Raw genomic sequence first — 115,343 nt, 5'->3', positions numbered from 1 at the left:
TGTCGATCACGCTGAACATCATCCTGCGCGCCGTGTTCGGCGCCGAAGGAAGCGAGTTCGCGCGGTTGCGCGACGTGATCCCACCGATGGTCGAACTGGGCTCGAAACTGATCGTGGTGCCGGTGCCCACATGGGATCTCGGCCGCTTCAGTCCCTGGGGCCGACTCCACCGATACCGCCGCGAATACGACGCCATCGTCGACGGACTGATCGCCACGGCCACCTCCGACCCGCACCTCGCCGATCGCAACGACGTGCTCGCGATGATGGTCCAGAGCCGGTACGACGACGGATCGGCGATGAGCAACGCCGAGATCTCCGACCAGCTGCTCACCCTGTTGACCGCCGGTCACGAGACCACCGCGACGACCCTGGCGTGGGCGGTCGAGCGGCTCCGACGCCATCCGGCGATCCTCGATCGCCTCGTCGCCGAGGTCGATGCCGGTGTCGACGACCTGCTCACCGCGGTGATCCTCGAGGTGCAACGCACACGTCCGGTGATCGACTCGACGTTCCGCCAGGTCAAGGCGGCAAGCTATTCCGTGGGGCCGTGGGTGCTGCCGCGGGGCCAGAACATCATGGTCGGGATCGACCTGGTCCACACCGACGACACCGTGTTCCCGCACGCCGCGCGCTTCGACCCCGACCGGTTCCTGGGCTCGCGCCCCGATCCGCACGAGTGGATCCCCTTCGGTGGTGGCGTCCGGCGCTGCATCGGCGCGGCGTTCGCGACGATGGAGCTGCACACCGTGCTTCGTACGCTCCTGAGGGGTCACGTCATCGAGCCCACCCTGGCGCCGGACGAGAGCTGGTACTCCCGAGGCGTCGCGTTCGCGCCCGGATCGGGTGGGCGGGTCGTGGCGCGCAGGCGGTCCTGATCGATCCGGGGTCCGCCGTTGCCAACCCTGCTCAACAGGTGTTGTTAACACTCACTATTGCGTGGATCACACTACGTTGGTGAGACTTGATCAGGTGACATCAACGCAGGCGGAGTGTGTGGACGTGGTCATCGTCGGCGCGGGTTTGTCCGGTGTCGGGGCCGCGCACCACGTCCGTGAGGCGTTTCCCGACGGGTCTCACGTCGTCCTCGAGTCGAGGGAACGCATCGGGGGGACGTGGGATCTGTTCCGCTACCCCGGGGTCCGGTGCGACTCGGACATGCAGAGCCTGAGCTATCGATTCCGCCCCTGGTCCTCGTCTGACTCGATCGTCTCCGGTGCCGACATCCGCGAGTACATCGAGCAGACCGCCGTCGAGGACGGCACCGACGCGCGAATCCGGTTCGGACACAAGGTGATCCGCGCGGACTACGCGACCGAGACCGCCACGTGGACGGTCGTGGCGCTGCGCGGCCACACCGCCGTCGAGTTCACCTGCCGGTTCCTCTACCTGTGCACCGGCTACTACGACTACGACCGCGGCCACACCCCTGACCTGCCCGGCAGTGCCGAGTTCACCGGTCCGGTGGTCCATCCACAACAGTGGCCCGACGACCTCGACCACACGGGTAAGCGGGTCGTGGTGATCGGCAGCGGGGCAACGGCGATCACACTCGTGCCCGCACTCGCCGAGACCGCGGCACACGTGGTCATGCTGCAGCGGTCGCCGACCTACGTGATGGCGTTCCCGCGCCGGGACACCCTCGACGAGAAGCTCGGTCGTGTCATCGGGCCGCGCCGCGCCGCGGGACTGACCCGGTGGAAGAACATCGCCATCGACACCGCGCTCTACCACTCGTGCCGGCGCTGGCCGACCTACATGCGTTCGGTCATTCGCAAGGAGAACGCGTCGCAGCTGCCCGACGACTTCGACATCGATCGGCACTTCACGCCGCGGTACGACCCGTGGGATCAGCGGATGTGCCTGGCCCCCGACGGCGACATCTTCGCGGCGTTGTCGGACGGACGTGCCTCGATCGTCACCGACAAGATCGACCAGATCACCTCCGAGGGAGTCGCTCTGGCCTCGGGTGAACACCTCGACGCCGACATCATCGTCACCGCGACCGGGTTGCAGATGCTGGCGTTCGGCGCCATCGACATCGCCGTCGACGGGGCGGCGGTCTCACCGTCGGAAACCCTGACCTACAAGGGGATGATGCTCAGCGGCGTACCGAATCTCCTGTTCACCATCGGGTACACGAACGCGTCCTGGACGCTGAAGGCCGACCTCGTGGGGGAACACTTCCGGAGGATGGTCGCCCACATGGACGCGCGTGGGTTCGATCAGTTCGTCCCGGTCCGACCGGAGGGTATGGCCGAGGAGCCGCTGCTCGACTGCGAGGCCAACTACATCCTGCGGTCCATCGACACCTTTCCCCGCGCCGGTACGAAGTCACCGTGGCAGCTCGGGATGAGCTATTTCCACGACATCGTCGCACTTCGATACGCCCGTCTCGGGGATCCGGCGATGCGATTCGCGCGCAGTGCGCGTGCAAGCGGACGCACCGGGAGCGTTCCTTCGTAGAATCGGTTCTCGTGACCGACACATCGCCACCGACGACGCTGCGCATCGAACTGCCCGAACTGACGGTCAGCGCGTTGGCCTGGGGCCCCGACGACGGACCGTTGGCCGTCGCGCTGCACGGCTATCCCGATTCGGCCTGGTCGTGGCGACATCTCGGACCGGCACTGGCCGAGCGCGGCTACCGTGTCGTCGCCCCGTTCACCCGCGGGTACGCGCCCACCGACATCCCGGCCGACGGCGACTTCCACATCGGGGCGCTCATGCACGACGCCATCGGCGTGCACCGGGCGCTGGGCGGGGGCAGGGATGCCGTGCTGATCGGACACGACTGGGGTGCGATCACGGCCAATGCGATCGGCGCCCACCACAGATCACCGTTCCGGGCGGTGGTGTCGATGTCGGTGCCCCCGGTGCCGGCGATGACGAGGTCGGACCTCGAGCCGCGCACCCGATTCGGTCTCCTGCGTCGGCAGGCGCGCATGAGTTGGTACATGTTCTTCAACCAGATCCCGGTCGTGTCCGAGCGCTCCCTGGACCGCCTGATCCCGAAACTGTGGCGCGACTGGTCGCCCGGGTACGACGCCACCGATGATCTCGTCCACGTCTTCGACGCCCTGCCCACGCTCGAGAACCGAAGAGCCGCACTGCGGTACTACCGGTCCGTGGCCGCCCCCGGCCGTCCGTCGGCCCGGTATCGCGAACTGCACGACTCGTGGCGACGGGCACCGAAGGTCCCGACGCTGTACCTGCACGGTGCGGACGACGGCTGCATGCGGGTCGAGTTCGTCTCGTCGGTGCACGAGGTCCTCCCCGAGGGCAGTCGGGTGGCCGTCATCGACGGCGCGGGCCACTTCCTGCAGGTGGAGCAGCCGGAGGCCGTGAACGCCGAGATCCTCGACTTCCTGGGGCACTGACCCGCCCGTCACCGGGGGAGAACCGACCTGCGCCCGGCCATCCTCACCGCGAGAACGGGTGCGCGATGCAGCTTGTCCAACCCGATGTGACGCCGGAACTCCGCCCACGCCCAACAGAGACCGAACACCGCCAGCGCGATGCCGGTGGCGACACCGTCGGACCACGGGGCCATGACGACGATCGGCAGCACCATCAACAGAACCGACTGGAGCACATAGGAATCGAGGCTGCGCGAGCCCACCTGACACAGCGGGCGCAGCCAGTCGCGACGCAGGCGAGCGATCACGATCCGCAGCACCACGTAGACCGCGGGAACCATGGTCCACGCCGCGAGCGCGCGACCGGGGCCGAAGTCGAGTTTGTCCACCAGCAGCGCGTCGGCGGTGGCCGCGGCGTCGGAGGAGTGCAGAGCCATCGACACCGCGGCGCCCGCTGCGGCGACGAGGATCACCGGGACGACGCGGCGGACGAGCAGTGGACCCAGTCGTCGTTCGTGCCACAGCCATCCGATCACCAGGGCGGGGACGAAGATGATCTGCCACATCGCCCAGTTCTGGATCTCGGGCTGCTCGGCGGTGCTCGAGATGTAGAACCACGGCGGCGAATCGAGTAGGGCGACCGTGTAGAGCGCGACCGACGCGGCGATGACCACCGGCCATGCGCCCCGTCGCAGCAGCGGGAGAGCCAGGGCGGTGACTGCGATGAGCACCAGGTAGAGCACGAGGATGTTGCCGCCGCCGGGCAGGTATCGCAGCGTCAGCGCCCACCAGATCCCCTGCGACCAATCCCGCACGGGCAGAAGGAAGGTCAGCTCGGTGTGGCCACCCAGCGACACCGCGACCGCCGTCAGGGCGAGCAACACCTGACACAGGTAGATGACCGCGGCGCGCCGGATGATCCGTCGCCACGACTCCTGCAGCGACCCGGTCCGGTCCGACCAGCCGCGGTGCACGATCCCCAGCAACAGACCCGACAGGAGCACGAAAGCCGACGCACCGTCCGCATACGGGAACACGTGCGTCGGCTTCGCGAGATCGGTACCGAGCGCGAAATGACCGCTGACCATGCTGAAGATGGCCACACCGCGCGTCGCATCGATCGCACGGTCCCGGGTCATCTCGGGGGGAACGTTACCGCTTGGTGTACAGCTCCTCGATCTCGTCCCCGTGCGCCTGGTGGATGACGTTGCGCTTGAGCTTCATGGTCGGGGTGATCTCGCCCGACTCGATCGTGAAGTCGGTGTCGAGGATGGTGAACTTCTTGATCGCCTCGGCCTTGGACACCTTGTTGTTCGCCGTCTTCACCGCACCGTCGATCTCGGCCAGCAGCGTCTCGTTGTGCGTCAGGTCGGCGATCGGGGTGTCGGCGGGCAGGCTGTTGCGCTCGAGCCAACCGGGCACGGCCTCGGGGTCGAGGGTGACCAGGGCCGCGATGAACGGCTTGTTGTCGCCCACCACGAGGCACTGGCTCACCATCGGATGCGCGCGGATCGAGTCCTCGAGCGGTGCGGGGGAGACGTTCTTGCCGCCTGCGGTGACGATGAGTTCTTTCTTGCGACCGGTGATCGAGAGGTATCCGTCGTCGAGCGCTCCGATGTCACCGGTGCGGAACCATCCGTCGACGATCGCGTCGGCAGTGGCCTCGGGGTTGTGCCAGTAGCCCTCGAACACCATGGGGCCCTTGAGCAACACCTCGCCGTCCTCGGCGATCTTGACCGATGCGCCGGCGACCGGCCGACCGACCGTGCCGACCCGCTGGTTCTCCGGGGTGTTCACGGTGACCGCGGCGGCCGTCTCGGACAGGCCGTAGCCCTCGTAGACCGGGATGCCGACGCCACGGAAGAAGTGGCCGAGGCGGTCGCCGAGCGGTGCGCCGCCGGAGATCGCGTCAGTGCACTTGCCGCCGAGCGCGGCGCGGAGCTTCGAGTAGACCAGTACGTCGAACAGCTTGTGCTTGGCCTTGAGGGCGATGCCCGCGGATCCGGTCTCCTGGCTGCGGCTGTACTCGATGGCGGTGTCGGCGGCGCGATCGAAGATCTTGCCCTTGCCACCGTCGTACGCCTTCTGCTTGGCGCTGTTGTAGACCTTCTCGAACACGCGGGGCACCGAGAGGATGTAGCTCGGCTGGAACTTCTCGAAGTCGCTCAGCAGGTTCGCTATGTCGTTGGTGTGTCCGAGCACGACGCCGTTCTCCACCGACGCGACCGCGACGACGCGCGCGAAGATGTGGGCCAACGGCAGGAACAGCAGGGTGGACCGGCCCTCGGACATCATGTCGCCCATGACCTCCCGGACGCTCTTGCACTCGGCCAGGAAGTTGGCGTGGGTCAGCGCGACACCCTTGGGGTTGCCGGTGGTGCCGGAGGTGTAGACCAGCGTCGCCATGTCCGATGACTTGATGCCGCTGCGGCGCGAGTCGAGTTCGTCGTCGGCGACGTCGGCACCGCGAGCAGCCAGCGCGTCGAGGATGCCGTCCTCGATGACGAGGGTGTCGCGCAGCGACCCCGACGCGGCGTCGATGACGTCGGCGTGGGCGGTGCGCTGCGCCTGGTTCTCCACGATCAGCAGCGAGGTTCCCGAGTCGGAGAGGATGTACTTGACCTGGTCGGACGCCGAGGTCTCGTAGATCGCGACCGTGGATGCGCCGGCACGCCAGATGGCGTAGTCGAGCACCGTCCACTCGTACCGGGTCGACGACAGGATGGCCACGCGGTCACCCGCTGCGACCCCGGCGCCGATGAGGCCCTTGGCCGCGGAATCGATCTGGTCGGCGAACTCACGAGCCTTGACCGTCGTCCAGGTGTCGCCGGAACGACGACGGAACAACTCCAGGTCGGGACGCTCGCTCCGGTACCGCAGCGGTGCGTCGATGATCGATGCATCGTCGGCGACGACGAACTTCGCGGGAGTGGTCGCTTCCAGCACGGGGGCCTCCATTTTTCCAATCGTGTCCCTGTGTCGGGAATCGACAATTCCGACTGACGGGACGACTGTGACTCAGATTACCTGGGCCACCGGTGAGGGAAACCGTAGCAACGAGCATTGAGACGGTGGTCGGCGCACACGCCGAGCAGGCGAGTTTCTCGAATAACGATCTGCCTCCTCCGGCGGCTAGAGTGCTGTGCAATGACAGATCAATCCCCGCAGCACGACGAGGACCGGGGTACAACCCACGGCCAGGTGCCGGGAAGAGCCGGAGAAGCAGTGAGCGACAGCGGGATGGAGACCACCACATCGGTCTCGTTCGCAGACCTCGACATCGAACCCCGCGTGATGCAGGCGCTCAACGATGTCGGATACGAGACCCCGTCGCCGATCCAGGCGGAGACCATCCCGCCGCTGATGGCCGGCCGGGACGTCGTCGGTCTGGCCCAGACCGGAACCGGCAAGACCGCGGCCTTCGCGATCCCCGTGCTCTCGAAGATCGCGGGCGGCGGCAAGAAGCCCCGCGCGCTCGTCCTCGCACCGACCCGTGAGCTCGCACTCCAGGTCGCCGAGGCGTTCGGCAAATACGCGGCACATCTGCCCGACATCCGCGTCCTGCCCATCTACGGCGGCCAGAGCTACGGCGTCCAGCTCTCCGGTCTGCGCCGCGGTGCGCAGATCGTGGTCGGTACGCCGGGCCGCGTCATCGATCATCTGGACAAGGGCACACTCGACATCTCCGAGCTCGACTTCCTCGTCCTCGACGAGGCCGACGAGATGCTGACCATGGGCTTCGCCGAGGATGTCGAGCGCATCCTGCGTGACACCCCGGACAGCAAGCAGGTCGCGCTCTTCTCGGCGACGATGCCCAAGGCGATCGGCCGGCTGGCGCAGAAGTATCTGAAGAGCCCGGTCGAGATCACCGTCAAGGCGAAGACACAGACCGCACAGAACACGACGCAGCGCTATCTGCAGGTCTCGCACCAGCGCAAGCTCGACGCGTTGACCCGCGTGCTCGAGGTCGAGTCGTTCGACGCGATGATCATCTTCGTCCGCACGAAGTCGGCCACCGAGGAGCTCGCCGAGAAACTGCGTTCGCGCGGGTTCTCCGCGGTCGCCATCAACGGCGACATCGTGCAGGCGCAGCGTGAACGGACCATCGCGTCGCTGCGCAGCGGCAGCCTCGACATCCTCGTCGCGACCGACGTCGCCGCCCGTGGCCTCGACGTCGAACGCATCTCGCATGTCGTGAACTACGACATCCCGCACGACACGGAGTCCTACGTCCACCGCATCGGCCGTACCGGTCGCGCCGGCCGGTCGGGCAACGCACTGCTGTTCATCACCCCGCGCGAGCGCCACCTGCTGAGGTCGATCGAGAAGGCGACCCGTCAGCCGATCACCGAGATCGGTCTGCCCAGCGTCGACGACGTCAACGCCCAGCGCGTGGCCAAGTTCGGCGAGTCGATCACCGAGAACCTCGGCTCGGACAACATCGCGATGTTCCGTCGCCTCATCGAGAACTATGCGCAGGAGAACGACGTCGCGATGGCCGACATCGCCGCGGCGCTCGCACTCGAGACGCGCGACGGTGGCTTCCTGCTGAGCCCCGATCCGCCGGCGAGTGAGCGGTCGAAGGGGCCGGACCGTCCCGAGCGCAAGCAGCGCGACGGCGGCACCAACTTCGCGACGTACCGCATCGCGGTCGGCAAGAAGGACCGCGTCACCCCCGGTGCCATCGTGGGCGCGATCGCCAACGAGGGCGGCCTGACGCGCGGGGACTTCGGCCACATCAGCATCCGCAACGACTACAGCCTCGTCGAGTTGCCCGACGACCTCGGTCGCGAGACGCTGACGCTGCTGCGCGGGACGAAGATATCCAACGTCCCGATCAACATCACCAGGGACGAGGGCGGACCGCGGGGGCGGTCGGCCGCACGCAACGGTGGTGGACGCGGCGGACCGCGCGACTTCGGCGGTCGTCGCGGTGCCCAGCCCCGCGTCGCCGGTCGCGGCCGGAGCTGAGACCCGACCGAGACTTCTGTTCCCGGCCACCGACGAAACTTTCCCGTAACATCTTGGCGTTGCCCGACGACACACCCGTCACGGGAGTCCGCGCAACATCGCGGTTGCTCGAATCGGCTTCCGCGGCAAGGTGAGAACAATTCGGTAAGAGGATCGGTGGAATCCCCGGTGTCATTGGTGGATCGGATCTCGGCGACAGAAGCGGCCGAGCATACGCAGCAGGGCAGTGCAGTGGTGGTGGACATGCGTCCCCAGGTGGTTCGCCACCAGGGGAGTCTGCCCGGGGCGGTGGTCGTCGAACCCGCTGATCTCACCGCCGCCTTCACACCGACCTCGCCGCGGCGCGTCGCGTGCATCCACGACCTGAACATCGAGATCGCGATCGTCTCCGTGCAGGCGCAGGCACGCAGGATCGCCGAGCAGATCGCCGCCCTCGGTTACACCAACGTCCGTTACGTCGACGGCGGCTTCCCCGCGTTCCGCTCGGCCCTGCTGGCCGGCTGAACCGCCCGCATCTCATCCGGCGTCACCGCGATCCGCGGTCGCCCACACCCCGGCCGGGTTGTCCAATAGTGTGATCACCCATGAATGTGATGGTCACCGCCCGACCGGGTAGCGTTCTTCTCACACAGGTCGCGTGTCGACCTGAGGTATACGTGCAGAGCACGCCGAACCCTCGACCGGCGATCGTGTGGGTGAAAAGGACCTGATGACCGAACCGATGTCCGGCGACGACCGTCGCGCCCGGGTGTTACGACTCCTGCAGTTCCTGCACGAGCTGATCCGGGCGCGATCCACGGTGGTCCGACACGTCGACGACCACGAGGCGATCGTCTGGTTGGGCGACGATCTCGGCGCCCCGGTACGGACCAAGGCGACACCGGGGGAGCGATGTGTCGAGCTCACCGCCACGGGTACTGCCGCGACGGCGTTCGCGCAGGTCGCGCGCATGCTCGACGACCTCGCCGAGCGGCCCGAGTCACTCGAGCTGGTCATCGGGACCGGATTGCTGACCGTGACGTCGGCCGACGGTGCCACCTCGGTCAACGAGCATCTCGTCACCCAGGCCGTCGTCGCCGAACACGATCACTCGACCGGCGTCATCACCATCGGTCTCGCGGGCGACTCGGTCCCCGAACTGCAGGACAGTCATCTCCTCACCGGCATGGGCGGTTTCGACCTCGGTCGGTCGTCGGCGATCGCCGAGGCGCTGGGCAGCCAGCCGTCGGCGCTCGCCGCACCGGTGGCCGACATCCTCACGCGGTGGACGTCGGAGGTCCCGTCCGACCCGTCGTCGGTGTCGGTGGAACCACGTCCCGCGCTGATCCTGCGCAACCGCGGTTCGGGTGCCGTCCTCAGCTACTACGAGGCGATGATCACGGCGCTGCGCGACGAGACGGTCGACATCCCGATCGGTCTGGCCCAGCTCGTCGAGCCGATCGAATCCGCCGAGCGCGTGGAGCGGTTGGCGTCGGCCGGGGCGATGTCGGCGGGTGAACTCGTCGAGGATGCGCTCTACCCGCTGCCGTCCAACGTCGAACAGCGCGACATCCTGGCCCAGCTCGGACTCGACAGCGGTGTCGTCGTCGAGGGTCCGCCGGGTACCGGCAAGACCCACACCATCGCCAACCTGATGTCGGCCCTGCTGGCCAAGGGACAACGCGTCCTCGTGGTCAGTGAGAAGGCCCAGGCGTTGCAGGTTCTTCGCGACAAGCTGCCGCCGGAGTTGCGCGAACTCGCAGTCGCGATCACCGACGTCACCAAGGACGGCTCGACCTCGTTGGTGGAGAGCGTCGGGTCGATCGCCGCCCGCAAGGGGACCTTCCAGTCGCGCGTGGTGACCTCGGAGATCAAGAACCTCCGGTCCAAGCGGGACCAGGCGCGGGCCAAGCGGGAGCAGACGCTGCGCGAGATCTGGCAACTGCGCGAGTCGGAGACCGAGAAGCACGAGTGGGTCGCCGCCGGTTACAGCGGGACCGCCGCCCAGATCGTGCGTGCCTGCCGTGAGGTGGAGTCGCGATACGACTGGCTGCCCGGCCCCCTGGAGTCGGCGCTGCCCCCGCTCGACGGTGACGAGATGGAACGTCTGCTGACCCTGTTGCGCGAGCGCGACGACACGTGGGCCAGCCGGCTCGGTCAGCGTCTGCCCGACCTCGACAACTTTCTCCCCGACTCGGTGGAGATCGACCGCATCTGTGCGCGTATCTCCGAACAGCCCACCGAGAAGATGACCGGCAACGGATCACTGCTCGCGATCCTCGCCGACGTCGACAGCGCGCGGCTGCTCTCGATCAAGAACCAGTGTGACCACCTCGGCGGCGCCGTCCGCGAGGTGCGGACGTTCGAGCCGCACATGCAGCAGATGGCGCAGCGCCTCCTGTCCGGCGAGGCGGCGTACCTGTGGAACCGGATCACCCAGATCTCGGCGATCATCGACGAGGCCACCCGCCACGACGCCGGTATCGGTACCCGCGACGTGGTCGTCGACGGAGCCGGCCAGGGCACGGCGTCGGTGTATTCCGAAGCAGCGCAGTACCTCCGGTCTGACGGAGTGTGGCGCGGACGGTTCCGCAAGTCCCCGCAGCAGCGCGCCGTCGAGACCTCGGGTGCGACCGCGACCGTCGACGGTCGCGAACCCCGAGACGCGGAATCGTTGCAGCTCGTGGCCGATCACCTCGCCGTTCTCGAGGCCGTGGCCCGGGTACAGACCATCTTGGCCGACGTCGACGTCCCGGTCGACACCACCGGTTCGCGATCCTCGCAGCTCAACCAGTTGGTGCGTCTCGACGACCAGCTCGGGTGGATCTCGGAACTGCTCACCGGCCGTGACGCGCTCGTGCGGCAACTCGAGTCGATCAGCCCCGGCGGACCGCGCCCGAAGAGCGTCGACGAGGTCGCCGACGTCGCCGAACAGACCGGGGCCATCGCCGCGACGAATGACGGTGTCCTGGCCCGCCGCGAGCTCGACGAGTGCGCGCGGACGTTGGCCGCCGAGGTCGACGCCGGCCCCTCGGCCGAGGGCGAGGCGCTGTTGGCCGGCCTCGTCGCCGCGGACGCGGTCGCGGTCAAGGAGGCGCGTCGTGAGTGGAACAAGGCTCGCGCACAACGTGATCAGCAGGGCTCGTTGGACCTGCTCGAACTGCGCCTGAAGCAGAAGGCCCCCGAACTGCACCGGGTCCTCCGTGACACCGCCGCCGAACAGGTCTGGGATGCCCGCCTGCGGGAGCTGACCGAGGCCTGGTCGTGGCGGCGCGCCTACGCGTGGGCCGAGAACCGTAGCGACCCGGGCCGGGAGTCGCGCCTGGAGTCCGACCTCGACGCTGTCGAGGCCGACATCGCGCACTTCACCGCCGGACTGGCCGCGGCCTGCGCGTGGCGGGAGTGCCTGGAGCACATGACGGTGTCGCAGGTGCAGGCACTGCAGTCCTACCGCGACCACATCACCAACCTCGGCAAGGGCTCGGGCAAGCACGCCGAACGTTTCCGGCGCGCCGCCCGCTCGGCGATGGATCAGGCGCAGGGCGCGGTGCCGGCGTGGATCATGCCGATCTCGCAGGTGCTCTCGTCGATCGCGCCGGAGCAGAACTCCTTCGACGTGGTGATCGTCGACGAGGCGTCCCAGGCCGACATCACCAGCCTGTTCCTGCTGTGGCTGGCACCCCGCGTGATCGTGGTGGGTGACGACCGTCAGTGTGCGCCAGGTGGTTTCGCCGGTGCAGGCCTCGACGACGTCTTCGCCAAACTCGACACCTACCTCCCCGACATCCCGCAGTACATGCGCGACAGCCTCACTCCGCGGTCGAGCCTGTTCTCGATGCTGCGCACCCGGTTCGGTCACGTGGTCCGGCTGCGTGAGCACTTCCGGTCGATGCCCGAGATCATCGAGTACTCGTCGCGGCAGTTCTATCCCGATTCGCCGCTGGTGCCCGTGCGTCAGTTCGGCGCCGACCGACTGCCGCCCCTGCGCACGGTCTTCGTTCCCGATGCCGTGGCCTCGGGTGACAGTTCCGCACTCACCAACGGCGTCGAGGCGCAGGCCCTCGTCGACGAGGTGGTGCGCTGTGCGGCCGACCCCGCCTACGCGGGGATGACGTTCGGTGTCGTGGTCCTGCAGGGGCAGCGGCAGGTCGACCTGATCAACCAGTTGCTCCGCTCCGCCCTCGACGACGAGGAGTGGCACGATCGCGCACTGCGCATCGGCACCCCGCCGGACTTCCAGGGCGACGAACGCCACGTGGTGTTCCTGTCGATGGTCGTCTCACGGGACCGTAACCCGGTGTCGCTCACCCGAAGTGAGTCGCAGCGTCGGTTCAACGTCGCCGCGTCGCGCGCGATGGAGCAGCTGTGGCTGTTCCACTCGGTGTCCTCGGACGACCTCAAGGCCAACGACCTGCGGTTCTCACTGCTGTCGTACATGGAGCGCACGCAGGGTGCGCTGGTGGCGCCGATGCCGACCGACGTCGGTGTCGCCGAACGGTGCGAGCCGTTCGAGAGCATCTTCGAACAGCAGATCTTCCTCGACGTCGCCGCCCGCGGCTTCCACGTCAACCCCAAGGTGTCGGTGAACAACCGGGTCATCGACCTCGTGGTCACCGGATCCGATGCGCGGTTGGCCGTCGAGTGCGACGGCGACGAGTTCACCTCCACGCCCGAGCAGGCCCGCGCCGACATGGAGCGTGAGCGCGAACTGCGTCGATGCGGATGGCGGTTCTGGCGGGTGCGGGAGTCGGAGTACCTCCTCGACGCCGACCGCGCGCTCGACGGACTGTGGCGTGAACTCGCCGTACGCGGCGTGAGCCCGGAGTCGGTGGACGCCGATCTGGTGGCGGCCCCGGTCGCCGAATGGGCGCCGATCGATCTCTCCGGCAACGACTGACCCCGCCGCCGAGCGGGCCGAAACGACCCTCCGAGCGGGCCGAAACCGCCCGTCGATCGTGCCGCGTGTGCGGTGACGGCACGGTGGGCACGTCGTTTCGGCACGGTCGGCGGATCAGGTCGGTGCGATGACGTCCCGGATCGCGTCCGCGGTCGCGTCGGCATCGGGATCCCGGCGGACGACCAATCCCTTCGCGAGGGTGATGCGGTCACCGGTGTGCCGGGGGACCACGTGGACGTGGGTGTGGAACACGGTCTGGAACGCCGCGCGGCCGTCGTTGATCATCACGTTCACGCCGTCGGCGGCGATGCTCGACGCCCGCAACGCCGCCCCCACCGTGCGGGCGCCGTCGAACAGTCGAGCGCCCACATCGCTGCTGACCCCGGCCAGATCCGGAATGTGGTCTCGCGGGATCACCAGGGTGTGCCCCGGACGCACCGGCCGGATGTCGAGGAACGCGACGACGTGCTCGTCTGAGTAGACGATCCGGGCCGGTGCGGAACCGGTGACGATGGCGCAGAACACACAGTCGCTCATGTCCGACACCCTACGAAGCGTTCACCCCTCGCGACGCGCGGCACGGCGCCACGAACCGTTGTAACGATTCGATAACGAACCGTGGACGTTGTCCCATCGCTCGATGGCGAGCGGAAAACCGACCCTGACGTGCGGTTCGTTCCCTCGAACGGATGACCCGCCGGAGCGGCCCACTTGTTACCCGCGGGGTTACTGGCGGGTATACCCACGGGTCACCACAGAACATGAGGGATCCCTCATTTTCGTGTGCGAACATGTGTGAGTTGCCAAGAGATGAGGCGTCAGGCGAGTACCCCCGACTCGACCCGGACGATCATTGCGCGACAACCGAACTCGACCCGCTCACCGATGAGCTGCGGCCGCCGGGAGTGGACGAGCGTCGTCGATGACGCCGTGACCGCCCCGACGCCGGGTCGTGCTTCCCGGCGACCCCCACCACCTCCGATGGCGATGACGCCACCGATGTTCACATCACGACCACACCAGTGCACCCAGCCAGTTCGGCTGCCACCACGAGGAGACCCATTCAGTGACCGTCCATCAGTTCCGCAGTGGCCCCGGCGATTCCGCGGCGGCACGCCGTCCCGACGACACCCTGATCCAGCGTCTCCGCGACGGTGACCCGTACGCGATCAGCTTCGGCGGACAGGGTGTCCCGTGGTTGCCGGCGCTGGCCGAACTGGTGGTCGACGCCGAACTCGACCGGAGCATCGCGCAGATCGTGGACGCCGCCGAGCGTCTGCTCGCACCGGTGGCCGACGACCTGGTCGCCGGTCGGCCCGACGGTTTCCATCCGCTCACCTGGGTGCACGCCCTGGGCGCCGACGAGCCGGTGCCCACCGCGCTGACCCTGCAGAGCGCCGCCCAGTCGGTACCCGGCATCCTGCTGACCCAGCTCGCCGCGATCGCAGCACTGCGCAAGCAGGGCCTCGACACGTCCGAGCTCGCGCCGACCGCCATCGTCGGACACTCCCAGGGCGTCCTCGCCATCGACGCGGTCACCGACGATGCGGAGAACTCCACCGGTGGCGACGGTGCGCTCCTCGCGCTCGCGCACCTCATCGGCGCAGCCGGTGCCGTCGTGGGACGTCGCGCCGGGCTGGTCCCGACCGCCGACGGCACCCCGATGCTCTCGATCACCAACGTCGACCCCGCACGGATCGACGACCTCGTCGCCGAGTTCCGCTCCTCGCTGCGCGGACCCGACCTGGACAACGCGCCGGTCGTCGGCATCCGCAACGGCCGCCGGTCGGTCGTCCTGTCCGGATCGCCGCGTCACCTGCGCGCGTTCGAGCAGTTCTGTGACACCGTCGCCGCGACGGAGACCGCCGCCCGCAAGGACAAGGTCATGGGCGGCGCCCCGTTCGCGCCGGTCTTCGATCCGCTGGCCGTCGGCATCGCCTTCCACCACGAGGGTCTGAGCAAGGCCCGCGACCTGGTGGGCGAGTGGGCCGGTCGCTGTGGCCTCGACGTCTCCTGGGCGATCGCGCGGGCCGACGCCGTCCTCGTCGCCCCGGTCGACTGGGTGGCAGCGCTCGACGGTGTCGCCGAGAAGGGCGCCGCGTGGTTGCTCGACCTCGGTCCCGGTGACGTCGCGACGCGGCTGTCGGTGCCGGTGCTGCGCGGTCGCGGCGTCGGCTGCATCTCCGCCAGCCTGCGCGGGGGCCAGCGGAACCTGTTCGCCCCCGGCGGCATCCCCGAGGTCCAGCGTCCCTGGACCCAGTACGCCCCGACCCTGGCCACGCTGCCCACCGGCCGTCAGGTCGTGGAGACCTCCTTCACCCGGTTGACCGGTCGTTCACCGATGTTGCTGGCAGGCATGACGCCGACCACCGTCGACCCGGCCATCGTCGCCGCAGCCGCCAACGCCGGACACTGGGCCGAGCTCGCCGGCGGCGGACAGGTCACCGAGGCGATCTTCGCCGACAACGTCGCGCGACTGACCGAGCTGCTCGAGCCCGGTCGTCAGGCGCAGTTCAACGCGCTGTTCCTCGACCCCTACCTGTGGAAGCTGCAGCTGGGCGGAAAGCGCCTCGTGCAGAAGGCCCGCGCCGCAGGCGCCCCCATCGACGGTGTCGTCGTCTCCGCAGGCCTGCCCGAACTCGAGGACGCGGTCGCGCTGGTCGAGGAACTGGCCGAGGCCGGGATCTCCCACGTCGCGTTCAAGCCGGGCACCGTCGAGCAGATCCGCTCCGTCGTCCGCATCGCCGCCGAGGTCCCCGGGCACGCGATCATCGTTCACATCGAGGGCGGTCGCGCGGGTGGGCACCACTCGTGGGAGGACCTCGACGATCTGCTCCTCGCGACGTACGCCGAGCTGCGCGCACGGCCCAACGCGGTCATCTGTGTCGGTGGCGGCATCGGCACCCCCGAGCGGGCCAGCGAGTACCTGACCGGGACCTGGGCGCATGCGCACGGCTACCCGACGATGCCGGTCGACGGGATCCTGCTGGGAACCGTCACCATGGCGGTCCTCGAGGCGACCACGTCGCCCGACGTCAAGCAGCTGCTCGTCGACACCCCCGGATGCGACGCCTGGATCGGTGCGGGGTACTCCAGCGACGGAATGGCCTCGGGCCGTAGCCAACTGGGCGCCGACATCCACGAGATCGACAACGCCGCCTCGCGGTGTGGCCGTCTGCTCGACGAGGTCGCCGGCGACGGTGACGCCGTGGCCGACCGCCGCGACGAGATCATCGCCGCACTCGATGTCACCGCCAAGCCGTACTTCGGCGACGTCACCACCATGACCTACCGCCGGTGGCTCACCCGCTACGCCGATCTCGCCGTGGGCGCCGACGCCGGTGTCGAGGCACAGTGGGCCGACATCACCTGGCGCGAGCGTTTCGCCGAGATGTTGCAGCGCACCGAGGCCCGGATGAACCCCGCCGACCGTGGCGAGATCGTCACCCTGTTCGGTGCGACGTCGTCCACCGACAACGCGCACGCCGCCATCGACGCACTGGGTGGCGTCTACCCCGAGATCGACTCCGACACCCTGCATCCCGCCGACGTCGCCTTCTTCCTCGGCCTCTGCAAGACCCCCGGCAAGCCGGTCAACTTCGTGCCCGTCGTCGACAAGGACGTCCGCCGGTGGTGGCGCAGCGATTCGCTGTGGCAGGCACATGACGCGCGGTACAGCGCCGACGAGGTCTGCATCATCCCCGGACCCGTCGCCGTCGCAGGCATCACGCGCGTCGACGAGCCGGTCGGCGATCTCCTGGACCGCTTCGAGGCGCAGGTCGTCACCGACCTGACCGCCCGTGGTGTCGAGCCCGTCGAGGTCACCGGCCGCCGACGCGCCGGACTCGTCGCCGGCTCCGGCGTCCTCGTCGACGTCATCGAATCCGACTCGGTCCTGTGGGCCGATCGCATCGTGCCCAACCCGATCGCGCTCCTCGGCGACCGGGACGCCTGGACCCTGCCGCACGCCGACCGTGCCGAGCACGAGCCGACCGGATCGGTCCTCGAACGCGACGGCGACACCGTCGTCGCGACCATCCCCATCGCGGCCTCCTCGGTGTCCATCGCCATGACGATCGACGCGAGCATCGTCGACGGCGGATCGCCGAGGGTCACCCTCGACGCCGCGTCCGACGCGATGCGGTCGATCCTGGCCGTCGCCGCAGGCGGATCGCTGGCGCAGGTCGTCGACGGTGTCGCCACCAGCTCCGCGACCTGGACCGCGGACCTCGCCGCCGATCACTCCGCGGTCACCGCCTACACGCTGCCGGAGCGTCTGAGCGCCACCATCCCGGCCGGCACGACCGGCTTCGCCATCCCGGACACCCTCGTCGGGCTGTGCTGGCCCAGCGTGTTCAGCGTCATCGGTGCCGCGCAGACCGCGGACGGCACCCCGGCGGTCGAGGGGTTGCTCGACCTGGTCCACCTCGACCACGCCATCGCGGTGGACGGCCTGCTCCCGCGGACCGACACCGAACTGTCCATCACCGCGACCCTCGGCGCCGTCCACGACACCGATCTCGGACGCGTCGTGGAGGTCGACGTCACGATCACCGACGTCGACGGCACCCACATCGCCACCCTGGCCGAGCGTTTCGCGATCCGCGGGCGACTCGGAGACGGAGCGCTGGCCGACCCCGTGCGTGCCGGTGGAGCCATCGCCGACGAGACCGACGCCACCCGCAAGCTCATCCGCCAGACGACCATCACCGCCCCGACCCGGATGCACGGGTTCGCGCTGGTCTCCGGTGACCGCAACCCGATCCACACCGACTCCCGCGCCGCCCGCCTCGCGGGTCTCGGCGAGCCGATCGTGCACGGCATGTGGCTCTCGGCGGCCGCGCAGCACGTGGTCACCGCGACCGACGCGAAGAACCCGATCCCGGCTCCGCGCCCGATCCTGGGCTGGACCACCCGCTTCATGGGCATGGTCCGCACCGGCGACGAGATCACCGTGCGCGCCGATCGTGTGGGACTCGACCACGGCTGTGAGGTCGTGGAGGTGACCTGCAAGGTCGGTGATCGCCTGGTCATGACCGCGACGGGCCGACTGGCCGCACCGCGCACCGTCTACGCCTTCCCGGGCCAGGGCATCCAGAGCAAGGGCATGGGTCTCGACGCCCGCTCGCGCTCCAAGGCCGCCCGGGAGATCTGGGACCGCGCCGACAAGCACACCCGCTCGGCGCTGGGCTTCTCGATCCTCGCCGTGGTCCGGGACAACCCGACGACCCTGGTCGCACGGGGCACCACTTACCAGCATCCCGACGGCGTCCTGTTCCTCACCCAGTTCACCCAGGTCGCCATGGCCGTCCTCGGTGTCGCGCAGATCGCCGAGCTCAAGGAGTCCGGCGGCTTCGTCGAGAACGCCATCACCTGCGGGCACTCCGTCGGCGAGTACAACGCGCTCGCCGCGTGTGCCGGCGTGCTCCCGCTCGAGGCCGTCCTCGAGGTCGTGTTCCAGCGCGGCGAGGCCATGCATCATCTCGTCCCGCGTGACGAGCTGGGCCGCAGCAACTATCGGCTCGCGGCCATCCGGCCCAGCCAGTTCGAGCTGGCCGACGCCGAGGTCGCCGACTTCGTCACCTTCGTCGGCACGGCGTCGGGGGAGTTCCTCGAGGTCGTCAACCTCAACCTGTTGGGTTCGCAGTACGCCATCGCGGGCACCGTCCGCGGACTCGAACACCTCGAGGCCGAGATCGACCGGCGCCGTGCGCTCGTCGGCGGCAAGCGTGCGTTCATCCTGATCCCCGGCATCGACGTCCCGTTCCACTCGACCGTCCTGCGCGACGGCGTCCCGGAGTTCCGTCACCGTCTCGAGGAGCTGCTGCCCGAGTCGTTCGACCCGGCCATCCTCATCGGCCACTACATCCCCAACCTTGTCCCGCGCATGTTCAGCCTCGAGCGCGAGTTCGTCGCCGAGATCGCCGAGCTCGTCCCGTCGGATCCGCTCGACGCCGTGCTCGCCGACTGGGACACCGTCGCCGCCGACCCCGGTCGCCTGGCGCGCATCGTCCTGATCGAGCTCCTCGCATGGCAGTTCGCCAGCCCGGTCCGCTGGATCGAGACCCAGGAGCTGCTCTTCGCCACCCCGGATCTCGGGGGCATCGGCATCGAGCGGTTCGTCGAGATCGGTGTGAAATCGGCACCCACGCTGTCCGGTCTCGCGGCCAACACGCTGAAGCTGGACGGTTACGCCCGCTCGGCGGTGCAGGTGCTCAACCTCGAACGCGACAGCCTGGTCGTCCTCGCGCAGGATGCCGACGTCGAGATCGACGAGCCCGAGGACACCGCCACCGCGACCGAGACGCCGGCCGCCGAGCCCGTTGCCGCGACACCGACTCCGGCCGTCGCCGCCGCACCCGCGGGTGGTCCGCGACCCGACGACCTCGCGTTCGCGCCCGCCGACGCCGTGCGATCGGTGATCGCGCTGTGGACCAAGATGCGTACCGATCAGATCGGTGCCGCCGACACCATCGAGGCGCTGTGCGACGGGGTCTCCTCACGACGCAACCAGTTGCTGCTCGACATCGGCGGTGAGCTCGGACTCGGTGCGATCGACGGCGCCGCCGAGGCCGACATGGCGGCGCTGGCGTCCACGGTCAACAGCCTCGCCCGCGGCTACAAGCCGTTCGGTGCGGTGCTGACCGACGCGATCAACGACCAGATCCGCAAGGTGTTCGGTCCGGTCAACAAGCGCCCGTCCTACATCGGTGACCGGCTGTCGTCGGTGTGGCAGCTCGACTCCGGGTGGGTCCTGCACACCACCGTTGCCGTCGCACTCGGAAGCCGCGAGGGGGTCAGCGTCCGCGGGGGAGACCTCGGTGGTCTGTTGAGTGCCCCGGTGAGCAACGCCGACGGACTCGACGCACTCATCGACGCCGCGGTCTCCGCGGTGGGCGCCGAACGCGGTGTGCCGGTGTCGAAGCCGGCGGCCGAGGGTGCCTCCGGTGGAACGGTCGACGTGGCCGCACTCGGCGAGCTGACCGAGCAGTTCACCGGCCGCACCGGTGCACTCGCCAGCGCCGCCCGCGTGATCCTGACCAAGCTGGGTCTCGACGACGAGGTCGCGGGCATCGCGACCGAGGAGTCCGACGACACCCAGGCCGTGGTGGACCGTGTCAGCGCCGAACTCGGCGCCGACTGGTTCCGCACCGTGGCCCCGGCGTTCGACGAGCGTCGTACGGTCCTGGTCGACGACCGATGGGCCACCGCCCGTGAGGATCTCGCCCGGATCTGGGTGGAGGACGAGCACGATCTGCACGATCGTTTCGACCATGTCGCCCCGCGCTTCGCCGGTGCGGGCGACACCGTCGCCCATCACGCGACCTGGTGGCAGGGCAAGGCATTGGCCGCCGGCCACCCGGTGCACGCCCGAACCTACGAGGCCATCGCCCACGCGGCGCAGGATCCCGCCCGCGGGATCTGGGAGTCCGAGATCGCCGTGGTCACCGGTGCGAGCGCCGGGTCCATCGCGGCCGCGGTCGCCGGACGTCTGCTCGCCGGCGGGGCCACGGTCATCGCGACCAGCTCGCGGCTCGACGACACCCGTATCGCGTTCTTCAAGAAGCTGTACCGCGAGAACGCCCGTGCCGGTGCGTCGCTCTGGCTCGCCTCGGCGAACATGAGCTCGTACACCGACGTCGACGACCTCGTCGAGTGGATCGGCGGCGAACAGACCGAGAACCTCGGCGGCACCACCGGTGTCGTGAAGCCGGCCCTCAAGCCCACCCTGCTGTTCCCGTTCGCCGCTCCGCGGGTCGCCGGCGACCTCACCGACGCGGGCGGTCGCGCCGAGCTGGAGATGAAGGTCCTGCTGTGGTCGGTCGAACGGCTGATCGCGGGCCTCGGATCCATCGCGGCCGACCACGATCTCGAGGCACGACTGCACGTGGTCCTGCCCGGATCGCCCAACCGCGGGATGTTCGGCGGCGACGGCGCCTACGGCGAGAGCAAGGCCGCCCTCGACGCCCTCGTGACCCGATGGGGTGCCGAGGACTCGTGGAACAGCACGGTCACCCTGGCGCACGCCCTGATCGGGTGGGTTCGCGGAACCGGTCTCATGGGCCACAACGACGGCATGGTCGCCGCCGTGGAGGCCGCCGGTGTCCGGACCTGGACCACCGAGGAGATGGCCGACGAACTGCTGGGTCTGTGCTCGGCACAGATGCGGGCGGATGCCCGTGTCCGGCCGGTCGACGCCGACTTCACGACGGGCCTCGATCCGGCGACGCTGGATCTCAAGGCGCTCGCCGCGGTCGCATCCGAGACCGCGACGTCCGACCTCGACGAGCCGGCCGCTCAGGCCACCGTCGCGGCACTGCCGTTCCCGGCACGACCGTCCGCCGCCACGGTGCCGTCCTGGCCCGCGCTCGACGTCGCGCCCGAGGACCTCGTGGTCATCGTCGGCACCGGCGAGCTGGGGCCGTACGGCAGCGCACGCACCCGTTTCGAGATGGAGGTCGACGAGAAGCTCTCGGCGGCAGGCGTTCTCGAGCTGGCCTGGAACACCGGTCTGATTCTCTGGGAGGAGACCCCGAAGCCGGGGTGGTACGACTCCGAGTCCGGTGACCCGGTGGCCGAGAGCGAGATCGCCGATCGGTACCACGACGCGGTCGTCGAACGCTGCGGCATCCGTCGCTACGACGACGCCGGCGCCATGGTCGACAACTCGGCCCCGCTGCTGCAGTCGGTCTTCCTCGACGAGGACCTGTCGTTCTCGGTGACCTCGGAGGACGAGGCCCGTGCCTTCGCCGCCGCCGATCCGGAGAAGACGCGCATCGTCGCCAACGCCGAGACCGGTGACTGGCAGGTGACCCGTCGTGCAGGCACCGAGATCCGGGTGCCGCGTCGTTTCGAACTCACCCGCACCGTCGGTGGGCAGATCCCGACCGGATTCGACCCCACCCGCTGGGGGATCTCGGCCGACATGGCCGAGTCCGTCGACCGGGTCGGGCTGTGGAACCTCGTCGCCACGGTGGACGCGTTCCTGTCCTCGGGCTTCGAGCCGTCGGAACTGATGCGCTGGGTGCACCCCGGTCTGGTGGCCAACACCCAGGGCACCGGCATGGGCGGCATGGAGTCGATGCGCTCGCTGTACATCGACACGCTCCTCGGCGAGTCCAAGGCGAACGACATCCTGCAGGAAGCGCTCCCGAACGTGATCGCCGCGCACGTCGTGCAGTCCTACATCGGCAGCTACGGCGCGATGATCCATCCGGTCGCGGCCTGTGCGACCGCCGCGGTCTCGGTGGAGGAGGGCGTCGACAAGATCAAGCTCGGCAAGGCGCTGTTCGCCGTGGCCGGTGGTTTCGACGACCTCGGCATCGAGGGGATCGTGGGCTTCGGCGACATGTCTGCCACGGCCGACTCGGCGAAGATGGCTGCGCGCGGGATCGATCCGCGCCGGTTCTCCCGTGCCAACGACCGTCGCCGCGGTGGTTTCGTCGAGTCCCAGGGCGGTGGCACCGTGCTGCTGGCCCGTGGTGACGTGGCCGCCGAGATGGGGTTGCCGGTCCTCGGAGTGGTCGCCTGGGCGCAGAGCTTCGGCGACGGCGTGCACACGTCGATCCCCGCGCCGGGTATCGGTGCGTTGGGTGCGGCACGTGGCAAGCAGGATTCGGGTCTCGCCCGGTCGCTGTCCGCCCTGGGAGTCAGCGCCGACGACGTCGCGCTGGTCTCCAAGCACGACACCTCGACCAAGGCCAACGACCCCAACGAGGCCGATCTGCACGAGCGTCTCGCCGGCGCGCTGGGTCGCAACGACGGGGCACCGCTGTTCGTCGTCTCGCAGAAGTCGCTGACCGGACACTCCAAGGGTGGCGCGGCCGCGTTCCAGCTCATCGGGCTGTGCCAGATGCTGCGCGACGGGGTCATCCCGCCCAACCGCAGTCTGGACTGCGTCGACGAGGTGATGGCCTCCCACGAGCACCTGGTGTGGGTCACCGAGCCGCTGCGACTGGGTTCGCGATTCCCGCTCAAGGCGGGACTGCTGACCAGCCTCGGGTTCGGCCACGTGTCGGGTCTCATCGCGGTCGTACACCCGGAAGCCTTTGTGCAGGCACTCGATCCGGCGGCGCGCGAGACCTACCGGAAGGCTGCCGCCGACCGTGCACGTCTGGGCAACCAGCGGATGCTCGAGGCGATGTGCGGGGGAGCGCCGCTCTACCAGCGCCCGCCGAACCGCCGTCTCGGGGAGAGCAACACCGACACCGAGCGTGAGGCCGCACTGCTGCTCGATCCCGCCGCACGACTCGACGACGCGGGCAGCTACCCCGCCGTGTCCGCCGACGCCTCGGTGCCCTCCACGTGAGCGTGATCGGTGTGGGCATCGACGTCGTGTCGATCCCCGAGTTCGCCGATCAGCTCAAGGTGCCGGGAACGTCGTTCGCGCAACGGTTCACCGTGGGCGAGCGGCGGGACGCGGCATCGGGGACGGCCGAGGACGCACGACATCTCGCGGGCCGCTGGGCGGCGAAGGAGGCGGTCATCAAGGCGTGGTCGGTCAGCCGGTTCGCCCGCTCACCCGCCCTGCCCCTGATCCGCCACAGCGACATCGAGGTCGTCACCGACACCTGGGGTCGGCCGGCGATCCGGTTGGCCGGTGAGATCGGTGAGCACCTGCGCGACGCCACCGTGCACATCTCGTTGACGCATGACGGGGCGATCGCCGCCGCGGTCGCGATCCTCGAGGACGCACCCGCGGCCGGCTGAGTCAGTGTGAGCCGAGGTGGTCGGTGTCCTCGAGCATGAGGTAGCCGCCCATCATCCGCTTGAGTTCGGCGACGGTCTCGGGGTGGTTCTGCCCCTCCTGGACCGAGAAGCTGAGCAGCGAATAGACGGTGTGCACCAACACCTCCGACATCATCGCCCGGCGCGGGCGCTGACTCGGGGTGAGCGGTGCGATGATCCGTGCGACCTGCTCGGCCAGGGCGCGCTCGTGCACCGTGGCGGTGGCACGGGTGGCCGGCGTCGACTGGACGGCGAGCCACACCGCCCGACGCGACGTGTCGTCCTGCCACAGGCGCGCGAGGTGGTCGATGAACTTCTCCAGCAGTCGCGGCCAGTCCAGCGACGGGATCTCGGCCCCGAACGCGGCGACGGCGTTCTGCACGCCCGCCGCGTCCTGCCGATCGAGTTCGCAGACGATGACGTATTTGTTCGCGAAGTACTGATAGAGCGTGCCGATGGGGACATCGGCGCGGGCGGCGATCTCCTCACACGTCAGCGACTCGAACCCGACCTCGATGAGCAGCTCCCTGGCCTCGGTGAGCATCGCGTCGAACTTGCGTCGGCTGCGTTCCTGCGTGGGCCGTTTGCGCGGTACCAGCGGTTCGGGCGACGACAGGCGACGTGCGTGCGCGCCGCGCTGGGTGTCGCTCGTGGCTGCCATCGACTTCGACGACGTCGGATCAGACCGAGAGGTCGCGACGGAGCTTCGCGACGTGGCCGGTCGCCCGCACGTTGTACTGCGCGACGGCGATGGTGCCGTCGGTGTCGACGAGGAAGGTCGATCGGATGACACCGGTGACCGTCTTGCCGTACATCGTCTTCTCGCCGAACGCGGCCCACTCGGTGAGCACGGTCTTCTCCGGGTCCGAGAGCAGCGGGAAGGTGAGGCCCTCGGCGTCGCGGAACTTCGCCAGCTTCGCGGGCTTGTCGGGCGACACCCCGAGAACCGCGATGCCCGCTCCGTCGAGCTCGGCCAGGTTGTCGCGGAAGTCGCAGGCCTGCTTGGTACAGCCCGGTGTCGACGCGGCCGGGTAGAAGTACACGATGACCTGCTTGCCGGCGTAGTCGCTCAGCGACACGGGGTTGCCGTCGGCGTCGGGGAGGGTGAACGCAGGTGCCCGGTCGCCGGGCTCGAGTCGCTTGGTGGTGGTCACCGGAGTCACGGTAGTCGAGGCGATCGGGGTGCGACGGCAGGTGTCACGACCGTTCTGAACTACCGTGGGGGTCACAACCCGCCGAAAGATCATTCTTTCGATTCGACCCAGATGGAGGACACGTGGCACGGGACACCGACAGCATCGAACGTGACATCGCCCGTGCTCGCGAGGAACTCGCCGCGACGCTGGACAACCTGGCGGTTCGTGCGAACCCTCAACGGCTGGCCGATGACGCGAAGAACGGCCTCCTCGCGACCCTGAACTCACCGGCGGTGAAGTTTCCGCTGATCGGTGTCGGGGTGTTGGCACTGGCATTGACGGTGAAGAAGCTCGTCAGCTGAAACACCAAGCGAAGCGCCCGGATTCGACAGAATCCGGGCGTTTTGCATATGCGGTGTGCCTCGATGAGGCGGAAGGTCCAAGCGTGTGGTGCGCCATCAGGGACTCGAACCCCGAACCCGCTGATTAAGAGTCAGCTGCTCTGCCAATTGAGCTAATGGCGCTTGGATCGTGCGAGATGGAACATTAACAGGTCCCCGCCCCTGGGTAAAAATCGTCCACCCCGAGGGGTCGGTGGGCGCGACATGCCGCAGGGCTCGCGCGGCATTCGGTGACAAGTGGTGTACGTCTCGTACACTGATGTCACCCTGGGGGCTCGACGTGCAGAGCGGCATACCGATACAGCCCGAGGTGAGTGCACATGCAGTCCGATCAACCGCGCGACGCGCGCTGATGTTTTTTCTGGGAGCAACATGGGGTTCGGTCCTTTCGGTCGTCGTACACGCGGTTGGGCGTCGCTGGCGGTGACGATCTGCGCGGTGGGAACACTCGCGGCGTGCTCGGCGGGCACGGCGGCGCCGACGTACAGCGATCAGGTCAACACCAACACCGGGTTCGACGATCTGATGCGTCCGTCGGTGTCGATCACCACGTTCAACGGTCAGCCGCTGCGTGACCGCGCGGCGGGCATCCAGCCGGGCGCACCCCTGAAGGTCGTCGCCAAGTCCGGCGAGCTGACCGACGTCCGGATCCCGAAGCAGACCGGCGGCACCATCGCGGGCGCCTACAACTCCGACCGCACCGAGTGGACGAGCACCGAGCCGTTCGGCTTCGACAAGACCTACACCGTGGCCGCCGACGTCCAGGGCATCTCGGGCACCAACTCGAGCAAGATGTCGTTCACGACGCGCGCGCCGAACAACCTGACCGACACGTACCTGCTTCCGGAGAACAACTCGACCGTCGGCGTCGGACAGCCCGTCGCCATCCGGTTCGACGAGCCGATCACCGACAAGCGCACCGCGCAGAACGCGATCACCGTCACCACCGATCCGCCGGTCGCCGGCGCCTTCTACTGGCTCAGCGACTCCGAACTGCGGTGGCGTCCGCAGAATTATTGGAAGCCGGGCACGAAGGTCAACGTCAAGATCAACACCTACGGCATCGATCTCGGCGGCGGCGTCTTCGGACAGCAGAACAAGACCCTGAACTTCACCATCGGGCGGTCGCTCGTCTACACCGCCGACGACAACACCAAGCAGGTGACGGCGGTACTCAACGGCAAGGTCGTGCGCACCATGCCCACGTCGATGGGCAAGGACTCCACGCCGACCAACCGCGGGACCTACATCATCGGTGATCGCGTCCCGAGCATCATCATGGATTCGTCCACCTACGGCGTTCCGGTGAACTCGCCGGAGGGCTACAAGGAGACGGTGTACTCCGACACCCAGATGTCCTACAGCGGCATCTACATGCATGCGGCGCCGTGGTCGATCTACGCGCAGGGCAACTCGAACGTCAGCAACGGATGCCTCAATCTCAGCCCGGAGAACGCCGAGTGGGTCATGAGCACCTCGCTGCGCGGTGACATCGTCCAGGTCAAGAACACCGTCGGCGACGTCCTGCCGGGTACCGACGGCCTCGGCGACTGGAACATCCCGTGGGACGTGTGGAAGCGCGGCAACGCAGGCAACGCCTGACCCGGTCTCGATCGGCCCGTCGAGGGTGCGGGTGAGCCGGCCTCGCGGCTGAGGGAAACCGATACTGCCATCGTCAAGTGTTACGCTCGGCGTTGACAATGTTCGCAGACCTCATCTGTCGAGGAAGGCTCTACTCACCATGACCAACGCTTCCCCCTGGGCGACCGACGACCTGGACGACCTGCGCGGTCTGGTCCGGTCGTTCTTCGAGAAGACCGTCGCCCCCAACGTCGACAAGTACATCGACCAGCACCACGTCGACCGGGACCTGTGGAATCAGGCCGGCGAGCTCGGGCTGCTGTGCATGTCGATCCCCGAGGAGTACGGCGGCGGTGGCGGCACCTTCGCCCACGAGTCGGTGCTGATCGAGGAGCAGGCCCGCATCGGTGACTCGTCGTGGGGCGTCAGCCTGCACAACGGCATCATCGCGCACTACCTGCTCGCCTACGGCACCGAGGAGCAGAAGAAGCAGTGGCTGCCCAAGATGGCCTCCGGTGAGGTCGTCGGCGCCATCGCGATGACCGAGCCGGGCACCGGATCGGACCTGCAGAGCATCAAGACCAAGGCGATCCGCGACGGTGACGACTACGTCATCGACGGTTCGAAGACGTTCATCACCAACGGTTCCCAGGCCGACCTCATCGTCGTCGTGGTCAAGACCGACACCAAAGAGGGCGCCAAGGGCATCTCGCTGGTGCTCGTCGAGGGGGATCGGGAGGGTTTCCGCCGCGGTCGGGTGCTCGACAAGATCGGTCAGCGCGGTCAGGACACCTCGGAACTGTTCTTCGACAGCGTCCGCGTCCCGGTCGCCAACCTCCTCGGCAGCGAGGAGGGGCAGGGCTTCATCCAGCTGATGCAGCAGCTCCCGCAGGAGCGACTCATCATCGCCGTCGCCTCGGTGGCCGGTATGGAATCGGCTGTGGCGCAGACCATCGCCTACACCAAGGACCGTCAGGCGTTCGGTCGTCCGGTCTTCGGCTTCCAGAACACCAAGTTCAAGCTCGCCGAGGCGGCCACCGAGACCCGTATCGCGCGGGTGTTCGTCGACGACTGCATCGTCAAGCACCTCACCGGTGACCTCGACATCCCGACCGTCGCCATGGCCAAGTGGTGGACCACCGACCGCGCGATGGCGGTCCTCGACGAGTGCGTCCAGCTCTTCGGCGGCTACGGCTACATGAGCGAATACCCGATCGGCCGCATGTGGGCCGACGGCCGCGTGCAGAAGATCTACGCGGGCACCAACGAGATCATGAAGGAGATCATCGCCCGGTCGCTGTAGACCGCCGAGGCGCTGCCTCCGACCCCACGACGACCGAAGGCCCACTCGAACGAATCGGGTGGGCCTTCGGCGTTGCTGGGGTGGAGGACCGGATCCGACCTGCGGCGTCACCTGCGCTGGAGTATCCGCACCGTTCACGCTCGGTCGACGCGCAGTGGAGATCGCGCGCAGACGAGGGCGGCAGCTGCGAAGGCAGCGATCACGCCGAGGAGCGTGAGGCGATCTCCGATCACGCCGACGAGGAAGCCTGCGCCGATCGCCCCGACGGCTGCCGACGTTCGATTGATCGAGCGTCTTGTGCCGTTCACCCTGCCGAGAAGCTCATCCGGCGTGAGCGTCTGCCAGACGTTCATCTCGTTCGAGTTCTCGATCCCGGCGGCGATACCCAGGAGCCCCAGAGCGCCGAACAGGAGTGTGAGGCCACCGCCTGTCGCGGGGGTGATGGCCACCAACAGCCACGCGATCGGATAGATCGCACGGGCGAGGATGATCACCGGCCCCGAACCGATCCGCTCACCACACCTCGGCGCGATGGATGCCCCCACCAGACCGGCGAACCCGACGACCGCCAACAGCAGCCCGAATGCCAGAGCTGTGAAGTCGAGTGACCGTAAGACGAAGATCGAAAGAGTGGTCATCGCAGCGCCATTGGCGAGGAACCAGATGTGTGTCGATACGGCGAGTGGCCCCAGCGTGGGGTGGTGGTACGTCCACCGCACGCCGTCGCGGATCTCCGCGCGAAGACGACGTGGGCCGGATCTGTCGCGAGACTCGTCAACTCGGATCCCTGCGGAGAGGGCCGCGTCCACGAGGTAGCTGATCGCGTCGACCGCAATCGCCACGGGGGCTCCGAGCAGTCCGACGAGCCCGCCGCCGAGGGCCGGCCCGAGGGTTGTCGCGGCGGCGTCCGCCTGATCGAGGCGCGCATTGGCTGCGATGAGACCTGTTCGGGGAACAAGAGCGGGAAGTAGCGACTGGGTCGCAGCGAACCCGAAGACCGAGAACGCGCCGAACAACACCAGCGCGATGACCAACATCCAGATTTGCAATGACCCCGCAAGCCAGAGTGCCGGCACGGCACCCAGGGACAAGGCGCGCCCGACGCTCGCCCACACGAGGATCGGCTTGCGCCGCCACCGGTCCACGTAGGCGCCCGCGATGAGACCGAGTAGCGCGTACGGAACGAACTGAGCGGCATTCACGACGCCGACCTCGAACGGCGACGCGTCCAGTTGGTGGACCACCAACACGGGCATCGCGACGGCCGTCACGGCCGAGCCGATCGAACTGATCGCCGCTGCCGCCCAGAACCGCGGAAATGACGAACGCGGGGTGGGAGTCGCAGGGTCGTGATGCCGCCGGTCACCCATCTCGAGAGAGTGGCGTCCGGCGTTCATCAGCTGACCGTGCAGGAGTGCTGTGGGCAGCCATGCAATCAGATTAGTGCGGCAAACGACTGCCGCTCACGATCGCGTCGGGCAGGTGTCGCGGCAGCGGACAGTCGGAAGCGCAACGCACGTGAACTGCGGGGACGTGCAGGATGGGGAGAACAAAAAGGTGGGAGGGCACAATTGCCCTCCCACCTACTGGGGTGGATGACGGGACTCGAACTTGTGTCACGGGCCTGCATCGGCCCACCTAGAGATGCCAAATACTCTCGTTGACCAGCGTGGCAGCTCGCCTACTCCGACATCCTGATGCATCGTGGAACCAATCAATGCATTGCCCGCAATGCACAGCTCCATGCATCGGCAAGCTGAACGAACCTGTAGACGACCACGAGGTTGGCAGTGCCAAACATCGCGAAGCTGCACCACACAGTGCCCAAGTTCTACCTCCGTGGTTTCGCCGATATGGACGAGCGAATCACGACGGTCCGTCTACCGGGCGACAAGCGATTCACCCAGGTAATTGGTAAGACTGCCGCGACGAACCACTTCTACACAGTTCAGGACCACCCCGAAGGGCCGGACGTCATCGAAAAGGCGCTGGCCGCGGTCGAGTCAAGTGCAGCATCGATCTTCCGGTCGATCGTCGACGGAGTCTGGCCTCTTCCCGAGGAGCAGCGGCTAGAACTTGGGTACTTCTTGGCAATGCAAGCGGTGCGGGGGCCAGACCAACGCAAAATGCTCGGACACATGCTTGCTCAGATGGCGCGGCTAGAGGCAATGGCAGCAAGCGGCGACCGTGCGCGGCCGTGGGCGAAACGCCGACTCGGCCTCGACCTAAATGACGAGCAGGCCGCAAGGTATCGAGAACAAGCGGCAAACCCCCAGGGGCCGTACAGGGTCCCCGCACCCGTCCACATCAAACAGATGGCCGAACTACCCGAGAAGCTGGTGAAGTACCTCGTTGGCAGGCCCTGGACGCTGGTTCGCTTCGACAAGCGATCGCTTATCACCAACGACGCGCCAGTAGGACTTGTGCGTCAGCCAGAGGACGGCGCGACGGAAATGGGTGTGGGCTTTATGACTGCGTGGGGCATTACGTTTCCGGTGACAAGGAAGCTGGGTCTGGTCATGAGCGATATTGCTCCGCTTGTAGAAGCGGGAGTGCCCGTCGAGCGAGTCTGGTCGGGTGCGTTCGACGTCGCTCAGGAGGGCTCCACCGCGTACGAGAAGCTCATCAACGAGACCACGGTCGACATGGCTAGTGAGTGCATCTACCACCACCCGGACGACAAGAAGTATGTACCTGAACCGCTACCGGAGGCGACCTACGCAAACGGCTACGGCGACGAGTAGGTGCACCTTGATCGGCGGCCGCAGTTCAGACCTGCAAGCGGAGGGCCGTGCGCCCAATTCTGACGATGCCCTGCCTGACGTGGGTTCCGTTGCACCGAGTCTTGGCGACGGAGCGGCGGCCCCCGGGATGTCCGTTGCGTAGTGCATCATCGTCACGTGTCTGATTTCGAAGTGGTCTGGATAGTTCGATGACAGTCGCGGAGACCGTTCAGGTCGCTCGCGCAACCGGCGAGGTTTTCACTAGGCGCTGGGTCGTGGAGGTGATCCTAGACCTGACGGGCTACACCGCTGACCGCGATCTTGGAGCCGTGCGACTCGTCGAGCCGTCATGCGGATCGGGAGCGTTCTTGGCGGTAATCGTCGAGCGGCTGATCAACAGCGCTCGGCACCGGGGGACCGCGTTGTCGGAGCTACATGACGCTATTCGGGCTTACGACCTGCTTCCAGAGCACGTTGAAACCTGCCGAGCGCTTTCGTGCGCGCTGCTGGTGGAGGCGGGTATGCCACGCGACGCAGCGCTTGAGATGGCGTGTTCGTGGGTTCGTCAGGCCGATTTCCTTCGGCCCGCGGCTGGAACGGTGCTTGACCTCGATACAGATGAGGTTGGTGGACCCGACGACCAAGCCGCCGACATCGTGGTCGGCAACCCGCCTTACATCCGTTACGACGATCTACCCGACGCCGTTGCGTCGCTGTACCGGCGGACGTGGCTGACCATGACCGGTCGAGGTGACATTTACGTTGGCTTCTACGAACGCTCCCTGGGCATGCTGGTTCCCGGGGGAAAGGTCGGCTTTATCTGCGCCGACAGATGGATGCGGAACAGCTATGGGGCACAGCTCCGAGCCCTCGTGTCCGGGAGATACGCGATGGACCACGTCTGGACCATGCACGATGTCGACGCCTTCGAAACAAAGGTGTCGGCCTACCCTGCGATCACCGTGCTGAGCAATTCCCCGCAGGGAACGGTGCTCGTCGCAGACACGACAGAAGAGTTCACTGAAGCCACCGCCCGGGCGCTAGCGAAAGCCGCGACCGACCCAGAGTGGGTCGAGTTCAGCGAGGTTGGTGTGCAGGCTCACCGCCTGCCGTCGTGGTTTGAGGGCGGCGAGCTCTGGCCGACGGGTTCGCCCGCGCGCCTCGCGTTGATCAAGCACCTCAATGAGTCCTTCCCCCCGCTACATGACGAAGCAACCGGAACGCGAGTCTCGATCGGAATCGCGAGCGGTGCGGACAAGGTCTACGTGACGAAGAATCCATCGGCTGCTGAGGCCGACAGGATGCTTCCGCTAGCGATGCGGCGAGACCTGATGTCAGGGTCCTTCGACTGGCAGGGCAACTACCTCGTGAACCCGTGGGGCGATGATGGCAAACTCGTCGCTCTGGAGGACTATCCGCAAATGGCGGCGTACCTTAGCCACGACCCGGCCTTGCGCGCGCGGTTCGTCGCGAAGAAGGACCCGTCGTCGTGGTACCGAACGATCGACAAGGTGCAGCCCGGGGTCACAGACCGGCCGAAGCTTCTGATCCAGGACATGAAGACCACGATCCACCCCGTCCTCGACCCTGGGGGCCACTACCCGCACCACAACCTGTACTTCGTCACCTCGGACGGGTGGGATATCGAAGTGCTTGGTGGACTGCTGCTCTCACGCGTGGCGCAAGCGTTCATCGAGGCGTACTGCGTGCGGATGCGTGGTGGGACGCTGCGGTTCCAAGCGCAATACCTCAAGCGAATTAGGGTGCCGCGACTCGATGAAGTCGACGAGACGACGCAGGCCGCCCTCCGCGCCGCCTTCAGATCTCGCAACGTCGCGGCAGCAACAACGGCCGCCTGCGAGGCGTACGGAATTGACATGCACGATTACGAACTAACGGAAGAGGTACCTGCGACGTGACCGCAACACGGGACGAGTTTGACGAGGCAGTGCGAGCGTTCTGGGCTGGACGAGATCTGCAGACGCAGAGGCAGGTTGAGTCCGGAAGGATCGACGCAGGAACTCGCGGCAGCGTGACCGGAGGTCTACACCTGACGGCGTTACAGGACTTAGTGGCGGCGGAGTTCGCGCCTCTGGAGAAGTACGGCGTGGAGATACGACAGTCGGGCATCATCCCTCTCCCAGGCTTCTACCGCAGAGCGAAAAACTGGGACATCGTCGTGACTTACAAAAAGACGCTTGTCGCCGCGATCGAGTGCAAATCGCAGGTTGGCTCGTTTGGAAACAACTTCAACAATCGAACCGAAGAGGCCATCGGGAACGCCATCGACATCTGGCGCGCCTACGAAGCTGGTCTGCTGGGCGATATCAAGCCGTGGCTAGGGTTCGTCTACGTCTTGGAGCGCGGGCCCGGCTCGACGAAAGTGGTCCGGGATCACGGAACCGCTCTGTATCGAACGGATCCCGTTTTCGACAACTCCTCGTACACGCGACGCTACGAACTATTGTTCGAGCGTCTGGTGCGAGAGCGTCTTTACGACGCGGCGTGTCTGCTCAGTACTGAGAAGGGCGAAGGCATTCACGACGAGCCGCACCTTGCGGTTTCAACTACCAACCTCACAGCGAATATTGCCGGCCGGGTCGCGTACATCCAAGGGCTCATAGAGGGGGAGTAGGCAATCGCCTGCTCCTGCTATGGCTTCGATGCAACTGGTGTTTCGGTCTAGCTGCTAGCAGTGTCACGCTGCTGTGCACCCATAGCTGATCTAGTTGTGGGGTGACCAACCAACTCGAACTCACTCATCCCAGCTCGCGCACGATGGAATCCTGGCGGGCAACGCTTTCGGCGCTCAAGTCACGCGGCGAGACCGATGGTCCCCGGGTCGACGCCGCCGAGAGTGGGCTGTCCTATTGGCGATGCCACACGGCTCTGTTCCGCGAGGTCGAGCGCGGCACGGTCGACGAGGCGCTCGCTAACAAGGCGCTCGACATCCTCACTACCCGCCCTCGTCGCTGACCTTTCTCGCGCAGCTGTGCCCGACTCGGCGGGACCAGCTGTCACTCCGCTCACCCCATTCGGCCTCGTATCCCAGAACAGGACCGTTATGCACAGCACCACCGAGAGCACCCCGACCACGATGACCGATGGCGAGGTGAGCGAGCTGATCGTCTCCCTCGTCGAGAACGCACCGGATAGCGTTGCGTGGGCGGACATTCGCTCGCAGCTGCCCCGCACCAATTGGCGTGCTGGTGAGCTGGCGGTAGCGCTGCACCTGAGTGGACGCATCTACGCGTCCAAGTGGCACGGGCGCACCTACCTCTGCGAGCCGCTCACGGGCAGCGTTGCCGCGTGATGTCGAACATCGCACTAGTCACGGCGGCGCGGGCGATCTCGGTGGCGAGAGGGCGACACAGCCCCGTCACGCCTGCAGAACTCGCGCGGAGGATCATCCCGGGTTACGTCGTGACGCCCGCCATCGCGTTGATCTCGGATGTGCTGCGTGAGGCGATTTCGCAGTCTGATGGGCGCTACATCATCAGCACGCCCCCGCGCACGGGGAAGTCGGTGCTGGCGTCGCAGATCGGCGTCATTGAGGCGCTGCGCCACGATCCCGACTCACGGGTGGTGCTGACGTCCTACGCCGATACGTTGGCGCAGGAGCACTCTCACGCGGCGCGCGCTCTCATCGCGGAGCACTCCGACCTGCTCGGGCTGTCGTTGCGTGGCGATAAGACGGCAGTGGGTCGGTGGATGCTCGACGGGAACAACGGCGGGCTGCTCGCTGCTGGCATCCTTTCGGGCATCACCGGATTCGGCGCGGACCTGCTGCTCATCGACGACCCGATCAAGAACGCGCAGGAGGCTGACAGCGCCGCCCACCGCAAGCGCGTCCTCCACGAGTTCCGCTCGACTCTGATGACGCGGCTCCACCCCGGGGGCTCGGTGGTCGTCATCGGCACCCGCTGGCACGAGGCCGATCTCATCGGAACGCTGCTCGACGAGGAGGGGGAGCGGTGGACCCACATCAACATCCCCGCGATCGCGGAGGCGGGCATCCCCGACGACCTCGACCGTGCTCCCGGTGTCGCGATGACCTCGGCGCTCGGGCGCACAGCTGAGCAGCTCGACGACATGCGGCGCTCGGTTGGTGAGCGAACCTGGTACTCGCTGTTCCAGGGAGTCCCGTCGCCCCCGGATGGTGGGTTGATCAAGCGAGAGTGGTTCGAGCAGTGGCGGTTACCTGATGCCCCGGAGTCGCCCACGATGACGGTCGTGGGCGTCGACCCCTCGGACTCAGGCCGTGGGGACTCGTGTGGACTCGTGGCGGCGTCGTTTGGCAACGACGGTGTGACGTCGTTGATCGCTGATCGAAGCCGACCGATGACGAGCGATGAGTGGGCCACTGCTGCTGTCGCGTTGGCGATGGAGGTGGGGGCGTCGGAGATCGCGATCGAGGGATTCACCACCGCCGAGACCTACCTCCAGGTGACGCGGACGGCGCTCGACCGCTACATGCGTGAGCACCCCGACGCCCAGCACCGCCCGCGCATCACCCCGTGGCGAGCCCGCGGGGACTCGGTAGCGCGGTCGTCGGCGCTGCTGCAGGGGCTTGAGACGGGCACGGTGCGTCTGGCTGGGAGCTTCCCGTCGTTGGAGGACGCGGCGGTCCTGTGGCAGCAGGGTCAGCACCAGCCCGATCAGCTCGCCGCGCTCGTCGTCGCGCACGACGTCCTGATCCACAGCGCAGGAGTGCGGGTGACGCTCGCCGCTCCGATGGGGCGACTGGGTGATCGTGGTGCAGGAGGATGGCCCGTGCCCGGGGCCGGGGCTCCCCGGGTGGCGTCGATGGACGCGTTTCTGCGGCGACGGATCGACGGCAGACGGATCGGGTGATGGTCGAGCGTTGGGTGCATTCGGTTTGACGCTCAGGCGGTCAGCAGCGTCGACACGTGGAGCGTCTCGCCGACCTTGGTGACGGAGAACCTGCCAGGCTTCCGCCCCGCCCGAATGAGGTGCAGCTGGTGCGCTGACACCTCGGGGTCGCTGGACAATCCGAGCGCCCGGGTCACATCAGTGTGGGTGACCGGGCCGTCTATGAGCGCGGTTGCGACGTCGCCCACTGCCCGCCAGCACGTCTTGAGGTGTTTCTCGATGGTGCGGTGGTCGTCGGAGTATCCAACGTCGCGCATCTTGGCGAGGTCGATGACGGACTGGTCGCGTCTGCCGCTGGCCGCGAGTACCTGCAGGAGCCCCGTTCGCACATCAGGGCGACCCTTATCGCCCCATCGGGCAAGGGCCTCGGCGTAGGGGCCAGCCCACGCAATCAGGGCGTCGTCGCGTTCGTGATGGTCGTAGGTCTCGCACATGCCGATCGTGGTCGGGTCGTTGTCGACGATCCGCGCCATACCCACGCGCCCGCCACTGAGAACCGTTGCCACCGCGTGCCCGGCCTCGTGGAAGGCGATGTAGACGCGCTGTTCGGGGGTCATGTCGGTCATCGACCTATCTCCGGTTCTTGGTGGGGTTCTTGTTGGGTCGGTGCGCTTTTGCTGACGACGTCGGAGAGGTGGAGCGGTCCGCAACCAGGCCCCCACCTCCCCAACGCCGCTGGGGAGCGCTCGTGATGGGCCCGAAGCCCAGCACGGGTCGCCCCATGCGCCCGATCACCTCGGTCAGTCCAATCGCCGCCTCAATGCACGCCGCACACCGCCAGCCATGCACGGAGCCGCGCCAGCTGCGTGACGGTCCCCGACAATCGGGACACTGGTAGTTGCCCGTCACGGCTCGACCTCGACCCCGAGGTCAGCGAGCGTCGCGCGGTGCTGCTCGGCGATCACCTGCTTGAGCGGCGTGAAGCTCGCCTCAGCGCGGAGGGACGCGGCGCGCTTAAGGACGCGGTGAAGATCGTTCGCGGCTGCGTCGATCTCACGCAACGCCGCCTCTACGCGGCCTGACACCGAGATCGCGGGGTCGATGTCCCCGGGCTGCCGCGCGTGGGCGAGGTAGTCGCTGAGGGGCTGGGCGTATCTGCGGGCGTACTCGGTCAGGACCGCCGCCCACGCACCAGAGAGCACGTCGTCGTTGGTGACCTCGGGCTCGACGGGGCGCGGGGCGAGTGCAACGACAGCGCGCATCGCCTGTGCGCGATTGGAGTCCGGGACGTGGGCGGTACGTCGTCGGGCGTCGCGCTCGACGAGCAGCATCGAGATCGTGGCGATAGCGCCATGCACGGCAGCGACGATGTCCTCGACGCGATGGAGGTAACTCAGAGGGTGGGGCTCACCGGCGACGCGGCGGGCCATCGGCTCGGTCAAGGCAGCGACCTCTGCAGCCAAGTCGAACCTGCCGTCGTAGGTGATGAGCAGGTGCTTGCGGCGGCGGAAGCGCTGCTCGTCCTGACTCACCGCTACGGGTGCAGCGCTCGCCGGGGTACGCGGTCCACGAGTGATCCTCACGCCGTCACCGCCTCGCGCAGATGTCCGATCAGGGCATCGAGGTGTGCGGGGGAGATGTGCCCGCGCTCGGCGTCGAGCGCACGCCTGCATCGCCAGTAGGCCAGTGCCGCGCGGCACTCGACCACGCGAGGGTCACTCTCGTCGACCATGCGTGACTTGAAGGACGCCAGACGGGTGCCCCACTGGATCGGCGAGAGAATCGCGGGATCGGCGAGGGGATCGGCAACGGTGATCGTGGACACGAGACTCACACTAGGAGGGCACCGTGCACAGCAGCGGCGCTGCTGCGCACGATGGGAGCGACGTCGAGCCAGGTCGCCGGCTCAATCCCTACTAATATCGGTGTTGTTGCTGCAGAACTGATCTCGTCCTGAGCTGGGAGAATGCGCGGCGCGCGTGCGGTTGGCGTGACGTTCCCGTGACGCGTGACTTCAGGCTGGCGTTGCCGCTGCTCGCGCCCGGGTGTTGTAGATGGTCGCGCGGCTCACCCCGTACTCGATCGCCAGTGCTGCAGCCGACGCGCCCTGATCGAGACGCGTCATCACGGACGCGACCTGATCGTCGGTCAGCGAGGGCTTGCGCCCGGTGTACTTGCCTTCGCGCTTGGCGATCGCGATGCCCTCCCGCTGCCGCTCCAGGGTCAGCGATCGCTCGAACTCTGCGACTGCTCCCATCACCGAGAGCATCAGGATCGAGCACGGGTCCTGGGAATCGCGGGCGAACGTCATGCCCTCCTTGATGAACCGCACACGCACCCCGCGCCCGGTCAGCTCATCGACGATCCTGCGCAGGTCGACGAGCGACCGCGCGAGCCGATCCATGCTGTGCACGATCAGCTCGTCGCCATCGCGCACATACTCCAGGCACAGCTGCAGCTGGGGCCGGTTGGTGTCCTTGCCGCTGGCGTGATCGGTGAACACCTTGTCGAGCTGGAGCCCGTCCAGCTGGCGTGCGGTGTTCTGCTCGATCGTCGAAACCCGCTGGTACCCAACGGTCTGTCCTGCACTCATGTCGTCCTCCGTGTTTGTCTGTTTGATCTCTAGGACAAACTAAGACGGCTGTTGAACAATGGGCACGCGGCTCTAGATACACGGGGGACACTGCGCCACAGGATGTTTGGTATGACTACACCCCAGCTAGACCGCGTCGGGATCGCTTACCGTGCGACCAAGCTTGAGTACACCCATCTCGCCGAGTTCGTACTGGCTCCCGTGGACCTCCATTGCAATCGCCGCGTCGGTGATGCGAGTGCGAGCAACGGGGGAGAAGCGCGGGCCGTCGCCACTGCCGCCTGCCTGCAGTGCAACGCGCAGCTGTCGAGCGATCACGCGGGCGTCGTCGGGACGAATGTGGTCCATGCTGCGATCCTGACAGGTCGGCGCTCCTGCAACTGCTCAGGTGGCGGGGTTATCCACAGCCTCGGCTCGACGACGGGCAACCGCGAGCCACTCGGACAGCTCGTCGGCACCAATTCCGCCCACACCGAGCACCTCGCGCGTGACGTCGAGCTGCAGCTCCCACAGCGGGTCGCCGGGTCCGAGTACACCTCCGAACAGGTCTCGGGCCTCAGCAGCGAACTCAGCCGCCAATTCGTCGGGGTCGAGGCGTCCCTCGGTCACGTCGGACGCGAGGTCCATCGCCGAGTTGACGACGTCGCGCTTGGTGGGGTGGGTCATCGGTCGATCTCCTTGATGGGGGTGGGCTCGAACTCTCCGTCGATCACAGCGAGCAGCCGCTCGCGGGCGTCGGCGATGATCGCCGTCGAGGTCTGAGTGACGTTCACGTCGACGGTCTCGCTGCTGAGTCCGTAGAGCTTGGCAAGCTCGGCGTCCGACCGCGTCATCGTGTCGATGAGGCGCGCCACTGCCTGGTGATCGCTCGCCCGCTTCGCCTCGACTAGAGAGCTGAGCGCGACGCTGTTCGTGATCCGCTTGCGCTCACGAATCTCGGCACGAACCTCCTCGACTGCGGGCGACGGGATCGACTCGCAGTAGCGCTTGTAGGCGGTCTGCACAGCTCCGATCGAACGGAACCCGAGGGAGTCCGCGATCTGCTGCCACGTACGCCCCACGGCGGCGCGCTGATGGAACACTTCCGCAGCTCGGGCGCGCGACTCGGCGAGCGGCATGGTTCTGGACACCTCCTACAGATACCGCAGAAGGGTGAACGACAACGCCGGCCAAAGTCGGCGTTGTGCGTTGTCGCCGTTGAGGTCTCGCGGCCACTGAGAGCCTCGCTGAGGTGACGCGATCACTCATCTGCCCACTGCTCCCACTCCACTGGCGTTCGTCGGGGAGAGCCCAACACAGCCCCGGGAGCAACGCCTACGCTGCACACCGCTCGGGACCCGACACGGCTCCTCGGGTGCAACACAGCTCCGTTCTGCTCGGTGATCCCGTCCTGCGAGCTGGGTGTCCGCGATGGCGTCGCCGCCTCTGGTCACCGCTCGTGCCACCACCCTTTCGGTTCAGCTCGTTGCTAACGAGCTGACCCTCAATCTCCGCCCCCATCTCGACCATCCAGCTCAGCTCGTCCCTATAGACGAGCTGACGAGCTGGATTTGGCGCTCGTTAGATCGTTCTAACGAGCTGTAACGAGCTGACGAGCTGCCGTCGAATTAGCCCGTGGCGACCGTGAACGGGTCGCCTCCCGGAGACAGCAGATGCTTGCCCCGGTCGCCGATCTCGAACACCAACGACCCCTCTGCGAGCGCCTTTTTCAGAGCAGCGCGAGCAGCCTGCTGCGGGATGCCGTGGTCGTCCTTGAGTCGTCTCTCAGCATCGTTCTTGGACAGCTTTCCGGGCTCCATGCTGATCAGCGCGAGCAGCTTGGGCATCGCGACGCGGGCGGTCGAGTCCTTGCGGCTGCCATCCTCATAGGCGAGGTGTCGGGTAGCTGTGTCGAACGTGAGTTGTCCCTCGGGCAGCGACACATCACGACCCAGTGCCGAGAAGAAGCGCTTGCGGGTGGCGTCGTCGTCGCTGTCGTCGCCCGAGCGCACGATCTTCCACATCGCGTCGTTCCAGTCGAGTAGCCGCGAGTCACCCCGAGCGCGTTCGTTCTGGTGTCCCATGTGGGTGACGACCATGCCCTCGGTGGCACCGATCTCGGCGAGCAGCGCGTCGAATGCAACGAGCACACGGCCAGAGTCCTTGTCCTCCGACAGCCCCAGTGCGTCGAGAACGGGGCGGAGGCAGTCGAGAATCACGACGTCCGCGCCTTCGAGCTTGCGAGCCCACTGAGAGCGCGTGGCGGGGTCGGTGATGTCGAACGTCGACACCGCGCCGCGCAGCGGGACCACCGACACTGCGTCGGTGTTGTCGATGCGCTGATCCCGAAACCATCGCCGCAGCAGCCTCGTGTCGAGCTCGGTGTCGATGAGGACCACCTTGCGCACGGGTGTTACGTCGAAACGATCGAGAAACTTCCCGCCGTCGACGAGGGTGCGGATGACGTTTCCGACCATGTGCGACTTGCCCGCCTTGTACGGCGCAGCCAACAGCACACGGCCCCCGATCGGCCACAGCTCGCCAATGCGATAGGCAGCATCCTCGTCGGGCTGCGTGAGGAGGTCGGTGAGGTCGAAGGGTTCCGGTGCAACGACGGCTGTGTCGCGCTGCGTCGCCATGCTGCGCGCCAGAGTGTCGATCAGGCGTCGCGTGTCGGTGAGCTCCGCGGCCTCGCGCAGCTTCACCTCGGCGATTTCGTTGTTCGTAAGCTTCGCCAGCTGCGCGAGCTGTGCGTCGGTTGCTCCCGCTTCGACTGCCTTGGACCCGAGGAACATCAGCGTCGGGGGTGCCTTCACAGGGTTACGTGCTGCGTCGGTTCGCTCGATCGCACCGGCGAGCTTGCGTGCCCAAGGGGCTGGGTTGTCGACGAGTGCGCTCACGTCGTATCGGTTGCGCCCCCACCGCTTACGCCGTGCTTCGGATGCGGCAGCCTCGTCGAGGTCGCGTCGAACGCGAGCGGCTGCACCGGGGTTGTCGTAGGGATTGACGTCGTCACTTCGCACCGCTGCGAGCGAGGTGACGCCATCGCGAGTGGCGGTTATTTGGGTATTGTGGTGGGAGGTCATTGGTGGTGGCCTTCTTTTCGGGTACGTCGCCCGCCTGGCTCTCGTAAGCCGAGCGGGCGTATCTGTGTGGTGCTGAGGTCCGAGACGCACTCAGCTAGTGGAGTGCGGGGTCAGTCGGCGATGCCGAGCAGCCGCATCAAAGGCACCCGAGGCACCACCACGCGCCGACCGAGCCGCATCGAGGGCAGGGACCCATCGGCGATAGCGCGACCAACGGTGCGCTCGTCCACATCGAGGAGCTGTGCGACCTGGGGGCGGCTGAGCGCCGCAACTCCAGTCGACCGCAGCCAGTCGAGATCAACACGAGCAGAACCGGTTTCGTGGGCTGACGTAGGAGAGTGCGCAGTCATGTCGTAGTAGTCCTTCTCTAGTGGCCCTGGGGCGCTTTATGTGTCGCTGGGTCAAGACAAGCGCAAAAAAGGGCTAATTGCTATGGCATTGCGTTATAGTCTTTTTGTGACTACTTACAACGCCAGCTCGATCAAGGGCGATGTCCAGAACATCGACCGACTTGCCGACGGCCTCATCGAGATTCAGCTCGTCGGCCATGAACACCGCTATCAGGTCCGCGTCGACAGGTCGGGTGCTGCCCCGCGCCTCGTTGAGATGCGGATCGTCTCGCCCGACGACTCTGCGGACATCGGGCCGATCACCGTGCGCCAGATTCCCGTCCGACGACTGGCTGAGTCTGCCGCCAAGTTTGAGGCGTACGGAGATGGCGCGTTCACGACGATCGCTGAAATCGACGACCCCACCTTGATATTGCGGCCCGAGCGCAGCCCTGGTGGACGGGGCAACAAGCGCGACGACGCGCACTACCGACAGGTGGCTCTCCTGCTCATGACGGCTCGCGAGAACGGGGCGTCGCCCCGTGAGTATGTCGCTGCTCATGCGCAGGCGTCGAAACCCACTGTTGACAAGTGGATTGCAGAAGCTAAGCGACGCGGGTTCTTGCGCCGCGACTGGGCCACTGCAACGGCCAACCAGGACGACAACGAGAGTGCAGCAAAATGACTCAGCGCAAGTCCCGAGCGGCACGCGTAGGCACGGTGGTCAAGTACTCGATCAAGGCGGGCACAAGGTGGCGGTACCAGCTCTGGGTCCCCGCTGACCCCGAGGACCCCAACGGCCCGCATAAATACGCGGGCAAGGGCGGTTTTGCAACATCAGAGCAGGCCGACGATGCAATGCAGGCGGCGCGTGCGCAGCTGCGTGCGGGAGTAGACCTCGCGGCGAAAGTGCCTACGTTCAGCGACTACTCGACCCGCTGGCTGGACTCTCGTGCTGATCTGGCGGCTGCCACTCTCGCCGGGTATCGACGTATCTTCGCTATCCACGTCAACCCGTCCATTGGCCACCTGCGACTCGACGGCGTCACCACGACGAGGTTGCGCAAGCTGTACGCCGACCTGCAGATGCCCGACCCGTCGCGTCAGCGAGCAGCGGGTGGGCTGTCCAAGACGTCGGTACATCAGGTCCACGTCGCAGTCTCGGCGATGTTGGAGGCAGCGCGCGACGACCGCCTGATCGCTCTCAACCCCGCGCGTACTAAGGGGGTGAAGGCTCCGTCGATGAAGGAGGTGAAGCGCCAGCAGCGTGAGCGGAGCGGCGAGATGGTCACGTGGAGCGGCTCGCAGCTCGGAGCGTTCCTCAGCTGGAATCGCGACACCATGCGTGACGAGGTGCACGCACTCTGGTGGGTCGTCGCGCACACGGGAGTGCGACGCTCGGAAGTGCTGGCGCTGCGGTGGGGCGACATCGACCTCACCGCTCAGCGAATCCAGGTACGCCGCGCGCTCGACACCGCTCGCCCTGGGGAGGTCAAGGGCACCAAGTCAGACCGCGCCCGCGTGCTCGACATCGACGCGACGACAGTGCGCGTGCTGCGTCAGTGGAAGGCCGAGCGCGGTGCCTTGTCCTTGGGGTTCGCGCGCGCCGACGCATACGTGTTCGGCACGCTCGACGGGTCGCCGCGCAATCCGATCTCGACGTCGCAGATGTTCAGCCGCCGCGTCGACAAGGCTCGCCAGAAACTCGGGTCGGACGCGTTGCCCGCGATCGGTTTGCACGGACTGCGCCACACTCACGCGACGATTCTGCTGGAGAACGGGGAGAACCCGAAGGTGGTGCAGGAGCGCCTGGGGCACTCGACGATCACGACGACAATGGACGTCTACTCGCACGTCACGCCGACCATGCAGAAGGCGGCGGTCGACCGGTTCAGTGCCGCTATCAGCGGTGCGACATAAGCGGCTAATGCAGGACTCAATGCATCGAGCTCGAAACGAATAGTGCCCCACCCGCGAATCTGCAGGTGGGGCGCTATTTTCTCTTCGGGTGGATGACGGGACTCGAACCCGCGACAGCCAGGATCACAACCTGGTGCTCTACCAACTGAACTACACCCACCATGTGGTTCTGAACCAACCAGAACCGCAGAGCACACTCTATCTGGTGGCCCGCGCCGAGTGCCAATCGGTTGTTCGATACGCGTGGGACAGCAGGGACGAGGCCGTGCCGGGGTGGCTAGGCGTCGCCGAGGTCGGTGACGATCTGCGCGATGGTGTCGGTGTCCGGGCCGGGCTGGGCGACGAACGCCGTCTGCCGGTAGTACCTGAGCTCGCGGATCGACTCACGGATGTCGGCCAGCGCACGGTGCGCGAGACCCTTCTCCGGCTGACCGAAGTAGATCCGCGGGTACCAGCGGCGACTCAGTTCCTTGATCGAGCTGACGTCGATCATGCGGTAGTGCAGGTAGGTGTCGAGCGCGGTCATGTCGCGGGCGATGAAGCCGCGGTCGGTGGCGATGGAGTTACCGGCCAGCGGGGCCGCCCCGGCCGACTTCACGTGTTTGCGAACGTAGTCCAGCACCATCTGCTCGGCCTCGGGCACGGTGACCGTCGACGCACGCACCTCGTCGGTGAGCCCGGAGGCGGCGTGCATCTTCTTCACCACGTCGGGCATCGCCTCGAGGTCGGCGTCGTCGGCATGGATGACCACGTCGACGCCCTCGCCGAGGATGTTGAGATCGCTGTCGGTGACCAACGCCGCGATCTCGATCAGTTTGTCGGTGTCCAATCGCAGACCGGTCATCTCGCAATCGATCCACACAAGTTTGTCCTGCACCCGACAACCTTAGCCAACGCCCCGCGCGGCGCTAATGTGTTGCCGGACGCGCCGGGGGAGCACCGGCGCCACTGATGTGCCGGCGGGGGTCGGCGACGACCGGGAGGACCACACGTGACCGAACCGACGCAAGGCCAGACGGCGGCGCAGCAGATCGCCGCCGGATACCGATTCGAGGGCCCGGCGTTGGAGCTCGGGGCGGTCAGCGTCGACGGCGTGATCGACCCCGCCGCCCAGGTCCGCATCCCGCTGGCGATGATGAACCGCCACGGACTGGTCGCAGGGGCGACCGGCACCGGCAAGACCAAGACGCTGCAGGTGATCGCCGAACAGCTCTCCGCGGCCGGCGTGCCGGTGGTGCTCGCCGACGTCAAGGGCGACCTGTCCGGGCTCAGCTCGCCCGGCGTGGCGGGGGACAAGATCGCCAGGCGCGCCGCCGAGATCGGCGACACGTGGGCGCCGGCCACCCACCCGTGTGAGTTCGTCTCCCTCGGTACCGAGGGCATCGGCGTCCCGATCCGCGCGACCATCACCTCGTTCGGCCCCATCCTGCTCAGCAAGGTGTTGGGACTCAACGCAACCCAGGAGTCGACGCTCGGCCTGATCTTCCACTGGGCCGACGGCAGGGGCCTCGCGCTGCTCGATCTCAAGGATCTGCGTGAGGTGATCGTCCATCTCACCAGCGACGAAGGCAAGGCGGACCTCAAGGGCATCGGCGGGGTGTCGTCGGCGACCGCGGGCGTCATCCTGCGAGCGTTGTCGAACCTCGAGGCCGAGGGTGGCGACACCTTCTTCGGGGAGCCGGAGATCGAGCCCGGCGACCTCATCCGGATCGACCCCAGCGGCGCGGGCATCATCACGCTGTTCGAACTGGGCAAGCAGGCCGCCCGGCCCGCGCTGTTCTCCACGTTCCTGATGTGGATCCTGGCCGACCTGTTCGAGTTCCTGCCCGAGGCCGGCGATGTCGACAAGCCCAAGCTGGTGTTCATCTTCGACGAGGCGCATCTGCTGTTCAGCGACTCGTCGAAGGCATTCGTCGAGCAGGTGGAGCAGACGGTCAAGCTGATCCGCTCGAAGGGGGTCGGCGTCTTCTTCTGTTCGCAACTGCCCACCGACATCCCCAACGAGGTGCTCTCCCAACTCGGTGCACGCATCCAGCACGCGCTGCGTGCCTTCACCCCGGACGACCAGAAGGCGTTGTCGAAGACGGTGAAGACCTACCCGACCTCGACCGCATACGACCTCGAGAAGGCGTTGACGTCGTTGGGGATCGGCGAGGCCGTCGTCACTGTCCTCTCGGAGAGGGGCGCCCCGACCCCGGTCGCGTGGACGGTCATCCGTCCGCCGCGGTCGTTGATGGACACCATCGGCGAGGAGGCCATCACCGCGGCCGCGTTGCTGAGCCCGTTGCACCAGAAGTACGGGCAGTCGGTCGACCGTGAATCGGCCTACGAGATGCTGACCGCGAAAGTCGTTGCACCGGAACCGCAGCCGACCCAGGCGAGCCCGCAGTCGGCGCCCGCGCCGAAGCCGCCGGTGTCGAAGCCGCCGGAGTCGAAAGAGAAGGACGAGCCCGGTGTGGTGTCCGAGGTGCTCGGGAACGCTGCGGTGAAGAGCTTCCTGCGCTCGGCGGCGTCCGCGGCCGGTCGGGAGATCACCCGATCGCTGTTCGGCGCGGGCAAGCGGCGTCGCTGACCGTGTGGGTCAGTCGCCGAGCTTCTTGTAGAAGCCGCCGACGATCGGCGCCACGATCCTGCGCGGTGTGTACCCGCCGGCCACCGACATCGCCTTCGACAGCATGCCGGGGACGACGCGCATCTTGTTGCGCGCCAACGCATCGAGACTGAGCCGGGCAACGCCGGCGCTGTCGTCCCACAGGAAGCCGGGCACCATCTTGTCGACGATGCTCGCGTCCTCGGGGGACGGGTCCTCGGTGCGTACGGGTCCCGGTGCCAGCAAGGTGATGTGCACGCCCTTCGAGGCGACCTCGCCGCGCAGGGACTCACTGAACGTGTTGACGAAGGCCTTCGACGCCGCGTAGGTCGCGTTGTTCGGGATCGGCATGTTGCCCGCGGCCGACCCGACCATGAGGATGCCGCCCGAACCGCGCTGCACCATCTGCGGCAGCACGGCCAGCGTGAGGTCGTGGACCGCGGTCGCGTTGAGTCGTAGCTGGGCACGTTCGTACTCGGGGTCGAGGTCGACGAAGGCGCCGAAGGTCGCGATGCCCGCGTTGTTGCAGAGGATCGAGATCTCGCGGTCCGCGAGTTCGGCGCACAGCACATCGAGGGAGCGCAGGTCCGACAGATCGGTGGGGCGCACCTCGACGGAGATCCCGTGGTCGGCACGCATCTTCTCGGCGGTGATCTCGAGGATCTCGCCGCGGCGGGCCACCAGGATCAACGAATGGCCACGCCGGGCGAGCTCCCAGGCGAGGGCCTCGCCGATGCCAGAGGAGGCGCCGGTGACGACGGCGCGGGCAGATGCGGTGGGTGCGGGAACGGCCATGCCCGCGATCGTATCGGTGCCACGTCGGACGTGGACGGTGCCCTTGGTACAGGTATCGGCATCAGGCGACCCGGTCACCTGGCCAGGTGACATCGAAGCGCGACGGTCGGAGGTCGCGGTGGCCGTCGATGGGGTCGATCGGGTCGGGGTGCTCGACAGGTTCTGTGGTGTCGATGGATTCGGTCCAGGGGTCGTCGGGTGTGGTGTGGAGATCTGCAGGCTTCTCCGGTGGCACGGGCTCACCCCACGGGTCATCGGCCGTCACCGTTTCGGCCCGCGCGGTGGATTCGCCCCATGGGCCCAGTGCTGCGCGGCGGTGTCGGTCGATGAGTTCATCGACGAGGTGCAGGTGGTTGGTACGGATTTCACCCGGTGGGTCGGTGTTGCGGCGCCAGCCGTAGCGGCCTCGATCGGGTCCCTCGGTGATTTTCACCGTTTCCCAATGGTGGGGTTTGGTACCCACGGATCGGTTGTGCGGTCCGCAGGCGGGTGCCATGTGATTGGCGTCGGTCTTTCCGCCATCGGCCCAGTCGGTTTCGGCGTGGTGCATTTCGGTGTGCGCGAATGGTGTGGGGCAGTCGGTGCGGCTGCAGCCGCCGTATTTGGAGAACGCGATGAACCGTTGTGCTTGGGAGGCGAGACGGTGCGCGCGGCCGAGGAACAGGGGTTCGCCGGTGTGCTCTTCGAATACCGCGAGGTGCATCTGTGCACGTGCCGCCATCTGCAGGACGTCAGAGATGGGGAGGTCGGTGCCGGTGGCGGTATGGGCGATGCCGGCGCGTTCACGAAGTTTGTCTTCGGTGATGGAGATGATGATGTGCGGCGGTAGTCCGCGGTGCGAGGCACCGTGCAAGCCGCCATCAGCAGCAGCCTGCAGCAGGGCTCGCAATGCATCGTGGTTGCGTTGACCGACCGAACGGGTGTCCCGGTCGGCGGCTTCCCGCAACTGCTCCGGGTCGATGTCGGTGGTGTCACCGCGTGGTGACCGATCGTCGTCGGGGTTGTTCATCCCGGGTGCCGCCCAGACGGCGAGCATCACCTCGAACAGGGCGCGCGTGGTGGGATCCAACGTCGCGAAGACCTTCGACATCAACTGGGTGTCCTGGCAGCTCAACGACAGTCGGCGTTGCCTCGCCCGGTCCCGGTCATCGGTCAGGTGTCCGTCGGGGTCAAGGTGGGCCAGGACACGGACACCGGCTTTCGTGATCTCGCGGGGGCTCAACTTTCGGGCGTGCTCGGCCAACAGTTCCTCTGCCGCGGCCCGGTCGTCGGGGTCGACGGCGGCAGGGATCTTGCGCATCACATCGAGGATCGCGTCGACGTGATCGGCACCGATCGCACCTGATGCCAACTCGTCGGCGGTGTTGGGGCATGTCGGTGGCAATTTCTCACCGGTCATGGCATGCATCGACTGCAACTGCGCGACTGCCCGTAAACGATTCCTGGGGTTGGTGATCCGCAGTTCGATGCGCAGGAACTCACCGAGCTTCTGACACCCCACGGCCCGGTGGGCGTCACGGTCGGAGACATCGAGGATCCTGCGGTTGCCGATCGATTCCATCCGTCGGACGGCCCGTTCATGGCGGATGGCCAGATCGGCGACCACTGCATCAGTGCAGGGGTCTGACATTGCCGCAGCAATCTTCTCCAGAAGGCGTTCGAGCGCAGCGTAATCCGACTCCAGATCAGACATGGTGTCGGTCACTATGCACTCCTCCCCAGGCGCGGCAACTGAGGCCAGATCAGCACAGGTGTTCGAACCAGGCAACGGTTTAATATGGTGAATGATGTTGAACGTCAGCAAAGTTCGCTGGATCGTCGTCCGCCGCGATGGCGTGGACCTGCGTGTGGTGGATCGGCGGTCCTCACGGCCACGGTCGGCGCCGAGGGGTGCTGTCAGAGGGCGGCGGCGACCTCGGTGCCCTGACGGATGGCCCGCTTGGCGTCGAGTTCCTCGGCGATGTCGGCGCCGCCGATCACATGGGTGCGGATCCCCGCGACGGTCAACGGGTCGATGAGGTCGCGCACGGACTCCTGTCCGGCGCACACCACGACGGTGTCGACGTCGAGCACCCGCGGTGCGCGATCGTCATCCTCGAAGTGCAGGTGTAGGCCGGCGTCGTCGATGCGGTCGTAGCGGGCACCCGAGATCTGTTCCACGCCTTTCATCTTCACCGACGCGCGGTGGACCCACCCGGTGGTCTTGCCCAGTCCACGGCCCTGCCCGCCGGACTTGCGCTGGACGAGATAGACGGTGCGGACGGCGGGTGTGGGGCGAGGCTTCGTGACGAATCCCGGGATGGAGGTGTCCTCGGAGACGCCCCACTCCTGCTCCCATTCCTTGAGGTCGAGCGTGGGGGAGTCGTCGACGGTGAGGAACTCGGTGATGTCGAACCCGATGCCGCCCGCGCCGATAACGGCGACGGTGGAGCCGATCTCCCGATGTCCGAGAACAGCATCGGCGTAGGTCACCACCTTCGGGTGGTCGATCCCGGGGATGTCGGGGATGCGGGGGACCACGCCGGTCGCGATGATCACCTCGTCGAACTTCTCGGCGATCAGGTGTTCGGCACCGGCCCAGGTGTTCAGGTGGACGGTCACGCCGCCGACCTCGAGTTGGCGGGTGTAGTAGCGGATCGTCTCGGAGAACTCCTCCTTCCCCGGGATCTTCGCGGCGATCGCGAACTGCCCGCCGATGGACGACCCGGCCTCGAACAGTTCCACGCGGTGACCGCACTCGGCCGCGGCGACCGCGGCGGACAGACCGGCCGGTCCCGCACCGATGACGGCGACGCGTTTGGCGTGCCGGGTCGGGGACAGGGTGAGGACGGTCTCGCGTCCGGCGCGCGGGTTGAGGAGGCAGGACACCTTCTTGCCGACGAACGCGTGGTCGAGGCACGCCTGGTTGCAGCCGATGCACGTGTTGATCTCGTCGGCGCGACCCTGCTGGGCCTTGTTGGGCAGGTCGGGGTCGGCCAGCAGCGGACGCGCCATCGACACCGCGTCGACGCGACCGCGTCGCAGGATGTCCTCGGCGATCTCCGGGGTGTTGATGCGATTCGACGCGATCAGCGGGATCGACACCTCGTCGCGCAGACGTTCGGTGAACTTCACGAACGCCGCCCGCGGCACGGAGGTGATGATGGTCGGGACCTTGGCCTCGTGCCATCCGATGTCGGTGTTGATCGCATCGACACCGTGGGCCTCGAGTGCGCGCGACAGCTGGGCGATCTCGTCCCAGGTCTGCCCGCCCTCGACGAGATCGGCGATCGACTGCCGCATGATGACCAGGAAATCCGTACCGACACGCTTGCGGATGCGATCGACGATCTCGAGGACGATTCGTTGCCGGTTCTCGGTGGACCCACCCCAGCGATCGGTGCGGGTGTTGGTGCGCGGGCACAGGAACGTGTTGAGGAGATATCCCTCGCCGCCCATGATCTCGACGCCGTCGTAGCCGGCGTGCTTCGCGAGCTTCGCGCATCGTCCATAGGAGTAGATGGTCTGGCGGATGATCGCCTCGTTCATCTTGATCGGCTGGAACGGGTGGATCGGCGACTTCTCCCGACCGACACTGACTTTGAGCGGCGTGTAGCCGTAGCGACCGGCGTGCAGGATCTGCAGGGCTATCTTGCCGCCCTCGTCGTGCACCGCGTCGGTGAGCACGCGGTGTCGACGAACGTCGATCTTGTTGGTCAGCTTGCCGCCGAACGGCAGCAGCAGGCCCAGACGGGTCGGGGCGATGCCGCCGGTGATGATGAGGGCCGCGCCACCACGGGCGCGCATCGCGTAGTAGGCCGCCAATTTCTTGGTGTCCCAGGCGCGTTCCTCGAGGCCGGTGTGCATCGATCCCATGATGATCCGGTTGCGCAGGGTGACCGAACCGAGCTCCATGGGTTCGAACAGGTGGGGGTACGGGGTGTTCATCGCGAGACCTTCTCCTCAGATGTGGATGTGCCGGGCTGGGCGGGGCTGGTGGACATCTCGGATTCGAGGGCGGCGACGACCTCGTCGAGCCAGTCGACGAAGCCCTCCTCGATGCGGATCCCGCCGCGCAGCACCAGGTACTGGTGCAGGCGTCGGCCGGTGGTGGCCGCGGCGTCGGGGTGGTCGCGGTCGGCGAAGGACCGGTAGAGCGCGAGTTGTTCGGTGTGGATGTCGCGGTGACGACGCATCTCGGCGGCCAGGTCGGCGAGGTCGCCGTGTTCGGCGGCCCGCAGCTTCACACTCAGTTCGTCGCGCAGGCGGGGAACCGGTGCGCGGTCGGACACCCACGCGCGCAGTGCATCTCGCCCGGCATCGGACAGCGTGTAGACCTTCTTGTCCGGGCGGGCGTCCTGCGCGACCGCCTCGAATGCGACGAGTCCGTCGTCGTGCAGCTTCTTCAACGTCCGATATATCTGCTGGTGGGTGGCCGACCAGAAGTAGCCGATCGACCGGTCGAACTGTCGGCCGATCTCGTAACCGGTGCCGGGACGCTCCGCGAGCGACACCATGATCGCGTGTTCGAGAGCCATGAGCGCAGGCTATTACGCAATCACGCACTGTGCAACAAAGTGCATAGGGAACATCGACAGCCTGAGTTCCCGCAGAGCGGGAACTGTGGCTACGTCTGTGTCCGAGAAGGTCGGGGACCGTGTGATCGATCCCGGGGTGCCCCCGGCAGGACTCGAACCTGCGACCTAGAGATTAGAAGGCTCTTGCTCTATCCACCTGAGCTACGGAGGCGCGTCCGCTCACGGCCGGAGTCGGCGGTGAACGATCTGCGCCGGAAGTATATCCGCCACCCGACCTCCGGTGAGGGACGGCCACGGGCTCGCCCGGCCACGCCCGAGGGCGCCGAATACGAACGTACGAATCGCCGCCACAAGAGTTGCGCCGCCGTTGTCTTTACGTCATCTTTACTTTTGCCCGATGATGTAGGGCGGGGGTTCGACGAAGGGGAGCGTTGGCATGGACGGCATCAGAACTCTGGACTTCACCGGCGGCGCGGCGGTCGACTCGCCGATCCGGCCGGAGTGGGTTGTGGAGGGCGACCCGGTGGCCAGGATTCACGAATGGACGATCAGCTCCGATCTGCTGTCGACGACGGCGATCTGGAGCTGCACGGCGGGCACGTTCCGCTGGTTCTCCGCCACCGAGGAGTTGATTCACATCCTCGAGGGTGCGGTGGTCGTGACGGACCTGTCCGGACAGGAGGTCGAGCTGACCCCGGGACGTGCCGCGGTTTTGACCGCAGGGCAGTGGACCACCTGGACGATCGACGATCACGTCAAGAAACACGCCGTGTGGAAGACCGCGGTACCGACCCCGGTGCGGCTGTTCTGGCGCGCGCTGTCGGCGTTGCGCCGGATCGCCCGCGGTGGGGCCCGGATCGTCCGTCGGGGTTCGACGTCCGACGCGCAGTCCGCTGCCGCCGATCCGTTCGGGACCCGCACGGCAGCCTGAGCCGCAGCTCACGCCGACAGTTTTCCCGGCTGCGGCGTCCGTTGCCTAGAGTGCAGTCATGAGCGTGACCACTGCCGATTCGATCGACCTGCGCCGCAGTGCGGCCGCAGGCCTCGGCTGGGTCGTCGCCTGGGTGACGGCCGTCGTCGCGATCATCGTCACGGCGATGTCGGCCTCGCAGTTCACCGAACTGACCGGTATCCCCGACCCGGGATGGATCACCACCTACGGACTGCCGACGGTCCAGGGCATCGGCGAGATCGGTGCGGCCATCGCGGTCGGGTCGGCGCTGTTCGCGGCGTTCCTCGTACCGCCGCAGGCCGACGGCGTCCTCGACGTCGGTGGCTACCGCGCGGTGCGCTGGGCAGCAGTCGGCGCCCTGGTGTGGGGCATCACGTCGTTGATGATGATCCCGCTGACCCTGTCGAACGTGTCGGGTCGGCCGCTGGCGGAATCGCTGCAGCCGTCGAATCTCGTCACCGCCGTCGAACAGGTAGCCGACGCCCGATCCTGGCTGTGGACCGCCGCGTTCGCACTCGTGACCGCGGCCTTCGCGCGGGTCGCGTTGCGGTGGTGGTGGACCGTGGTCATCTTCGGTCTCGCCCTGCTGAGCCTGATGCCGCTCGCCCTGAGCGGGCACTCCTCGGCCGGCGGAAGCCACGACTGGGCCACCAACAGCCTCATCCTGCACATCGTGTTCGCGACCGTCTGGCTCGGTGGTCTGTTCGCGGTGCTCGTCTACGCCCGCGGACTCGGTACCCACACCGGTCTCGCGGTGGCGCGCTTCTCGCGGGTCGCACTGTGGTGCATCGTCGTCGTCGGCACCAGCGGTGTGATCAACGCGCTCATCCGCGTCTCGTTCTCCGAGCTGTTCACCGACACCTACGGCCGGATCGTCCTGCTCAAGACGGTGGCGCTGATTGTGCTCGGCGGACTCGGTGCGATCCACCGGCAACGGACCATCACCGCTCTGCGGTCCGATCCCGACGACCGTGCGGCGTTCATCCGTTTCGGGCTCGTCGAGATCGTGGTCTTCGCGGTGACCTTCGGCCTGGCCGTGGGGCTGTCGCGGACGCCTCCGCCCGCCGAGGACACCTCGAAACTCTCGGTGACCGAGGTCGAACTCGGATACAACCTCCCCGGTCCGCCCACGGCCCTGCGGATCCTGACCGAGTGGCGGTTCGACCTGCTGTTCGGGACGCTCGCGATCGTGCTCGCAGTGGTCTACCTGCGCGGCGTCCTGCGCCTGCGTCGTCGCGGTGACGCCTGGCCGGTGGGTCGGATGATCAGCTGGTTCGCGGGGTGCGCGATCCTGCTGTTCACGTCGTCGTCGGGTCTGGGCAGCTACTCGCCCGCGATGTTCAGCATGCACATGATCGCCCACATGCTGATGTCGATGCTGATCCCGGTGTTGTTCGTCCTCGGCGGTCCGATCACCCTCGCACTGCGGGCCCTGCGTCCTGCGGGCCGTTCCGCACCGCCCGGACCGCGCGAGTGGATCCTCGCGGCGCTGCACAGCCCGGTGTCGCGTTTCCTCACCCACCCGGCGGTCGCGTTCGTGCTGTTCGTCGGCAGCTTCTACGTGCTCTACCTGGGCGGACTGTTCGATGCGGTCGCGACGTATCACGCGGGACACGTACTGATGAACCTGCACTTCCTGCTCAGCGGATACCTCTTCTACTGGGTGGTCATCGGCATCGATCCCGCGCCGCGGCAGGTGGCGCCGCTGGCGAAGGTTGGGATGGTCTTCGCCGCCCTGCCGTTCCACGCGTTCTTCGGGGTGGCGCTGATGTCGATGAGCTCGGTGATCGCCCTCGACTACTTCCGCGGCCTGCGGTTGCCGTTCGGCGTCGACCTCATGTCCGACCAGCGGGTGGGCGGTGGCATCGCCTGGGCGGCCGGTGAGGTCCCACTGGTCATCGTCATGCTGGCGCTGCTCATCCAGTGGACGCGGCAGGATCAGCGGGTCGCCAAGCGCTTCGACCGTCGCGAAGACCGCGACAACGACTCCGAACTGGCCGGATACAACGCCATACTGGCCGAACTGTCCGGCACGAGTGCGACGGACTCGCCCGGAGTGGACAGCGGCGCGTCGGCGGCACCGGATCCCGTCGGTGGGTCCCGTCCGGGTGGCGACGCCTCGTAATCCGGGGCGCCCGGGCAGCTAAGGTTGGTGTCGACCTCGTCCGGCCGGGTCGTCCCGCAGCCGTAGGGCACCAGCCCACATGCGCACCCGCCGGACGCCTCGAGTCGTAGTGCACATGTTGCGTGGAAGGTGATACGAGTGCCCGAATTTATCTACACAATGAAGAAGGTGCGTAAAGCACACGGGGACAAGGTGATCCTCGACGATGTCACGATGTCGTTCTACCCCGGCGCGAAGATCGGTGTCGTCGGCCCCAACGGCGCGGGCAAGTCGTCGATCCTCAAGATCATGGCCGGCATCGACCAGCCGTCCAACGGCGAGGCGTTCCTCGACCCGGGCGCCTCGGTCGGCATCCTGATGCAGGAGCCCGTCCTCAACGAGGAGAAGACCGTTCGACAGAACGTCGAAGAGGGCATGGGCAAGGTCAAGGAAGACCTCGATCGCTTCAACGAGATCGCCGAGCTCATGGCCACGGAGTACTCCGACGAGCTCATGGACGAGATGGGCAAGCTGCAGGAGGCCCTCGACCACGCCGACGCCTGGGACCTCGACTCCCAGCTCGAGCAGGCGATGGACGCGCTGCGCTGCCCGCCCGCCGACGAGCCCGTCACCCACCTCTCCGGTGGTGAGAAGCGCCGCGTCGCACTGTGCAAGCTGCTGCTGTCCAAGCCCGACCTGCTGCTGCTCGACGAGCCGACCAACCACCTCGACGCCGAGAGCGTGCTGTGGCTCGAGCAGTTCCTGGCCTCCTACGCGGGCGCAGTCCTGGCCGTCACCCACGACCGGTACTTCCTCGATCACGTCGCCCAGTGGATCTGTGAGGTCGACCGCGGCAAGCTGCACCCCTACGAGGGCAACTACTCCACGTACCTGGAGAAGAAGGCCGCGCGTCTCGAGGTCCAGGGCAAGAAGGACCAGAAGCTGCAGCGTCGTCTCAAGGAGGAGCTCGCCTGGGTGCGCTCCGGCTCGAAGGCCCGCCAGACCAAGAACAAGGCGCGCCTGGGTCGGTACGAGGAGATGGCGGCCGAGGCCGACAAGATGCGCAAGCTCGATTTCGAGGAGATCCAGATCCCCACGCCGCCGCGACTGGGCGACGTGGTGGTCGAGGTGAAGAACCTCGACAAGGGCTTCGACGGCCGCGTGCTGATCAAGGATCTCTCGTTCACGTTGCCGCGCAACGGGATCGTCGGTGTGATCGGACCCAACGGTGTCGGTAAGACGACGCTGTTCAAGACCATCGTCGGCCTCGAGAACGCCGATTCGGGCACCGTGAAGGTCGGCGAGACGGTCAAGCTCAGCTACGTCGACCAGAACCGCTCGAACATCGACCCCAAGAAGAACGTGTGGGAGGTCGTCTCCGAGGGACTCGACTTCATCGAGGTCGGTCAGAACGAGATGCCGTCGCGTGCCTACGTCAGTGCGTTCGGCTTCAAGGGGCCCGATCAGCAGAAGAAGGCCGAGGTCCTCTCCGGTGGTGAGCGCAACCGCCTGAACCTCGCGCTGACCCTCAAGGAGGGCGGCAACCTGATCCTGCTCGACGAGCCCACCAACGACCTCGACGTCGAGACCCTCGGTTCGCTGGAGAACGCGCTCGACACCTTCCCGGGTTGTGCCGTGGTCATCTCGCACGACCGGTGGTTCCTCGACCGCACCTGCACCCACATCCTCGCGTGGGAGGGCAACGTCTCCGAGGGACAGTGGTTCTGGTTCGAGGGCAACTTCGAGGCCTACGAGGCCAACAAGATCGAACGCCTCGGTGCCGACGCCGCGCGTCCGCACTCGGTCACCCACCGCAAGCTCACCAGGGACTGACCCCCTCCCATGGGCACGGCATCGTCGACGACCCTCACGCCTGCCGAGGTCGCGCGTGGTTATTACGCGCGCCCCGGTCGGGTTCTGACCGACGATGCCGCGCCCGCCGCGGGTGGTCGCGACGCGGTCGATCTGGGACAGGTCGAACGCCATCTGGCGGTCGCCCGCGTCCGCCCGGCGGGCCGACCGGTCGTCGAGGTCGTCGAATCCGACGGCGTCGTGCGGTCGGTCTACGTCGTGGTCGACGACCAGGCGCTGCTCGTGGAGGCGGCCGTGGTCGTCGTCGAGCAGGCCGGACTGTCGGTGCGACGCGTCGATCACCCGATCTTCGCGGCCGTCCGCGACGACGCGGGCGCACTGGTCTCGCTGACCGCGGCCGGCTCACCGGATTCGGATGCGGACGCGGTGACCGAGTCGTGGATCGGACTGCAGGTCTCACCGGCCCGCGGTGCGATCGACGCCGACGATGTCCGGGCCCGCCTCGTCGAGGTGATCGAACGCATCGGCGGAGTCCACGCCGATGCGCCGCAGATGCTCGCCGAACTGGCCTCACTCGCCGACGTGGTCCGCGCCGGCGGTGACGGCGACCGTGCCGAGCTGCTCACCTGGTTGTCCGAAGGGCACTTCCTCGCCCTCGGATCTCTCCAGGCCGGTGCGGGTGAGTCCGAATGGTCGGCGGCCACCGGGGTTTTCGTCCAGCCTGCGGTCGCGCGGCCCGGAGAACCCGCGCGGGTTCCCGACACCGCGGTCTCGATCGGACGCGTCCATCTGCCCACCGGTGTCATCCGGACCGAGTACCCGACCGCGATCCGGATCGTCGAACCCGGCGCGAACGGTCGAACCCATGTGTTCGTCGGGATCCTGACGTCGGCGGCCCTGCACACCGATGTCCTGGCGGTCCCGGTCCTGCGGAGCGTCGCGGGCGCGGTCCTCGCGCAGGCGGGGGTCGGCGGCGACTCCTATGCCGGTGCCACCCTGCTCGAATTGCTGCAGAACCAGTCGCGCGCCGAATTGTTCGGCGCCGTACCCGAGGACCTCGCCGCGACCCTGATCGATGTGCTCGACGCGATCGCCGGACGCGAGGTCCGCGTCTACCTGCGCGCCGACCCCGCCTCCGAGATCGTCACCGCCCGGATCTACCTCCCGCGCGACCGCTACACCACCCGTCTGCGCGAGCAGATGCAGACGCTGCTCGTCGAACGCCTCGGCGGTCGGTCGCTGGAGTACACCGCCCGCATCAGCGATTCGCCGCTGGCGTTCGTGCACGTGATCATGCGAGTGGACCGCGGCACCTGCGAACTGCTGGCCGGGATGGATCCCGCCGACCCGCGCCGCGCCGAGATCCAGACCGACATCGCCGCGGCGGCCCGTAGCTGGGACGACGATCTACGTGCCATCGCAGGCGGTGCCATCGATGCCGACCTCGTCGGCGCGTACGCCGCGGCGATCCCGCAGGCCTACAAGAACGAACGGGATCCGCGCGCGGCTCTGACCGACGTCGTCGTCCTCGCGGGCCTCGCCGACGGCGACCATCACGTCCGACTCCGCCCGCACATCGCCGAGCCCGACGACCGCTGGACCTTCGGGCTCTACCTCTGCGGACGATCGGCGTCGCTGACATCGGTCCTGCCGATGCTGCAGAGCCTGGGTGTCGACGTCCTCGACGAACACCCCTTCGCGGTCACCCGACCCGACGGGATCGCCTGCTGGATCTACGAGTTCACCATCGTGCCGGCCGCCGGGGTCGGCGTCGCCGCCGATTCCTCGAGCGACCTACAGGCGCGTTTCACCGACGCCTTCGCGCAACTGTGGACCGGCGTCGCCGACGTCGACCCGTTCAACGAACTGGTGCTGCGATGCGGGTTGGGGTGGCGTGAGGTCGTCATGCTCCGCGCCTACTCGCGGTACCTGCGGCAGTGCGGGTTCGCCTCCGGCGCACGGCACGTGACCGGTGTGCTCGGTGACCACCCGGAGATCACGTCGGCGCTCGGTGAACTCTTCGCGCTGTCGTTCGACCCCGACCGGGTCGACGACGACGCCAGGGCGGGCGTGGTCGACCGGCTCGACCGGTTGGCCGGCGACGTGCTCAGCCTCGACGCCGACCGGATCATCTCGGCCTTCGTGTCGGTCGTGAAGGCGACGTCGCGTACGAACTTCTACTCGCCGGACGCCGGTGCTGCGTTGGCGTTCAAGCTGCGCCCCCGGGAGATCCCGCAGACGCCGCAGCCCCGCCCGCTGCACGAGATCTTCGTGTACTCCCCGAGGGTCGAGGGAGTGCACCTACGGTTCGGGTCGGTCGCCCGCGGTGGCCTGCGCTGGTCGGATCGGCGGGAGGACTTCCGCACCGAGATCCTCGGGCTGGTCAAGGCGCAGGCGGTGAAGAACGCGGTGATCGTGCCGGTCGGTGCCAAGGGCGGGTTCGTGGTCCGGCAGCCACCGACTCCCACCGGCGATACGTCGGCCGACCGGGACGCGACCCGCGCCGCCGGTGTCGCGGCGTACCGCGAGTTCATCTCGGCGTTGCTCGACCTCACCGACAACCTCGACGTCGGTGACGGCACCGATACCGCCACGGTCGTCCCGGCTCCCGGGGTCGTGCGTCGCGACACCGACGACACCTACCTCGTGGTGGCCGCAGACAAGGGCACCGCCACGTTCTCCGACATCGCCAACTCCGTCGCCGCCGCGTACGGGTTCTGGCTCGGTGACGCGTTCGCATCGGGTGGGTCGGTCGGATACGACCACAAGGCCATGGGCATCACCGCCCGCGGTGCCTGGGAATCGGTGACGCGCCACTTCCGGGAGATGGGCACCGACGTCGCCCGGGACGACTTCACCGTCGTGGGCGTGGGCGACATGAGCGGCGACGTGTTCGGCAACGGGATGTTGCTCTCCGAGCACATCCGTCTGGTGGCCGCGTTCGACCACCGCCACATCTTCGTCGATCCCGATCCCGACGCCGCCGGATCGTTCGCCGAACGCCGCCGCCTGTTCGACCTGCCGCGGTCGTCGTGGGCCGACTACGACACGACTCTGATCTCCGAGGGCGGCGGCGTGTGGTCGCGCGAGAGCAAGTCCATCCCGGTCACCGAGAGCGTGCGCGACGCACTGGGACTGGAGGCCGGCGTCGAGCGCCTCTCGCCGCCGGAGCTGATGCGCGCGATCCTGTTGGCGCCGGTCGACCTGCTGTGGAACGGCGGCATCGGGACCTACGTCAAGGCGTCCACGGAGAGTCATGCCGACGTCGGCGACAAGGCCAACGACGGCATCCGAGTGGACGGGAACGCGGTGCGCGCCAAGGTGATCGGCGAGGGCGGCAACCTCGGGGTGACCGAACACGGACGCATCGAGTTCGACATGTCCGGCGGTCGCATCAACACCGACGCGATGGACAACTCGGCCGGGGTGGACTGCTCCGACCACGAGGTGAACATCAAGATCCTGCTCGACTCGCAGGTCGCCTCCGGTGCACTCGCCCCGGACGACCGCAACCGGCTGCTCGAGTCGATGACCGACGAGGTCGGTCGGCTGGTGTTGTCCGACAACATCTCCCAGAACTCCGAGCTGGGTACCTCGCGAGGTCTCGCCGGGCAGATGCGTGACGTCCACGCGCGGTTGCTCGGCCGCCTCGCCACCGACCACGGTGTGGACCTCGAGCTCGAGGCCCTGCCGCACCCCGATGACCTGGTGGCCCGGGAGGGTGGCGCCGGCCTCACCTCGCCCGAGCTGGCGACGATGATGGCGCACGTGAAGCTCGCTCTCAAGGACGATCTGCTCGACGGCGACCTCCCCGACAACGACGCCTTCGACGACCGTCTGATCGCGTACTTCCCGCAGGCGCTGCAGGATTCGTATCCTGTCGGCATCGCCGCCCACCCGCTGCGGCGGCAGATCGTGACCACCACACTGGTCAACGAACTCGTCGACACCTCGGGGATCGAGCACGTCTTCGCACTCGGCGAGAGCACCGGGGCATCGACGACCGACGCCGCCCGCGCCTTCGTGGTGGTGGCCGAGACGTTCGGACTGTCGGAGTTGCGATCGAGGATCGTCGCCGCGCCGGGGGAGATCACCGCCATCGACGAGATGCTCATCCACTCGCGGCGCCTGTTGTTCCGGGCGTCGCGGTGGTTCGTCGCCACCCGGCCGCAGCCGATGGCCATCGCCGCCGAGATCACCCGCTACGCCGATCGGGTCGCCGCGCTCGATCATCACCTGCCGGACTGGTTGGGGGACAGCTCACGGTCCGACATCGACGTCCACGCCGCCCGGTGGGAGTCGGCCGGGATCCCCGCCGACATCGCACACGACGTGGCCGGATGCCTGCACCGGTTCTGCCTTCTCGACATCATCGACGCGGCGGAGATCTCCGACCGCGACGTGCACGAGGTCGGCGCGCTGTACGGAACGCTCCTCGACCACCTCGGCGTCGAGCAACTGCTCACCGCCGTGTCCGACCTGGAGTCGGGGGACCGGTGGCAGTCACTGGCCCGGCTCGCGTTGCGCGACGACCTGTTCGCGGTCCTGCGTGCGATGACCCTGGCGGTCCTCGAGGTCGGTGAGCCGGACGAGTCGCCGCACGAGAAGATCGCGGAGTGGGAGCTGCACAACGCATCTCGACTGTCCCGGGCCCGCGCCACGTTGGACGAGATCGCGCAGTCGGGTCACCGGGATCTCGCGACCCTGTCGGTCGCGGCCCGCCAACTGCGGAGCGTGATCCGCTGACGTCGGTGACCGAGGTGCCCACGACGACCACCGCAGCACCGATCAGGGAGGCAGACCATGTCTGATGCAGGCCATCAGCGAGACGACTCACTCCGGGACGACTCACTCGGGGGCGACGACGGACACCGCGTCGACGCCGGCTATCTGGTGACGGTGCCGGTCCGCTGGTCGGACATGGACGTGTTCCAACACATCAACCACGCCCGCATGGTGACCCTCCTCGAGGAGGCCCGCATCCCGTGGCTGTTCTACGACGAGCGGCCCACGGTCGGTCTGCGCAACGGGTGCCTGGTGGCCGACCTGCACGTCAAGTACCAGGGGCAGGTACGCCACGACGAGTCGCCGATCGAGGTCACCATGTTCACCACCCGCGTCCGCGCGGTCGACTTCTTCGTCGGATACGAGGTGCGTCCGAAAGGTGCTGCACCGGAAAGCCGTCCGGCCGTCGTCGCGTCGACGCAGTTGGTGTCCTTCGACGTCGACACCCAGCGCCCGCGGCGGATGACGGCACAGGAGAAGGACTACCTGACGAGTTTCCTGCGCCCATGATCCGTTTCGCGACACCCGCCGACCGCAACGACCTCACCGCATTCGTGATGCGCGCCTGCCGTATCGACGAACTGGCGGTGATCCGCCTGCGCCGTCGTGGCGACGGGGCGGTGGGTGCGTGGGTGATGAGCGGTTTCGACGTCCTCGCCGGTCGGGTCATCCGCGCCGAACTCGATTCGCCCGACGTCGTGCACGACGGACCGTCGATGTTGGCCGCGTTGCGTGCCGACCCGTCCGCGTCGGCCGTGGATCCAGGGTTCTCCATCGACAGTGCGTGGCAGGCGGGGGCTCTGCCGCCGGAGAGCGGTTTCGGTCACGTCGATGACGTGCCCGCTCGTACGATCGTCGAGTTGTCCCGTGAGGGAGCGCATCTCGCCCGTACCCAGGCCGGGCCATTGGGGCCGCCCGCCTCGCTGCTCGAACAGACCGTCATCGAGGTCGACGATCCCCGCGGGACCGGTGCCGACGCGGTGGCCGTCTCGATGCGTGCAGTGTTCGCGCTGACCGCGATGGGTTTCGTCCGCACCGTCGACGGTGACCAGGTCACCGAGACGTCCCCGATCGAGGCGATCGCCGCGGACGAACCGGTGCGGATCCGCGCGACCCGGGTGTGGGCACGCCTCGACGCCCGCTATGGCTCGGTGCACATCCGACGGACCGCGTCGCTGGCGGTCACCCCGACCTGATCAGACGAGCCAGGCGGCCGCGTTCGGCGGGAGCTTCCCGTCGCGCAGCGGGGCGCTGCTCAGCAACACCTCACCGCCGGGCAGCCCGACCGGCTCGTCGCCGGTGTTGACCGCACAGATGAGTCGCCCCTCGGCGCGGCGGTAGGCGATGCACCCCTCCGGCGCGCCGTACCACTCGATCTCGACGCCGGCGAACTCCGGGCGGGTCTTGCGCAGCTCGATGGCGAGCCGGTAGAGCGACAGCGTGGAGTCGACGTCCTCGAGCTGGTGCTCGGCCGTGAGGGCCTTCCAGTCGTCGGGCATCGGCAGCCAGGTGTCCGGAGTGGTGCTGAACCCGTAGGGCGGGGTGTCGCCCTGCCACGGCAGCGGGACCCGGCAGCCGTCTCGCCCGCGCATGGTGTGTCCGGAGCGTTCCCACACCGGATCCTGTAGTGCCTCGTCGGGCAGCTCGGTGTTCGGCAGTCCCAGTTCGGCGCCGTTGTAGATGAAGATCGTCCCCGGCAGGCCCAGCTCCACGAGGAGCATCGCGCGCGCCCGGTCGAGACCGGCCTCGGGCGTGGTGCCCTCGGCGTACCGCGTGACCTCCCGCTCGACGTCGTGGTTGGACAGGGTCCACGTCGGGTTGCCCTGCACCGAGTCGACGGCCTCCAGCGAGTTCTCGATCGCCTCGCGGATCGAATCGGCGGTGAAATCGGCCTCGGCGAGCCGGAAGTTGAAGCCGAGGTGCAGCTCGTCGGGGCGGATGTACTCGGCGAACCGGGAGTTCTCGCGCACCCAGATCTCGCCGACGGTGACCGCGTCGGGGTACTCGTTCATCACGGTGCGGATCTTGCGGTGGATCTCGTGGACGCCGGGGTTGTTGAACCGGGGATCGTCGTCGTCGTTGATCAGCAGACCGGTGCGCATGTCGGTCATGTCCGGCAGACCCGGTGGCTTGGCCATGCCGTGGGCGACGTCGATGCGGAAGCCGTCGACGCCCCGGTCCAGCCAGAATCGCAGGGTGGTGGCGAGATCGTCGAAGACCTCGGGGTTCTCCCAGTTCAGATCGGGTTGTTCGGGCGCGAAGATGTGCAGGTACCACTGCCCGGGGGTGCCGTCGGCCTCGGTGACGCGGGTCCACGCCGGCCCACCGAAGATGCTCGGCCAGTTGTTCGGCGGCTCGTCGCCGTCGTCACCGAGCCCGTCGCGGAAGATGTAGCGCTCCCGCGCGGCACTGCCCGGTTCGGCGGCCAACGCCTCGACAAACCAGGCGTGCTGGTCGCTGGTGTGGTTGGGGACGAGGTCCATCGTGACCTTGATGTCCCGTGCGTGCGCCTCCTCGATCAACGCGTCGAGGGCACCGATCCCGCCGAACAGCGGGTCGATGTCGCGCGGATCGGAGACGTCGTAGCCGTGGTCGGCCATCGGCGACCGCATCACCGGGCTGATCCACAACGCGTCGACACCGAGCAGTTCGAGGTAGCCGAGCTTGTCGATGACCCCGTTGAGGTCGCCGACACCGTCACCGTCGCTGTCGGAGAACGACCGCGGGTAGATCTGATAGAAGATCGCCGAGGTCCACCAGTGCTCGTCCCGGCCGATCCCGGGGGCGTCCGCCTCGGTCGTCGTGGTCTGCGTGACGTCCCGATGGGACAGGTGATCATCTTGCGCGACAACGGTGTTCGATGTCTCATCCACGTCGGACGGGGTGGGTCGTCCGGCGTCGGTGTTCAGCTCGGCGGCGCCTGTTGACTCGTCATTCACACGATCCATCTTGCCTCACGTACCGGCGCGAACACGCCGTACGCCGCGCCGGGGGTGGCGGCGGTCACATCGGCGCGTTCACCATCGATTGCGCGGCCATCTCCATGTACCCGACCAGCGCCGCGCGGTGCTCGTCGTCGAGGCGGTCGGGGCCGATCGACGCGATGGCCGTGTGCATGCACCGCAGCCACGCGTCGCGTTCCATCGGGCCGATCCGGAACGGGTTGTGTCGCATCCGCAGGCGAGGGTGCCCGCGCTCGTCGGAGTAGGTCCGCGGACCGCCCCAGTACTGCTCGAGGAACATCCGCAGGCGTCGTTCCGCGCCCTCGAGGTCGTCCTCTGGGTACAGGGGTCGCAGGATCTCGTCCCGGGCCACCTCGACATAGAACCGACTCGTCAGGTCGTCGAAGGTCTGCGCGCCGCCGACTGCGTCGTAGAAGGTCTGTGCGCCGTCATTCACCCCTCCAGTGTTCCCCATCGTGAGTTGTTCACCGCCACGTCGCCCCGATTCACCCGATGGACGCCCGTCCGGCGCGATTAATGCTGTGCATTCGGCGCGATTCCGTGGTCCACTGAATTGTTCCCACTCGAGATCAGTAGTGCGGGGAGGCCGGATGGCGCGCATGAGGAAGCAGTCGACCACGGTGACCTCGCTTGCCTCCGTGCCGCCCGATCCGCCGACCGAGGACATCCGCGAGCCCGTCGTCGGGAACTCCGCGGTCTGGGGAAAGCACCGGGTGCTGCTGCTCAACGCCACCTACGAGCCGCTGACGGCCATCTCCATCCGACGTGCCGTGGTCCTCGTCCTGCGCGAGCGCGCCGACATCGTGCACACCGACGAACTCGGTCCGCAGATCCACTCCGCCGACCTCGCGATGCCACTGCCGTCGGTGATCCGCCTACGGACCTACGTGCGCGTGCCGTACCGGGCGAAGATCCCGATGACCAGGGCCGCCCTCATGCACCGCGACCGGTTCCGCTGCGGCTACTGCGGCGCGAAGGCCAACACGATCGACCACGTCGTGCCCCGCAGTCGTGGGGGAGCCCACAACTGGGAGAACTGCGTGGCGTGCTGCGCCCACTGCAACCACAAGAAGGCCGACCGGCTGCTGTCCGAGCTCGGGTGGACGCTGCAGGCGTCGTTGACCCCGCCCAAGGGCAGGCACTGGCGACTGCTCGCGACGGTCAAGGAGATCGACCCGGCGTGGTCCCGGTACATCGACGTCGGCGCGGCCTGAGCGGGCCGCGAACACGTCGACAACGACAGCGTGTCAGCAGCGGCGGCGCCCGCTCTCGCTCCGGGCCTCGCTGCGCTCGATCCTCACTCGGCGACGCCGCCGTGTCGTACCCAGGTATCCCCGTCTCGGGGAGTTCGGCTAGATTTTCATCCTGAGCGCAACTGACGACTGTCGAAGGGTGTTTCGGATGGATGGACTCATTGTCGCGATCGGGCTACCTGTCACGATCCTCTGCATCATCGCCGTGGTGGGCTGTGTCCTGTCGATGGCCTGGGCCTTCGGTGCGAAGTACCCCAAGGTCGAGAACTACACCCTGAGCAAGCAGTGGAAGCGCGAGCCGCTGCTGCTGAGCGCAACCGAGGTGTCGCCGGTCTCCGCGGCACATCACGACGCGAGCGTCGACGATCTGATCGGAGGGTCCGCAAGTGGCAAGTGGTGAGATCAAGCACGTCGTCGACCCCGACTCGTTGCCCCTGGGCACCGTCGTCACGACGAGTGGCCGCATATCGGCGGCCCGCATGCCCGGTTACGCCGCGGACACCCCGCCGTTCGCCCGCGAGGAGTTGGTGGCCCTCGACGAGGCGCTGACCTACGCGACCGAGCTGGTCAACATTCGTTTCTCGATCTACATCGGCGATCTGGGCGAGGATCCGTTCGCCGGTGCGACTGCCGTCTTGCCGACCGTTCCCGAGCCGGAACACGCGACGGTCATCGCGGTGTCCCCGGACACGCACGACGTGGTGGTCGTGTCGGGTCGGGCCGTGTCCGACCGGGTCAACGACCGCGTGGCCCAGCTCGGCGTCACCGCCGCGATCGCCAGCTTCCGCAACGGCGACCTGATCGACGGCCTCATCGCCGCACTGCGGGTCATGGCCACGGCCGTCGCCCGCTCGTAGCGCCGATCCACTCGGCTCCACGCACACGAACGCCGCGTCCCCTTCTCGGGGACGCGGCGTTCGTGCGTCGGTGTGCGCGGACGGTCAGGCGTTGCCCGCGTCGAACGCCCGGATCCGCAACGAGCGCGCGACGGTGTCGCGTCCCTCCAGGATGAGACGACGCAGCGCCGGCGGATGGTCACCCTCGAGGAAGCGGTCGGCGAGGGCGAGGGAGTCCTCGTCCACCGAGAATCCCGGGTACAGCCCGATGACGACGCTCTGCGCCACCTCGCTGGAACGTCGACGCCACACGTCGGGCACGGCGTCGAAGTAGCGCTGCACGTACGGGGCGAGCAGCTCGCTCTGGCCCGGCCGCGCGAAGCCGCCGATGACCGAGCGCGCGAACGTGTTCGACAGCGTGTCGTCCTCGACCGCCTGCTCCCACGCCCACTTCTTCGCCTCGGCGAGCGGACGGGCGGCCTTGGCGCCTGCGGCCTTGCGGGCGCCGGCGGAGGTGTTGTCGCGCTCGGACTCGGCGTCGATGACCGGTGTGGACTCCGGGTCGGTGTCGATCGCCCCGGCCGTGGCCAGCGCGGTGACGATGCTCCAGCGCAGATCGGTGTCCACGACGAGTCCGGACAGTCCGTGCTCGGCCGGGTCGTCCCCGTCGAGCAGGGCCTTGAGCGTGGTGACGACGTCGTCACCGACCGAACCGCCGAGCAACGCACCGACGAATGCGAGCTGGTGGTCGGAACCGGGCTCGGCGGCCTGTGCGAGTTCCAGCAGACGCGCGCTGAACCTCGGCCACCCGGTGGACGTCGCCCACTCGGGATCGCTGTAGCGGTCGACCGCGGTCTGCGCCTGCATCAGCACCCGCTGCACCACGCCGATCTCGGTCTCCGCGCCGATGCCGCGTTCGACCAACTCGACGAAGTCGCGGGCGCGCATGGTGGCTCCGCGGGTCATCTCCCACGCCGCCGACCACACCATGGTCCGGGGGAGTGACTCGGTGATGTCGGCGATGCGCTGCGTCGCCGTGGACAGCGAGTGGTCGTCGAGCGCGACCGTGCAGTAGGTCAGGTCGTCGTCGTTGACGAGGATGAGTGCGCCGCGATCGACACCGACGAGTTCGGGGACCGCGGTCCGCTCGCCCTCGACGTCGAGCTCGGCCCGTTGCACACGGACCAGCTTGCCGTCGGCGTCGTCGTCGTAGATCCCGACGGCGATCCGATGGGTGCGCAGCTCGCCCGCACCCGGGGCGGCGCCCTCCTGCACGACCTCGAACCGGGTGAACTTCCCCGACTCGTCGACGTCGAAATCGGCGCGCAGGACGTTGATGCCGGTGGTGCGCAGCCACTGGTCACCCCAGTCGGACAGGTCGCGACCCGAGGACTTCTCCAGTGCTCCCAGCAGATCGGAGAACGTCGCGTTGCCGAACTTGTGGGCGGCGAAGTAGTCGCGCAGGCCGGCGAGGAAGTCCTCGAGACCGACGTAGGCGACCAGCTGCTTGAGGACCGACGCGCCCTTGGCGTAGGTGATGCCGTCGAAGTTGACCTCGACCGCGGCGATGTCGGGTATGTCCGCGGCGACCGGGTGGGTCGAGGGCAGCTGGTCCTGGCGATAGGCCCACGACTTGTCGACCGTCGCGAAGGTGGTCCAGGCGCTCTTGTACTCGGTGGCCTCCGACTGGCACAGGACCGATGCGAAGGTCGCGAAGGACTCGTTGAGCCACAGGTCATCCCACCACTTCATGGTGACCAGGTCGCCGAACCACATGTGCGCCATCTCGTGCAGCACGGTCTCGGCGCGACGCTCGTAGAGCGCCTTGGTCACCTTGGACCGGAAGACGTAGTCCTCGAGGTAGGTGACGGCACCGGCGTTCTCCATCGCACCCGCGTTGAACTCGGGGACGAACAGCTGGTCGTACTTGCCGAAGGCGTAGGGGACACCGAAGTTGCGGTGGTAGAAGTCGAATCCCTGCTTGGTCTCGGTGAACAACCGCTCGGGGTCCATGAACTCGCCGAGCGACGCCCGGCAGTAGATGCCGAGGTCGATCGAACCGTGATCGTCGGTGTAGGTGTCGGTCCACCGCGCGTACGGTCCGGCGATCAGGGCGACCAGGTAGGTGCTCAGCAGCTCGGTGGTGACGAAGGAGTGCTTGCCGTCGGTGCCCGAGTTCTCGTCGGCGGCGCCGTTGGAGATGACCTTCCAGTCGGTGGGCGCGGTGACCGTGACGGTGAAGGTGCCCTTGAGATCCGGCTGGTCGAAGCAGGCGAACATCCGCTTGGCGTCAGCGGTCTCGAACTGCGAGTACAGGTACACCGACTCGTCGGTGGGGTCGACGAAGCGGTGCAGGCCCTCGCCGGTGTTGGAATAGATGCAGTCCGCGACGACGGTCAGCTCGTTGTGCTCGGCGAGGTCACCGAGCGCGAGCCCGGCCTCCTCGGTGTAGCCCGAGACGTCGATGTCGGTGCCGTTGAGCGTCGCCGAGTGGATGGTCTTCGCGATCACGTCGACGAACGTCGACGCGCCCGGTGTCGCGTCGAACGTGACCGCGCTGGCCGACCGGAAGGTCTCGACTCCGGGTTTCCCGGTGCCGTCGGTCAGATCGAGATCGATTGTGTAGGTGTGGACCGAGATGGTCGCCGATCGTTCGGCGGCCTGGTCGCGGGTCAGATTGGGTGCGCTCACGATGTTCCCCCTGGTCGTGTCTGGTGTCAGCCGTGTCTGGTGTCCCCACACACTTACCGCATCTGACCCGGAAGGGAATTACCGAGGCCGACGTAGGTTGTAACCCAGAGCAGCGCCCGCCGTCCGCGGTGGGCCGCGACAACTCACCATTCGCCGAGCGAGGAGTCATCCATGACCGCGACAGCCGATCAGACCACGACGACCGGGACCGACAGCACGCGCGACCGCGTGGACTTCTGGCTCGACCCCCTGTGCCCGTGGTGCTGGATCACCTCGCGGTGGATCCTCGAGGTCGAGAAGGTCCGCGACATCGACGTCGAGTTCCACATCATGAGCCTGGCCGTGCTCAACGAGGGCAAGGACATCCCGGCCTCCTACGCCGAGAAGCTCAAGGACGCGTGGCGACCGGTGCGTGTCCTGCAGGCCGCGGTGAACGCCCACGGCCATGAGGTGCTCGACCCGCTGTACACCGCGATGGGCACCCAGATCCACAACAACGGCGTCGAGGACTTCGACAAGGCGATCGAGGCGTCGTTGTCCGATGCCGGGCTGCCCGCCGAGCTGGCGAAGGCCGCCGACTCCACCGAGTTCGACGAGACCATCCGCGCCAGCCACCACGAGGGCATGGACAAGGTAGGCGACGACGTCGGGACCCCGACGATCCACATCAACAATGTCGCGTTCTTCGGCCCGGTCCTGTCCCGCATCCCCCGCGGTGACGACGCCGGTCGGGTCTGGGATGGCGCGGTGTTGCTCTCGAGCTACCCGCACTTCTACGAGCTGAAGCGCAGCCGCAACGAGAACCCGCAGTTCGACTGAGCACCGCGCCTCGGGACAGCCATGGCGAGATGACAGAATGATCGCCATGCGCGTTTACCTCGGTGCCGACCACGCCGGCTTTGAACTCAAGAACCTGATCAGTGACCACCTGAAGGCGGCGGGACACGACGTCACCGACTGCGGCGCCCATGCCTACGACGCACTCGACGACTACCCGGCGTTCTGCGTCGCTGCGGCCGTCGCCACCGTCGCCGATCCCGGCAGCCTGGGAATCGTGTTGGGCGGCAGTGGGAACGGCGAACAGATCGCGGCCAACAAGGTCCCCGGCGCGCGATGTGCGCTGGCGTGGAGCGTGGAGACCGCGCAACTGGCGCGTCAGCACAACAACGCACAGCTGATCGGTATCGGCGGGCGGATGCACACCACCGAGCAGGCCCTGGCCATCGTCGATGCGTTCCTGTCGACCGCGTGGTCGGACGAGCCGCGTCACCAGCGCCGCATCGACATCCTCGCCGAGTACGAGCGCACGGGACAGGCTCCCGCCCTGCCCGCGAACTGACGCCGCCGTATGCCCGAGGGCCATACGATCCACCGGCTCGCGCGTCTGCACCAGCGGCGCTACCGCGGCCAGGTTCTGCGGGTGAGCAGTCCTCAGGGTCGTTTCGTCGAGGAGGCGGAGCGTCTCGACGGACAGACGTTCACCAAGTCGGAGGCGTGGGGCAAACATCTGCTCCACCATTACGACTCGGGCGACATGGTGCACATCCATCTCGGCCTGTACGGGAAGTTCTCCGACGTCACGTCGCCGATGCCGCCACCGGTCGGGCAGGTGCGTCTGCGGATCGAGGGTGACGACCACGGCGGCGATCTCCGTGGCCCCACCGCATGCGAGATGTTCACCCCCGAGGATCTCGATCTGCTCGTGGCCCGACTCGGGCCCGATCCGCTGCGCAAAGACGCCGATCCGGACAAGGCGTTCGCCCGGATCCACAAGTCCAGACGAGCCCTCGGGGCGATGCTCATGGATCAGAAGATCGTCGCCGGCATCGGCAACGTGTATCGCGCCGAGGTCCTGTTCCGCGCGGGTGTGCACCCGATGCGAATCGGTACCGCCGTCGACAACGATGTATGGCAACGGATGTGGCGCGACACCGTCGAACTGATGGACGTGGGTGTCCGCAAGGGCAAGATCATCACGATCAGACCGGACGACGACCACGGCGTACGCGGACCGCGTGGGCGCCCACGGAGTTACGTCTATCGACGTCGCGGCGAGCCGTGTCGGGTCTGTGGCAACACGATCCTCGGGGAGATCATGGAGGGTCGCAACCTCTTCTGGTGCCCCAGCTGTCAGCCCGACTGATCGACGGGCACCGCCGCTCCGCAGAGAACTCTCAGGGTTGCGACCGTCGATCTCTCAGGGAGCGCGCCGATGATCGAACCATGACCACAGTGACCGTTCTGGCCGTCGGCGGGACCGGCGAGTCCTTCCCGGGTGATCCCCGCACCCACGTCACCGGTCTGCTCGCCGGCGTGACCGACCGTCTCGACGGCCGGTTCCGGAGCCGGTGGGTGGGCTACCCGTCGAGCTACGGCCCGGCGCCGACACGCAACGGCATGAGCTTCACCGCCAGTGTCGCGGCGGGATCGGCCGAGCTGCGTTCGGTGCTCGCGGCGACACCGGGGCCGGTCATGCTGATCGGATATTCCCAGGGCTGCGTCGTTGTCCGCGAGGCCCTCGCCGCAGGCGGTGTCGATCCGTCGGACCTGTGCCGGGTGATCGGAATCGGTCTCATCGCCGACCCGCACCAGCCGGCAGGGGTCGTCGACGGATGTACGGGCTCCGGTGTCGCGGGTCCGGGGCCTGACCTCCCCGACGGCGTCGCCACGCTGTGGATCGCCGACCCCGACGACATGATCTGCAACGCCGATGCCGACTCGCTCGTGCGCGACGTGGCCGACCTGACCGGCGCCCTGTCACTCGGCGACCTCGCCGGGTGGCTGCGCCGATCCTGGGAGACGCTTCGGCGCAATGCGTTCCAGAACGCCGCCCGTACCTCCATCCGCCCCCGGCAGTGGCGGCGCGACGTCACCCGACTGCGACGGTTGGTCCTCGACATCCTCGGATACCTACCGGCGCTGATCGTGATCGGGGGATTCCGGATCCGCAACCGCCGCGGGGGCCGGCACACCGCCTATGCGTCCGAGCCGTTGGGTGGACGCGGCGAGTACCCGGGCGTGGTCGTACTGGCCCACTGGCTCCAGGTGCAGGCCACCTTCGCCGGCGGTCTGATGTCCGAGGCCGCCTGAGAGCTGCCGGTCGGATCGACGGTTCCATCCGCCGGAATTCATCCGCTCGACATGTGCGCATGTCCGGTGTGGGCGAGACTGATCCCAGGTGCGCCGATGTCGCGCGGAAAGCGGAGTGGAACTGTGGATCATTACGACCTGGTTGTCATCGGTTCGGGCCCCGCCGGGCAGAAGGCGGCCATCGCGGCCGCCAAGCTCGGCAAGAGCGCGGCCGTGGTGGAACGTCGGGACATGGTGGGCGGGGTGTGTATCAACACCGGCACCGTCCCGTCGAAGACGATGCGTGAGGCCGTGCTCTATCTGACCGGTCTCAGTCAGCGCGAGCTCTACGGGCAGTCGTACCGCCTCAAGCAGGACATCACCGTCACCGACCTGTCGGCGCGTACCGCGCACGTCGTCAACAAAGAGATCGACGTTATCCAGAGCCAGCTCACCCGCAACCGGGTGGCCTTGCTGATCGGCAGCGCGAGATTCACGGGCCCGCACGAGATCTCGATCGACGGTCCGGACGGCGAACGCAAGGAGATCACCGCCGACCACATCGTGATCGCTGTCGGGACCCGTCCGGCGCGACCGAACTCGGTCGAGTTCGACGGGGCCACCATCGTCGACTCCGACCAGATCCTCGGGATGAGCCACGTTCCGCAGTCGATGGTGGTCGTGGGCGCCGGCGTGATCGGGATCGAGTACGCGTCGATGTTCGCCGCCCTCGGCACCAAGGTGACCGTCGTCGAGAAACGCGCCAACATGCTCGAGTTCTGTGACCGCGAGATCGTCGAGGCGCTGCAGTATCAACTGCGCGAACGTGGGGTGACCTTCCGCTTCTCGGAGTCGGTGAAGACCGTGGAGAAACACCCAGGGGGCACCCTGACGATCCTCGAGTCGGGCAAGAAGATCCCCGCCGACACCGTCCTGTATTCCGCAGGCCGACAAGGGGTCACCGACGAACTCGACGTGGCGAAGGCCGGACTGCAGGGCAACGAGCGCGGACGACTCGATGTCAACGAGAACTACCAGACCGAGGTCGACCACATCTACGCCGTCGGCGATGTCATCGGGTTCCCGGCGTTGGCTGCGACGTCGATGGAACAGGGACGCCGCGCCGCCTATCACGCGTTCGGCGAGCCGGCGGGCGACGTCGACCCCATCCAGCCGATCGGGATCTACGCGATCCCCGAGGTCAGCTTCGTGGGCAAGACCGAGGACGAGCTGACCGCCGAGAACGTGCCGTTCGAGGTGGGGGTGGCCCGCTACCGTGAGCTCGCGCGCGGCGCCATCATGGGCGACTCGTACGGGATGCTCAAACTCCTGGTGCACGCCACCGACCGGAGTCTGTTGGGCGTGCACGTGTTCGGCAGCAACGCGGCCGAGCTCGTACACATCGGCCAGGCCGTGATGGGGTGCGGCGGAACCGTCGACTACCTGGTGGGCGCGGTCTTCAACTACCCGACGCTCGCCGAGGGCTACAAGGTGGCCGCCCTGGACGCGGTGAACAAGATGCGCGCGATCTCCCGGGTCACCGGGACGGGAAACGGACACGACCTCGGAGCCGCGTAGTCGATCGATGAGACAACAAAAATCCGGGCGGACCGCATACGCGGTCCGCCCGGATCTTTGTGTGTCAGTGGGGGATCAGCTGCCCTGGACGTACTGGCCGCCGACCGTCCCGCGCACCACGATCGGGGTGCCGGTGGGGAAGTTGTCGAAGGCCCACTTGCCGTTCTCCGTGCTCACGTTGATGCAACCGTGGCTCACGTTGGACTTGCCCTGCTGCGCCACCGACCACGGTGCCGCGTGCAGGAAGATGCCGTCGAAGCTCATCCGGATGGCGTACTCGACATAGGTGCGGTAGCCCTCCGCGGAGTCGACCGGAACGCCGTACGTGGACGAGTCCATGTACATGTCGCGGTACTTCTCCTTGGTGAAGTACGTGCCGTTGGGCGTCGGGTGCTCGTTCGAGCCCATCGAGATCGGCATCTTGCGCACGATCTTGCCGTTGTGCCAGACGGTCAGTTCCTTGGTGGCGTCGTCGGCCAGGGCGACCCAACCGGTCTTGGTGGCCACCGGCGGAGCGGGCTCGGCCGGGACCGGCGCGGGCGCGGGCTCCGGGGTCGTCTTCGGCGCGGGCGGTGCCGGCAGAAGGGGCTTGAGGAAGTCCGGCACGGGCACTCCCGGCAGGCCGGGGATGGTGGGCTGCGGCGCCACGGGGGCGGCGCTCGCGGCGGACGGGACGGCCACGACGGCGAGAACGATGCCGAACATGACCATGAGGAGACGCGTCATGAGACGCGGACGCCCTGCGGCGCTACGGGTGGACTTGGGAGTCAGCACGAGTTCGTGACCTAACCTTCGCTTGAAGTACAACGGACAGCGCGAGACCCCACGCGCTGTTACATCGTTGCATGGGTGGAGAACCGCACCAAGCCGAATCGTGACCGTTTTGTGGCTGAAGTGGACTTGTGTGGCTGAAGTCACCGTGTGTGGCGGCGGATTGGTACGTTGAAGTTGGAGACGCCGGTCACATGATCAGAGGGCGAGCGGGATGGTGGTCGAGTAGATCGTCTTCACCGGCGCCTCGGTCACGATGTCGCCGAGTCCGCTGCGGCCCTCGGGGGTGGTGCGCCACTGGGCGTACGCGTCGTGGTCGGCGGTGGTCGCCCACTGCTCGACGATGATGACGTGCGCGGGATCGGCGTCGTCGACGATCGCCTCGAGTCCGAGATTGCCGGGCCAGGCCCGCGTCGCGGTGAGCGTCGTGCTGAGGATGCCGGCGGCGCCGTCGAGTGCGGCGGGGTCGAGGTGGAGATCGAGGAGCACGGTTGTCGTCATGCTCGCCTCAACACCGAGGACGGACGAGCATTCCCGGACCGTCCTGCAGAACGAGAAGACCCCGATCGCGCCGGGGCGCGATCGGGGTCTTCCTCCATCGGTGAGCGGGTGACGGGAATCGAACCCGCGTAGCTAGTTTGGAAGACTAGGGCTCTACCATTGAGCTACACCCGCGAGCACACCGCGCCGAGTGGGATCGCCACCGGCGCCGCGTGCGGAAGCGACTGTACCGCGTCGTGGGCGCGGAGCCGAAATCACCACCGACACCGACGCGGTCGGCCACCGATTCACGCCGGTCACCACCTGACACGTAGTATTTGCGGCTGGTGTCTGCGTGGGGGAGGAAATCGCCCCGCGGTCGTTCGGGCGCCTGGTGCGGGATGTGGCGCAGCTTGGTAGCGCATCCGCTTTGGGAGCGGAGGGTCGCAGGTTCGAATCCTGTCATCCCGACCACGAGGACCGACGGAAGTGGCGTTGTCGGTCGCCGACAACCCAGGCCGGCAGCAATTCGCTGCCGGTCGTTCTACATAAGGAGTCAAGTTCGTGAAGAGCACCGTCGAGCAGCTCAGCCCGACGCGGGTCAAACTCAACGTCGAGGTCCCCTTCGAGGAACTCGAGAAAGAGTTCGCCCGCGCCTACAAGTCGCTGGCGCAGCAGATCCGCATCCCCGGCTTCCGTCCCGGCAAGGCGCCGGCCAAGTTGATCGAGGCGCGCGTCGGTCGTGACTCCGTCCTGGCCCAGGTCGTCAACGACGCGCTGCCCGGCAAGTACAGCGAGGCCGTCGCCGAGACCGAGACCAAGGCCATCGGCCAGCCCGACATCGACCTCGCGGAGCTCGAGTACGGCAAGTCGATCACCTTCACCGCCGAGGTCGACGTCCGTCCCGAGATCGCCATCCCCGGGTTCGACACCCTCGCCGTCGAGGTCGAGCCCATCGCGGTCGACGACGACGCGGTCGCTGAGCAGTTCGAGGCCCTTCGGGCCCGGTTCGGCACCCTCACCGGTGTCGATCGCCCCGCGCAGGACGGCGACTTCGTGTCGATCGACCTCGCCGCGTCGGTCAACGGCGAGGCGGTCGAGGAGGCCTCGACCACCGGCCTGTCGCACGAGGTCGGTTCCGGTCAGCTGATCGACGGACTCGACGAGGCGCTCGTCGGGATGACCGCCGGCTCCGACAAGACCTTCACCACCACCCTCGTCGCCGGCGCACACGCGGGCGAGGAGGCGGAGGTGGCCGTGACGGTGAACACCGTCAAGGAGCGCGAGCTGCCCGAGCCCGACGACGAGTTCGCGCAGATGGCAAGCGAATTCGACACCGTCGACGAGCTCAAGGCCGACCTGCGCGAGCGGGTCGGGCAGTCCAAGAAGATGGAGCAGGCGAGCGCGATCCGCGACGCCGTCCTCGAGAAGCTCCTCGAGACCGTCGACATCCCGCTTCCGCAGGGCATCGTCGACGCCGAGGTCGAGAACCAGGTGCACGAGGTCCTGCACGGCCTCGATCACGACGAGGAGCAGTTCGCGAAGCTGCTCGAGGCGCAGGGCACGACCCGCGAGGAGTTCGAGGGTCAGGCACGCGAGTCCGCCGAGAAGTCGGTCCGGACCCAGCTGCTGCTCGACGCCATCGCCGAGGACCAGGAGACGGTCGTCAGCCAGGACGAGCTGACCCAGCAGATCCTGTTCCAGGCGCAGCGCTACGGCATGTCGCCGCAGGACTTCATCGGTCAGCTCCAGCAGGCCAACCAGGTCGGCGCCGTCTACGCAGACGTCCGTCGCAGCAAGGCCCTCGCCGGGCTCATCGGTGAGGTCACCGTCACCGACACCACCGGCGCGACCGTCGACACCGCCGAGTTCTTCGGCGCCGGCGAGGACGACGCCGCCGTCGAGGCCCCGGCCACCGACGACGTGATCGAGTCCACCGACGACGCGACCACGGACGACGCGACCACCGAGGACGCGAAGCCGACCAGCTAGGTGATCTGCGACGGCGGACGGTCAATCGTTCCGCTGTCAGCGAATAGAGGCGGCGCCGCGACTGCGGCGGCGCCTCTATTCGTTAGGGTCGAGGACAGGAACATCGCACCGGGCCCCGTCAGGGGTCCCTCGTAGAGAAGTCGAAGGTAGGAACTGTGACCGAGTCGAACATCCATACACCCGCGATGAGTTCGGGTGTCGCCGGGCTGAATCTGAGCGATTCGGTGTTCGAGCGGCTGCTCCGTGAGCGGATCATCTTCCTGGGCAGCCAGGTCGACGACGACATCGCCAATCGGCTCTGCGCGCAGATCCTGTTGCTCGCCGCCGAGGACAGCAGCAAGGACATCAGCCTCTACATCAACTCGCCGGGTGGTTCGGTGACCGCCGGCATGGCCATCTTCGACACGATGCAGCTCGCACCGTGCGACGTGGCCACCTACGCGATGGGCATGGCGGCCTCGATGGGGCAGTTCCTGCTCGCCGCGGGAGCACCGGGCAAGCGCCACGCGCTGCCGCACGCGCGGATCATGATGCACCAGCCGTCGGCAGGCATCGGTGGCACCGCCGCCGACATCGCCATCCAGGCCGAGCAGTTCGCGCAGACCAAGAAAGAGATGAACCGGCTCAACGCCGAGTTCTCCGGCCAGCCGCTGGAGAAGATCGAGGCCGACGCCGACCGCGACAAGTGGTTCACGGCCGAGGAGGCCAAGGACTACGGCCTGGTCGACCACGTGATCGCCCGCGCCTGAGTCACCCCGCCGATTCCCTCGATCCCATCCGCCGCACGGCGCACACTTTTCGGAGACATCACATGACGAACATGTTCGGATCCACCCCCGGCCAGGCCGGCCCGTCCGGTCTGGCGCCCGCCGGACCGCAGAGCCGCTACATCCTGCCGTCCTTCATCGAGCACACGCCCAACGGGATGCGCGAGTACAACCCGTACGCGAAGCTCTTCGAAGAGCGCATCGTCTTCCTCGGCACCCCGATCGACGAGACCGTGGCCAACGACATCATGGCGCAGCTGCTGGTGCTGGAGTCGCAGGATCCCGACCGCGACATCACCATCTACATCAACTCGCCCGGTGGCAGCGTCACCGCGATGCTCGCCATCTACGACACGATGCAGTACGTCCACTGCGACATCGCGACCATGTGCCCCGGTGAGGCGGCATCGGCCGCCGCCATCCTGCTCGCGGGCGGCACTCCCGGCAAGCGCGGCGCCCTGCCGAACGCGTCGGTCCTGATCCACCAGCCCCGCACCGGTGGCGCGTACCAGGGTCAGGTCTCCGACCTCGAGATCCAGGCCGCCGAGATCGAGCGCATCCGCCGTCGTCTCGACGAGATCCTGTCGGTGCACACCGGACAGGACCCCGAGAAGATCCGTCGCGACACCGATCGCGACAACATCCTCACCGCCGAGCAGGCGAAGGAATACGGGATCATCGACCAGGTCTTCGAGTACCGCAAGAAGTCGGCCCGCCGGAGCTGATCGGCGGCTCGTGTCGGCGTGACGCGGTGCGACACGCCGGGGTCGCGGAGATGATCGACGCGACGGTGCGCAGGGGTGATCCTGTAGCCCTGTGACCAGTGTGGGACGAGGGTTCCACGAGGTCTGACATTGCTTTTATCGGTCGAAGTTCGGCCTGCTCGCGGGTACGGTCAGTAATACTGGCGAGCAGGTCGGTCCGCCCCGTGTGAATCGTGAGTTCGCACAGGTGCACAAGGAAGAGGTACAGCACACGATGGCTCGAATCGGAGACGGCGGCGATCTGCTGAAGTGCTCTTTCTGCGGAAAGAGTCAGAAGCAGGTCAAGAAGCTCATCGCGGGCCCCGGCGTGTACATCTGCGACGAGTGCATCGACCTGTGCAACGAGATCATCGAGGAAGAACTCGCCGAATCGAGCGACGTCAAACTCGACGAGCTGCCCAAGCCGACCGAGATCCGGGACTTCCTGGAGAAGTACGTCATCGGTCAGGACACGGCCAAGCGCACCCTGGCCGTCGCCGTCTACAACCACTACAAGCGCATCCAGGCGGGTGACCGCAAGGACGCCCGTGGTGGTGAGGTCGTCGAGTTGGCCAAGTCCAACATCCTCATGCTCGGCCCCACCGGCTGCGGCAAGACCTACCTCGCGCAGACGCTCGCCAAGATGCTGAACGTCCCGTTCGCCATCGCGGACGCGACCGCGCTGACCGAGGCCGGCTATGTCGGTGAGGACGTCGAGAACATCCTCCTCAAGCTCATCCAGGCCGCCGACTACGACGTCAAGCGCGCCGAGACCGGAATCATCTACATCGACGAGGTCGACAAGATCGCCCGCAAGAGCGAGAACCCGTCGATCACTCGCGACGTCAGCGGCGAAGGTGTGCAGCAGGCGCTGCTGAAGATCCTCGAGGGAACGCAGGCCTCGGTTCCCCCGCAGGGCGGACGCAAGCACCCGCACCAGGAGTTCATCCAGATCGACACCACCAACGTGCTGTTCATCGTCGCGGGTGCGTTCGCAGGCCTGGAGAAGATCGTCTCCGACCGGATCGGCAAGCGCGGCATCGGTTTCGGTACCGAGGTCGCCAGCAAGAACGACGTCGACACCGTCGACCACTTCGCCGAGGTCATGCCCGAGGACCTCATCAAGTTCGGCCTGATTCCGGAGTTCATCGGTCGCCTCCCGATGATCGCCTCGGTGACCAACCTTGACAAGGAGTCACTGGTCTCCATCCTGTCGACCCCGAAGAACGCTCTGGTCAAGCAGTACATCCGCCTGTTCGACATGGACGGCGTCGAGCTGGAGTTCACCGAGGAGGCCCTCGAGGCGGTGGCCGATCAGGCCATCCACCGCGGCACCGGCGCCCGCGGTCTGCGCGCGATCATGGAGGAAGTCCTCCTCCCGGTCATGTACGACATCCCCAGCCGCGACGATGTCGCCAAGGTGGTCGTGACCGGAGAGACCGTGCGGGACAACGTCTTGCCGACGATCGTCCCGCGCAAGCCGCGTCGCGACGAACGACGCGACAAGACCGCGTAGTCTCGCGGCGTGACGCACGCCGAGAACACCGACTTCCACGACCTCGATCGCTACATCGCGACCTCCCGCGTCAACGGGCTGGCCATGTCGCCCGACGGCAGCCGACTGATCACGACGGTCGCCGCCCTCGACGAGAAGTCGACCGGGCATGTCAGTGCACTGTGGGAGATCGACCCGACCGGGGAACTCCCGGCCGCACGCCTCACCCAGGGCACCCACAGCGCGTCCGCCCCGACCTTCGACGGCTCCGGCGCCCTGTGGTTCATCCGAAAATCTGCACCCGGGCCCGACGAGGACCCGACCGCCGCAGTCTGGCGTCTGCCGACCGTCGGTGAGGCCGAACGTGTCGTCGCCCGCCCCGGTGGGGTCAGCTCGCTCGTGACCGCACGGGACGCGGACACCGTCCTCGCGCTCGCCGACGTGCTGGGCGGGTCCGCCGAGTCCGACAACACGCTTCGGGCGAAGCGCACGACCGCAGCCGTGTCGGCGATCCTGCACGACCGCTACCCGGTTCGCCTGTGGGACACCGACCTCGGCCCCGGACAGCCCTTCCTCTTCGACCTGGCCCGCTCCGGCGAGCTGACCCCGGTGGTCGAGAACCCGGGACCGGCGTTGCGGGAGGCGGGTGTCGGCGTCGCGCCGGACGGCTCGTTCGCGGTCGCGACGTGGCGCGTCGGTGCGCCGCAGGCTGCGACCCGGACGACGCTGGTGCGCATCGGATTCGGCCACGCCGGCAGCCCGGGGGAGCGCGTCACCCTGATCGCCGACCCCGACCACGACTTCTTCGCGCCCACCGTCTCGCCGGACGGCACCCGGGTGGCGTTCTTGCGCGAGTCGGTCACCACCCCCACCGATGCCCCGGTGATCACCGCGCACACCTACGACCTCGCCTCCGGCACCGTCACAGACTGGGCCGACGGCTGGGACCGCTGGCCGAGCTCGGTCGCATGGTCGGCCGACGGCACCGAACTGATCGTCACCGCCGACGACGACGGCCGCGGACAGGTGTTCGTCCTCGCCGACCCCGCCGCAGGGACATCGGACGCTGTGCGTGCCGTGACCGCCACCGACCACTGCTACACCGACGTCCGTGTCCACCCGGATACGGAACACCTGTTCGCACTGCGCAGTTCGCCGGCCGAGCCCCCGCATGCCGTCCGGGTGCATTGTGGATCGGGAGAGGTGACCGTGTTGCGCGGACCGGTGGCGCTCCCCGAACTGCCCGGGACCCTCGAGGACCTGCGCACCGAGGCCATCGACGGCACCCCGTTACGCGCCTGGCTGGCGCTGCCCCACGGAGCCACCGACACCTCGCCGGTGCCCCTGCTGCTGTGGGTGCACGGAGGCCCGTTGGGGTCCTGGAACGCGTGGTCGTGGCGGTGGAACCCGTGGATCGCGGTGGCCGCGGGCTATGCGGTCGTGCTTCCCGACCCGGCGCTGTCGACCGGATACGGTCAGAACTTCATCCGACGGGGCTGGGGCAGCTGGGGTTTCGAGCCCTACACCGATCTGATGGCGGTCACCGACGCCGCCGAGGCGGACCGTCGCATCACGACCGGCCGGACCGCGATCATGGGCGGATCGTTCGGCGGGTACATGGCGAACTGGATCGCCGGGCACACCGACCGGTTCCGCGCCGTGGTGACCCACGCCAGCCTGTGGGCTCTCGACCAGTTCGGACCCACCACCGACGGCGCCGACTACTGGGCGCGGGAGATGTCGCCGGAGATGGCCGTGGAGAACTCGCCGCACCTCTACGTCGCCGACATCGTGACCCCGATGCTGGTCATCCACGGCGACAAGGACTATCGCGTACCCATCGGCGAAGGACTACGCCTGTGGTACGAACTGCTCTCGGAGTCGGGACTGCCGGCCGCCGACGACGGGTCCACCGTGCATCGGTTCCTGTACTTCCCGGACGAGAACCACTGGATCCTCAAGCCGCAGAACGCGATCATCTGGTACCGGGTCGTGCTCGCGTTCCTCTCGCAGCACGTGCTCGACCGCCCGTCGGAGCTACCCGACATCCTCGGTGACGTGACGATCGCCGCGGGCGAGGACTGACGGGTCCGACGACCCCGCCGGGTGGCCGACCACTCTTTCGGGCGCGGAGTAGACGTTCATCGACTCACCGCGCAGGAACCCGATCACGGTCAGTCCCGTCTCGTCGCCGAGCGAGGCGGCCAGCGACGACGGCGCGGACACTGCCGCGAGGATCGGGATGCCGGCCATCACGGCCTTCTGGACGAGTTCGAACGACACGCGACTCGACACCATCAGTACGGTGTCGCGCAACGGGATCCGACCCTCGCGGACCGCCCAGCCGATGACCTTGTCGACGGCGTTGTGCCGTCCGACGTCCTCGCGCACCACCAGCAGCGTGCCGTCGGTGGAGAACAATGCGGCGCCGTGCGTGCCCCCGGTGCCCGCGAACGTCTTCTGCTCGGCCCGGAGCCGGTCCGGCAGCGTGATCAACACGTCGGTGGCCACCGTCGAGTGGTCGTCGCGCAGATCGAACCGCGAGGTGGCGCGCAGCTCGTCGATCGACGACTTGCCGCACACCCCGCACGCCGACGTGGTCGGGAACGCCCGCCGCGGAGCGGTCAGGGTGACGCCGGGCGCGGAGGCCACGTCGAGGACGTTGTAGGTGTTCTGGCCGTCGGCGTCCACCCCGTCGCAGTAGCGGATGGTGTCGATGTCCTCGGCGCCGCCGATGAGGCCCTCCGACAACAGGAACCCGTGTACCAGGTCGATGTCGGCGCCGGGGGTGCGCATCGTCATCGTCAACGGTGCACCGGCGACGCGGATCTCGAGGGGTTCCTCCACCGCCAGGGTGTCCGGTCGGATGGCGTCGCCCTGGAGTCGTATGCGACGCACCGGGATCCGTGTGGTGACCCGTCCCATCAGGGAACTGCGACCAGCCGCACGGTGATCCCCTTCGACACCGGCGTGTTCGACTTCGTCGCCACGTGGTCGAGCGGGACCAGTGGATTGGTCTCGGGGTAGTACGCCGCGGCGTTGCCGCGCGGGGTCGGATACGACACCACCCGGAAACCGTCGACGCGGCGTTCCTCGAGCCCGCCGGCGCCCTCGAACTCCGAGACGATCGAGACCGGCTGATCGTCGACGAGACCGAGCTCGGCCAGATCGTCGGGGTTGACCATGATGATGCGGCGGTTGCCCTTGATACCGCGGTAACGGTCGTCGTGCCCGTAGATCGTGGTGTTGTACTGGTCGTGACTGCGCAGCGTCTGCAGGATCAGTCGCCCCTGCGGTGTCGGCAACCACTCGAGGTCGTTGACCGTCAGCACGGCTTTGCCGCTGTCGGTGGGGAACTCGCGGCTGTCCCGCGGCGGGTGGGGGAGCAGGAAGCCGTCGGGCTGACGCACACGGTCGTTGAAGTTCTCGAACCCCGGCACCACGGCCGCGACGTGATCGCGGATGCGGTCGTAGTCGGACGCGAGCCCCGACCAGTCCACGGCGTGGTCGGATCCGAGGACGGTCTCGGCCAGCTCGCAGATGATGCCGACCTCACTGCGCATGCAGTCGCTCGACGGTGTCAGCGACCCGCGGGACAGGTGCACCGAGCCCATCGAGTCCTCGACGGTGACGAGTTGCCGCTTGCCGTCCCGGATGTCGCGATCGGTACGACCGAGGGTCGGCAGGATCAACGCCGTGTCGCCGGTCGCGAGATGCGACGCGTTGAGTTTGGTGCTGACCTGCACCGTGAGCCGGCACCGGGCCATGGCCGCCTTGGTGACCTCGGTGTCGGGCGTCGCGGAGACGAAGTTGCCGCCCATCGACATGAAGATGCCGACCTTGCCGTCGCGCATCGCCCGCAGCGCGTCGACCACGTCGTACCCGACCTCCCGTGGGCTGGTGATCCCGAACTCGGAATCGACCGCGGCGAGGAAGGATTCGGGCATCTGCTCCCAGATGCCCATGGTGCGGTCGCCCTGGACGTTGGAGTGTCCGCGGACGGGGCAGACCCCGGCGCCCGGCTTACCCATCATGCCGCTGAGCAGCAGCGTGTTGGTGACCTCCTCGATGGTGGCCACGGCGTGCTTGTGCTGTGTGAGCCCCATGGCCCAGCAGACGATGGTCTTGTCGGAGGAGATCCACAGCTGCGCCAGCGTCTCGAGCTCCGCCGGCCGCAGACCGGTGGCCTCGTAGATCTCGTCCATGTCGGTGTCGGCGACCAGGGCGAGGTAGTCCTCGACGCCCGAGCAGTAGGTCTCCAGGAAATCGTGGTCGAACACGGTGCCCGGGTTCGCGTTCTCGGCCCGCAGCAGCAGCGCGGCCAGGCCGCGGAACAGGGCCATGTCGCCACCGAGCCGGACCTGCAGGAACTCGTCGGCCAGTGTGGTCCCCGCGCCGAGGATGTCGCCGGGTCGCTGCGGGTCGCGGAAGCGCATGAGCCCGGCCTCGGGCAGCGGGTTGATCGCGACGATCTTCGCGCCGTTGCGTTTCGCGTCGCCGAGGATCGAGAGCATCCGGGGATGGTTGGTCCCGGGGTTCTGGCCGGCGATCAGGATGAGGTCGGCGTTCTCGACGTCGAGCACGGAGACCGAGCCCTTGCCGATGCCGATCGTGGTCGACAACGCGTGCCCGGACGACTCGTGACACATGTTGGAACAGTCGGGCAGGTTGTTGGTGCCCAGGCTGCGCGCGAACAGTTGGTAGACGAACGCGGCCTCGTTGCTGGTGCGGCCCGAGGTGTAGAACACCGCCTCGTCGGGGGAGCCGAGCGCGGCGAGTTCGTCGCCGATCAGCCGGTAGGCGTCGGCCCAGTCGATCGGCTCGTAGTGGGTACCGCCGTCGCGCAACAGCATCGGATGGGTGATGCGTCCCTGCTGGGACAGCCAGTACTCCGACCGCTCGCGCAGCTCCGCCACGCTGTGGGTGGCGAAGAAGTCCGGGGTCACCCGGCGACGTGTCGCCTCCTCGGCGACGGCCTTGGCCCCGTTCTCGCAGAACTCCGCAGGCTTGCGGCCGCCCGGCTTCTCCGGCCAGGCGCACCCGGGGCAGTCGAAACCGTGTCGCTGATTGAGCTCGAGGAAGGTCTTCGCGGTACGCAGCGGGCCCATCTGGGTGAAGCCGCGCTTCATGGAGACCGCGACCGCGGGGACTCCCGCCGCATAGGTCTTGGGGTGCGAGGTGTCGGTCCGCGTCGGTTCGTCGACGGCGGTCTCGGACGCCTCGGGAGAACCGGTCCGTGAGGCGGACCGATCCGAATCGGTGGAAGTCATTCCTCCATAGTGGCCTCGCCGGAGCAGTCCGTCACGCGATACTGGCCCCATGACCGATGTGGTGACGGATTTGGCGTTGGCGGGCGTGGTCCTGGCGGGCGGTGCATCGAGACGGATGGGCTCGGACAAGGCGGGGCTGGACTGGAACGGTCAGCCGATGCTGGCACGCATCGTCGGAGAGGTGGGACGGCGCTGCGACCCCGTCTCGGTGGTGGCGGCCGCGTCGTCGGCGGCCTACCGCACCCTGCAGGGCAGTGGTGGCCCCGAGGCCCACTGGGTCACCGACGAGAAGGCAGGCACCGGCCCGCTCGGGGCGCTCGCAGCGGGTCTGGCCGACGCGGCCGCGGCCGGACGTGAGGTCGCCTTCGTCTGCGCCACCGACATGCCGTTGATCTCCACCGACCTCATCGACGAACTCCTGCTCGGACTCCGGGAGAACGACGACGCGGCCATCGCGGTCGACGCGACCCGGGCGCACCCGTTCGCGGCCATCTATCGGACCGCCTGCGCGGGTCGGATCCGCGACCTCGCGGCCACCGGTGAGCGACGCATGTTGGCGGCCATCGACACCCTCGTGGTCAACCGCGTGTCGATCAGCAATCCCGACTGGTTGATCAACGTCAACGCCCCCGAGGACCTCCATCGGCTCCGCATCGCCGCCGGGGGCGTTCCCGGGCAACCCGGGGCGATCACCGTTCCCTAGAATCGAACGGTGACCGAACTCCCAGCACCTGCCGTCTCGCTGCCCAAGTCCTGGGAACCCGCCGCCCACGAGTCCGCGCTCTATCAGCGCTGGATCGACGGCGGGTACTTCACCGCCGATGCGGGCAGCGACAAGCCGCCGTTCTCCATCGTCATCCCGCCGCCCAACGTCAACGGGTCGTTGCACATGGGCCACGCGTTCGAACACGTCCTGATGGACACGCTCTCCCGCCGCCGCCGGATGCAGGGCTACGAGGTGCTGTGGTTGCCCGGTATGGACCACGCCGCCATCGCCATGCAGGCGATGGTCGAGAAGCGTCTCGCCGCGCAGGGCATCTCCCGCGACTCCCTGGGCCGCGAGGCGTTCATCGACAAGGTGTGGGAGGCCAAGGCCGAGATCAGCGGCGACATCGGCGGCCAGATGCGCCGACTCGGTGACAGCGTCGACTGGTCCCGTGAACGTTTCACCATGGACGAGGGGCTGTCCCGCGCCGTGCACACCGTGTTCAAGCGGATGTTCGACGACGGCCTGATCTACCGCGCCGAGCGGCTCGTCAACTGGTCGCCGACCCTGCAGACGGCGATCAGCGACATCGAGGTGTCCTACGACGACGTCGAGGGTGAGCTCGTCAGCTTCCGGTACGGGTCGACCGACGACGCCGAGCCGCACGTCGTCGTGGCCACCACGCGACTGGAGACGATGTTGGGCGACACCGCGATCGCGGTGCACCCCGACGACGAGCGCTATGCCCACCTGGTGGGCACCGTGCTCCCGCACCCGTTCCTGGAGCGGTCGATCCCGGTCGTCGCCGACGACTACGTCGATCCCGAGTTCGGGACCGGTGCGGTCAAGATCACCCCGGCACACGACCCCAACGACTTCGCGCTCGGTCAGCGGCACGGGTTGGCGATGCCCACGATCATGGACGCCTCCGCCCACATCTGCGACACCGGAACGCAGTTCGACGGACTCGACCGGTTCGCCGCCCGCGTCGCGGTGCGGGAGGCGCTCGCCGAGCAGGGCCGCATCGTGAAAGAGGTGCGCCCGTACCTGCACAGCGTCGGGCACTCCGAGCGCAGCGGCGAGGCGATCGAGCCGCGGCTGAGCATGCAGTGGTGGGTGCGCGTCGAGACGCTGGCGAAATCGGCCGGCGACGCGGTCCGCAACGGCGACACCGTGATCCACCCGGCGTCGATGGAGCCGCGCTGGTTCGGGTGGGTCGACGACATGCACGACTGGTGCATCTCGCGTCAGCTGTGGTGGGGGCACCGCATCCCCATCTTCTACGGCCCCGACGGCGACGTCGTCTGCGTCGGACCGGGGGAGGAGCCGCCGGCCGGGTACGAGCAGGACCCCGACGTCCTCGACACCTGGTTCTCGTCGGGTCTGTGGCCGTTCTCCACGATGGGATGGCCGGACGAGACCGCCGATCTGGCCAAGTTCTATCCGACCAGCGTCCTGGTCACCGGCTACGACATCCTGTTCTTCTGGGTGGCCCGGATGATGATGTTCGGCACCTACGTCGGCGCCACCATGGGCGACGACGCGAAGGTCCCGTTCCGGGATCTGTTCCTGCACGGTCTGGTTCGTGACGAGCACGGCAAGAAGATGTCGAAGTCGAAGGGCAACGGCATCGACCCGCTGGACTGGGTCGACCGGTTCGGCGCCGACGCCCTGCGATTCACCCTCGCGCGCGGCGCGACCCCCGGCGGCGACCTGTCCGTCGGTGACGACCACGCCGAGGCGTCGCGCAACTTCGCCACCAAGATGTTCAACGCCACCAAGTTCGCGCTGATGAACGGTGCGCGACTCGGCGAGTTGCCGGACCGCTCCGACCTGACCGACGCCGACCGATGGATCCTCGGCCGTCTCGACGAGGTGCTCGCCGAGGCCGACGCCGGGTTCGAGTCCTACGAGTTCGCCAAGGCGTGTGAGGCGCTCTACCACTTCGCGCGGGACGAATTCTGCGACTGGTACGTCGAATTGGCGAAGGTGCAGGTCTACGCGGGCGCCGACGGCGTCGTCGACACCGACCGCGCAGAGTCCACGGCGATCGTGCTCGGCACCGTCCTCGACTCGATCCTGCGGATGTTGCACCCGGTCATGCCGTTCGTCACCGAGGTCCTCTGGACCACGCTGACGGGGGAGGAGACCCTGGTCACCGCGTCGTGGCCGACCGCCATCGGTGACACGGCCGATGCGCAGGCGGCCCAACGCATCTCCGACACCCAGCGACTCGTCACCGAGGTCCGGCGGTTCCGCGGCGACCAGGGCATCGCCGACAACAAGCGGGTGCCCACCCGCCTCGACGGGATCGACGCCGCCGGCCTGGGGTCGGTGCGGCCCTATGTCGACTCCCTGGCCAAGCTGTCGGCCGCCGGCGACGATTTCTCGGCGACCGCGACCATCGACGTCCGGTTGAGCTCGGCGACCATCCGGGTCGAGCTCGACACCTCCGAGTCGATCGACGTCGATGCCGAGAAGCGCCGTCTGGCCAAGGATCTCGCCGCGGCCGAGAAGGAGCTGGCGCAGACGACCGGCAAGCTCGGCAACAGCCAGTTCCTCGCCAAGGCGCCGGAGCCGGTCGTGGAGAAGATCAAGAACCGTCAGCGCATCGCCACCGAGGAGGTCGAGCGCATCCGCGCGAAGCTCGACGAGCTGGGTGGGGCGTGAGCACCCCGCAGAACGCCACCGGCATCCCGACCGCCGACGACCTCGCCGAGTTCGCCGAGGTCGAGGCCGAGCTCGACGACCGCTGGCCGGAGACGAAGATCGAGCCGTCCCTGACCCGGATGGTCGCGCTGATGGATGTCCTCGGCTCGCCGCAGAAGGGGTACGCGTCGATCCACATCGCCGGCACCAACGGCAAGACGTCGGTGACCCGGATGATCGACTCGCTGCTCACCGCGCTGCACCGTCGGACCGGTCGGATCACCAGCCCGCACCTGCAGCTCGCGACCGAGCGCATCTCGGTAGACGGTGTGCCGATCTCGCCGCGGCTCTACGTCGACACCTACCGCGAACTCGAACCGTTCATCACCATGGTCGACGACTCGTCGATCGCCCAGGGCGGTCCGCGGATGAGCAAGTTCGAGGTGCTCACCGCGATGGCCTACGCGGTGTTCGCCGAGGCGCCGGTCGATGTCGCCGTCGTCGAGACCGGACTGGGCGGCACCTGGGACGCCACCAACGTCATCGAGCCGTCGGTCGCGGTCATCACGCCGATCGCCATGGACCACGCGGACTACCTCGGCGACACACTCACGGCCATCGCGGGGGAGAAGGCGGGCATCATCAAGTCCGCCGACGCCGACGACGTGGTGCCCGTCGACCCCGTCACGGTCCTGGCCGCCCAGGACCCCGAGGCCGCGAGCGTGTTGATGGCCCGTGTCGCCGAGGCCCAGACGCTCGTCGCGCGGCAGGACTCGGAGTTCCGGGTGCTCGAGCGGCGCACCGCAGTCGGAGGACAGCTGCTGGAACTGCAGGGGCTCGGCGGGGTCTACTCCGAGATCTTCCTGCCGGTGCACGGAGGCCATCAGGCGAACAACGCGGTGCTCGCGCTCGCGGCCGTCGAGGCCTTCTTCGGCGCCGGAGCCGACCGGCAGCTCGACATCGACGCGGTCCGCGCCGGATTCGCCGCCGTCACGACCCCCGGGCGGCTCGAGCGTGTCCGCACCGCACCGTCGGTGTTCCTGGACGCGGCCCACAACCCCCACGGGGCGGCGGCACTGGCCCGCAGCCTGGTCGAGGAGTTCGACTTCCGCCGCCTCATCGCGGTCGTCGGTGTCATGCGGGACAAGGACGCGGTCGGATTGCTGACGGCCCTGGAACCGGTGGTCGACTCGGTCGTGCTCACCAACAACGGCTCGCCGCGGGCGATGGACACGACCGACCTCGCCGACCTGGCCCTGCCGATCTTCGGGGAGGACCGCGTCGAGGTGCGACCGTTCCTGCCCGAGGCGGTCGAGGCCGCGGTGGCCGCAGCCGAGGAGACCGGCGACGAGCTGGATCAGATGTCCGGCGCAGGCGTGGTGATCACCGGCTCGGTGGTGACCGCGGGTGCGGCCCGCACGTTGTTCGGAAAGGACCCCTCATGACGCCCGATGCCGGGAGCGAGACGAGTGGGCCGGAGGACATCCGAGCAGACGCGGGCGGAGGTCGTTTCACGCCGCCGGTGAACGATCCCTGGAAGGGTCTGCGCGGGATCATGGCCGGCACGCTGATCCTCGAGTTCATCGTCGTGCTGCTGGCCCTGCCCATCGTGGCCCGGGTCGGTGGTGGCCTGACGTGGGTGTCGGGTGTCTACCTGGTCGTGCTCGCGCTGCTGATGGTCCTGGGCGCAGGCGTGCAGGGACGTCCGTGGGCTCTGCAGTTCGATCTCGCGCTGCAGGTCCTGCTCATCATCGGTGTGGTGTTCCACTGGTCGATCGCCGCGGTCGGCATCGTGTTCGGGTTGGTCTGGCTGTACATCGCCTACATCAAGCGCGACGTCCGCCTCCGGATCGAGCGGGGACTGTTGCCAGGTCAGGAGCCGGTCACCGGCACCGGGACCGATCCGTCCTGACCCCCGGCCGACGTCCGTGTCCGATTCGTTACCGTCGTGCCCGCAATTCGGGATGACGTGAGCGCGACCGGCTGACACCATGCGAGGGTCGTCCGCGGGCGCCCGCCCGCGATCTCCTCCGTCGAAAGGCCCATCACCTCATGCGTCGTCTCAGCACCCGTTCGTCCGTGGCCGTGATCTCGTGCGCTCTCGCGGCGGGCATTTCGACGATGGGCGTGGGCGCTGCGTCCGCGGTCGAACCCGACACCGGTGCGGTCGAGGTGCTGCCCGCGGGTGAGCCGGTGCCGGTCTCGCCGTCGGAGTTCGGGTACGTCGCGACGCATGACCTGACGGTGCGCGCCTCGAGGATCGACCTCGCCGAGTTCGTCGCGTCGATCCCGGTGCCGAACCAGTACCGCGCCGCGAACCTCGCGTTGGCCGCTCGCTTCGACGCGACCGTCGCCGAGGCGCTGAAGTCCCCGGGAGGGTGCGTGCAGGTCGTCGTCGACCCCCGCGCGACCTCGGGGAATCTGTTCAACTACGGCTTCTTCGCCATCGAGGGCAAGTACTGCGACTGAGCCGTCCGTGGTTCGCCGACGGGGCATGGCTACGCTGTCGTCGTGACCGAACGCACCCTGATCCTGATCAAGCCCGACGGCGTAGCCCGGGCAGTGGTCGGCGAGATCATCAGCCGAATCGAACGCAAGGGCCTGTCCTTGGTGGCCCTCGAACTGCGGACCGCGAGCGACGACGTCGCGCGCGGCCACTACGCCGAACACGAGGACAAGCCGTTCTTCGGATCGCTGTTGGAGTTCATCACCTCCGGGCCCCTGGTGGCCGCGGTCGTCGAGGGCCCGCGCGCGATCGCCGCGTTCCGGCAACTCGCCGGCGGTACCGACCCGGTCGAGAAGGCCGTCCCCGGCACGATCCGGGGAGACCTCGCGCTGAACACCCAGAACAACCTGGTGCACGGATCCGACTCGCCCGAGTCGGCCGAGCGCGAGATCGCACTCTGGTTCCCCGGCCTGTCCTGACCCACCTCGTCCATCGGTGCACCCGACCCGGGAACGACCGGGTCGTACGCGCCTCCGGCCCGTCCCGTGCGCTCGCGCACAGGGCGGGCCGAGTTCGTGGACGGAAGCCGAACCGCGGGTGAACCGCAGTGGTGCGCCGTCTCGAGACACCCGTGTGGGATACTGCAAGGGTCGTTGCCGACGCCGTCGGTGATGACACCCGATGACCCACCGATTTCCCTCGGTCCCCGCTTGGCGTTGATCACAACAACGCGATGTGTCGATCACAACGACGCACGCGCGGTGTGGACCGCTCGGACTCCGGTGATGCCATCAGCCCAATGCGTTGCGCGACCACGGCACAACCGCTGTTCGCCGACGCGAGACCATACAAACTCGGACCGCTCGCGGTCCGACACACAGCACAGCCCTCGTGAGGCCGCGTCGAGACGATGCGCCCGGGGGCCGAGGAGAACACGTGGCCGACAATGGCTCGTCCGAAGACTTGAACAGCACCGACTCGAACGCCGATTCCCCGGCGCAGGAGTTCCCCCACAAGCTGAGGGTGCACGCCCTCGCACGGATACTCGGCATCCCGAGCCGCGAGGTGCTCGTGCACCTCGCCGACCTCGGCATCGTGGCCCGCAGCCCCCAGTCGAGCATCGACCGCAGCGCCGCGGTGCAGGTCCGCGACCGCATCGCCGAGCCGGCCGGCGCCGACAGCGAGACCACGCCGACCACCCCGGATGCCCCCGCACCGGTCGAGACACCCGCCGCGTCGGCTCCCGTCGAATCGGCCCACGTCGAGTCGGCACAGCGCGACCTGTCGTCCGAGTCGACGACGCCGTCGTTGTTCTCCGCGGTCGAGGCCGTCGAACCCACCACCAAGGCAGACGCGGGCGAGTCCTCACAGGGGCCGCTGTTCCTGCAGCCGCAGACCCCGGAGCCCGGCACCCGCCGTCGCGCACAGCGCGCCGAGAAGCCCGCCCCGACCGCCGACGACGCCACCCCGTCCGGCGAGGGCGCCACCGCGACCCGATCCGAGTCCCCGGCGCCGACCGTCGACGACTCGAACGACAGTGGCGGCGACAACGACAACGACAGCGGCGGCGACAACGACGGTGACGGATCCGGTACCGGCTCCCGCCGTCGGCGCCGTGGACGTCGCGGCCGCGGCCGTGGCCGTGGCGACCAGATCGCCGGCGAGCAGAACTCCGATGTCGACGACTCGTCGGACGAGGACTCCACCGGCTCGTCCGACGACTCCGGCGCCGACAGCACCGCCACCGGCGCCGACGAGTCCGCGTCCGACGACGCCCAGCAGTCCGACGCGACCACCACCGAGCCCCGCTCGGGTCGCCGCGGTGGCGGTCGTCGCGGATCGGGTGCGAAGAACGCCGACGCGACCACGGGCAACGCCGACGACAACGCAGGCGAGAAGTCCGACGATCAGAAGTCCGGCCAGAACACCTCCGCCGGGGACAAGTCCGACGGGAAATCGTCCGACGGGGACGACGCGTCGACGAAGGACGCCGGGTCCGACGACGCCGACTCCCGCGATGACGACTCCGACGATTCCGGTGACGACGACTCGTCGGCGAACAACCGTCGCCGTCGCCGTCGTCGCCGTCGCAAGGGTGGCGCCGATGGTGACGACCAGCCGAGCGACGATCCGCCGAACACCGTCGTCCACGAGCGCGAGCCGCGGGCCAAGTCGCGGTCGTCCTCGTCGTCCTCCTCGCGTGATCGCGACGAGGTGCAGGGCATCTCCGGATCCACCCGTCTCGAGGCGAAGCGTCAGCGTCGTCGTGACGGTCGCGACGCCGGGCGGCGTCGACCGCCGATCCTCACCGAGTCCGAGTTCCTGGCCCGTCGCGAGGCCGTCGACCGGGTGATGGTGGTCCGGGAGCGCTCGGCCAACGTCGGCCTGTCCGACGACTCCGACCAGACGACCGCACCGACCGAGGACTACACGCAGGTCGCTGTCCTCGAGGACGGCGTGCTCGTCGAACACTTCGTCACCACCTCGACCTCGTCGTCGATGGTCGGCAACATCTTCCTCGGCCGCGTGCAGAACGTCCTGCCGGGCATGGAGGCGGCCTTCGTCGACATCGGTCGGGGACGCAACGGCGTGCTCTACGCCGGTGAGGTCAACTGGGACGCGGCCGGACTCGACGGCGGCAGCCGCAAGATCGAGCAGGCGCTGCGCCCCGGCGACCCGGTCGTGGTGCAGGTCAGCAAGGATCCCGTCGGGCACAAGGGTGCGCGACTGACGACCCAGATCTCCCTCGCCGGCCGCTACCTCGTGTACGTACCCGGCGGTTCGTCGACCGGTATCAGCCGCAAGCTGCCCGACGTCGAGCGCAAACGGCTCAAGCAGATCCTGTCGAAGTTGGTCCCGGCCGAGGCCGGCGTGATCATCCGGACGGCATCCGAGGGCGTCAGCGCCGAGGAACTGTCCGCCGACATCGATCGGCTCAAGGCCCAGTGGGCCCAGATCGAAGAGGCGACCGCGGGAGCAGGCAAGGCCAAGGGTGCCTCGCCGCAGGCGCTCTACGAGGAGCCCGACCTGCTCGTGAAGGTCGTCCGCGACCTGTTCAACGAGGATTTCAAGAAGCTCGTCGTCGACGGCGACTCCGCCTGGGACCACGTGCAGGGCTACGTCGAATCGGTCGCCCCCGACCTCGCCGACCGTCTCGTGAAGTTCACCAAGTCGCACGCGGACTCGCCGGACGCGTTCGTCGTGCACCGCATCGACGAGCAGCTCGCCAAGGCCCTCGAGCGCAAGGTGTGGCTGCCCTCGGGCGGAACACTGATCATCGAGCACACCGAGGCGATGACGGTGGTCGACGTCAACACCGGGAAGTTCACCGGCTCCGGCGGCAACCTGGAGGAGACGGTCACCCGCAACAACCTCGAGGCCGCCGAGGAGATCGTCCGGCAGATGCGCCTTCGGGACATCGGCGGGATGATCATCGTCGACTTCATCGACATGGTGCTCGAATCCAACCGCGACCTCGTGCTGCGGCGTCTGACCGAGGCCCTCTCGCGGGACCGCACCCGGCACCAGGTGTCCGAGGTGACGTCCCTCGGACTGGTCCAGATGACGCGCAAGCGGTTGGGAACCGGTCTGCTGGAGGCGTTCTCGTCGACCTGCACCTGCTGCTCCGGCCGCGGCATCATCGTCCACGCCAACCCGGTCGAGGTGACCGGCGGCGGTGACGACGCACCGCGCCAGGAGAGTTCCAAGCGCTCCCGCCGGGGCGGTAAGAAGAAGGCGGACGCACCGGCCGAGGCCAAACCCGCGCACAACCCGTCCGAACACCCCATGTTCCGCGCGATGGCCTCGCACCCCGAGGGCGAGGAGCCGTCGGGAGAGAACACCGAGGATTCCGCGAGCACCGACACCGCTCCTCGTTCCGAGGGGGACCCGACCGCGCCCGACCGTGACAGCGATCCGGTGGAGGTCGCCACCGAGGCGGTCGCCGCCGTCGTCGACACACCGGACGCTTCCGCCGAGGTCGTCGCCGAGCCGGCCGCGCCGGTCGCCGAGCCTGTCGTCGTGACACCGCCTGTCGAGACCCCGCCCGTCGAGACGGCAGTCGACGAGCCCGAACCGCCGCGCAAGCGTCGTCGTGCGGCGCGTCGGCCGGCCGCGGCACCGGTGGCGGCCGCCGAACCCGTCTCGGGCACCGTCGAGTCACTCAGCGTCGCCGCCGTCGTTCCCGCCGACACCGCCCCGGTCACCACCGTGGGTGCCGCGGCAGCGGTCGACGAACCGGTGGTGGCGGCGAAACGACGCCCCCGTCGGCGAGCGGCCGGGCGACCGGCCGGTCCGCCCCAGGAGGACTGAGGTCCGCGGTGGGCGTTCCACGGCGCTGACCTCGGTTTGACCCGGCGAGTGACACTCCCGTAACCTCGGTTAGTCGCCTTCAGGCGAGCAAGGTAGCGCTGTGTCCGAAACCAGCGCGTCGCGTCCCTCCACCGGAGACGACGCCCTCGTTCACCGCAGGCAGGTCGGACTCCCACGAGACCGACGTGAACACGACGTAAGACGGCCCCGCACACCCTGCGGGCGCACAGGACAACAGACAGTAAGAGGTAGTGCTCCGATGGCAACGTACGCGATCGTCAAGACCGGCGGTAAGCAGTACAAGGTCGCTGAAGGCGACCTGGTGAAGGTCGAGAAGATCGACAGCGCTGTGGGTGCCACGGTGTCGCTGCCGGTCACGCTGGTCGTCGACGGCTCGACGCTGACCACCGACTCCGATGCGCTGGCCAAGGCCGCCGTCACCGGTGAGGTCGTCGAGCACGTCAAGGGCCCGAAGATCCGCATCCACAAGTTCAAGAACAAGACCGGGTACCACAAGCGCCAGGGCCACCGTCAGAAGCTGACGGTGCTCAAGGTCACCGGAATCAAGTAACGCGACGTCGAGAAGGAGTTAAGACATGGCACACAAGAAGGGTGCATCCAGCTCGCGCAACGGTCGCGACTCGAACGCACAACGACTCGGCGTCAAGCGATTCGGTGGCCAGGTGGTCAGCGCAGGTGAGATCCTGGTCCGTCAGCGCGGAACCCACTTCCACCCGGGCGTGAACGTCGGACGCGGTGGCGATGACACCCTGTTCGCCCTGTCCGCGGGCGCGGTGGAGTTCGGCCAGAAGCGTGGACGCAAGACGATCAACATCGTCGTCGCCGACACCGCATCGGTCTGACGCACGACGCCTCGATTTCTCGAGAGCTCCGCGAGGGGCGGGCCAGGGTCTTTCGACACCCGGCCCGCCCCTCGTCTCGTTCCACCTGAACACCGTCTCGTTCCACACCACCGGGCCCGCCGCACCTGACGAGCCCATCACATCACCGAGAAAGGCTGGGAAATGTCGAGATTCGTCGACCGCGTGACCATTCACGCTACGGCGGGCAACGGCGGTCACGGCTGCTCGTCGGTGCATCGTGAGAAGTTCAAACCGCTCGGCGGACCCGACGGCGGCAACGGGGGCAACGGCGGCAGCGTCACCCTCGTGGTCGACCCGCAGGTGCACACGCTGCTCGACTTCCACTTCCGACCGCACGCCAGTGCCCAGAACGGCCGACCGGGCGCGGGTTCCAACCGCGACGGCGCCGACGGCGAGGACCTGATCCTGCCGGTGCCCGACGGCACGGTGGTGCTCGACGGCAACGGCAAGATCGTCGCCGACATGGTGGGTGCGGGAACGACGTACGCCGCCGCCGCCGGTGGACGCGGCGGCCTCGGCAACGCCTCGCTGGCCTCGCGTGCCCGCAAAGCGCCCGGCTTCGCCCTCCTCGGTGAGGAAGGCGAGGTCAACGAACTCGTCCTGGAGCTGAAGTCGGTCGCCGACGTCGGTCTGGTCGGCTTCCCGTCCGCGGGCAAGTCCTCTCTGGTCTCGGTGCTCTCGGCGGCCAAGCCGAAGATCGCCGACTACCCGTTCACCACGCTGGTGCCCAACCTCGGTGTGGTCACCGCGGGGTCGGACATCTTCACCATCGCCGACGTGCCGGGCCTGATCCCGGGGGCCTCGGCGGGCAAGGGGCTCGGCCTCGAGTTCCTCCGACACCTCGAACGGTGTGCCGTCCTCGCACACGTCGTCGACTGTGCGACCCTCGATCCCGGTCGGGATCCGTTGTCCGACATCGACGCCCTCGAGGCGGAGCTCGCCGCGTACACGCCTGCACTGTCGTCGGACCACGGTCTGACCGACCTCGCCGACCGTCCCCGCGTGGTCATCCTGAACAAGATCGACGTCCCCGACGCCGCGGATCTGGCCGAACTGGTCACCGCCGAGGTCGCCGAGCGCGGCTGGCCGGTGTTCGCCATCTCGGCGGTCAGCCACGCCGGGCTCACCGAACTGACCTACGCGCTGGCCGAACTCGTACGACGCCACCGCACCGAGAACCCGCCGCCGGTCCCACGCCGCGCGGTCATCCGGCCCAAGGCGGTCGACGAGACGGGTTTCACCGTGGTGCCCGACCCGTCGACACCGGGCGGTTTCATCGTCCGCGGTACGCGACCCGAACGCTGGATCAAGCAGACCCAGTTCGACAACGACGAGGCCGTCGGCTACCTGGCCGACCGGTTGAGCCGCCTGGGCGTCGAGGCCGAACTCACCAAGCAGGGCGCGGTGGCCGGCGCGCCGGTGACGATCGGCGACGTCAGCTTCGACTGGGACCCGCAGGTGCCCAGCGGCGAGGACGTGCCCATCCAGGGACGCGGCAGCGACGTCCGACTCGATCGCCCCGATCGCATCGGTGCCGCCGACCGCAAGGTCGCGCGCAAAGCACGTCGGCACCACGCCGACGACTTCGGTTCCGGGCCGGTTGATCTCGGTGCGGCGGCCTTCGCCGACGCCGGCACGTCGGACGACGGGTTGAGCGACGACCTGCACGACGATGACCGCTGAGCTCAGGTCCTCGGTACGCACCCAGATCGCCGACGCACGCAGCATCGTCGTCAAGATCGGCTCGTCGGCGCTGGTGAGGTCGTCGCCGACCGACATCTCCGACGGTCTCGATCTCGACCGCCTCGATGCGTTGGCCGACGCGCTGGAGTCCCGGATGGCGTCCGGGACCGACGTCATCGTCGTCTCGTCCGGTGCGATCGGCGCGGGCATCGGACCGCTCGGACTCAAGAAGCGACCCACCGACCTGGCCACCAAACAGGCGGCCGCGAGTGTGGGCCAGTTGGCGCTCGCGCACGCCTGGGGCACCTCGTTCGCCCGATACGGGCGCACCGTCGGTCAGGTTCTCCTGACGGCCCATGACATCTCGATGCGCGCCCAGCACGCCAACGCCCAACGGACCCTGGACCGACTCCGCACCCTCGGCGCGGTGGCCGTGGTCAACGAGAACGACACCGTCGCCACCGACGAGATCCGGTTCGGCGACAACGACCGCCTCGCCGCGCTCGTCGCGCACCTGGCCGGCGCCGACGCTCTCGTCCTGCTGTCCGACGTCGCCGGCCTCTACGACGGCGACCCGCGCAAGGGTGACGCCCGGATGATCTCCGAGGTGGCCGGCGCCGCCGACCTCGACGGGGTGATCGCGGGATCCGGTGGGGCACTGGGCACCGGCGGCATGGCGTCGAAGTTGTCGGCCGCCCGCCTGGCCGCCGACGCCGGCGTACCCGTCCTGCTCGCGGCGGCATCCGACGCCGCGGCCGCGCTGGGCGACGCGGGGGTCGGGACGGCGTTCGCCGCCCGGGACGCCCGCATGTCGGCCCGGAACTTCTGGGTCCGCCACGCCGCCGAGACCCGCGGACGCATCGTCGTCGACGACGGCGCCGCGGCCGCGATCGAACGGCGCAAATCCCTGCTCCCGGCCGGTGTGGTCGGGGTCGAGGGCCGCTTCTCCGGTGGCGACGTCGTCGACGTCGTCGGTGCCGACGGTTCCGTGCGGGCGCGCGGGGTCATCGCCTACGAGGCCGCCGAGGTCGCCGAGATGATCGGCCGATCCACCTCCGAGCTCCCGCTGGGTCTGCGTCGCCCGGTCGTCCACGCCGACGACCTGGTCCTCAGCTCCTGATCCGACCCCCCGGGTGCGCGATCGGTCCTATCGGGGCCGCGTCAGTCGGGTGAGGACCTCGGCGCAGCGGTGGTCGATCTTGAGGTCGGCGAGGTCGTCGCCACGGGTGTGTCCCCGGTTCACGACCACGACGGTCTTACCCGTCCGGTGCGCGTGCCGGACGAACCGCAGTCCCGACATCACCGTCAACGACGACCCGAGGACGAGCACGGCGTCCGCGTCGTCGATCATCGAATAGCCAAGCGCCACAGTGGTCTTGGGAACGCTCTCCCCGAAGTAGACGATCGCCGGTTTGAGTGCGCCGCCGCACTCGGGGCAGTCGATCATCGCGAAGTCGCCGGTGTCGGACACCGCGACATCCGCGTCGGGGGCGACCTCGATCGCGCCCCGACTGCGGATCCGTGCGGAGAAGTTGGCGTTGAGCGGTTCCAGGATCGCCGCGAGCCGGTGGCGGGAGATCTGCCAGCCGCAGTCGACGCAGCAGACCCGGCCGTAGCAGCCGTGCAGTTCGAGGACCGGTGCGTTGCCCGCCTTGATGTGCAGCATGTCGACGTTCTGGGTGATGACGCCGGACACCATTCCCTGGCGTTGGAGTTCGGTGATCGCGAGGTGCCCGCGGTTGGGCAGTGCGGCGTCCATGTGGCGCCAGCCGAGGTGGTTGCGAGCCCAGTAGTGCCGCCGGAAATCGGCCGACGACAGGAACATGTCGATGGTCATCGGTGCTCGGGGGACGGCGTTGGGGCTCCGGTAATCGGGGATACCCGAATCCGTGGACATCCCGGCCCCGGTCATCGCCACGACGCGACGCCCGTTCAGCAGCTCGCGGGCCTGCTCGACCCTCGCGTCGAGATCGTCGTCGACCTCGGTGGGTTCACCGGGAACCCAGGCCAACTGACTACGAGTGCGCACCCGTCCAGCGTAGCGAGATCGCCGTCGGTGCGAGGCGAGGGCGACGGCGCGATGCCGACGCCGGGAGGTGGCGGGCCGATCAGCGCGCGGTCCGCAGACCGTCGAGCACGACGGCGAGCAGGTGGCGCGACCGCGACTCCCACTCGTCGTCCTCGAGTCGTGTCAGATAACCGATCAGCAGGATGACATCGCGCGCGTCGACGTCGGGGCGGATGGTGCCGTCGGCGCGACCGGCCGCGAGAAGCGTCGACACGGCGTCGCCGATCGGCCCGATGCTGTGCGCCGACAGGGCACGCCACACGCCCGCCTCTACGGCGGGGAAGACGCCTCGCTTGATCTGTGCGTAGTCGGCGACCCGCTCGAACCAGAGCGCCAGCGCCTCGATCGGCGGGTGCTCGGTCAGCAGCGCAGGGGCGGCCGCGACGAGGACGTCGACGTCACCGCGATAGACCTCGGCGAGCAGGTCCGCACGGGTCGGGAAATGTCGGTAGAGCGTGCCCTGGCCGACGCCGGCGTCCTTGGCGATCGCGTTGAGCCTCACCTCGTCCGACGCCGCGATCGCCGCCCGTGCCGCGGCGACGATGCGTTCGCGGTTCTCGAGCGCGTCGGCGCGGCGCGGCGCGGTCAACAGCCGACCCAGGCGGTTGGGGACTGGTCAAGCGGACACGTGTCCGCTATGGTCGGGGCGTAAGCGGACATGTGTCCACTCTAGACCGGAGGTACGAACAATGGCGGACATCGGCGACAAGGTCGTGGCGATCACGGGCGCGAGCAGCGGAATCGGTGAGGCCACCGCGAGGCTGCTGGCCGCGCGAGGGGCGGCGGTCGTACTCGGCGCACGGCGGACCGAGCGTCTCGACGACATCGCACGGGACATCGTCGACGCAGGCGGTCGCGCGGAGGTGTGCGCGACCGACGTGACCCGACGCGAGGACCTCGAACGACTGGTCGGCGCGGCCGTTCAGCGTTTCGGTCGACTCGACGTCCTGGTGAACAACGCGGGCGTCGCGCGGTTGGGCATGGTCGACGATCTCGACGTCGACGGGTGGTCGGCGATGATCGACGTCAACGTCGGCGGGGTGCTCAACGGGATCGCCGCGGCGGTACCGGTGTTCCGGTCGCAGGGTCACGGTCATCTCGTGACCACCCTGTCCACCTCGGGCCTGAAGATCACCCCGACGCAGGCGGTCTACGCGGGCACCAAGAACGCGGTCCGGACCCTGCTGGAGGGCCTGCGTCAGGAATCGACCGACGGCGTGCTGCGGACGACGTCGATATCGCCGGGGATGGTCCGGACGGAGTTCTCCGACCTCATCGCCGAGTCCTGGACGGACCGGGAGGCGGCGGACGCACTGACGGCGGCCGTCGCGGATCTGGGCATGGAGCCCGAGGCGGTCGCACGGGCGATCGCCTTCGCGATCGAGCAGCCGTCGGACGTGGAGGTCGGCGACATCACCATCCGACCCACCCGGCAGGGGTGACGAGGCGGGACGATCAGGTCGGGGACGTCAGTAGGTGCTGCCCGGGGTGATCGTCGACAGCAGCGGGCGACCGGAGCGGAACCGACGCAGGTTCTCCGCGACCCAGGGTGCGAGCGTCCGGGTGAGTCCCGACGACGGGTTCGCGACGTGCGGGGTGACGATGATCCGCGGCTCGTCCCAGATCGGGTCGTCGGCCGCCGGAGGCTCGGGATCGGTGACATCGAGTGCGGCGCCGGCGATCTGACCGTCACGTACCGCGGTCAGCAGTGCACTCTGGTCGATCAGCGAACCGCGGGCGACGTTGACGATCCAGGCGTGGTCGGGGAGTGCGGCCAGGACCGACGCGTCGATCAGATGGCGGGTCTGCGCGGTCGAGGGCGCCGCGACGACGACGTGATCGCAGCGCGACCACACCTCGTCGATCCGGTCGGCGGGCACGGTCTCCCGGGCGCCGTCGACGGGGCGGCCGGACCGGTTGACCGCGATGACGTCGGCCCCACACGCGGACAGGCGCGGGATCAACGATCGCGCGATGCCGCCTGCACCGACGATCGCCACGGTCGAGCCGTGCAGCGAGCGGATGGAGGTGTCGATGACGTCCTTGTCCCATCGCGACCGCACGGCCGCGGGGATCTGTCGGAGTCCGGCCAGCAGGAGGGCGAGGGCGTGCTCGGCCACGTTGTCGGCGTAGAACCCCGACGCGTTGGTCCAGATCCGACGGTCGTCGATCAGGCCTGCGGCCATGAACTCCTCGATGCCCGCGAGTTTGAGCGCGACCCACTCGATCGAGTCGGGGAGGTCGGCGGGGAAATCGGCGACGCCGCCGGCCCACACCAGGACGCGCGCGTCCGACAGAGCGACGAGCACCCCGCCCGCGGATTCGATCGCCGCGGTGAGGTGCTCGTCGTGTCCCGGCGTCAGGGCGACGGGTGTGCGTTCGTCCTGATCAGCCACGGGGATGATCAGTCGTCGACGGTGACGAGCGGGTAGACGCCGTTCTCGTCGTGCGTCTCGTTGCCGACCACCGGCGGGTTGAACACGCAGTACATGCGCAGTTCGGTCTTCGCGGTCACGGTGTGGCGCTCGTGGCCGTTGAGCAGGTACATCGAGTCGGGTCCCAGCGGGTACTCCTGGCCGGTCTCACGATCGAGGAGCGTGCCCTCGCCGGAGATGAGCCACACGGCCTCGACGTGGTTGGCGTAGTGGAACTCGTTGACGGAGCCGGCCTTGATGACCGTCTCGTGCAGCGAGAAACCCACCTTGTCGCCGCCGAGGATGATGCGCTTGGAACGCCAGTTGCCGTTCTCCGAGACGATGTCGCGATCGGTGTCGGTGATCTCGGTCGTGGTGCGGACGATCATTCTTCGTTCCTCTCGTTGTGGTGACTTCGTGAGGGTGCGGGGTGACTCAGACGACCTGGGCGGTCGCCGCCGCGAGGATGTCGAGGCCCTGCTCGAGCTCGTCGTTCGTGATCGTCAGCGGCGGGAGCAGCTTGACGACCTGGTCGGACGGGCCTGCGGTCTCGGTGAGGAGGTGGTTGTCGAACGCGAGCTGGCAGACCTTGCCCGCCTTGCCCGGCGCGTCGAACACGAGGCCCTGCGCCATGCCGCGGCCGCGGGTGGAGACACCCTCGAACTTCGCGGACAGATCGGCGAACACCTCGTGGATGCGATTGCCCTTGGCGATCGTCTCCTTCTCGAAGGTGTCGTCGGACCAGAAGTGGTCGATGGCGGCCTTGGCCGTGATGAACGACGGGTTGTTGCCGCGGAAGGTGCCGTTGTGCTCGGCCGGCTCCCAGATGTCGAGGTCACGCTTGAACAGCGTGAGCGCCATCGGCAGACCGTAGCCACCGATGGACTTCGACAGGGTGACGATGTCGGGAGTGATGCCCGCGATCTCGAACGAGAAGAACGGTCCGGTACGCCCGCAACCCATCTGGACGTCGTCGACGATGAGCAGGATCTCGTGACGCTTGCACAGGTCGGCGAGACCACGCAGCCACTCGGCGCGCGCAACGTTGACGCCACCCTCGCCCTGGACCGTCTCGACGATGACGCCGGCCGGCTTGTTGAACCCGCTGCCGGAGTCCCCGAGGACCTGTTCGAACCAGCGGAAGTCCTTCATGTCGCCGTCGAAGTAGTCGTCGTAGGGCATCGGGGTGGTGTGCACGAGCGGCACACCGGCACCGGCGCGCTTGAACGCGTTGCCGGTGACCGACAGTGCGCCGAGCGTCATCCCGTGGAATGCGTTGGTGAAGTTGATGATCGCCTCACGACCGGTCACCTTGCGGGCCAGCTTGAGTGCCGCCTCGACGGTGTTGGTGCCGGTGGGGCCGGGGAACATGACCTTGTAGTCGAGGTCTCGCGGCATCAGGATCTTGTCCTGGAACGTCTGCAGGAACTCGCCCTTGGCGATGGTCGACATGTCGAGTCCGTGGGTGATGCCGTCGCCGGCCATGTACTCGAGGAGTGCTTCTTTGAGCACGGGGTGGTTGTGCCCGTAGTTCAGGGCGCCTGCGCCCGCGAAGAAGTCGAGGTACTTGTGGCCGTCACGGTCGGTGAGCCACGAACCGGAGGCGGTGGCGAACACGGCAGGCCATCCGCGGCTGTAGCTGCGGACCTCGGACTCGCGTTCGGTGAAGATGCTGTCGGAAAAAGTCATGGTGAATCCTCGGGTCGAGAGGCGGGAGAGCGGCGTTCTGTGCTCGGTCCCGTGGGAGTGTGCGGTTCGGGTCATGGTCGGCGACGGTGCTCGACGCTGTCCGCACACGGGCTGTGACGTTCCGGAGAGGTCAGGTCCGGGGTGCGATGGTGTAAAGATCCTCGGGCTCGTGCGAGTCCGGGAAGACCTCGGGCGCGAAGTAATCGCGACGGGTGATGGTCATGCCGCGACGCTCGGCGAACCGGGTGAACAGCGCCTGCGACGCGTCGTTGTCGGGGCTGATCGTGGTCTGCATCCGGGAGATCGCATCGCCTTCGACGCGATCCATCAACGAGGACAGCATGCGGCCGGCGAGGCCGAGTCCGCGCTGGTCGGCGTCGACGGCGACCTGCCAGACCATCAGTGTGTCGGGCGCCTGGGGACGGACGTACCCGGTGACGAAACCGACCACCTTCGCATCGACCTCGGCGACGACCGAGGTGCGCGAGTAGTCCTGGCACCACAACACGTAGGAATAGCTCGAATTGAGGTCCAGGACCTCCGAGTCACGGGCGATCTCCCACAGGCGCACGCCGTCGGAGACGTCGGGCGCACGGAAGGTCACCTCGGGTGAAGGGGTCAGGGTCGCACTCATCTGTGTGGGGGTCATGTCATCAATGAAGTTAACAACGGGTCACAGCGATGTCACCCAGCATCAGATATTTGCAGGTAAAAGCGCTACTAACGGCCAGTACAACACGTCTTTGTGAGTCCCGTCACCTTTGTCGTCCTCCGGGGTCGCCGATGTGTCCCTCGTCGGCGCATATGACAATCATCCGCGTGAGGATCATCGCGGGTCTGGCGGGCGGACGCGTCATCGCCGCACCACCTGCGGGCACGCGCCCGACGTCGGACCGCGTCCGCGAGTCGTTGTTCGGCATCCTCGACTCCCGCGTCGGCCTGGACGGCCTGCGGGTCCTCGATCTCTACGCGGGTTCGGGCGCTCTCGGTCTCGAGGCGGTGTCCCGCGGTGCGGCGCACGCGACCCTGGTGGAGTCCGACGCCAGGGCGGCATCGACCATCGCGTCGAACGTCACCGCGACCGCGTTGCCCGCCACGGCGTTCTCGGTCCTGCGGCGTCGGGTCGAGGTCGTGGTGGGAGCGCAGGCGCCCGACGGATTCGACGTGGTCCTGCTCGACCCGCCCTACGCCCTCGACGACGCCGCGGTCTCGGCGAACCTGTCCGGTCTGCTCGCCCACGGGTGGTTGTCGCCGGACGCGGTCGTCGTCGTCGAACGCTCGGCGCGGTCGGAGCACACCGACTGGCCGGCCGGTCTCGAGTCGTATCTGACCCGTACCTACGGCGAGACCCGCGTCGACATCGCCACCGCCACGTAGGTGTCGGTGAGCGGCGGGGGTCGTCGACGACCTCCTGCTAGCTTGACCCCATGCCTGGCGCCGTCTGCCCCGGATCGTTCGACCCGCTCACCCGCGGGCACCTCTTCGTGATCGAACGATGTGCCGCCCGTTTCTCCGAACTCGTCGTCACGGTGACGATCAACCCCGCGAAGAAGGGGATGTTCAGCATCGACGAGCGGGTGGCGTTGATCGAGGAGTGCACCGCCCATCTGCCGACCGTCCGGGTGGACCGGTGGGAGGGGCTGCTCGTCGACTATCTCCGCGAGAACGACCTCGGCACGATCGTGAAGGGTCTACGCAGCGACGTCGACTTCTCCTACGAGGTGCCCATGGCGCAGATGAACCGCGACCTGACCGATGTCGAGACCCTCTTCATGCTGACCGATCCGCAGTGGTCTCACGTGTCGAGCTCCCTGGTCAAGGAGGTCGCCCGCCTCGGTGGTGACGTGCAACCGTTCCTCCCGGCCCCGGTGTTCGCAGCCCTGCGCGCCAAGCTCGATTCCTGACCGCAGGCCACGTCCCCCTGTGCGGCCCGGTTGGCGCCTGCCCCGACACGCCCGGGCAGATACCGCGCAAATCGAGTAACAGTGGGCACACTGGTCACAGAAACAACACCAATCACTCGAGTAGGGGTACACCCCCGAGCGGGAAACAGAGGTAGCTGTGTATCGAGTATTCGAAGCTCTGGACGAACTGGGTGCGATCGTCGAGGAGGCGCGTGGCGTCCCCATGACCGCCGGCTGCGTCGTCCCACGCGGTGATGTGCTGGAACTCCTCGACGACGTGAAGGACTCGATCCCCGCGGAACTCGACGACGCCCAGGATGTCCTCGACCAGCGCGACAAGCTGGTCGGTGACGCCCGCGAGCACGCCGAGAGCGCGATCGGCGAGGCGACCTCGCAGGCCGACGCGATGGTCTCGCACGCCCGTGCCGAGGCGGACCGCATCCTGTCCGAGGCCAAGTCGCAGGCCGACCGCATGGTCGCCGAGGCGCAGGCCCACTCGACCGACGTGGTCTCCGAGGCCAACGCCGACGCCCAGCGCACCGCCGCAGGCGCCGCACGCGAGTTCGAGGCCGTCACCGGTCGCGCACGTGCCGAGGCCGCCCGCATGATCGAGTCCGGCAACAGCAGCTACGAGAAGTCGGTCGCCGACGGCATCGCCGAACAGCAGCGACTCGTCTCCGAGACCGAGGTCGTCGCCGCGGCCAAGTCCGAGGCCGACCGCATCATCGACGCCGCCCACGCCGAGTCCGATCGTCTCCGCGGCGAGTGCGACGTCTACGTCGACAACAAGCTGGCCGACTTCGAAGAGGTCCTCACCGGCACGATGCGCTCGGTCAACCGTGGTCGCCAGCAGCTGCGCACCGGCGCGGGCGTACACGATTACAACGAGCACCCGCGCGCCGGGATGGAGTTCCCGACCGGAGTGGCGGTCTGATCTGCTCGATGGTCATCGAACACCGGCGGATCGGGTGGGTTCGTCTGTCATGGCCCATCGGCGTACCGTGGTGATTCGTGTCCGATCAGCGTCTTCGTACCAACTCCGCGGTGACCCCCTTCGTGCTCGACATCCGGTCCCTGGGCCGGCGTGCCGGGTCGATGGCGCAGGTGCACCGAACCGTCTCGGTCGACCGGTCCATCGGGCTGGATCTGATCGCGATCCCGTCCGAGAGTGACATCGACCTCGACCTGCGTCTCGAAGCAGTGGCCGAGGGTGTGCTCGTCACCGGGACGGTGAGCGGCGACACCGCCGGACAGTGCGCACGGTGTCTCGAACCGCTCGGCGGCACGGTCAACGTGTTCCTGACCGAGCTGTTCGCCTACCCCGACAGCGTCACCGATCAGACGACCGACGCCGACGACATCCACCGCATCTCCGACGACCAACTCGACCTCGAGCAGGCGGTCATCGATGCGGTCGGTCTGGACCTGCCGATGGTTCCGCTGTGCCGCGACGACTGCAGCGGACTGTGCCCCGACTGCGGGGTGCGGCTCGACACCGCCGACCCCGACCACCACCACGAGAAGATCGACCCGCGGTGGGCCGCCCTGCGCGACCTCGCCACCGACGGTGATTCGACGACCACCGACACCGGCCCGGACACGTCGCGATGACGGGACGGGTGGAGTGACCCGGAATGCTCCCGTGACCGAAGACGACCCGCGTCCCCTCGACGAGCCGACGCCGGCGGTGTCGCCGCCGGCGCCCGTGCTCATCGTCGATCCCGCCCCGCTGCTCGAGGCGGTCGGGGTGTCGATACGTCGCGATCTCCTCGTCCTCGCGTTGACGCACCGCTCCTACGCCTACGAGAACGGCGGACTGCCCACCAACGAGCGCCTGGAATTCCTCGGCGACTCCGTGCTCGGCGTCGTCATCACCGAGGAGCTCTACCTCACCCACCCGGATCGCCCCGAGGGGGAACTGGCCAAGATCCGGGCCAGCGTCGTGAACATGTACGCGCTCGCCGACATCGCGCGGGGGCTGGGCGACGGTGGCCTCGGACGCCACCTGCTGCTGGGCCGCGGTGAGGAACTCACCGGTGGTCGCGACAAGGCGAGCATCCTGGCCGACGGCATGGAGTCCATCCTGGGCGCGCTCTACCTCGACCACGGCTTCGAGACGGCGCGGCGCGTCGTCTCGTCGTTGTTCGCGGCGTCGATGCAGCGCGCGGCGATGATGGGCGCGGGCCTCGACTGGAAGACCTCGCTGCAGGAACTCACCGCGGCCCGCGGACTCGGGGTCCCGACCTACCAGATCACCTCGGTCGGGCCCGACCACAGCAAGGAGTTCACCGCCACCGCGCTCGTGGCGGGCGATGCCCTGGGTGTGGGAGTCGGGCGGACGAAGAAGGAAGCCGAGCAGAAGGCGGCCGCCACCTCCTGGCAGGCGATCACCGAGTCGGGTTCTGCCACCTAGTGGTCGTCTCACCCTCCCGCGCCATCGCAGGCGCACATGCCTGAGCTCCCCGAGGTCGAGGTCGTCCGCCGCGGACTCGAGTCGCACGCCGTCGGACGCACCATCGACTCGGTCACCGTGCTCCACCCGCGCGCCGTCCGTCGGCACCTGCCCGGCGCCGACGACCTCTCCGGGGTGTTGGCGGGCGCCCACATCCGCGCCGCGCGCCGCCGTGGCAAGTACCTGTGGCTCGACCTGCACCGGCCCGACGTGCCCCAGAGAGCTTCTGTCCCGGTCGAATCCGCGGTCGCCGACCCGCCTGCCGACTCGTCCGACCTTGCTCTCGTCATCCACCTCGGCATGAGCGGTCAGATGCTGGTGACGGCGCCGGACGCGCCGGACCCCGTGCACCTGCGGGTGCGGGCGCAGCTCGGCGACGGCATGGAGCTGCGCTTCGTCGACCAACGGACGTTCGGCGGGTGGTTCCTCGACGCGTACTCCGACGACCCGGACCCGGCGCTCGCCGACATCCCGACGACCATCGCCCACATCGGCGCCGACCCCTTCGACCCGGCGTTCGACCCCGCTGCGATCGTGGCCGCCTGGCGGACCAAGCACACCGAGATCAAACGCGCGCTCCTGGATCAGACCCTGGTGAGCGGTGTCGGCAACATCTATGCGGATGAGGCGTTGTGGCGCAGCAAGATCCACGGCGCGCGGCTGACCGACGAGCTCGGTCCCCGCAAGCTCCGCTCGCTCCTCGATGCCGCGCGGCAGGTGATGTCGGAGGCGCTCGAGTCGGGCGGTACCTCGTTCGACGCGCTCTACGTCAACGTCAACGGGCAGTCGGGTTACTTCGAGCGGTCGCTGAACGCCTACGGCCGCGAGGGGCAGCCCTGCCGACGGTGCGGTCGGTTGATGCGCCGTGAGCAGTTCATGAACCGCAGCTCGTTCAGCTGCCCGAAGTGTCAGGTGCGTCCCCGAGGGGTGTGATCGCGACCCGTCATGTTTTTCGCTTGGCGAACGATACGCGATGATCGGATTCGTCGGCGTATGGATTGCGTCAAGACTGCAGGTGAGCGCGTCGAGAGCGCGTTAACGCGGGCTTTCTGGCCCCGATCCTGAGACACGATCAGACTCGCGAACCGGACCATTGCGGGTCCGGCGCTCGAGTCGCCTAGGAGATCGCGTGACGGACCTGATTTTCGTGCTCATCATCATCGGGCTGTTCGGTGCCTGCGCGCTCGTGCTGCGCGCGGTGTCGAGCCGGGTCTCGCGGTGACCGCCTCGGGGACGGTCAACGTCATCCTGCTGGTGATCGCGGCCGTCGTCGCGCTGTACCTGCTCACGGCACTCGTCTTCCCCGAGAAGTTCTGATGAACCCTGCTCTGGCCGCGACACTTCAGATCGCGGCGGTGGTGGTGGTCCTCGTGCTGGCCTACGTTCCGCTCGGCGACCACATGGCCCGCGTGTTCACCGGCACCCACGACATCGCGCCGGAGCGGTGGTTCTACCGCGTCGTGCGTGTCGACCCCGGCCGTAAGCAGACGTGGGTTGCGTACGCCGCCGCGTTGCTCGGCTTCTCACTCGTCAGCGTGCTGTTCCTGTATGTCCTGCAACGCATCCAGAATCATCTGCCGATGTCCGGCGGGCGGCCCGCGGTACCGAGTTCGATGGCGTTCAACACCGCCGTCTCGTTCGTCACCAACACCAACTGGCAGTCCTATTCGCCCGAGGCCGTGATGGGGAACCTGACCCAGGCCGGGGGGCTCGCGGTGCAGAACTTCCTTTCCGCCGCAGTCGGACTGGCGGTCGCCATCGCACTGGTGCGCGGCATCGTCTCGAAGGTCAGCACCGGTGAGATCGGTAACTTCTGGGTCGACCTCGTCCGCGGCAGCATCCGGATCCTGTTGCCGCTCAGCGTCCTGTTCGCGATCCTGTTCCTCACCCAGGGCGTCGTGCAGTCGTTCCACTCGGGATTCGACTTCACCAGGCTCGACGGCGCCACCGGTCACGGGGTGCTCGGTCCGTTCGCCTCCCAGGAGGCCATCAAGGAACTGGGCACGAACGGCGGCGGTTCGCTGGCCACCAACTCCGCGCACCCGTTCGAGAACCCGACGCCGTTGAGCAACATCGCCCAGATCATCGCGATCCTGATCATCCCGGTCTGCCTCACCCGTACCTACGCCACGATGGTCGGCGACCGTCGCCAGGGCTTCACCATCCTCGGTGTCATGACCGCGCTGTTCGCGATCATCCTGTCGATCACGTGGGCGTTCGAGGAACGTACGAGCGGCGTGGCCGCGACGGCGGCCGGCGCGATGATGGAGGGCAAGGAGCAGCGCTTCGGGATCCCTGCCTCGGCGCTGTTCGCGGCCGCGACGACCGGGACCTCGACAGGTGCCGTCAACGCCCAACACGACAGTTTCTCGGCGGCCGGGGGCGGGGCGCTGATCTGGAACATGCTGCTCGGCGAGGTCGCCCCCGGCGGTGTGGGCACCGGTCTCTACGGGATGTTGGTGCTGGCCATCATCGCGGTGTTCGTCGGCGGTTTGCTCGTCGGCCGCACGCCGGAGTTCCTCGGCAAGAAGATCGGCCAGCTCGAGATAACGATGGCCGCGCTGTCGATCCTGGTGATGCCCGCGCTCGTCCTCGTCGGCACGGCGATCACCGCGATCCTGCCGTCTACCCCGTCGTTCCAGGGCAACAGCGGCGACCCGGGGACCCCGGGCTCGATCCACGGCTACTCGGAGATCCTCTACGCCTTCGCCTCGGCGTCGAACAACAACGGCAGCGCGTTCGGTGGCCTGACCGTCACCAGCGACTGGTTCCAGACCTCGTTGGGTGTGGCGATGCTGTTCGGTCGGTTCCTGCCGATCATCTTCACCCTCGCGCTGGCCGGCCTGCTGGCCCGCCAGAAGGCGAAACCGATCTCCTCGGCCACTCTGCCCACCCACGGCCCGCTGTACGGAGGCCTGTTGACCGGCACCGTCCTGCTGGTCGCCGGACTGACGTTCTTCCCGGCCCTCGCGCTGGGCCCGATCGCGGAGGCGCTCGCATGACCATCACCGATTCCCCGACGCCGGAGACAGCGGTGTCGTCGGCCCCGTCCGACGACATGGCGGGCAGTGGGGCGTTCTCGCCCACCCAACTCGTCCGGGCCGTACCCGACGCGCTGCGCAAGTTCACCCCGCGCGACCAGGCCCGTAACCCGGTCATGTTCGTGGTCTACCTCGGTGCGATCGTCACCACGGTGCTGGCCGTCGCGGAGCCGTCGTGGTTCTCGTGGGCCATCGCGTTCTGGCTCTGGTTCACCTCGCTGTTCGCCAACCTCGCCGAGGCCGTCGCCGAGGGGCGTGGCAAGGCCCAGGCGGCGAGCCTGCGCAAGGTCAAGCAGGACACGACGGCCCGCCGGCTCGGGGCCGGCGACGAGATCACCGAGATCTCCGGCGCCGACCTGGTGATCGGCGACCGCATCGTGGTCGAGGCCGGCGAGGTGATCGCAGGCGACGGTGACGTCGTCGAGGGGATCGCGACCGTGGACGAGTCGGCGATCACCGGCGAGTCCGCCCCGGTGATCCGCGAGTCCGGCGGGGACCGGTGCGCGGTGACCGGTGGGACCGTGGTGCTCTCGGACCGGATCGTCGTGAAGATCGCGACATCGCCGGGGGAGTCCTTCGTCGACCGGATGATCGCGCTCGTTGAGGGCGCGTCGCGCAAGAAGACGCCCAACGAGATCGCCCTGGACATCCTGCTGGCGAGCCTCACCGTCATCTTCCTGCTCGCGGTCGTCGCCGTCGGACCGTTGCAGCAGTACGCCGGTTCGACGCCCGACCCGGTCAAGCTGATCGCCCTGCTGGTGTGTCTGATCCCGACCACGATCGGCGCCCTGCTGTCGTCGATCGGCATCGCGGGCATGGACCGGCTGGTGCAACGCAACGTCCTCGCCATGTCGGGCCGTGCCGTCGAGGCGGCCGGCGACATCGACACCCTGCTGATGGACAAGACCGGGACGATCACGTTCGGCAACCGCCGGGCCACCGCACTGGTCCACGCGCCGGGCGTACCGATCGACGAGATCGCCCGCGCGGCATGCCGTTCCAGTCTCGGAGACGACACCCCCGAGGGACGCAGCATCATCGACCTGTGTCGGGACAGATACGGCATCGACGTCGAGTCGGTCCGGCCCGCACCGGGATCGGCGACCATCGTGCCGTTCACCGCGCAGACCCGCATGAGCGGTCTCGACATCCCCGAGGAGGGCGACCTCGCCATCCGCAAGGGGGCCGCCGACGCCGCGATCCGGTGGGCCCGCGAGGGCAGGACCCCCGTCGACGACGCGGTGACCGCGGCGGTCGACGAGATCGCCGCCGGAGGCGGGACCCCGCTGGTCGTGGCTGACCGTGTCGGTGATGCGCCGGTACGGATCCTCGGTGTCATCGCACTGTCCGACGTCGTCAAACCCGGTATCGCCGAACGCTTCGCGCAACTGCGGGCGATGGGCATCCGGACGGTGATGGTCACCGGCGACAACCCGCGGACCGCAGCCGCGATCGCCGCCGAGGCCGGCGTCGACGACTTCATCTCCGAGGCCACTCCCGAGGACAAGCTCGCGCTGATCAAGACCGAGCAGTCCGGTGGGCGGCTGGTGGCCATGACCGGTGACGGCACCAACGACGCACCCGCTCTCGCGCAGGCCGATGTCGGGCTGGCGATGAACACCGGCACGTCGGCGGCGAAGGAGGCCGGCAACATGGTCGACCTCGACTCCGATCCGACCAAGTTGATCGACGTCGTCGCGATCGGCAAGCAGCTGCTGATCACGCGCGGCGCGTTGACGACCTTCTCGTTGGCCAACGACCTCGCCAAGTACTTCGCGATCCTGCCCGCACTGTTCAGCGGGATCTATCCGCAGCTCGACGACCTCAACGTGATGCGACTGCACTCGGCGGCCTCGGCCATCACCTCGGCCGTCATCTTCAACGCGCTGATCATCATCGCGCTGATCCCGCTGTCGTTGAAGGGCGTTCGCTACCGACCGAGTTCGGCGTCGAAGCTGCTGGGCCGCAACCTCGCGGTCTACGGCGTCGGCGGGGTCGTCTCCCCGTTCATCGGTATCTGGCTCATCGACCTCGTCGTCCGTTTTCTCCCGGGAATGGGGTAACCCAGCGTGCTCATCATCAAACAGGTTCTGCGACAGTCGATCGTCGGTCTCGCCGTGCTCATCGGGCTCACCGTCGTGCTCGGCGCGGCCTACCCCGCCGCGGTCTGGGGCATCTCCCGTATCGGCAGCGCGTCGGCCGAGGGGTCGACGGTCACCGACGCCCGCGGCTGCGTCGTCGGCTCGTCTCTGCTCGGCGTCGACCTCACGGCACCGGCGGGCGGCCCCGACCCGTACCTGCACTCGCGGGTCGTGGGATCGGCCGACGACCCGTTCGCGCCCGGTGACCCGTCGGCGTCGGGGGCGAGTCAGCAGGGCCCGAACAGCGAACTGCTGGCCCGCACCATCACCGCCCGCCGAGCGGCCATCGCCGCTCGGGAGGGCGTGGCGCCATCGGCGGTCCCGGTCGACGCGGTGACGGGGTCGGGCTCCGGTGTCGACCCCGACATCAGCGAGGCCTATGCGGCACTGCAGGTCCCACGACTCGCCCGGGCCAACGACCGGTCGGTCGCCGACGTCGAGGCCATCGTCGCGCGGCACACCTCCGACCGGCAGCTCGGATTCCTCGGGCAGGCGCGGGTGAACGTGCTGGAGGTCAACATCGACCTCGGCCGGCTGGCACCGAGGTGCGGGTAGCGGGTCGTCGTGGGGCAGGAGAAAGATCAGGTGGTGCCCACCCGATCAGCAGACGCGTCGCCACCGGCGGGACGCGGCGTCGGTGGGCCGGCCGAGAAGCGCGGGACGCTGCAGATCTTCCTCGGCTGCGCTCCCGGCGTCGGCAAGACCTACGAGATGCTGGCGCAGGCGGGCACGTTGGCGGCCGAGGGCGCCGACGTCGTGGCCGCGATCGTCGAGACCCACGGGCGCAGTGCGACCGCCCGGATGCTCGAGGGCATCGAGACCGTACCGACCACCCCGGTGCACTACCGCGGCACCGTGCTCGACGAACTCGACCTGTCCGCGGTGCTCGAACGCGCGCCCGACGTCGTGCTCGTCGACGAACTCGCGCACAGCAATGCCCCCGGCGGCGCCAACGCCAAACGGTGGGAGGACATCCGCGACATCCTCGACGCGGGGATCGACGTGCTGTCGACGGTCAACATCCAGCACCTCGAGAGCCTCAACGACGTCGTCGCCCAGATCACCGGGGTGACGCAGCGCGAGACCGTCCCCGACGACGTCGTCCGTGCCGCCGATCAGGTGGAGCTCGTCGACATCGCGCCCGAGGCGCTGCGTCGCCGCCTGTCGGCCGGGAAGGTCTATCCCGGCGAACGCATCCAGGGCGCCCTCGTCAACTACTTCCGGCAGGGCAACCTCACGGCCCTGCGCGAACTCGCGCTGCTGTGGCTGGCCGACCGCGTCGACGACTCGCTCGCCGACTACCGGGCCGAACACGCCATCACCGCCACCTGGGAGACCCGTGAACGGGTGGTCGTGGCCATCACCGGCGGGCCCGAGTCGGCGACCCTGCTGCGTCGGGCCAGCCGCATCGCCTCCCGCTCCAGTGCCGAGCTGATCGCGGTACACGTCATCCGCGGTGACGGTCTGCTCGACCGACTCTCGGGCGAGCTCCCGTCGCTGTCGGATCTCGCCGCTGGGTTCAACGCCCGAATCCACACCGTGGTCGGCGACTCGATCCCGGAGACCCTCCTCGACTTCGCGCGGGGCGTGAACGCCACCCAGCTCGTGATGGGCACATCGCGGCGCTCGCGGTGGCAACGCCTCGTCGACGAGGGGACCGGTGCGGGCGTGGTG

The 115,343-nt window shown here is 67.9% G+C and carries 95 protein-coding genes and 5 tRNA genes (2 of these 100 cut by a window edge); 63 read left to right on the top strand and 37 right to left on the bottom strand.

Going from position 1 to position 115,343, the window contains the following annotated elements:
• From LX13_RS22900 to LX13_RS22890, 3 genes are all read left to right on the top strand, one after another.
• A protein-coding gene (locus LX13_RS22900; RefSeq protein WP_253663570.1) for a cytochrome P450 crosses the window boundary here: on the top strand, positions 1-878 show its 3' portion. It extends 448 nt beyond the left edge of the window; only the last 878 of its 1,326 coding nucleotides appear in the window; its start codon lies beyond the left edge, outside the window; it ends in the stop codon at positions 876-878.
• A gap of 94 nt (positions 879-972) precedes the next feature.
• The gene (locus tag LX13_RS22895; RefSeq protein ID WP_253663569.1) at positions 973-2,466 is read left to right on the top strand and encodes a flavin-containing monooxygenase; all 1,494 of its coding nucleotides are present in this window, start codon (positions 973-975) and stop codon (positions 2,464-2,466) included.
• Positions 2,467-2,477: 11 nt separating this feature from the next.
• Positions 2,478-3,380 (top strand): alpha/beta fold hydrolase, encoded by a 903-nt coding sequence (locus LX13_RS22890; protein ID WP_253663568.1) that lies wholly within the window; start codon positions 2,478-2,480, stop codon positions 3,378-3,380.
• 8 nt (positions 3,381-3,388) lie between these two features.
• On the opposite strand, the gene opgC is transcribed toward LX13_RS22890, so the two are convergent.
• A complete protein-coding gene (gene opgC, locus LX13_RS22885) occupies positions 3,389-4,498 on the bottom strand; it encodes an OpgC domain-containing protein (protein WP_253663567.1) in 1,110 nt (369 codons plus the stop codon).
• A gap of 13 nt (positions 4,499-4,511) precedes the next feature.
• Complete coding sequence (locus LX13_RS22880) at positions 4,512-6,317, bottom strand: AMP-dependent synthetase/ligase (protein WP_253663566.1); 1,806 nt, start codon at positions 6,315-6,317, stop codon at positions 4,512-4,514.
• A 282-nt stretch (positions 6,318-6,599) separates the two neighbouring features.
• On the opposite strand from LX13_RS22880, the gene LX13_RS22875 reads away from it, so the two are divergent.
• The 3 genes from LX13_RS22875 to LX13_RS22865 all read left to right on the top strand — a co-directional run bounded on the left by LX13_RS22875 (position 6,600) and on the right by LX13_RS22865 (position 13,206).
• Entirely contained in the window at positions 6,600-8,330 is a 1,731-nt protein-coding gene (locus LX13_RS22875) for a DEAD/DEAH box helicase (RefSeq protein WP_229705407.1), read from the top strand.
• Between the two features lie 168 nt (positions 8,331-8,498).
• Positions 8,499-8,834 (top strand): rhodanese-like domain-containing protein, encoded by a 336-nt coding sequence (locus tag LX13_RS22870; RefSeq protein WP_253663565.1) that lies wholly within the window; start codon positions 8,499-8,501, stop codon positions 8,832-8,834.
• Positions 8,835-9,039: 205 nt separating this feature from the next.
• Positions 9,040-13,206, top strand: a complete 4,167-nt coding sequence (locus tag LX13_RS22865; protein ID WP_253663564.1) for a PDDEXK-like endonuclease domain-containing protein — start codon at positions 9,040-9,042, stop codon at positions 13,204-13,206.
• Positions 13,207-13,320: 114 nt separating this feature from the next.
• Here LX13_RS22865 and LX13_RS22860 read toward each other — a convergent pair whose 3' ends face one another.
• Positions 13,321-13,743, bottom strand: coding sequence for an HIT family protein (locus tag LX13_RS22860; RefSeq protein WP_253663563.1), 423 nt, complete (start codon positions 13,741-13,743; stop codon positions 13,321-13,323).
• Positions 13,744-14,272: 529 nt separating this feature from the next.
• On the opposite strand from LX13_RS22860, the gene LX13_RS22855 reads away from it, so the two are divergent.
• Positions 14,273-23,515, top strand: a complete 9,243-nt coding sequence (locus LX13_RS22855) for a type I polyketide synthase (RefSeq protein WP_253663562.1) — start codon at positions 14,273-14,275, stop codon at positions 23,513-23,515.
• On the top strand, positions 23,512-23,916 hold the full coding sequence (acpS, locus tag LX13_RS22850; RefSeq protein WP_253663561.1) for a holo-ACP synthase AcpS: 405 nt from the start codon (positions 23,512-23,514) through the stop codon (positions 23,914-23,916). The genes LX13_RS22855 and acpS overlap by 4 nt, the downstream gene beginning before the upstream one ends.
• A gap of 1 nt (position 23,917) precedes the next feature.
• Here the strand turns inward: acpS and LX13_RS22845 are convergent, their stop codons facing one another.
• Together LX13_RS22845 and bcp are read right to left on the bottom strand one after the other, a co-directional pair.
• Positions 23,918-24,595 carry a TetR/AcrR family transcriptional regulator gene (locus LX13_RS22845; protein WP_253663560.1) on the bottom strand — a complete coding sequence of 226 codons (678 nt, stop codon included), beginning with the start codon at positions 24,593-24,595 and terminating at the stop codon, positions 23,918-23,920.
• A 19-nt stretch (positions 24,596-24,614) separates the two neighbouring features.
• A complete protein-coding gene (bcp, locus tag LX13_RS22840) occupies positions 24,615-25,088 on the bottom strand; it encodes a thioredoxin-dependent thiol peroxidase (RefSeq protein ID WP_253663559.1) in 474 nt (157 codons plus the stop codon).
• 122 nt (positions 25,089-25,210) lie between these two features.
• Between bcp and LX13_RS22835 the strand changes: the two genes are divergently transcribed.
• The gene (locus LX13_RS22835) at positions 25,211-25,432 is read left to right on the top strand and encodes a DUF3618 domain-containing protein (protein WP_253663558.1); all 222 of its coding nucleotides are present in this window, start codon (positions 25,211-25,213) and stop codon (positions 25,430-25,432) included.
• A gap of 86 nt (positions 25,433-25,518) precedes the next feature.
• Here LX13_RS22835 and LX13_RS22830 read toward each other — a convergent pair.
• Positions 25,519-25,594: transfer RNA gene (locus LX13_RS22830), tRNA-Lys, on the bottom strand.
• Between the two features lie 249 nt (positions 25,595-25,843).
• Between LX13_RS22830 and LX13_RS22825 the strand changes: the two genes are divergently transcribed.
• Positions 25,844-27,073, top strand: coding sequence for a L,D-transpeptidase (locus tag LX13_RS22825; protein WP_253663557.1), 1,230 nt, complete (start codon positions 25,844-25,846; stop codon positions 27,071-27,073).
• A gap of 139 nt (positions 27,074-27,212) precedes the next feature.
• The gene (locus tag LX13_RS22820) at positions 27,213-28,355 is read left to right on the top strand and encodes an acyl-CoA dehydrogenase family protein (RefSeq protein WP_253663556.1); all 1,143 of its coding nucleotides are present in this window, start codon (positions 27,213-27,215) and stop codon (positions 28,353-28,355) included.
• A 134-nt stretch (positions 28,356-28,489) separates the two neighbouring features.
• On the opposite strand, the gene LX13_RS22815 is transcribed toward LX13_RS22820, so the two are convergent.
• Complete coding sequence (locus tag LX13_RS22815) at positions 28,490-29,725, bottom strand: MFS transporter (protein WP_253663673.1); 1,236 nt, start codon at positions 29,723-29,725, stop codon at positions 28,490-28,492.
• Positions 29,726-30,145: 420 nt separating this feature from the next.
• Here LX13_RS22815 and LX13_RS22810 point away from each other — a divergent pair, with 420 nt between their 5' ends.
• From LX13_RS22810 to LX13_RS22785, 6 genes are all read left to right on the top strand, one after another.
• Complete coding sequence (locus tag LX13_RS22810) at positions 30,146-31,099, top strand: DUF4238 domain-containing protein (protein WP_253663555.1); 954 nt, start codon at positions 30,146-30,148, stop codon at positions 31,097-31,099.
• Between the two features lie 188 nt (positions 31,100-31,287).
• Positions 31,288-32,997 carry an Eco57I restriction-modification methylase domain-containing protein gene (locus LX13_RS22805; protein WP_253663554.1) on the top strand — a complete coding sequence of 570 codons (1,710 nt, stop codon included), beginning with the start codon at positions 31,288-31,290 and terminating at the stop codon, positions 32,995-32,997.
• A complete protein-coding gene (locus tag LX13_RS22800; RefSeq protein WP_253663553.1) occupies positions 32,994-33,713 on the top strand; it encodes a PaeR7I family type II restriction endonuclease in 720 nt (239 codons plus the stop codon). The genes LX13_RS22805 and LX13_RS22800 overlap by 4 nt, the downstream gene beginning before the upstream one ends.
• Positions 33,714-33,814: 101 nt before the next feature.
• Positions 33,815-34,054 (top strand): hypothetical protein, encoded by a 240-nt coding sequence (locus LX13_RS22795; protein ID WP_253663552.1) that lies wholly within the window; start codon positions 33,815-33,817, stop codon positions 34,052-34,054.
• A gap of 88 nt (positions 34,055-34,142) precedes the next feature.
• Positions 34,143-34,391: a hypothetical protein gene (locus LX13_RS22790; RefSeq protein WP_253663551.1), complete on the top strand. Its 249-nt coding sequence runs from the start codon at positions 34,143-34,145 to the stop codon at positions 34,389-34,391.
• A complete protein-coding gene (locus LX13_RS22785) occupies positions 34,391-35,932 on the top strand; it encodes a terminase large subunit domain-containing protein (protein WP_253663672.1) in 1,542 nt (513 codons plus the stop codon). Before LX13_RS22790 ends, LX13_RS22785 begins: the two co-directional genes overlap by 1 nt.
• A gap of 32 nt (positions 35,933-35,964) precedes the next feature.
• Here the strand turns inward: LX13_RS22785 and LX13_RS22780 are convergent, their stop codons facing one another.
• From LX13_RS22780 to LX13_RS23615, 9 genes are all read right to left on the bottom strand, one after another.
• Entirely contained in the window at positions 35,965-36,537 is a 573-nt protein-coding gene (locus tag LX13_RS22780; RefSeq protein WP_253663550.1) for a M50 family metallopeptidase, read from the bottom strand.
• 279 nt (positions 36,538-36,816) lie between these two features.
• Complete coding sequence (locus LX13_RS22775) at positions 36,817-37,494, bottom strand: hypothetical protein (protein WP_253663549.1); 678 nt, start codon at positions 37,492-37,494, stop codon at positions 36,817-36,819.
• A complete protein-coding gene (locus tag LX13_RS22770; protein WP_253663548.1) occupies positions 37,491-37,736 on the bottom strand; it encodes a hypothetical protein in 246 nt (81 codons plus the stop codon). The genes LX13_RS22775 and LX13_RS22770 overlap by 4 nt, the downstream gene beginning before the upstream one ends.
• A gap of 189 nt (positions 37,737-37,925) precedes the next feature.
• A complete protein-coding gene (locus LX13_RS22765) occupies positions 37,926-38,504 on the bottom strand; it encodes a recombinase family protein (RefSeq protein ID WP_253663547.1) in 579 nt (192 codons plus the stop codon).
• 126 nt (positions 38,505-38,630) lie between these two features.
• Positions 38,631-38,852 carry a hypothetical protein gene (locus tag LX13_RS22760; RefSeq protein ID WP_253663546.1) on the bottom strand — a complete coding sequence of 74 codons (222 nt, stop codon included), beginning with the start codon at positions 38,850-38,852 and terminating at the stop codon, positions 38,631-38,633.
• A 36-nt stretch (positions 38,853-38,888) separates the two neighbouring features.
• Positions 38,889-39,170: a flagellar hook-length control protein gene (locus LX13_RS22755; protein WP_253663545.1), complete on the bottom strand. Its 282-nt coding sequence runs from the start codon at positions 39,168-39,170 to the stop codon at positions 38,889-38,891.
• On the bottom strand, positions 39,167-39,622 hold the full coding sequence (locus tag LX13_RS22750; RefSeq protein WP_253663544.1) for a hypothetical protein: 456 nt from the start codon (positions 39,620-39,622) through the stop codon (positions 39,167-39,169). Before LX13_RS22750 ends, LX13_RS22755 begins: the two co-directional genes overlap by 4 nt.
• A 489-nt stretch (positions 39,623-40,111) precedes the next feature.
• Positions 40,112-41,299: an AAA family ATPase gene (locus tag LX13_RS22745; protein ID WP_253663543.1), complete on the bottom strand. Its 1,188-nt coding sequence runs from the start codon at positions 41,297-41,299 to the stop codon at positions 40,112-40,114.
• A 380-nt stretch (positions 41,300-41,679) separates the two neighbouring features.
• Positions 41,680-41,919, bottom strand: coding sequence for a helix-turn-helix domain-containing protein (locus LX13_RS23615; RefSeq protein ID WP_372500006.1), 240 nt, complete (start codon positions 41,917-41,919; stop codon positions 41,680-41,682).
• 106 nt (positions 41,920-42,025) lie between these two features.
• Between LX13_RS23615 and LX13_RS22740 the strand changes: the two genes are divergently transcribed.
• Together LX13_RS22740 and LX13_RS22735 are read left to right on the top strand one after the other, a co-directional pair.
• Positions 42,026-42,583, top strand: a complete 558-nt coding sequence (locus LX13_RS22740; protein WP_253663542.1) for a hypothetical protein — start codon at positions 42,026-42,028, stop codon at positions 42,581-42,583.
• Positions 42,580-43,818, top strand: a complete 1,239-nt coding sequence (locus LX13_RS22735) for a tyrosine-type recombinase/integrase (RefSeq protein ID WP_253663541.1) — start codon at positions 42,580-42,582, stop codon at positions 43,816-43,818. The genes LX13_RS22740 and LX13_RS22735 overlap by 4 nt, the downstream gene beginning before the upstream one ends.
• 87 nt (positions 43,819-43,905) lie before the next feature.
• On the opposite strand, the gene LX13_RS22730 is transcribed toward LX13_RS22735, so the two are convergent.
• Positions 43,906-43,978 (bottom strand) — tRNA-His (locus tag LX13_RS22730).
• Between the two features lie 117 nt (positions 43,979-44,095).
• Positions 44,096-44,695: an oligoribonuclease gene (gene orn, locus LX13_RS22725; protein ID WP_253663540.1), complete on the bottom strand. Its 600-nt coding sequence runs from the start codon at positions 44,693-44,695 to the stop codon at positions 44,096-44,098.
• 114 nt (positions 44,696-44,809) lie between these two features.
• Here orn and LX13_RS22720 point away from each other — a divergent pair, with 114 nt between their 5' ends.
• On the top strand, positions 44,810-46,390 hold the full coding sequence (locus LX13_RS22720; RefSeq protein ID WP_253663539.1) for a helicase HerA-like domain-containing protein: 1,581 nt from the start codon (positions 44,810-44,812) through the stop codon (positions 46,388-46,390).
• A gap of 9 nt (positions 46,391-46,399) precedes the next feature.
• Here the strand turns inward: LX13_RS22720 and cmrA are convergent, their stop codons facing one another.
• The 5 genes from cmrA to LX13_RS22695 all read right to left on the bottom strand — a co-directional run bounded on the left by cmrA (position 46,400) and on the right by LX13_RS22695 (position 51,931).
• Positions 46,400-47,203: a mycolate reductase gene (cmrA, locus tag LX13_RS22715; RefSeq protein ID WP_253663538.1), complete on the bottom strand. Its 804-nt coding sequence runs from the start codon at positions 47,201-47,203 to the stop codon at positions 46,400-46,402.
• A gap of 61 nt (positions 47,204-47,264) precedes the next feature.
• Complete coding sequence (locus LX13_RS22710) at positions 47,265-48,908, bottom strand: HNH endonuclease signature motif containing protein (RefSeq protein WP_253663537.1); 1,644 nt, start codon at positions 48,906-48,908, stop codon at positions 47,265-47,267.
• Positions 48,909-49,099: 191 nt separating this feature from the next.
• Positions 49,100-51,130 carry an NADPH-dependent 2,4-dienoyl-CoA reductase gene (locus LX13_RS22705; RefSeq protein WP_253663536.1) on the bottom strand — a complete coding sequence of 677 codons (2,031 nt, stop codon included), beginning with the start codon at positions 51,128-51,130 and terminating at the stop codon, positions 49,100-49,102.
• The gene (locus tag LX13_RS22700; RefSeq protein ID WP_253663535.1) at positions 51,127-51,720 is read right to left on the bottom strand and encodes a PadR family transcriptional regulator; all 594 of its coding nucleotides are present in this window, start codon (positions 51,718-51,720) and stop codon (positions 51,127-51,129) included. The genes LX13_RS22705 and LX13_RS22700 overlap by 4 nt, the downstream gene beginning before the upstream one ends.
• A gap of 137 nt (positions 51,721-51,857) precedes the next feature.
• Positions 51,858-51,931: transfer RNA gene (locus tag LX13_RS22695), tRNA-Arg, on the bottom strand.
• Between the two features lie 225 nt (positions 51,932-52,156).
• Here LX13_RS22695 and LX13_RS22690 point away from each other — a divergent pair.
• The 6 genes from LX13_RS22690 (at position 52,157) to LX13_RS22665 (ending at position 62,569) form a co-directional block, all read left to right on the top strand.
• Entirely contained in the window at positions 52,157-52,651 is a 495-nt protein-coding gene (locus LX13_RS22690) for a cupin domain-containing protein (protein ID WP_253663534.1), read from the top strand.
• Positions 52,652-52,709: 58 nt separating this feature from the next.
• Entirely contained in the window at positions 52,710-54,797 is a 2,088-nt protein-coding gene (locus LX13_RS22685) for a bifunctional copper resistance protein CopD/cytochrome c oxidase assembly protein (RefSeq protein ID WP_253663533.1), read from the top strand.
• Positions 54,798-54,935: 138 nt separating this feature from the next.
• On the top strand, positions 54,936-56,609 hold the full coding sequence (gene ettA / locus LX13_RS22680; RefSeq protein WP_253663532.1) for an energy-dependent translational throttle protein EttA: 1,674 nt from the start codon (positions 54,936-54,938) through the stop codon (positions 56,607-56,609).
• 9 nt (positions 56,610-56,618) lie between these two features.
• Complete coding sequence (locus tag LX13_RS22675; RefSeq protein WP_253663531.1) at positions 56,619-61,334, top strand: NAD-glutamate dehydrogenase; 4,716 nt, start codon at positions 56,619-56,621, stop codon at positions 61,332-61,334.
• 57 nt (positions 61,335-61,391) lie between these two features.
• Positions 61,392-61,883: an acyl-CoA thioesterase gene (locus LX13_RS22670; protein WP_253663530.1), complete on the top strand. Its 492-nt coding sequence runs from the start codon at positions 61,392-61,394 to the stop codon at positions 61,881-61,883.
• Positions 61,880-62,569 (top strand): DUF8185 domain-containing protein, encoded by a 690-nt coding sequence (locus LX13_RS22665; RefSeq protein WP_253663529.1) that lies wholly within the window; start codon positions 61,880-61,882, stop codon positions 62,567-62,569. Before LX13_RS22670 ends, LX13_RS22665 begins: the two co-directional genes overlap by 4 nt.
• On the opposite strand, the gene LX13_RS22660 is transcribed toward LX13_RS22665, so the two are convergent.
• The gene (locus tag LX13_RS22660; protein WP_301301552.1) at positions 62,570-64,321 is read right to left on the bottom strand and encodes a glycoside hydrolase family 13 protein; all 1,752 of its coding nucleotides are present in this window, start codon (positions 64,319-64,321) and stop codon (positions 62,570-62,572) included.
• 55 nt (positions 64,322-64,376) lie between these two features.
• Positions 64,377-64,790 (bottom strand): globin, encoded by a 414-nt coding sequence (locus tag LX13_RS22655; RefSeq protein WP_253663528.1) that lies wholly within the window; start codon positions 64,788-64,790, stop codon positions 64,377-64,379.
• Positions 64,791-64,926: 136 nt separating this feature from the next.
• Here LX13_RS22655 and LX13_RS22650 point away from each other — a divergent pair, with 136 nt between their 5' ends.
• From LX13_RS22650 to LX13_RS22640, 3 genes are all read left to right on the top strand, one after another.
• A complete protein-coding gene (locus LX13_RS22650; protein ID WP_253663527.1) occupies positions 64,927-65,550 on the top strand; it encodes an HNH endonuclease in 624 nt (207 codons plus the stop codon).
• 187 nt (positions 65,551-65,737) lie between these two features.
• Positions 65,738-65,989: an aa3-type cytochrome oxidase subunit CtaJ gene (ctaJ, locus tag LX13_RS22645; RefSeq protein WP_253663526.1), complete on the top strand. Its 252-nt coding sequence runs from the start codon at positions 65,738-65,740 to the stop codon at positions 65,987-65,989.
• A complete protein-coding gene (locus LX13_RS22640) occupies positions 65,976-66,446 on the top strand; it encodes a DUF5130 domain-containing protein (RefSeq protein ID WP_253663525.1) in 471 nt (156 codons plus the stop codon). Before ctaJ ends, LX13_RS22640 begins: the two co-directional genes overlap by 14 nt.
• Before the next feature lie 84 nt (positions 66,447-66,530).
• Here the strand turns inward: LX13_RS22640 and pepN are convergent, their stop codons facing one another.
• Positions 66,531-69,116, bottom strand: a complete 2,586-nt coding sequence (pepN, locus tag LX13_RS22635) for an aminopeptidase N (protein ID WP_253663524.1) — start codon at positions 69,114-69,116, stop codon at positions 66,531-66,533.
• 171 nt (positions 69,117-69,287) lie between these two features.
• Between pepN and LX13_RS22630 the strand changes: the two genes are divergently transcribed.
• The 5 genes from LX13_RS22630 (at position 69,288) to sthA (ending at position 73,763) form a co-directional block, all read left to right on the top strand.
• Positions 69,288-69,935 (top strand): mycothiol-dependent nitroreductase Rv2466c family protein, encoded by a 648-nt coding sequence (locus LX13_RS22630; RefSeq protein ID WP_253663523.1) that lies wholly within the window; start codon positions 69,288-69,290, stop codon positions 69,933-69,935.
• Between the two features lie 46 nt (positions 69,936-69,981).
• The gene (locus LX13_RS22625) at positions 69,982-70,455 is read left to right on the top strand and encodes a ribose-5-phosphate isomerase (protein WP_253663522.1); all 474 of its coding nucleotides are present in this window, start codon (positions 69,982-69,984) and stop codon (positions 70,453-70,455) included.
• 9 nt (positions 70,456-70,464) lie between these two features.
• Positions 70,465-71,259 carry an Fpg/Nei family DNA glycosylase gene (locus LX13_RS22620; RefSeq protein WP_253663521.1) on the top strand — a complete coding sequence of 265 codons (795 nt, stop codon included), beginning with the start codon at positions 70,465-70,467 and terminating at the stop codon, positions 71,257-71,259.
• Between the two features lie 80 nt (positions 71,260-71,339).
• Positions 71,340-72,206 carry a PE-PPE domain-containing protein gene (locus LX13_RS22615; protein ID WP_253663520.1) on the top strand — a complete coding sequence of 289 codons (867 nt, stop codon included), beginning with the start codon at positions 71,340-71,342 and terminating at the stop codon, positions 72,204-72,206.
• A 123-nt stretch (positions 72,207-72,329) separates the two neighbouring features.
• Complete coding sequence (sthA, locus tag LX13_RS22610; protein WP_253663519.1) at positions 72,330-73,763, top strand: Si-specific NAD(P)(+) transhydrogenase; 1,434 nt, start codon at positions 72,330-72,332, stop codon at positions 73,761-73,763.
• Between the two features lie 75 nt (positions 73,764-73,838).
• Here sthA and LX13_RS22605 read toward each other — a convergent pair whose 3' ends face one another.
• The 3 genes from LX13_RS22605 to LX13_RS22595 all read right to left on the bottom strand — a co-directional run bounded on the left by LX13_RS22605 (position 73,839) and on the right by LX13_RS22595 (position 75,209).
• Positions 73,839-74,489: a L,D-transpeptidase gene (locus LX13_RS22605; RefSeq protein WP_253663518.1), complete on the bottom strand. Its 651-nt coding sequence runs from the start codon at positions 74,487-74,489 to the stop codon at positions 73,839-73,841.
• A 243-nt stretch (positions 74,490-74,732) separates the two neighbouring features.
• Positions 74,733-75,035, bottom strand: a complete 303-nt coding sequence (locus tag LX13_RS22600; RefSeq protein WP_253663517.1) for a putative quinol monooxygenase — start codon at positions 75,033-75,035, stop codon at positions 74,733-74,735.
• 103 nt (positions 75,036-75,138) lie between these two features.
• A tRNA-Gly gene (locus LX13_RS22595) sits at positions 75,139-75,209 on the bottom strand.
• Between the two features lie 202 nt (positions 75,210-75,411).
• On the opposite strand from LX13_RS22595, the gene LX13_RS22590 reads away from it, so the two are divergent.
• The 6 genes from LX13_RS22590 to LX13_RS22565 all read left to right on the top strand — a co-directional run bounded on the left by LX13_RS22590 (position 75,412) and on the right by LX13_RS22565 (position 82,096).
• Positions 75,412-75,488: transfer RNA gene (locus LX13_RS22590), tRNA-Pro, on the top strand.
• 90 nt (positions 75,489-75,578) lie between these two features.
• Entirely contained in the window at positions 75,579-77,006 is a 1,428-nt protein-coding gene (tig, locus tag LX13_RS22585; protein WP_253663516.1) for a trigger factor, read from the top strand.
• A gap of 155 nt (positions 77,007-77,161) precedes the next feature.
• Positions 77,162-77,755: an ATP-dependent Clp protease proteolytic subunit gene (locus tag LX13_RS22580; protein ID WP_296388031.1), complete on the top strand. Its 594-nt coding sequence runs from the start codon at positions 77,162-77,164 to the stop codon at positions 77,753-77,755.
• Positions 77,756-77,817: 62 nt separating this feature from the next.
• Positions 77,818-78,498, top strand: a complete 681-nt coding sequence (locus tag LX13_RS22575) for an ATP-dependent Clp protease proteolytic subunit (protein ID WP_372500002.1) — start codon at positions 77,818-77,820, stop codon at positions 78,496-78,498.
• A gap of 253 nt (positions 78,499-78,751) precedes the next feature.
• Positions 78,752-80,032 carry an ATP-dependent Clp protease ATP-binding subunit ClpX gene (gene clpX / locus LX13_RS22570; protein ID WP_253663515.1) on the top strand — a complete coding sequence of 427 codons (1,281 nt, stop codon included), beginning with the start codon at positions 78,752-78,754 and terminating at the stop codon, positions 80,030-80,032.
• Positions 80,033-80,116: 84 nt separating this feature from the next.
• Positions 80,117-82,096: an alpha/beta fold hydrolase gene (locus tag LX13_RS22565; protein ID WP_253663669.1), complete on the top strand. Its 1,980-nt coding sequence runs from the start codon at positions 80,117-80,119 to the stop codon at positions 82,094-82,096.
• Here the strand turns inward: LX13_RS22565 and fdhD are convergent.
• Both fdhD and LX13_RS22555 read right to left on the bottom strand, forming a co-directional pair.
• A complete protein-coding gene (gene fdhD, locus LX13_RS22560) occupies positions 82,049-82,936 on the bottom strand; it encodes a formate dehydrogenase accessory sulfurtransferase FdhD (protein WP_253663514.1) in 888 nt (295 codons plus the stop codon). The two genes, LX13_RS22565 and fdhD, sit on opposite strands and share 48 nt — an antisense overlap.
• On the bottom strand, positions 82,936-85,281 hold the full coding sequence (locus LX13_RS22555) for an FdhF/YdeP family oxidoreductase (RefSeq protein ID WP_253663513.1): 2,346 nt from the start codon (positions 85,279-85,281) through the stop codon (positions 82,936-82,938). The genes fdhD and LX13_RS22555 overlap by 1 nt, the downstream gene beginning before the upstream one ends.
• Positions 85,282-85,330: 49 nt before the next feature.
• Between LX13_RS22555 and LX13_RS22550 the strand changes: the two genes are divergently transcribed.
• From LX13_RS22550 to proB, 11 genes are all read left to right on the top strand, one after another.
• Positions 85,331-85,984, top strand: a complete 654-nt coding sequence (locus LX13_RS22550) for a molybdenum cofactor guanylyltransferase (RefSeq protein ID WP_253663512.1) — start codon at positions 85,331-85,333, stop codon at positions 85,982-85,984.
• 9 nt (positions 85,985-85,993) lie between these two features.
• Positions 85,994-88,657: a valine--tRNA ligase gene (locus LX13_RS22545; protein WP_253663511.1), complete on the top strand. Its 2,664-nt coding sequence runs from the start codon at positions 85,994-85,996 to the stop codon at positions 88,655-88,657.
• Positions 88,654-90,081 (top strand): bifunctional tetrahydrofolate synthase/dihydrofolate synthase, encoded by a 1,428-nt coding sequence (gene folC / locus LX13_RS22540; RefSeq protein ID WP_253663510.1) that lies wholly within the window; start codon positions 88,654-88,656, stop codon positions 90,079-90,081. The genes LX13_RS22545 and folC overlap by 4 nt, the downstream gene beginning before the upstream one ends.
• Positions 90,082-90,191: 110 nt before the next feature.
• Positions 90,192-90,548, top strand: a complete 357-nt coding sequence (locus LX13_RS22535) for a DUF4233 domain-containing protein (protein WP_253663668.1) — start codon at positions 90,192-90,194, stop codon at positions 90,546-90,548.
• 140 nt (positions 90,549-90,688) lie between these two features.
• On the top strand, positions 90,689-91,105 hold the full coding sequence (locus LX13_RS22530; RefSeq protein WP_253663509.1) for a hypothetical protein: 417 nt from the start codon (positions 90,689-90,691) through the stop codon (positions 91,103-91,105).
• Between the two features lie 42 nt (positions 91,106-91,147).
• Complete coding sequence (ndk, locus tag LX13_RS22525; RefSeq protein ID WP_188492068.1) at positions 91,148-91,561, top strand: nucleoside-diphosphate kinase; 414 nt, start codon at positions 91,148-91,150, stop codon at positions 91,559-91,561.
• A gap of 457 nt (positions 91,562-92,018) precedes the next feature.
• On the top strand, positions 92,019-95,393 hold the full coding sequence (locus LX13_RS22520; RefSeq protein ID WP_253663508.1) for a translation initiation factor IF-2 N-terminal domain-containing protein: 3,375 nt from the start codon (positions 92,019-92,021) through the stop codon (positions 95,391-95,393).
• 259 nt (positions 95,394-95,652) lie between these two features.
• Positions 95,653-95,964 carry a 50S ribosomal protein L21 gene (gene rplU, locus LX13_RS22515; protein ID WP_253663507.1) on the top strand — a complete coding sequence of 104 codons (312 nt, stop codon included), beginning with the start codon at positions 95,653-95,655 and terminating at the stop codon, positions 95,962-95,964.
• A gap of 25 nt (positions 95,965-95,989) precedes the next feature.
• Entirely contained in the window at positions 95,990-96,256 is a 267-nt protein-coding gene (rpmA, locus tag LX13_RS22510) for a 50S ribosomal protein L27 (RefSeq protein ID WP_253663506.1), read from the top strand.
• 162 nt (positions 96,257-96,418) lie between these two features.
• On the top strand, positions 96,419-97,960 hold the full coding sequence (gene obgE, locus LX13_RS22505; protein ID WP_253663505.1) for a GTPase ObgE: 1,542 nt from the start codon (positions 96,419-96,421) through the stop codon (positions 97,958-97,960).
• Complete coding sequence (proB, locus tag LX13_RS22500; RefSeq protein WP_253663504.1) at positions 97,950-99,080, top strand: glutamate 5-kinase; 1,131 nt, start codon at positions 97,950-97,952, stop codon at positions 99,078-99,080. The genes obgE and proB overlap by 11 nt, the downstream gene beginning before the upstream one ends.
• 27 nt (positions 99,081-99,107) lie before the next feature.
• On the opposite strand, the gene LX13_RS22495 is transcribed toward proB, so the two are convergent.
• Together LX13_RS22495 and LX13_RS22490 are read right to left on the bottom strand one after the other, a co-directional pair.
• Entirely contained in the window at positions 99,108-99,989 is an 882-nt protein-coding gene (locus LX13_RS22495; protein WP_253663503.1) for a Sir2 family NAD-dependent protein deacetylase, read from the bottom strand.
• Between the two features lie 79 nt (positions 99,990-100,068).
• Positions 100,069-100,617: a TetR/AcrR family transcriptional regulator gene (locus tag LX13_RS22490; RefSeq protein ID WP_253663502.1), complete on the bottom strand. Its 549-nt coding sequence runs from the start codon at positions 100,615-100,617 to the stop codon at positions 100,069-100,071.
• A 100-nt stretch (positions 100,618-100,717) separates the two neighbouring features.
• Here LX13_RS22490 and LX13_RS22485 point away from each other — a divergent pair, with 100 nt between their 5' ends.
• Positions 100,718-101,470 (top strand): SDR family oxidoreductase, encoded by a 753-nt coding sequence (locus LX13_RS22485; RefSeq protein ID WP_253663501.1) that lies wholly within the window; start codon positions 100,718-100,720, stop codon positions 101,468-101,470.
• A 27-nt stretch (positions 101,471-101,497) separates the two neighbouring features.
• On the opposite strand, the gene LX13_RS22480 is transcribed toward LX13_RS22485, so the two are convergent.
• The 4 genes from LX13_RS22480 to ectA form a co-directional block, all read right to left on the bottom strand.
• Positions 101,498-102,424, bottom strand: coding sequence for a D-isomer specific 2-hydroxyacid dehydrogenase family protein (locus LX13_RS22480; protein ID WP_253663500.1), 927 nt, complete (start codon positions 102,422-102,424; stop codon positions 101,498-101,500).
• 8 nt (positions 102,425-102,432) lie between these two features.
• Positions 102,433-102,831 (bottom strand): ectoine synthase, encoded by a 399-nt coding sequence (locus LX13_RS22475; protein WP_253663499.1) that lies wholly within the window; start codon positions 102,829-102,831, stop codon positions 102,433-102,435.
• 46 nt (positions 102,832-102,877) lie between these two features.
• On the bottom strand, positions 102,878-104,131 hold the full coding sequence (gene ectB, locus LX13_RS22470; RefSeq protein WP_253663498.1) for a diaminobutyrate--2-oxoglutarate transaminase: 1,254 nt from the start codon (positions 104,129-104,131) through the stop codon (positions 102,878-102,880).
• 130 nt (positions 104,132-104,261) lie between these two features.
• On the bottom strand, positions 104,262-104,780 hold the full coding sequence (gene ectA, locus LX13_RS22465; protein ID WP_253663497.1) for a diaminobutyrate acetyltransferase: 519 nt from the start codon (positions 104,778-104,780) through the stop codon (positions 104,262-104,264).
• Positions 104,781-104,950: 170 nt separating this feature from the next.
• Between ectA and rsmD the strand changes: the two genes are divergently transcribed.
• The 11 genes from rsmD to LX13_RS22410 form a co-directional block, all read left to right on the top strand.
• The gene (rsmD, locus tag LX13_RS22460; protein ID WP_253663496.1) at positions 104,951-105,508 is read left to right on the top strand and encodes a 16S rRNA (guanine(966)-N(2))-methyltransferase RsmD; all 558 of its coding nucleotides are present in this window, start codon (positions 104,951-104,953) and stop codon (positions 105,506-105,508) included.
• A gap of 50 nt (positions 105,509-105,558) precedes the next feature.
• Entirely contained in the window at positions 105,559-106,035 is a 477-nt protein-coding gene (gene coaD, locus LX13_RS22455) for a pantetheine-phosphate adenylyltransferase (protein ID WP_253663495.1), read from the top strand.
• A 157-nt stretch (positions 106,036-106,192) separates the two neighbouring features.
• Entirely contained in the window at positions 106,193-106,969 is a 777-nt protein-coding gene (locus LX13_RS22450) for a DivIVA domain-containing protein (protein ID WP_253663494.1), read from the top strand.
• Positions 106,970-107,046: 77 nt separating this feature from the next.
• Positions 107,047-107,646 carry a YceD family protein gene (locus tag LX13_RS22445; protein WP_253663493.1) on the top strand — a complete coding sequence of 200 codons (600 nt, stop codon included), beginning with the start codon at positions 107,047-107,049 and terminating at the stop codon, positions 107,644-107,646.
• A 76-nt stretch (positions 107,647-107,722) separates the two neighbouring features.
• The gene (gene rnc, locus LX13_RS22440; protein ID WP_253663667.1) at positions 107,723-108,448 is read left to right on the top strand and encodes a ribonuclease III; all 726 of its coding nucleotides are present in this window, start codon (positions 107,723-107,725) and stop codon (positions 108,446-108,448) included.
• 36 nt (positions 108,449-108,484) lie between these two features.
• The gene (mutM, locus tag LX13_RS22435; RefSeq protein ID WP_253663492.1) at positions 108,485-109,420 is read left to right on the top strand and encodes a bifunctional DNA-formamidopyrimidine glycosylase/DNA-(apurinic or apyrimidinic site) lyase; all 936 of its coding nucleotides are present in this window, start codon (positions 108,485-108,487) and stop codon (positions 109,418-109,420) included.
• Between the two features lie 285 nt (positions 109,421-109,705).
• Positions 109,706-109,804, top strand: a complete 99-nt coding sequence (locus tag LX13_RS22430) for a potassium-transporting ATPase subunit F (RefSeq protein WP_253663491.1) — start codon at positions 109,706-109,708, stop codon at positions 109,802-109,804.
• Entirely contained in the window at positions 109,804-111,489 is a 1,686-nt protein-coding gene (kdpA, locus tag LX13_RS22425; protein WP_253663490.1) for a potassium-transporting ATPase subunit KdpA, read from the top strand. The genes LX13_RS22430 and kdpA overlap by 1 nt, the downstream gene beginning before the upstream one ends.
• The gene (gene kdpB / locus LX13_RS22420) at positions 111,486-113,591 is read left to right on the top strand and encodes a potassium-transporting ATPase subunit KdpB (RefSeq protein WP_372500000.1); all 2,106 of its coding nucleotides are present in this window, start codon (positions 111,486-111,488) and stop codon (positions 113,589-113,591) included. The genes kdpA and kdpB overlap by 4 nt, the downstream gene beginning before the upstream one ends.
• 6 nt (positions 113,592-113,597) lie before the next feature.
• Positions 113,598-114,224 (top strand): potassium-transporting ATPase subunit C, encoded by a 627-nt coding sequence (locus tag LX13_RS22415; RefSeq protein ID WP_253663489.1) that lies wholly within the window; start codon positions 113,598-113,600, stop codon positions 114,222-114,224.
• A gap of 33 nt (positions 114,225-114,257) precedes the next feature.
• A protein-coding gene (locus LX13_RS22410) for a DUF4118 domain-containing protein (RefSeq protein ID WP_253663665.1) crosses the window boundary here: on the top strand, positions 114,258-115,343 show its start. It continues 1,515 nt past the right edge of the window; 1,086 of the gene's 2,601 nt are visible here — the first part of the coding sequence; the start codon lies at positions 114,258-114,260; the stop codon falls past the right edge of the window.

Source organism: Williamsia maris (assembly GCF_024171815.1).
Lineage (GTDB): Bacteria > Actinomycetota > Actinomycetes > Mycobacteriales > Mycobacteriaceae > Williamsia_A > Williamsia_A maris.
This window is presented reverse-complemented; position numbering and strand designations above follow the sequence as displayed.

What these genes read in the sequence shown, in the direction of transcription:
- opgC (WP_253663567.1), bottom strand. Translation starts at nt 4,498, where the DNA reads ATGACCCGGGACCGTGCGATCGATGCGACGCGCGGTGTGGCCATCTTC.
- LX13_RS22880 (WP_253663566.1), bottom strand. Translation starts at nt 6,317, where the DNA reads ATGGAGGCCCCCGTGCTGGAAGCGACCACTCCCGCGAAGTTCGTCGTC.
- LX13_RS22875 (WP_229705407.1), top strand. Translation starts at nt 6,600, where the DNA reads ATGGAGACCACCACATCGGTCTCGTTCGCAGACCTCGACATCGAACCC.
- LX13_RS22865 (WP_253663564.1), top strand. Translation starts at nt 9,040, where the DNA reads ATGACCGAACCGATGTCCGGCGACGACCGTCGCGCCCGGGTGTTACGA.
- LX13_RS22860 (WP_253663563.1), bottom strand. Translation starts at nt 13,743, where the DNA reads ATGAGCGACTGTGTGTTCTGCGCCATCGTCACCGGTTCCGCACCGGCC.
- LX13_RS22845 (WP_253663560.1), bottom strand. Translation starts at nt 24,595, where the DNA reads ATGGCAGCCACGAGCGACACCCAGCGCGGCGCGCACGCACGTCGCCTG.
- LX13_RS22825 (WP_253663557.1), top strand. Translation starts at nt 25,844, where the DNA reads ATGGGGTTCGGTCCTTTCGGTCGTCGTACACGCGGTTGGGCGTCGCTG.
- LX13_RS22820 (WP_253663556.1), top strand. Translation starts at nt 27,213, where the DNA reads ATGACCAACGCTTCCCCCTGGGCGACCGACGACCTGGACGACCTGCGC.
- LX13_RS22815 (WP_253663673.1), bottom strand. Translation starts at nt 29,725, where the DNA reads ATGGGTGACCGGCGGCATCACGACCCTGCGACTCCCACCCCGCGTTCG.
- LX13_RS22805 (WP_253663554.1), top strand. Translation starts at nt 31,288, where the DNA reads ATGACAGTCGCGGAGACCGTTCAGGTCGCTCGCGCAACCGGCGAGGTT.
- LX13_RS22790 (WP_253663551.1), top strand. Translation starts at nt 34,143, where the DNA reads ATGCACAGCACCACCGAGAGCACCCCGACCACGATGACCGATGGCGAG.
- LX13_RS22785 (WP_253663672.1), top strand. Translation starts at nt 34,391, where the DNA reads ATGTCGAACATCGCACTAGTCACGGCGGCGCGGGCGATCTCGGTGGCG.
- LX13_RS22780 (WP_253663550.1), bottom strand. Translation starts at nt 36,537, where the DNA reads ATGACCGACATGACCCCCGAACAGCGCGTCTACATCGCCTTCCACGAG.
- LX13_RS22765 (WP_253663547.1), bottom strand. Translation starts at nt 38,504, where the DNA reads ATGAGTGCAGGACAGACCGTTGGGTACCAGCGGGTTTCGACGATCGAG.
- LX13_RS22760 (WP_253663546.1), bottom strand. Translation starts at nt 38,852, where the DNA reads ATGGACCACATTCGTCCCGACGACGCCCGCGTGATCGCTCGACAGCTG.
- LX13_RS22755 (WP_253663545.1), bottom strand. Translation starts at nt 39,170, where the DNA reads ATGACCCACCCCACCAAGCGCGACGTCGTCAACTCGGCGATGGACCTC.
- LX13_RS22750 (WP_253663544.1), bottom strand. Translation starts at nt 39,622, where the DNA reads ATGCCGCTCGCCGAGTCGCGCGCCCGAGCTGCGGAAGTGTTCCATCAG.
- LX13_RS23615 (WP_372500006.1), bottom strand. Translation starts at nt 41,919, where the DNA reads ATGACTGCGCACTCTCCTACGTCAGCCCACGAAACCGGTTCTGCTCGT.
- LX13_RS22735 (WP_253663541.1), top strand. Translation starts at nt 42,580, where the DNA reads ATGACTCAGCGCAAGTCCCGAGCGGCACGCGTAGGCACGGTGGTCAAG.
- cmrA (WP_253663538.1), bottom strand. Translation starts at nt 47,203, where the DNA reads ATGGCCGTTCCCGCACCCACCGCATCTGCCCGCGCCGTCGTCACCGGC.
- LX13_RS22705 (WP_253663536.1), bottom strand. Translation starts at nt 51,130, where the DNA reads ATGAACACCCCGTACCCCCACCTGTTCGAACCCATGGAGCTCGGTTCG.
- LX13_RS22700 (WP_253663535.1), bottom strand. Translation starts at nt 51,720, where the DNA reads ATGGCTCTCGAACACGCGATCATGGTGTCGCTCGCGGAGCGTCCCGGC.
- LX13_RS22690 (WP_253663534.1), top strand. Translation starts at nt 52,157, where the DNA reads ATGGACGGCATCAGAACTCTGGACTTCACCGGCGGCGCGGCGGTCGAC.
- LX13_RS22685 (WP_253663533.1), top strand. Translation starts at nt 52,710, where the DNA reads ATGAGCGTGACCACTGCCGATTCGATCGACCTGCGCCGCAGTGCGGCC.
- LX13_RS22675 (WP_253663531.1), top strand. Translation starts at nt 56,619, where the DNA reads ATGGGCACGGCATCGTCGACGACCCTCACGCCTGCCGAGGTCGCGCGT.
- LX13_RS22670 (WP_253663530.1), top strand. Translation starts at nt 61,392, where the DNA reads ATGTCTGATGCAGGCCATCAGCGAGACGACTCACTCCGGGACGACTCA.
- LX13_RS22665 (WP_253663529.1), top strand. Translation starts at nt 61,880, where the DNA reads ATGATCCGTTTCGCGACACCCGCCGACCGCAACGACCTCACCGCATTC.
- LX13_RS22660 (WP_301301552.1), bottom strand. Translation starts at nt 64,321, where the DNA reads ATGGATCGTGTGAATGACGAGTCAACAGGCGCCGCCGAGCTGAACACC.
- LX13_RS22655 (WP_253663528.1), bottom strand. Translation starts at nt 64,790, where the DNA reads ATGGGGAACACTGGAGGGGTGAATGACGGCGCACAGACCTTCTACGAC.
- LX13_RS22650 (WP_253663527.1), top strand. Translation starts at nt 64,927, where the DNA reads ATGGCGCGCATGAGGAAGCAGTCGACCACGGTGACCTCGCTTGCCTCC.
- ctaJ (WP_253663526.1), top strand. Translation starts at nt 65,738, where the DNA reads ATGGATGGACTCATTGTCGCGATCGGGCTACCTGTCACGATCCTCTGC.
- LX13_RS22630 (WP_253663523.1), top strand. Translation starts at nt 69,288, where the DNA reads ATGACCGCGACAGCCGATCAGACCACGACGACCGGGACCGACAGCACG.
- LX13_RS22625 (WP_253663522.1), top strand. Translation starts at nt 69,982, where the DNA reads ATGCGCGTTTACCTCGGTGCCGACCACGCCGGCTTTGAACTCAAGAAC.
- LX13_RS22620 (WP_253663521.1), top strand. Translation starts at nt 70,465, where the DNA reads ATGCCCGAGGGCCATACGATCCACCGGCTCGCGCGTCTGCACCAGCGG.
- LX13_RS22615 (WP_253663520.1), top strand. Translation starts at nt 71,340, where the DNA reads ATGACCACAGTGACCGTTCTGGCCGTCGGCGGGACCGGCGAGTCCTTC.
- LX13_RS22605 (WP_253663518.1), bottom strand. Translation starts at nt 74,489, where the DNA reads ATGACGCGTCTCCTCATGGTCATGTTCGGCATCGTTCTCGCCGTCGTG.
- LX13_RS22600 (WP_253663517.1), bottom strand. Translation starts at nt 75,035, where the DNA reads ATGACGACAACCGTGCTCCTCGATCTCCACCTCGACCCCGCCGCACTC.
- LX13_RS22575 (WP_372500002.1), top strand. Translation starts at nt 77,818, where the DNA reads ATGACGAACATGTTCGGATCCACCCCCGGCCAGGCCGGCCCGTCCGGT.
- clpX (WP_253663515.1), top strand. Translation starts at nt 78,752, where the DNA reads ATGGCTCGAATCGGAGACGGCGGCGATCTGCTGAAGTGCTCTTTCTGC.
- LX13_RS22565 (WP_253663669.1), top strand. Translation starts at nt 80,117, where the DNA reads ATGTCGCCCGACGGCAGCCGACTGATCACGACGGTCGCCGCCCTCGAC.
- fdhD (WP_253663514.1), bottom strand. Translation starts at nt 82,936, where the DNA reads ATGGGACGGGTCACCACACGGATCCCGGTGCGTCGCATACGACTCCAG.
- LX13_RS22555 (WP_253663513.1), bottom strand. Translation starts at nt 85,281, where the DNA reads ATGACTTCCACCGATTCGGATCGGTCCGCCTCACGGACCGGTTCTCCC.
- LX13_RS22550 (WP_253663512.1), top strand. Translation starts at nt 85,331, where the DNA reads ATGACCGATGTGGTGACGGATTTGGCGTTGGCGGGCGTGGTCCTGGCG.
- LX13_RS22535 (WP_253663668.1), top strand. Translation starts at nt 90,192, where the DNA reads ATGGCCGGCACGCTGATCCTCGAGTTCATCGTCGTGCTGCTGGCCCTG.
- LX13_RS22530 (WP_253663509.1), top strand. Translation starts at nt 90,689, where the DNA reads ATGCGTCGTCTCAGCACCCGTTCGTCCGTGGCCGTGATCTCGTGCGCT.
- rplU (WP_253663507.1), top strand. Translation starts at nt 95,653, where the DNA reads ATGGCAACGTACGCGATCGTCAAGACCGGCGGTAAGCAGTACAAGGTC.
- rpmA (WP_253663506.1), top strand. Translation starts at nt 95,990, where the DNA reads ATGGCACACAAGAAGGGTGCATCCAGCTCGCGCAACGGTCGCGACTCG.
- obgE (WP_253663505.1), top strand. Translation starts at nt 96,419, where the DNA reads ATGTCGAGATTCGTCGACCGCGTGACCATTCACGCTACGGCGGGCAAC.
- proB (WP_253663504.1), top strand. Translation starts at nt 97,950, where the DNA reads ATGACCGCTGAGCTCAGGTCCTCGGTACGCACCCAGATCGCCGACGCA.
- LX13_RS22485 (WP_253663501.1), top strand. Translation starts at nt 100,718, where the DNA reads ATGGCGGACATCGGCGACAAGGTCGTGGCGATCACGGGCGCGAGCAGC.
- LX13_RS22475 (WP_253663499.1), bottom strand. Translation starts at nt 102,831, where the DNA reads ATGATCGTCCGCACCACGACCGAGATCACCGACACCGATCGCGACATC.
- ectB (WP_253663498.1), bottom strand. Translation starts at nt 104,131, where the DNA reads ATGACTTTTTCCGACAGCATCTTCACCGAACGCGAGTCCGAGGTCCGC.
- ectA (WP_253663497.1), bottom strand. Translation starts at nt 104,780, where the DNA reads ATGACCCCCACACAGATGAGTGCGACCCTGACCCCTTCACCCGAGGTG.
- coaD (WP_253663495.1), top strand. Translation starts at nt 105,559, where the DNA reads ATGCCTGGCGCCGTCTGCCCCGGATCGTTCGACCCGCTCACCCGCGGG.
- mutM (WP_253663492.1), top strand. Translation starts at nt 108,485, where the DNA reads ATGCCTGAGCTCCCCGAGGTCGAGGTCGTCCGCCGCGGACTCGAGTCG.
- kdpA (WP_253663490.1), top strand. Translation starts at nt 109,804, where the DNA reads ATGAACCCTGCTCTGGCCGCGACACTTCAGATCGCGGCGGTGGTGGTG.
- kdpB (WP_372500000.1), top strand. Translation starts at nt 111,486, where the DNA reads ATGACCATCACCGATTCCCCGACGCCGGAGACAGCGGTGTCGTCGGCC.